We start from the raw sequence: 112,970 nt of genomic DNA, 5'->3' as shown, positions 1-112,970 counted from the left end.
TTGACGAAGCTGTCACCCTTTCCGAGCGTGTCGCAAAACGTCAGGAAGCCGCTCGACTTCAAGCCTCCATCCGAGAGATCGGTGCTGAAATAGTAGAGCGTCCGTTTGGCGCCGATGCTGGCATCGCCGAAGGTGATCTTGACGCCGCGGCCCGTAGGTTTCGCAATCTTCTCATCAACGGAATGCAACGTCCCATCGCTCGCCAAATCAAACAGCTCGGCGTCGTAAATCGTTTTGCCGGAGCGGGCGAGGAACGTCATCAGCACGGGCGTCGTGCCGTTGAGCTTGGCGCTGCCAAAGTCGATCCGCATGGAGCGCGTGCGGAAGAAGCTGTAGCTCAGCAATGAAGAAAGCGACGCACGAAGCTCACGAAGCGCGCCAGCCATCTCGCCGCGCGAATATTTCCGCAGGTCCGGAATTTGTCCTGGCGGCTCCAACCCTGCCATCACGTAAGTCTTGGCCGATGGAAAGAAAGCATCTGCGTAGAGATAGTCGGCGCCGCTGAAGAAATAGAACAGCGTCGGCTGCGGATTTGTGAAATCGCGCGACACGAGCATCCGAATTTTGCTCAGTTGACGCTTTTCCAGACCGTCCCAAGCTTGGTTGAAGCCCGCCGCGTACTGCTTCCAAAAGCCATCGTTCGTGTAGGCCTTGAGCGGCGAACCGTCGGACGGCTGCATGCCCGCAATGAATTTGGCGGTGTCGTCCAGGCTTGCGCGAGGTTCGGCACGTGCGGGAATCGACAAAATCGAAACCGCGAGCGCCGCGAAGGCGGTCGCTGCGGTCACGCGCATTCTAGCCATGTTGGGTCCTATCGAGATCCTGACCGAGCATCGGGCGCCGCTGCGCATAAGCATACACGGCTAAACCCGTCATCATAATGACGAGACCAGCCAGAGACTGCAGAGGACGCTCTACGATGAGGTGATACATCATGAAGGCAGTTACGCCGAGGAAGATAAACGGCGTGAGAGGGTAACCCCACGTCTTATACGGCCGCGGTAGATTGGGTTCTTTCCAGCGCAGGATGATGACGCCAATCACGGCGAGGAATGAGCAGAGCGTCAGGCTGAACTGAATCGTATCAAGCACAGCCTCGAAACTCTGCGTCATCAAAAGGACGCTGACGATCGCGAGCTGTAGCAGGATTGCATACGTCGGAACGCCGTTCTTGCTGGTGAGAGCCAAGGCGCGGAATAGCGCATGATCCTTGCCCATCGCCATCGTGACGCGTGGCCCGATCCAGACCATGGCGCTGATCGAGGAGATGAGCCCAATGCAAATGAGCGCGCCGACGATCATTCCGCCGAGCTGACCGAAGATGTGCTTGCCCGCGATCATCGCAACGTCGATCTGGCCCGCCATTGCTGAGATCGGCGTCGTGTACAGAAAGACGGCATTGAGCGCGACGTAGCAGCTGATGACGATGACGGTCGCGGCAATGATCGAGCGTGGCAGGCTGACGGCAGGCTCTCGAATTTCGCCTGCGATATAGGTCGCGGCATTCCAGCCCGAGTAGGCGTACATCACGAATACAAGGCTGACGGCGAATGGCGCGCTGGCGATGTAATTGAAGTCCACCGCCGAGGGCGCAAACGAGATCGGCTGCGGCACGCCATAGGCAAGTCCCGCGACGATCAACGCAATGATCAACGCGCCTTTGATGATCGTCGAGATGTTTTGGAATTTGCTCGAATGCTTGATGCCGCTCAAATGGATGAGCGTCACGGCCCAAACGACAGCGAGGCCCAGGAGGAGTGGGGAAGCATCGGGAACGAGGCCCTTGAAATACACGCCGAAAGCCATCGCCGCGAGCGCGATAGGCGCCGAAAAACCGAGCGTCGCCGAAATCCAGCCCGCCAGAAACCCGACGGCGGGATGATAAATGCGCGACAGGAAATTGTATTCCCCACCCGATCGCGGAAATGCGGCCGCCAATTCGGCATAAGCCAGCGCACCGCAGAGCGCCGCAATTCCGCCGACGACCCAGAGCATCAGCACCGAGAAGGCCGACGGAATGGTCGCGACCTGAAATCCGAGACTGGTAAAGACACCGATGCCGATCATATCAGCAACGGCGAGCGCGGTGGCGGTGACCGTCGAAACCGTACGGACATCAAGTCCGGATGTTACGGAAGACGGTGCGCTGATGGATGCGGCAGTTGTCATGATTGGGGCTTAACCAAGGCCAGCTTGCGGACAGTATTGACTCGGTAACGTTCCAACAACTGCCGCAAAAACATGTTAAATCCGAGTTGCCAAAATACATCTAAGAGGCGCGTGCGGAACGTTTTTCGAGCACGATTATGGCAATTGCCAAATTATGGTTGCCGCATTGGTCGACATTTGCCTCACGAATTGAACAATTTTGGACTTTAGAGCGACACATTCGTTTTTGCGGCGCGCTCCGCCCACTATTCTGTCAGAGGGTAAATGCGATTCGAATGATGGCCGTATCGAATGCGGGGGCGCTATGGCATCGCGCCGGCGGCAATGAATAACGGACGCAGGCAATTCCTCGCACGCACGCTTAGTGCAGGCGCCGCCTGGACGCTTGGCCTCGCCTCGGCCGACGCCAGCCAAGGAAAGCCGCGCCCCATCGTTCCATCGAAGACGCTGGTGCAGTCGCGCAGCCGGCCAACGAAAATCGACAAGACCGCTCTCGTACATTTCGATACTGCACCGTTCCCCTATCACGGCATGCTGCCGGGCACGAACGTGCCGTTTCTCAACGTCAACGAGAACGGCCGTTTGGGCCATCGCACCAATTCAGGGCGCCTGTACTGGGAAGATCAAACGTATGACGACAATCGGGTGCTGCTGCACATTCCGAAAGGATTCGATATCCGCCGCCCGGCGCTGATGCTGGTTTTCTTTCACGGCCACGGCGCGACGCTGCAGCGCGACGTCCTCGCGCGCCAGAAGGTCCCGGCGCAGATTACAGCATCGAACGCCAACGTCGTTCTGGTCGCGCCGCAGCTTGCCGTCGATGCGCGCGATTCAAGCGCGGGGAAATTCTGGCAACCCGGCGCTTTCGGCCGCTTTATCGGCGAAGCGGGTCAACATCTGGCGCGCATGTTCGGCGACCGCAGATCGCTGCGCACATTCGCCAGCATGCCGATCATCGTCGTCGCCTACAGCGGCGGCTACGTCGCGGCGGCGTCGGCCATCGAGAAGGGCGGTTTGAAAAAACGCGTGCGCGGCGTGGTGCTGCTCGACTCCCTTTATGGCGATCTCGACAAGTTCGCACATTGGATCGAAGCCGACCCGTCGGCGTTTTTCGTGAGCGTTTATCTCAGCTCGACGCGCAATCAGAATGCCCAGCTCGAAGACATCCTGGCTGCGCACGACGTTGATGTCAGCGGTCAGATCAACACGCGGTTGGCGTCCGGCGGCGTTGCAGTGGTTCCCGGCGGCGGGGGCCGTCACCGCGATCTCGTGACCCACGCCTGGGTCGACTACCCCATCATCGACCTGCTGCAGCGCCTGCCCGAGTATCGACGTTAAAGCATGCCGCCTTACCGCAGGAGAGTCGCAAAACAATGAGCGGCCGACCGACGCGGCGGGGGAGGACACCGCATCCGTCCTTGACGTGCGGATGCGTTCCGGGTACCCAACCGGCAGACCGGGACGGTCTTCCCATGCAATTTTGAGTTGCGGCGGCCGTCAAGATTTTCCAAATCGGAGCGTAGCGCAGCCTGGTTAGCGCACCAGTCTGGGGGACTGGGGGTCGGAGGTTCAAATCCTCTCGCTCCGACCATTTCTTTCAAAACATCGCGTCAGTACAACATCTGCGCCAAGGCAGGCGTGATGCGTTCCGTTAGGGCACGGCCGTCGAAGGACACGAACCGGGCCGCGAACCCATTTGCCGCTGCGAATGCTGGCCCTTCCTCAGGTCCCAGCACAGTAAGCGCCGTTGCCAGCACGTCCGCCGTCATGCAGTCGTCCGAGACGACGGTGACCGAGATCAGGTCGTGGGCGGTCGGGAATCCGGTCCGCGGATCGACCGTGTGGGCATAGCGGCGGCCGCCGTGCTCGAAATATCGTTGCTCGTCGCCGCTGGTCGCAACGGAAAGCCCTGCGAGCGCAAGCACGGTCTCGGGGCAGGTCCTATCAGCCGCCTGTGTGTGGCGCGGCCGTTCGAATTCCACCCACCAGGGCGACCCGTCCGGTTTTAGTCCTTCGCCTCTGAGTTCTCCTCCGATCTCAACGAGGAGATTGCTGACGCCCGCGACGCGCAGCACCGAGACGACCTCATCAACGGCGTAGCCCTTGGCGATGGCGCAGAGATCGAGCCGCAAGCCGCCGGGCTGAAACACGCGCCGGTTTTCCTTATCGAGTGTCACGCTACGCCAACCGGACGCTATACGCGCTGCATCGAGCGCCGCCCCATCTGGCAAACCGGGCGCAACGTGAAACGGACCGAAGCCCCACAGATCGACAATCGCTCCGACAGTCGGATCATATGCGCCGCCCGTTCGCTCCGCCCAGGAGAGCGCGCTGGAAAGCACCTTGAAGAACCCGTCAGCCAAAGGATGCCACGTTCCGGCGGGCGCAGCATTGAAACGCGAGAGGTCCGACGCCCGCTCCCACGGGCTCATCTCGGCGATCACCTGCGCCAGCACGCGTTCGATTCCGCATCGAAGGGCATCGACGTTGGCGTTGCGCGGGAGCGCCATCTTGGCGCTCCACGTCGTTCCCATCGTCTCGCCGCCGATCTGACACACCGAAAGTGTGCGCAGCGCTGCGAGCGTCGCGGGTATCGGCGTTCGGCGCGGGATCAAGACCCGCCGCGCCGAGGCCGTCATTCCGGAAGAACCTCAAGCGTTGCCGCATACGTCGAACGGCGCTTGCTCGCTTCCTTGACGCTGGGCTTGTCGTCGGTGACGCTCGCCTCCATCCAGTATAGGCCGGCTTCCGGCCACTTGACCTTGAACACACCGTCCTTGTCGGTCGTCACCGAGAAATCGCCCGGCTGATTGCGATAGCGCACGCCGCCAGGCACGATCTCGATCTTCATATCTGCTGCAGGCTTGCCGTCGAGTAGAAGCTTGAAGCTCGCTTCGTCGTTGGCCACGAGATCATTCGGGTGTGTGATTGGCTGCATTTCGAGGCCCTTGCCCGCGGGCTTCAGAGCGGTTTCGTCCGTCTTGCCCGCCGTCACGAACGTTTCCATGCGGCGCTGCGATTGGATCACGACAACGTCGCTCGCCGAGGCCGGGATTTCCTTCAGGTTTTCGACCTTGCCGCGCCAGCGCTTCTTCTCGCCATTTTCGGTATACTGCGCCATCAGGCGGTCGTCGACGAGCGCGATGCGATAGGTGCCGGGCGATTTCAGTGGAATGTCGAAGGTGCTGCGAAGCTTGCCGGAGTTCGCGTTTTCAGGCGCGATTGTCGATCCATCCGGCGCCGTGATCTCCAGGCCGTCGAGGGGAAGAGGACGGAATTCAAAATAAAACAGATCGTTCGAGACCGCTGCGTCCACGGTGACGAACTTGTCTTTGGCAGACAAAACGGTTGCTGACGGCCGCAACCATGCTCGATGGGCGTCGGCCGCTGCCGGAATAAGAAATGCGAACGCCGCTGCGGCGCATACGAGACGTTTCATGGTTCGCGGTATCCCAGATTGCATCATGGTTTCGTGCTGATAGTGACGGTTCCGAGTTCGTGCTCGCCTTTGCCGCTGATCGTCGCCCCTTTTTGCAGCGGCCATTGCACCGGGATCTTCACGACCTCACGCCCGCCGACTTCGCGCGCTGCTTCGACGACAAGCTGGTATTGGCCCGGAGCAAGCCCGCTCAAGATTTTGTTCTTGTCGTCGTCGATGCTGATTGAGTGCGTGCCCGGCGCGCGCGTTGCGCTGGTCAGTCCATCGGCCGGGAGCTTCAACTCGCGGCCGGCGCGACGCCACCATTGGCGGAGATCTTTAAGCCACTTTTCGCCTTCGTTGCGCTTGTTGGCGATGTCGTACCAGACGGCGAGGTTGGCAGCGACGTGCCGGTCCGGACCTTCAAGCCACACCGCCACGTACGGCTTGTGGTACTCGGCAACATCGAGGCGAGGGACCTCGACCGAAATTTCGAGATCTGCGGCGAGCGCCGGCGTTGCGGCAAGGCCGGTAAGCCCAACGGTCAAAAAGAGAGTTCGCATTCGTTTTGTTGCCTCGTGTGTCAGTGGATGAGCAAAATCGCAATCAGGATCGGGATGACCACGCCCAACCCGACGACCGGCCATGTGCTCGGTCGTCCGCGTGCGTACATTTGCAGGAGCAGGAGACCCGTCACGCAGAATGCGACGCAGCACAGCGCAAACACGTCGATGAAGATGCCCCATGCGGCGCCGACGTTGCGCCCTTTGTGCAGGTCGTTGAGATAGGCGATCCAGCCGCGATCGGTCTTCTCGTAAGTGAGTTCGCCGGTTTCGCGGTCGATCGAGATCCACGCATCGCCACCCGGACGGGGCAGCGTCACATAGGCCTCGTCGTCCGACCATTCGACATCGCGGCCGTCGACATCCACGCCGGTTGCGGCTGCGATCCCCGCCGCGGTTGCAGCAGGAAATGGCGACCGTCCCTTTGTCGGAGCGCTTTCCAGCGGCTTCAGGCTCGATTGATCAAGCGTTGCCTTCGCCGTCGTGACCGACGGCTTGGCTTCGATGCTCGCCGCATGATTGAGCGTAATGCCCGTCACCGCGAAAAGCAGCATCGTGACGAGGCTCACCGCACCGCTGATCCAGTGCCATTGCCGGAGCTGGCGCATCCATTCCGCACGTCGGTTGGAGCGTTCCGCGCGCCGCATCTGAGCATCTGGCACGTTGATATTCACGCTCGCGGCTCCCGCACCGTTGGGGGCGTATCGAGAGCAATCCGGCGGATCTTCTCAATTGGGTGGTTGCGCAGCATGGCGAGAGCATCGCGGCGGTATTTATCAGGCGCCTGCGCCAATGACGCGCGAAACGATTTTTCGGCTTCGTCGATGCGCCCGAATGCGACGAGATATCGTGCATGATGGAACTGGCCGCGGAAACATCCGCGCTGGGCGGCACGCGCAAACCATCGCGCTGCCGCTTGCGGCTTCGGCGCGCCGATCACGCCGTCTTCGCGAAATCGGCCCAGCATGTTCATAGCCTTGGGAACGCCGCGCCGCGCTGCGCTGACGAGCAACGATAGGGCGACGCGCGGGTCGCGATTGCCGCCGTGACCACGCGCCAGGAGCTTGCCGAGATTGTACTGCGCCCAGGCGTGTCCTTTATCGGCCGCGAGACGAAACCAGCGAATGGCTTCGTCCGGATCGGCAGCAACAGCCCAGCCGCACTCATAGCAGCGGCCGACCATGTTGAGTGCATCGGCATCGCCGCTGTGGGCTGCAATCCTGAACCAGCGTAGCGCCGCATCGGGGTCGCGTTCGACGCCATGCCCGTCGAGCAGCATATAACCCCACGCGACCTGCGCCTTCACTGACCCGTTCACGGCTTCGGAGCGCACATGTCGAGCCGCCGTCTCCGGATCGCGCGTGAGGCGAAGCGCGAAGCCCTCTTCCGTTTCGCGGATGTAGAGCGGCTGATACCGAGCGCCTGGCTCGGGGATCGACAGCTCGAAATCCTCATCTATTAAATCGTGTTGCATCACAGTTCAGCCCAGTGCCGCAACAGATTGTGGTAGTGGCTGGTCAGCCCCAATACGCCCGGCTGATCATCGGAAAGGACGGAGCGAACGTCTCGGATCGCTGCGTCGAGATCGAACAGCAATGCGCGCCGCCCGTCGTCCTTGATCATCGATTGGGTCCAGAAGAACGATGCCCAGCGGCTGCCGCGCGTGATCTCGGTCACGCTGTGCAGGCTCGTCGACGGATAGACGATGGCATGTCCGGCCGGAAGCTTCACGGTGTGCGAGCCATACGTGTCGACGATGACCAGTTCGCCGCCGTCGTAGTCTTCAGGTGGGCTCAGGAACAGCGTCGTCGAGACGTCGGCGCGCATGCGCATTCCGGCGCCTGGAATGGCTCGGATCGCACCGTCGACGTGCGCGTGGAATTTCATGCCCGCGTCATAGCGGTTGAACAGCGGCGGCAGCACGCGCAATGGCAGCGCTGCGGAATTGAACGTCGGATTGCGACCGAGTGCACGCAGGATGATATCGCCTGCCTCCATGGCAGCTTTAGAGCCTTCGCGGATTTGCCGATTATGCTTGGCACTGGCGGCCTGCTCGCCTGCCGTCTCTTTGCCGTCCACCCAGGCCGACTGTTCGAGAATGTTGCGGACGGCCGCGACCTCTTCCGGCTTAAGTACGTCAGGAATTTGAACAAGCATCGGTAACTCATAAAATGGTGTGCAGGAGGGCGTTGGGCGCCCTCCTGCTGGTTACGTTCGCTGAGATCGCCGTGGACCTCAGAACTTCTTGCCGATCGTGAACACGGCGCTCGTGCCGGCCGATGGCGTGGCGCGGCTGCCGAACGATTGGTCGTAGTTCACGCGGTCCGTCAGGTTGTAGCCGTTGACGGCGAACCGCCACACGTCGAGCTCATACGACAGCATCGCATCGAGACTGAACGTGTACGGGACGACGTACGCGTTGGTGTTGGAACCCGAGATGCTGAACATCTGGCTCTGGTAGATGAAGCCACTTCCGATGGTCCACTTTCCCGGACCTTGGATAAGCTCTTCCGACAGATTGTAGGTTGACCAGAGACTGACCGAGCTTGCGGGAACGCCGCCGATTTTGTTGCCGATGTTTGCAGGTGTCGTTGAGCCCGTCACCTCGCTGTCGAGGTACGTGTAGCCGACGTTTGCCGTCCATGCTTTCGTCAACTGGCCTGCGAGGCCGACTTCGAAGCCGCGAACGCGCTGGGACTCGCCCGTCTGGATCAGGTCACCCGTATCCGGATCGGGAGTGACGACGCCGTTCTTCTCGACTTGGAAGAGCGCTGCCGTTAGGCCAAGGCGATTATTGAGAAGGCTCCATTTCGCGCCGACTTCATAGGTTTCGTTTTCTTCTACCGCGTTCTGAGGGACGGTGAGCGTGATCGGGTTCGTCGCGTTAGTGACGAACTGCCCGACCGGTGATGCTGATTTAGACCACGAGAAATAGTACGTCTGAGACTTCGTCGGCTCCCAGATGACACTCGCTTTCGGGCTCCAGTAGTTGCCGGTCGAGGACGCATCGAGCGGCGGCGCAGCGTTGGGCTGCTGGAAGTTATAATCGAAAGTCGTCCAGCGGGCACCGCCGAGAATAGAAAGTTGGTTCGTCAGCCAGACGCGATCGCTGGCAAACAAGCCGAGTTCCGTGCCGTCGCTCGACCGATCATTCACCGGATTACGTTTGACCGGATAATACTGATAGAAGAACGAGCCCGGATCGCGGATCGGCGCACCCGCACTCGCGCCGGCAGTTCCCGACGGTCTCCCGAACTGCGAATATCCGGGGCGATCGTCCTCTTGATAGAATACGTCTATACCCGCGACGCTTTCGTGCTTCAGGCCGAAGGCTCTGAATTTCGCCACGCCGCTCGCGACGTTCTGGATGCCCCACGAATTCTGAATGATCGTCGGGTTGCCGCCACCGTTGGAGACGTTCGGATCAAGACCGGCGAAGAACTGTGACGCACACGTCGTCGTGCCGACAGGACCCGAAGAGCAGCCCGGAACGGTCGTCGCAAAATCTCGGTCGTAGAACGCCAATCGCGTGTCGTTATAGAACGTGATAGCGCTCGAAACGTCCTTGCGGAAATGCGACGTGACCATATCGACTTTCGTGTTGTCGTGGTCCGAAGCAATGCCGTAGAAATTCGAGCGATCGACCCCAAGCTCAGTTACGGGAAGGCCGCCCGTGGTCGCTCCCGGCCGTAAGACCATCGGCACGCCGAAGTCCGGTGTGCGATCACCTTCCTGATGCAGGTAGTTGAGCGTCCACGTCGTATCGGTGTTGAGACCGAAGGCGAGCGACCCCAGGAAGCCCCAGCGTTCGCTTTCGATGTGGTCGCGATCCGCAAAATCCTGGCTGTGGTACATGCCGACGGCGCGTGCCGCCGTCGTGTTGTTGATCTGTTTATTGACGTCGAGGACGCCACGATAAAAGTTATCGGTGCCGATGCTGAATTCGATGCTTGTGGCATCGCCGAGGTGAGCCGTCTTCTGACGAAGGTTGACGACACCGCCCGTTGTTCCCGCACCGAACGTTTCCGAAGACGAACCCTTGATGACGTCGATTTCTTCGGTTGCGAAGCTATCGCGCACATAGACGCCGAAGTCGCGCAATCCGTCGACATAGAGATCGCCTTTGGCCTCGAAGCCGCGGATGCGGAACTGGTCGCCGTTCATGCCGCCGCCACCTTCGCCGATGGCAACGGTGATGCCGGGAACGGCCCGCAACGCTTGCTCGACAGTAGTCGGATTCTGCTCGCGCAATTGCTTCTCTGGAATGACGTTCACGACCTGCGGCGTGTCCTGAACGCTGCCGGGGAGGCGGCCGATGCCTGTGCCTGCCTGTAGCGTATTGCCGGTGCTCGGGGTGAGTGCGTCAGTGGCCTGCTGAACCTGCTGCGCTTCTGTCGGCTGCGGAGCGACGGGCGCTGCCGCGACAGGCGCGGTTTTTTTTTGAACGGTCTTTTTCTTTGCTACCGCTTTCTTCTTCGCCGTAACTTCAAGCGGCGGCAGGACCGCCTGTTCCTCCGCCGGAGCTTGTTGCGCTGCCGCCCCGCCGCTCGCGAGAACCATCGTTGCGAAGCCGAGCGTTAGTGCTCCCAATTTGGTGGCGTCGCCTGAACCATATGACAGTTCGTCCTCGGGCGATCTTGCCTCCCAAAAAACTTCCATTGCATTCCCCCATTCCCAAACGCAAAAAACTGGAAGTCAGAAGAGTTTCCCCGGTCCCCCATCTGGTTCCTTACGAATTTGTAAACAAGGGTACTTTACTCCTTCGGTCAAGAATTAAAATACGCACGATTGACGAAGGTCTTAGATCGTTCCGATAACGCCACATTTTGTATGCGGTTCAGAATGCGGAACGGTGCAATTCAGCGGCCGGAAGACCTGTAACGCCGATCAGCGGACGTTGAATTTTATGGGAAGCGCGATCGTGGGAGCGGTATTCCCCGATGGCTGCGAAGCTTCTGCCATTTTTGGGGGCGCCGGCAACGGCGCGGCAGCCCGAAGCATGCTGACTGCTGCGTCATCGAGGATCGACGAGCCCGAACCTTTATAAATGCGCACGTTTGAAACGTTGCCACCGCCATCGATCGAGAAAATGACGGTCGCGACGCCTTCGACACGTTGGCTGCGGGCCTGATCGGGATAGCGCTTGAATTTGCTGATGTGCATGTAGAGCGCCTTCTGCCACGTCAACTCCGCGGCGTTCGGCTTGCGCGACATCCCTTGATTGGGTGCGGTTGCCTTCGGGCCAATTTCCTTGACGTCGATCGGTGGCGGCGCGGCAGCGAGCGAAGCAAGCATCTCCGGCTGCGCTTCCTGCACCGGTTTGTCCTGGGGCTTCTCTTTGACTTCCTCCGGCTTGACCTTCTCCAGCACGACTTCAGGATTTTCGACGAGCGGCGCTTCTTCCAGTTGCGGCAGATCTTCCTTGGGCTGCTCCTCCTTGACTTCCTCGGTAGCGGGCGTCGCGACGGAATCTTCCGAGGGTGCACCGATCGCCAGATTTTCTGATCGCTCGGGCAACGCAACCGCCACAGCCGCGAGTTCCATCATCATCGCGCCCTCGGGGTCGGCATCGTCTTCGACCGGCGGCGAATGCAACATGGCAAGCGTTCCGCCGACATGCAGCGCCACGACGACGATCGCAGCGATCGTCCACCGGAACCGGCCGTGCCACGCTGGTTCAAGGATGTCGAGCGTCGTCAGCATGTCATTGTTGGTTGGTCGAAACGGAGTTACCCGATGCAGAAGGGGACGCCGCGCCGCCCGACATATCTTCCAGCCCAACCATCGCGATCTTGACGTAACCGGCGGTGCGCAGCTGGTTCATGACTTTCATCATCTCACCGTAGGGCACCGTTTTGTCGGCGCGCAGAAAGACTCGCTGCTGACGGTCGGAGCCGGTCGCCGCATCGAGCGATGGCCCGATATCGCGGCGGCTGATCGGGCCGTTGCCGAGCGCCAGCGAGAGGTCGGCCTTGATCGTGAGGAAGATGGGCTTCTTCTGGCGCGGCTGCGGCTTGGCCTTCGCGACCGGCAGATCGACCGGAACGTCAACTGTCGACAGCGGCGCCGCTACCATGAAGATAATGAGCAGCACGAGCATCACGTCGATGAACGGCGTCACGTTGATCTCGTGGTTCTCGACGAGATCGTCGCCGCCGTCGTCCAGTCTTCCAGCCATAGCTGCCGCCTTGATTATTCCGCCGCCTGCTGCGCGAGTATGGGCTTCATGCCGCGATCGAGATCACGCGAGACAAGCCGCATCACTTCAGCTGAGGCTTCGCCGATCAACGCTTTGTACCGCGAGATCTGACGCGAGAAATGATTGTAGGTGATCACCGCCGGGATGGCCGCGATCAGGCCTGTCGCCGTTGCGAGCAGCGCTTCGGCAATACCCGGAGCGACGATCGCGAGGTTCGTCGTCTGTGTCTCCGAGATGCCGATGAAGCTGTTCATGATCCCCCAGACGGTGCCAAAAAGACCGATGAACGGCGCTGTCGATCCAATGGTCGCGAGCACGCCCGTGCCGCGGTTGATGTGCCGCCCTGCTGCCGCCGACAATCCGTCGAGCCGCGACTGCACCCGTTCCTTGATGCCGTTCTTGTCCGCGATATCGGCCGAAAGACGCAGCTCTGTGATCGCAAGATTGATGAACGACGACACGATGCAGCGTTTGGGGCGCGAACGTTTGCTGTCGCCGAGGCGTTGCGCGGCTTCGGCCAAGCTCGCCGTTGCGTTGATGCGTGAAAACGCCGAGACCAGTCGCCGCTTCGCAGCCGCAAGCTCGAGGGATTTCGCCAGCCAGACGGTCCACGTCGTGACGGACGCGAGGATCAGAAAGATCATGACGCCCTTTACGACGCTGTCGGCGGCAAGGAACATTTTCCACGGTGACAGGTCGTGCGGAAGGTCCGCTTTTTTCGGCGACGCGTCTTCCGCATTCGGTTCCGTCTCCGATAGCGCAGACGGAGCGCTGGTCGCCTCGGTCGATGGCGAAGCCGGTGACGATGCAGCGTTATCAGCCGCAGCAGGCGTGCTTTCGGTGACCGCAGTCGCGGGAGCGGGCGTTTCGGCTGGGGCGGGCGCCGTCATGACCGGGGCGGGAAGAGCGGGCGCTGTAGCCCCGCCATCTTGTGCGGCTGGCGCCCCGACGTCCTGCGCCGTCGCGGGCATGACGCTGAACGACACCGTGCCGGAGATGCAAAGAACGACCGCAACCAATCGCCAAATGCGGTGTGTTCCGAAAATACTGCGTAACGTCATTTTGTCAGGATGACCTTCTCTGGTCCCTCACTCTGCCGCGAGTGCGAAAAAGCATAAACAAAACTATACTGCTGTCGTCAAGTTTCCCGCGGGGCGCACGAGGCGAGGCCACACGCGACAAGGCGTCCCCCACAGGCGAAGGCGCCGGGCAGAGAGGCGTGGGCGATCCGCAGCACGCGAATCCGTGTCCGTCGCCGTTACACGTGCAAGCGAAAATACGGTCCGACGCAAAAAAAACGCCGCGGTTGACGCCCTGAGGCCGCGGTCCAGCCGCCCTTCGTGGCAGGAAGCAGGCAGATGCAGAAATTTTTAGGTTTGCGGGTGGAAAAAGCGTGGACAACCTGAGTCAAGGAGTTATCCGCGGCGCGCGGTTCCTGCATCATCGCGTCTGTGGTTCTGTGGCGACGCTGTAACCAAAATGTCTTGTTGTCTTAAAATCGATTAGTGGCCCCTGACAAGGAACGCGGCTAGGAGATACGGATATACTTTATATTTTTTTTGATATTAGACGCATTGAAAGGCATCCTGCATGAGCCGACTGCCAATTTCATGCTTCATTATTTCTAAGGACGAGTCTGATCGCATTGTTCGCACAATTCGTTCCGTCAAATCTTGGGTCGACGAAGTCGTCGTCGTAGATAGCGAAAGCCGCGACAATACGACGGCCCTGGCTTTAGCTGAAGGATGCCGCGTCATTACGCAACCGTGGCTCGGGTTCGGGCCGCAAAAGCGCTTCGCCGAAGATCAATGCAGAAATGATTGGGTTCTGAACCTCGACGCTGACGAGGTGGTGACGCCCGAGCTTCGCGACGAGATCATCGGCATGTTCTCGGCAGGGCATCCGGCACAAATTGCATACGCCATGGCTCTAGACCTCGTTTATCCCGGCGATCAGCGGCCGAGGCGTTGGGCGCGCGACCATTGGTACGTCCGGCTATACGATCGCCAAGTCGTCCGCTTTCGCAACTCGCATGTCCATGACACTGTCGTGATGGGCGGCCATGCCGTCGGCAGCCTTCGACATTCGGTCTATCATTATTCCTTTCGGAGCTATGATGACCTGAAGCAGAAGCTGGGGGAGCGTATGCTGCTCTCGGCAAAGCACGCACAGAATTCCTCTCAGGTGATGTTGCTTACGCGGCTTCTGCTGGAAATGCCCATCAATTTTTTCAAGTATTACATCGTCCGCCGACATTTTACCGGCGGCTTCAAGGGTCTGAGATACGCTTGGATCCAAGGCACATACCGACAAGTCAAGATTGTCCATATGTGGCGCGCACGATACGAAAAGAGCGCCTCGGCAGCGACCGTGCCGTGCAATGGGAACACCGGCCTCGAAGCACGCGCGGATGTTCAGGGGGCAATGGCATCTCCTCGGACGGATTTTGGATTGTACCCAAAAACACCGCCTGCGGGCGAAATATATGCTGAACGGGCCTAGTCCCGTCTGCCAAAGCGCACAGCAGCGGTCAGCGTCCCGTTCCCGCGAGCATCTGTAGCCAGTTCAGGACGTCGGCAGGCCCCTGAAACGAGGCTTCGTCCTTCGAGAAATTCTCGCCCGCGACTTTCAGACCGAAGCCGCTCAAATCCTCCGCCGCCTGGAACGCATCGACATCTGAAATATCGTCGCCTAGCATCACCGGCGTCTTGTTCGCAAACTGCGGGAGAGACGCAATTCGGCGCAGCGCCCGTCCCTTCGAGAAGCCGACCGGCAGGATTTCAACGACCTTCCGCCCACCGCAGATCTTGAATTGGTTGGGATAGAGCGGAAGCAGCGCTTCGAGAAGATCGGTCAACGGCTGTTGCATGTCGGGAACCAGCCGGTAGTGCAGGGCGATGCCGCTGCCTTTGTCTTCGAAGACGACGCCAGGCAATTCATGCACGATCTTCTTGATCGCAGCCTGCAGTCCGGGATCGAAGCTCGGCGTCAACGTTTCGATCTCGCCGTCAGCCGCAAGTCGCATCTGTCCACCGTGAACGCCCGCACCAATGAACTTCGAGGGACTGAGCAGGCGATCGGCTTCCATCAGCGGCCGTCCTGTGATGATCGCAACGGCGCCTGCAAGGCGCTGGGACAGTGAGCTGATGAGATCCGGCAAAATGGGCGGGACATGCACTGTTGATGGCGTCAGGGCGACATCGAGCAGTGTGCCGTCGATATCGAGAAAGATCGCAACCGGTTCCTCGGACGAAACAAGCTTCTCGACGTTCGCACGCAGTGCCGCAGCGCGCTCGCGCGGCGAAATACCCGTATCGGTTTGCTCGACCCTCAAATGCTGCATTCCGAATGTCCTTCCTAGATCGGGAAACTGAGAAGCGCAGCTTCGCTTTCGTGCGCCAGTTCTCGCTCTAACACCGGCCGGGATAAAAGCCCCGTCTGTGTATCAATATGCTGCACGACGCTCGCGGCATTGATCGAAGCTGCGCTGAGCGCCCGTACGGCATCGTTCGTGTCTGCTAGATAACATGCGAACGTGGCCGAGAACGCGTCGCCGGCCCCTGTTGTTGCCGCTGCGACGACATGCTGCGCCGCGCGGTAATGAAGATCTTGCCCTCTGGCGATGAACGCACCGTTCGCACCGTCCGTCAGCACGACGGCGCCGACGCCGAGTTCGATCAGCGCGCTCAGAAACTTGGCAAGCGTCATCTCGTATCCGCCGTTACGCAGGCCACGCTTGGCCAGCGGCGGCAGCGGATCGTCTTTGCCGACGATCAGCGGAGCTCCGCCGTCTCCGAACGATTGCAGCAGTCGTGGCATCAGCGTCTGCGCTTCCGCGCGGTTCACGCACAGAATGTCGATATGTTTGAGGCTTTGCCAGAAATCGTCGAAGCGCGCCGTAAGCTGACGGATGCCGGGATTGACCGCAAGCCGCGCCCCGGCGCTTTTCGCGCGTTCCACGACCAGCGGATAGCAATCTGCCGACTCATTGCTGAGATTGGCCACGTACACGAGCTGACGTCCGGCGAACGCTTCGGCAGGAAAATCCTCCGGTCGCAAACGCGTGTTGGCGCCGCGGTAGGTAAAGACGGCAGCGTTGCGATCATGCGATGAGATGATGACGGATGCGCCCGTTGGCTCACTCTCGTCGGCGGCTAGCCACGTGATGTCCACGCCTTCTGCGCGCAGCAGGCTGCGCACGATATCGGCTTTGTCGTCATGGCCGACTTTTGCGATGATGGATGTGTTATGGCCGAGCCGCGCCGCGGCCACCGCAGAGTTCAGCGCGCCGCCGCCGCCGCTCGACGCGATCTCCTCGACTTCGGTTTTCTGGCCCTCTTCGAGCAACAAAAACGAACTCTCAGCGTTGCGCATCTTGATCTGTTCGATCTTGTCACTTGCGATCGTGACGATCGTATCAACCATTGCGCCGCCAATGGTGAGGACGTTCATCGCTGTTCCGAAGCGGCTCCCATCAGATCGCTTGTCTTTCGGAACCATTGATCCATCTCCGGACGCCACAACCGCGCGCCGCCCGAAATGCCGGTGGAAGGCGGCACCACGCTAGCCCAGGGCGGAAGATCGAACGTCAGGCGCCGCGAGTTTCCGCCGCCGATGTAAAGCCGGTCAACGTTCGTCAGGCCCTGCACGGAACTCAAGACATACTTGGCACGCTCATTCCAAGCGTCGAGGCCGAGTTCAAGATAGGCCGTGTGTCCGATGTAGCGATCGTAGTTGATATCGTCGCGCGCGTGATGCTGTCCAAGCTCCAGCCCGAAGAAGGCCGAGCCGTTGACGAACAGCGCACATCCCATGCCTGTGCCGAACGTCAGGACGCATTCGCGGCCTGGCCCCTTGGCGACGCCAAGGCCGTAGACGATGGCATCGTTGAGCACGCGCACCGGTGCATTGAGCCTCTGAGTGAGCGTCAGTTCGAGATCGAACTCGCACCAATGCGGCGTTCCGAGATTAGGCGCGGTCTTGACGTGATGTCGCCCGACGACACCGGGAAACCCCACGGAAACACGCCCAAAAGCCGGAAGCGATTTTACGACGTCGACGATGAGATCGACGATCGTTTCCGGTGTCGACGGCTTTGGCGTCTGTGTCGTGATGAAGTCCGAGATCAACGTGCCGTTCTCGTTGACGGTCGCGGCCTTGATCAGCGTGCCGCCGATATCGACGCACAGGATATTTGGGCTTTTGATGATCTCATCCGACTTCGCAATGCTGATTTTATCTACCGTAACATTCATCATGTCCCCACATTTGCCGAGAGCCGGCTGTCAGTGGTGTTTTTTTTAGTTGCGCGTTGCAAGCGCTCGAGCGCCTTTCCCATTTCGGGTGGCGATTTCGGCGACCGTGCGATACGACGCTGACCCGCTTTAAGCAGCGCCGAGAAATAGCTGCTGCCCCACGCGTCCGCATCGCTCTTGCAGACCGTTTTCATCAGCTTCTGGTAACGCTGCCGCCGTTCGGCGGGAGACATCTCCAGTGCAGTCTTGATGCCCTGAGAGATATCGTTCAGGTCATAGGGATTAACGAGCACAGCGTCCGAGAGTTGCTCAGCGGCGCCCGCAAACTTAGACAGGATAAGCACGCCCGGATCGACGGGGTTCTGCGACGCGATATATTCCTTCGCGACGAGGTTCATGCCATCCATTAGCGGCGTAACGAGGCCGATGCGCGACGTTCGGTAGATATCGCGCAATTCGCTGCGCGGGATCGTGCGGTGAATGTAATTGATCGGCACCCAATCGAGTTCGCCGTAGCGCCCGTTGATAGAACCGGCGAGCGATTCAAGCTCGGCCTTGATGTCTGCATACGCTTCGACACTCTCGCGTGTCGGCGGCGCAAACTGCGAAAGCACGACGCTCCGGCGATACTCGGGAAAGTCTTCGAGAAATTTTCCGTAGGCTTTGAATTTTTGTGGCAGTCCCTTCGTGTAGTCGAGCCGGTCGATGCCGATGATGCGATGGATATCGCCAGCCTCGTTCGCCGCCAAGGCTTCCTCTTCGCCCGGCCCGAATGCAAAATCTTTCGGGTCGATACCGACAGGAAAACAGCCGATGTCGAGTTCGGTGTCATCGACGCGGATACGCCCGGAAGGCAACAGCCTGCCATAGACGCTCCGCTGCAAGAAATCGATCAGGTTGCGGACATCTGACTGCGTCTGCAACCCAATAAGATCATAGGCGCCGAGCGCCCGCGCAATCTCTTTGTTCTCCGGGATCGCAAGTAGCGACTGCGCCGGACCGATCGGGATATGCAGAAAGAAACCGATTGGATTTTCGACGCCGAGCTTGCGCAGCTCTCGCGCCATCGGCACCAAGTGATAGTCGTGTATCCAGATAACGTCGTCGGGCTTAAGCAGGGGCGCCAGATGGCGCGCAAACCGCGCATTCACTTCGACATAGCGCGCGTAATATCCGGCTTCGAATTGCGCGAGGTCGAGGCGGTTATGAAAGACCGGCCAAAGAACCGAATTTGAATAACCGAGATAGTAGTCGTTGTAATCGGCTGCCGTGAGCGGCTCTGTCACCGTGGTATGTCCACCGACAGTAATAGACTTGGGCCCGGGTTGATCGGTCTCTTCGATTTGACCGTCCCATCCAAACCAAAAGCCGCTTTGGCGTTCGAGGGTATTGTAGATCGCGACACCGACACCGCCTGCCTGTTGGGCAGCGTTGAAGTCGATGACGCGGTTAGAGACCATGACGAGTCTGGCCAAGAGACCTCCTTCCACGCGCGCGAGAAACTGATCTGATACCGGCCCCTCGCGCAGCACCACGAAGTATAAACCCGCGAAATTGCGACAGGTTCCCGGATTTGTTTATCGCCCGTTTATTTGTTCTTGATACGTTCTTTTGGCGCTGCAAAATGCCCACAGCGAGCCTGTGCTGCGACGTCCGTGTCGGTCTCGGCAACGTCCCGAACTCTCGCGTTCATCGGCAATTCATGCTACCGAAAAGCCTGTGTAATCTTTGGGGGGCTGGGGCGCCTTTGCTGCGTCACTGGCGTGGAATGCAAAATGGAGGCGCGGGCCGTTCGTGCAACGAATGGTTCAACTCGTCGACAACCTGATCGAGCGAGTTTTTCCGCGGCTACGACGTAAGCCGCAGTATGCATATCCGTTGGGGTTGGCAATTTTTGCTGTCGCGGCGCTAGCGCGACTGGCGCTGTCCCAATGGCTGCAGGACAATACGCCGTTTCTCACGTTCTTCATCGCGGTTCTGCTGGCGTCACTCATCGCCGGAACGGGACCCGGGTTGCTGGTGGTTGTCGCGTCCTTCTTCGCAGGATGGTATTTCTATCTGCCCGGTCCAGGCTGGCTACCGATAACCAATGCGACCGTCGTCGCGCTTGTAAGCTTTTCGATCCTTTCGGTTTTGATCGTCGCCGTGGTTCACATCTTGAACCGCAAGGTCGAAGGTCTGCTGAACGAGCGCTCGCGCAATGAAGCACTGCTGCAGGACAGTGCTCTGGGTGAAATGCAACTTGAACAACTCAATGTCGAACTACGCCACCGCCTGAAAAATACATTCGCCGTCATCGCTGGACTTGTGAGCCAATCAGCCCGCTACACGCGCGATATCGATCAGTTTGCCGCCGCGCTTGGAGGTCGACTTTCGGCGATGGGTAACGCCATGGATCTCGTCGCGACGCGCAACTTCATCGGCGCGCCATTGAGCGAGCTGATCTCCGAAACCATGAAACCTCTGGTGCCGCCGGGCTCAGCGCGTTTCGTCATGCGCGGGCCGGAAACGATCGTGCCGAGTGACGTCGCCAGCGCGCTTGCTTTGACGCTGCACGAATTGGGCACCAACGCCATCAAATACGGGGCCTGGTCGAACGATCGCGGCCGGGTCACCGTGACCTGGACGCTCACCCGCCTCGACAATGACGACAGCCAGTTCGAACTTTTCTGGAGTGAGCGCGGCGGCCCCCCCGTCAGCGCTCCCGAACGGCGAGGGCTCGGAACGACGTTGATCGACAGCGGCTTTCCGACCGCACAAGTCGAAAGACAGTTCAACGAAGATGGCGTCCAGTGCCGGCTCGTCGCCGTTTTGAAACAGGCCACGACGCGGCGCACGCGCGGCCGTGCTTCATCTCTGCATTGAAGCGTCTGCGGAACGTCTTATCCGTTGACGTCGAACGCTCCGCCGCCGTTGCTGCGTGTAACGGCGGAAACGATATCTCGCTCGCTTCGGCTCTGTTTGTTGCTGCTTTCGGCGTCATCGTGATGCGCCGCCGCTGATCCGGTCCATGCGTCTTCCCACTTCCGGGAGAGCGTCATGCCGGAATTGATCAGCCCGGCCATAGAATACGTCTGCGGAAGATTGCCCCAAAGCTCCCCCGTCGAGGGATGTAGATCTTCGCTGAGCATTCCGAAAGAATTCCGGTGACTTAGAATTTCACCGAACAGCTCACGCGCTTCATCGGCGCGGCCGATCGAGGCGAGCGCATCGATGTACCAGAACTGACAGGCGAGAAACGCCGATTCCGGTAATCCGAAATCGTCTTCGGCCGCATAGCGTAGCATCAGCCCGTTGCGCATCAGCTCGCGGCCGATGGTGTTGCACGTCTTGACGAAGCGCGGATCGTCGGGCGGCAGAAAGCCCAGATCGGGCAGCAGCAGAACGCTCGCGTCAAGCTCCTGATGATCGAACGCTCCCGTGAACGATTGGCGCTTGTCGCTCCAGGCACGCGCGAGAATTTCCGCGCGGATTTTCTCGGCGGCTTCCGCCCAGTACGCCATCCGGTCGCCGAGGCCGAGGATCTTTGCAATGCGCGCCAGCCGATCGCATGCGACCCAGCACATGGTGGCGGAATGCGTATGGATGCGTTGGCGCCCGCGATATTCCCAGATGCCGGCATCCGGTTCGAGATAGAGCAAGCGCGCCTGTTCGCCGAGCGCCTCAAGCTCGCGAAACATGCTGGCGTCGCCCATCCGGGGCAATCGCTGATCTATGAACATTTGCGTAGCGCCTAAGATCACACTGCCATAGGCGTCATGCTGCAGCTGGTCCGACGCGAGGTTGCCGAGCCGAACAGGCCCCATGCCTTGATAACCATTGAGATCCGGTGCGATCCGTTCGGCGGCAATATCGTTGTGTACGATGCCGTAGAGGGGTTTCAGCGGGCCTTTGCCGTCCGCGACAATGGTCGTGATGTAGTCGAGGTAATTCTCCATTGATTGCGTCGCGCCGAGGCGGTTCAGCGCACGAATGACGAAATAGGCGTCGCGAAGCCAGCAGAACCGGTAGTCCCAGGTGCGCGGCGTGTTAGGGGCCTCTGGAATGGATGTCGTAAGCGCAGCGGTTATCGCGCCGGTCTCTTCGAACGTGCAGAGTTTGAGCAGGATCGCGGCGCGAATGATTTCCGGCTGCCATTCGTAGCTGACGGCGAGGCCGCGCACCCACGCCACCCAGAAGTCGCGCGTGCGCTCCAGGAATTCGCGAGACAAAGCATCCATCGAGCTGTCGATCGGCTCATCGGAACCGATAACGAGCGTCATCGGATGCGTCAGGGCGAACGGCGTCTCATGCACGACATAGGAAATGGGAATGTCCGTCGTGACTCTAATGGCATTCGATCCGCACGTATATCGGACGTGGTTCGAGCCGTGCGAAGCGCTGGCTGCGACCTGCCCATAGCTGTGCGTCGGCCGAACGCGAACGGAAATGCGTGGCAAGCCGCGCAGCGGTTCGATGCGGCGCATGAGCTGCGTCGGATGAAACGAGCGGTCGAACCGCCAGAAACGCGGCGCGAAGTCCGTCACTTTGACAGCTGCGCCGCTGTCCGAAATGAGTATTGTTTCAAGGATGCAGGTATTGCGAATGTAGCTCGACGTTGCCGACACCTGGCCTTCGAGCACGACGTCGCAAAAACCTTTCTCCTCGTCGCCCGCAAGCAGACGGCAGAAAATCGGATCGCCGTCGAGCCGCGGAAAACACCACCAGACGATGCGCGCGCCTTTGTCGATCAGCGCCGCGACACGGCCGTTGCCGATAGCCGCGACATCGAGTGAAGAACGATAGGAACTGGCAGTCATCGAATTCCCCGCGAGACAGGCTTTGAAAACGAAAACAACGTCTGGAAACTAGCGCGGGTTTCCCGCACCGCACAATGTCGCATGGCCGCAGGTCGCGTGAATGCGCGTGAACGCCCATCGTATCGGCTGAAATTATCCTTCACGCGACCTGATTGGAGGTGCTGGCGGCGTGTTGCTCATCGGCGCGAAAGGCGAGCATCTTGATGAGATCCGTTACGTCGCCCGGATTGTACGGCTTCTTCAGATGTGGATATTCCCGCAAGCGCGGCGGCAGGAACACGAGGTCGTTGTAGCCGGTCGTAAAGGCGAACGGGATCATCCGCCGATCGAGAATCTCGGCAATCGGCGCGCTGTTATCGGCGCCGAGGTTGATGTCGAGCAGCGCAATATCGAAATTGGTTTCCGTCGCTGCACGCAAGCCTTCCGAAAGCTGCGCATATGGCCCGACGACCGTATGCCCTTCCGTTTCGAGATCAAGCTTCAATTGCATGGCAATCAAGGCTTCGTCCTCGACCAGAAGAATGCGGCAGCTCCGCGCGGCCGGGATGTTTGCAGCGGGAAGAGGCGTGCGCGCCTTTGGCACGATCGCGATATGGCGCGTGCCGACGAGTTGTGTGCGTGACGAAAGCTCGCCTTGGAAATCGAATTGGAATCCTTCGGGCGAGAAAGTCATCTCAGCCGTGCCGCCGCATTCCGATGCAGCGCTGCGGATCACCGCAAGGCCGAAACCATTGCGCGCCGGCTTGCTGCAATGAGGTCCTCCGCGCTCCTGCCACGAGAACGCGATCTTATCGCCTTCCGGCGTCGTGATGCGCGACCATCCAACGTTGACCTTGCCACCTGCTGTCGAGAGCGCGCCATGCTTGACGGCGTTGGTGACGAGTTCGTGCAGGACGAGAGCCATCGACTGCCCGAACTTGGACGTCAGGCGAATGCGGTCGCCGTCGACGATGATGTCGTTCGTGCTGCGAGAACGGAACGGAGCGAGTGCGCCCTGCACGAGTTCGTGTAGGTCGACGCCCGTCCAGCTGCTCTGGCGCAACAAATCGTGCGCCGACGACATCGCATGAATGCGCCCGTCGAGCGCGGACGCAAACGACGCAACCGAAACCGCATTGGCGCTTGAAAGCCGGGCAATTGCCGCAACATTCGCGAGGATGTTTTTAACGCGATGGTCAAGCTCGGCCATCAGAAGCTGCTGATGGCTCTCGGCCGATTTGCGTTCTGTAATGTCGAGTACCGTTCCGAGCACGCGCTGTGTTTCGCCGATGTTGATTGCGCGTCCGCGTGCGAGAATCCACGAAATGCCGCGTGCGCTCGTCACGCGATATTCGAGTTCCGCAATGCTGTCGGCATAGTTGGCCGTGCGGACATAGTTTCTGACCATCTCGCGGTCGTCATCGTGCACGACCGACATGAAGTCTTCAAAGCTTTGCTGTTCGGGAACATCGCGATGTAGCACGTCTGAAGTGTTCGCCGACCAGCGCAGCATCTGCGTTGTCGCATCGTATTCGAACGTGGCGAGTTTGGCGGCCTCGCTCGCGAGACGCAGCCGCTCGGAGCTTTCTTGCAGCGCCGCGTGTGACGCCTCAAGCTGTTCGGCGCGTTGCTTGACGCGTTCTTCGAGTTCGGCATTAAGGGCGTCAAGCTGCCGTGTCTTGCGATAAAGCTCGACGAAAATCTGTACCTTTGCCTTCAGGATTTCCGGCACGACCGGCACGGACACGTAATCGACGGCACCGGTTCGATAGCCTTTCAGAAGATCGTCCGTCTCAAGCCGCACTGCCGAGATAAAGATCACCGCCGTCTTTTCGTGGCGTGGATGGTCGCGGATCATCGCGGCAAGCTCGAAGCCATCGAGATCGGGCATGCACACGTCCATCAGGATGACGGCGATGTCCGTCTTGAGGAGCGCCGTCAGTGCTTCCTCGGCAGTCGTTGCTTTAATGAGCGTCGCGTCGAGCCCGTCGAGAATGGCTTCATACGTCAAAAGCTTTCCCGGCTGATCGTCGACCAGCAGGATGTTGACGGGTTCGATAGGTGCGTTTTCCGCAGGCATTAGTGTCCTCGTCAACGATGTAGCCACATTCTCAACGCCGACAAAAGTTGCTCAGTATCCACGGGCTTTGCAAGGTAATCCGAAGCACCCGCCTCAAGGCACTTCTCGCGGTCGCCCTTCATCGCCTTGGCCGTCAGCGCAATGATGGGCAGACGCTGGTTTTTCTCGCTGCTGCGGATCTTCTGCATAGTCTGATATCCGTCCATTTCGGGCATCATGATGTCCATCAGAACGATTGAAACATCCGTCGTGCTGAGCGTCTCGATGGCTTCGAGGCCGGTCGTCGCCGTCAGCACTTCCATGCCGCGCCGTTCGAGCAGGCTGCTCAGAGCGAAGATGTTACGCGCATCGTCATCGACGAGCAGCACTTTGCGCCCGACCAGATAGTCGTCGGTGTCGTGCAGGCGCGACAGCAATTCTCGCTTCTCCGCCGGCAACTCCGTGACGACGCGATGCAGGAAGAGCGCCGTCTCGTCCAGCAGACGCTCAGGCGACTCGACGCCCTTCACCACGACGGTGCGCGCATATTGCCGGATCTGCAGGTTTTCGTCGCTCGACAATTCGCGCCCTGTAAACACGATGACCGGAATATCGCGCATCGTTTCTTGCCGGCTCATGTGCTCCAGGATCTCGAAGCCCGACATGTCGGGCAATTTGAGATCCAAGACCACGCAGTCGACATTCTCCAGCCGGAGCGTGTCGATCGCCGATTTGCCGTCTTCCGCCGTCAAAATCTCGACGTCGCTTTCTTTGAGAAGCGTCGAAATGCTGAGACGTTCCGCCGGATCGTCCTCGACGATCAGCAATCTCTTGGTGGCGGTCGCAGAAAACGCCCCGATCTTGCGCAGCGCCGATTTCAATTGGTCCGCCTGCAAAGGTTTCGTCAGGAACGAATACGCGCCGCGCGCCAGGCCATGATGGCGATCATCGTCGAGTGTCAGAACTTGCACCGGAATATGCCGGGTGAGCGGATTGTGCTTCAACTGGCTGAGCACCGACCAACCCAAAATATCCGGCAGGTGAATATCGAGAGAAATCGCAGTCGGATTGTAATCCGTTGCCAGCGTCATAGCGTCGACGCCGCGTTGGCAGACAATGCCTTTGAAACCGGTGTCGTGCGCCGAGTCGAGAAGTATGCGAGCGAAATTCGGATCATCCTCGACGATCAACAGAACCTGATCGCCGGCAACGATACTGTCGCGGTCATCCTCGATCGTGGATGGCAACAACCCCGGATGCGGCAGCGCGACGGGCGATGTCATATTCGCTTCAGACTTCGTCCGGACATCACTCGCAAGCGAGGCGTAGCGCAGCGGCACGTAGAGCGTGAAGATGCTCCCGACACCGGGTTCGCTCGACAATTGAATTTCACCGCCGAGAAGGTGAGCCAGCTCGCGGCTAATCGCGAGGCCGAGACCCGTACCGCCGTACTTGCGGCTGGTGCTCGCGTCGGCCTGCTGGAAGGCCTCGAAAATAAGCTTCTGTTTGTCGGATGGAATGCCGATACCAGAGTCCTGAACCTCGAATGCAACGATGGTCGGAGCCGTCGATAGAATGGGATGCTCGGAATTCCACTTGTTGCCGTTGGCTGGTTTGACGGCCAGCCGCACGAACCCGTCACGCGTGAACTTGAAGGCATTCGAAAGCAGGTTCTTCAGAACCTGCTGCAGACGCTTGGAGTCCGTGAAAATCGTCTTACCGAGATCAGCATCAAACGTAACTTGGAAATCGAGACCGCGCCGCTCGGCTTCGTGGCGGAAAGGCCGCGCCACGGCTTCGATAAGACCGCCGAACGCGACCTCTTCCGCATCGACCGAAACGGTGCCGGATTCGATCTTCGACAAATCGAGAATATCGCTGATGAGGTTCAGCAGGTCGGTCCCTGCGCCGTGAATCGTGCGCGCGAACTCGACCTGCTTCTCCGTCAGGTTCTTGTCCGGGTTATCGCTGAGCTGCTGCCCGAGGATGAGGATGCTGTTGAGGGGCGTTCTAAGCTCATGAGACATGTTGGCGAGGAATTCGGACTTGTAACGCGACGTCAGTGCAAGCTCGGCTGCCTTTTCTTCCACCGCACGCCGCGCCTGATCGATTTCCTCGTTCTTGCGTTCGACTTCGACGTTGCGCTCGGCGAGCTGTTGCGCCTTCTGCGCCAACTCTTCGTTAGTCTTCTGCATCGCGCGCTGCTGATCCTGCAACTCGCCAGCGAGCTGTTGCGACTGCATCAGCAGGCTTTCCGTCTGCATCGTCGCTTCGATACTGTTCAAGACGACGCCGATCGACACCGAAAGCTGTTCAAGGAATGTCAGCTGCGCAGGCTCAAAGTTCTGCAGCGAGCTGAGCGATATGACGGCCTTCAGGCGGTCCTCGAACGTGATCGGATGCACGATGACGCTGCGCGGCGGCGCTTTGAACACGACGGAATCGATATTCGTCGTCGGTTGCGGAATGTCGGTCAGCACGCGGCGCTGCTTTTCGACGGCACATTGCCCGACGAGGCTTGAGCCAAGACCGAGCCGTTCGGGGTAGGGCGCTTGCGTATCATCGGCGTAGCTCGCAAGCAGCTTCAACTCGCTGTTGGTCGCATCGTACTGATAGATAACACCCTGATGCGCGTTGATCAGAGGCACGAGTTCCGACAGCAGTTTCTGCGACACTGTCATCACATCGCGCTGCCCCTGAAGCATGCTGGTGAAGCGCGCGAGGTTCGTCTTGAGCCAGTCCTGTTCGGTGTTGAGCTGCGTCGTGAGACGCAGGTTGCCGATCATCGTGTTGATGTAGTCTTTCAGTTCCGCGACTTCGCCGCGCGCTTCGACCTGAATCGTGCGCGAAAGGTCGCCGCGTGCGACGGCCGTCGTCACTTCGGCAATGGCGCGCACCTGTGTCGTGAGGTTGGCGGCCAGCAGGTTGACGTTGCCGGTCAAATCTTTCCACGTGCCTGCGGTGCCCGGCACGTTGGCCTGACCGCCAAGACGCCCTTCGACGCCGACTTCGCGCGCCACCGTCGTCACCTGATCGGCGAACAACGCCAGCGTTTCGGTCATGTCGTTGATCGTTTCGGCGAGTGCTGCCACTTCGCCTTTCGACTTCACCGTGAGTTTCGGTTTCAGGTCGCCGTTCGCAACCGCGGTCACGACCTTCACGATGCCGCGCACCTGTTCGGTAAGGTTCGCAGCCATGACGTTCACGGTGTCGGTCAAGTCCTTCCACGTACCGGCGACGCCCGGCACGGTCGCCTGACCGCCGAGCCGGCCTTCAGTGCCGACTTCGCGAGCGACGCGCGTCACTTCGGAAGCGAAGGCATTGAGCTGGTCGACCATCGTGTTGATCGTCGTCTTGAGATCGAGAATTTCGCCTTTGACGTCGACCGTAATTTTTCGCGAAAGGTCGCCGCGCGCCACAGCGGTCGTCACTTCGGCGATGTTTCGAACCTGCGTCGTGAGGTTGGCGGCGAGCAGGTTGACGTTATCGGTCAAGTCTTTCCATGTGCCGCCGACGCCCGGCACAACGGCCTGACCGCCGAGGCGGCCCTCGGTACCGACCTCGCGGGCCACGCGCGTCACTTCGGCAGCGAACGACCGTAGCTGCTCGACCATCGTGTTGAGCGTTTCTTTCAGCAGCAGAATTTCGCCGCGCACGTCGACGGTGATCTTCTTAGACAGGTCACCGCTCGCGATGGCGGTCGCAACTTCGGCGATGTTACGAACCTGGGCCGTCAAGTTGCCGGCCATGAAGTTCACGTTGTCGGTGAGGTCCTTCCAAGTACCGGCGACGCCCGACACCTGCGCCTGACCGCCAAGCTTGCCTTCGGTGCCGACTTCGCGGGCGACGCGCGTCACTTCGGAGGCGAAAGCATTGAGCTGGTCCACCATCGTGTTGATGGTGTTTTTCAACTCCAGAATTTCGCCTTTGACGTCGACCGTAATCTTGCGCGAAAGGTCGCCGCGCGCCACGGCCGTCGTCACTTCGGCGATGTTGCGCACCTGACCGGTCAGGTTGCCCGCCATCGAGTTGACGTTGTCGGTGAGGTCCTTCCACGTACCGGCGACGCCCGGCACCGCGGCCTGACCGCCGAGCTTGCCTTCGGTGCCGACTTCGCGGGCGACACGCGTCACTTCGGAAGCGAAAGCGTTGAGCTGATCGACCATCGTGTTGATCGTCGTCTTGAGATCGAGAATTTCGCCTTTGACGTCGACGTCGATTTTCTTCGACAAGTCACCACGCGCGATGGCGCCCGAAACCTCGGCGATGTTACGCACCTGTGTCGTGAGGTTCGACGCCATCGAGTTGACGCTGTCGGTCAAGTCTTTCCACGTACCCGCAACACCCGACACCTGCGCCTGGCCGCCAAGCTTGCCTTCGGTGCCGACCTCGCGCGCCACGCGCGTCACCTCGCCGGCGAAGCCGTTGAGCTGATCGACCATCGTGTTGATGGTCTCTTTCAACTGCAGAATTTCGCCCGAGACGTTGACCGTCACTTTCTTCGAAAGGTCGCCGCGCGCAATGGCGGTGGCGACTTCGGCGATATTACGCACCTGGCCGGTGAGGTTGCCTGCCATCGAGTTGACGTTGTCGGTGAGGTCTTTCCATGTACCAGCGACGCCCGGCACCGCAGCTTGGCCGCCGAGGCGACCCTCGGTCCCGACTTCGCGGGCGACGCGCGTCACTTCGGAGGCAAAAGCATTGAGCTGATCCACCATCGTGTTGATGGTGTTTTTCAATTCCAGAATTTCGCCTTTGACGTCGACGGTGATCTTTCGCGAAAGGTCACCGCGCGCCACGGCCGTCGTCACTTCGGCGATGTTTCGAACCTGCGTCGTGAGGTTGGCGGCCAACAGGTTGACGTTATCGGTCAAGTCCTTCCAGGTTCCGCCGACGCCCGGCACAACGGCCTGACCGCCGAGGCGACCCTCGGTTCCGACCTCGCGCGCGACGCGCGTCACTTCGGCAGCGAACGATCGCAGCTGTTCCACCATCGTATTGATGGCTTCCTTGAGCTGCAGGATCTCGCCGCGCACGTCGACGGTGATCTTCTTCGACAGGTCGCCGTTGGCGACGGCAATCGTCACTTCAGCGATGTTGCGAACCTGAGCCGTCAGGTTCGAGGCCATCAAGTTGACGCTCTCGGTCAGGTCCTTCCAGACGCCGGTCACTTCGCCGATCTGGGCTTGGCCGCCGAGCTTGCCCTCGATGCCGACCTCCCGGGCGACGCGCGTCACTTCCGAGGTGAAAATCGACAACTGCTTGATCATCGTATTGACGATCGTCGCCGACCGCAGAAACTCGCCCTTGAGCGGACGACCATCGACGTCTAGCCGCATCGGTTGCAACAGATTGCCCTGCGCGACGGCTTCGATCGTGCGCGTCACCTCGGTCGTCGGCTGCAACAGATCGTCGACGAGGCCGTTGATGGACTGTTCCATCTCCCCCCAGGCGCCGAGCGCCAGGCCGAGCCGCACGCGCTGGTTGGTCAAACCTTCGCGGCCGACCGCATGGCCCAAATGCTGAAGCTGATTGGCCATGCGCTGGTTTGTAATAATAATGTCGTTGACGGTGTCGGCGATCTTGCCGGCCAGGCCGTCCCAGTCGCCGCGCATGCGGACACTGAAATCGCCCTCCTTAACCGCCTGAAGTGTTTGGAGCATTTCGACGAGCACACCGCCCGAACCCGAAGGGTAGCGCTCGGATTCAACGGCGCTGATCTGCTCCGACATTCAAAACTCCCCTCGCGTCGCGTTTTAACCCCGAAGAACGCTTGAACCCGGCAGTTTGTTCCATTGCCCTGCAGGCGCTCTCGGCGTTCCCGCCGTTTATGATGACCGGTTCGGTAATAAGCATGATCGGCTGAGACGCGGTCATCGAACCGCCGGTCTGCCGAGACCGTGAAGAAACTGCCGCAGCAAGCAGAACGAACAAGGTGGCCAAAGATTGGCTGACGCAAACGCGCTATCGGCCTGACGAGCTTTTGACGGCGTCTTCATCGTCCGGCACAGCTTCGCCTGGGAGCTGACCGGTCATTTCCTCAAGAAGCCGATTGCGGGCGCGGTTGACGCGGCTTTTCATCGTCCCGACCGCGCAGCCGCATACGCGGGCCGCATCCTCGTACGAGAAGCCTTCCGCGGTAATGAGCAGCAGAGCCTCGCGATGGTCGGGCGAGAGCCGCATCAGCGCTTTCTGCATGTCGTCGAATTCAAGATGGGTAAGCTGCGGTGGTGGCACGCTGGCATTCATCGCCGCATGATCCTCATCGAGCTCTTCACGCTGGGATTTCCGATAGTACGTGAAATAGGTGTTGCGGAGGATAGTGAACAGCCACGCCTTGAGGTTCGAATCCGGCACGAAGGAGTCTTTGTGCGTCCAGGCTTTAAGCAAGGTTTCCTGGACAAGATCGTTCGACAGCTGCGCGTCGCCGCTCAGCGAATGTGCAAAGGCCCTAAGATTTGGGGTCGCCTCGATCAGCGCGTCCCCGAAACTCTTAGTTTCCGTCACTTCTGCTGCTCCTTGGCCTCGAGCTTGCGGACAAGTTCGAGGAGGTCGTCGGGGACGGGCTCCTGGGCGATGGTGTCATACATCGCCCGCATGCGTTGACCGATGAGCTGCGCGGCAAATCCGGGAAGCTGCGGAAGAGGGCCTTTTGCGGCCTCGGGTTCTGGCTGACCTTCCGGTTCCGGAAAGTCGCCGTCCGTTCTCTTGCAATCCTCGGGTGCGTCGAGGCGATGCTGCATGACGTGATCTTGAGCCCTGTTGAAGATTGCGACCGGCCCCGATTGAGACAAACTCCTGTAACATTGTCAGCAGGGGGGCTCGTCTGCCGAACGTGGCACAAGAGATTTTGTTCCGGGTGGGAACCATCTCTTTCACAGGTTCGTTGTTGTTCCGGTACAGATTGGCCATCGCGGAGGTTGCGCGGGCGGCATTGCCGCTCGCCAAGGATGAGTTTACTCATCCGCTTGGCTTGGGAGGTCCAAAGCTATGTCGATTGCGCAGACAATACGCGTGCACTTGCCTTATTTACGGCGGTTCGCACGGACCTTGACCGGCGCGCAGCAGACGGGCGACGCCTACGTTGCGACGCTTCTCGAAAGTCTGGTTTCAACGCCGTCGGACTTCCCGACGAACATGCCGCCGCGCATGGCGCTCTATCACCTGTTCCTGAAGGTCTGGAATTCGGTCCGGCTCGATTCGAGCGGCGGCGACGAAGTGACCAGCGCGCTTGTCGCGGCCCAGCGGAAAATAAACTCGATCAGCTCGCTGCCCCGGCAAGCGTTCCTGCTGGTTGCGGTTGAAGGCTTCACCTCGGCCGAGACGGCCGCCATTCTCGAAGTCACGGAACCCGACGTCGAGAAGCTTCTTGAAGTTGCCGGCCAGGAAATTGCTCATCAGGTCGCGACCAACGTTCTCATCATCGAGGACGAACTGCTGATCGCGATGGACCTTGAAACCATCGTCACCAGCCTCGGCCATTCCGTGCAGGAAGTGGCAACCACGAAAAACGAAGCGCTCGCGGCTGTGAAACGCAACAAGCCGGGGCTCATCCTTGCCGATGTTAAGCTTGCCGATGGCAGCAGCGGTCTTGAAGCGGCGAAGGAGATCGTTGCCGAAGACGAGGTTCCGATCATCTTCATCACGGCCTATCCCGAAAAGGTCCTGACCGGCGAACGCCCCGAGCCGACCTTCCTCATTTCAAAGCCGTTTCAGCGCGACACCGTCATGGCGATCATCAGCCAGGCGCTGTTTTTCGACACCAAGGCCCATCCTCGGACTGCCGCCGCCTGATATCTAAAGCCGGCGCTCCGAGTCTGGATATACAATCCAGGCAGCCCGAGCCCTTCCGGCCAGACTTTTTCCCATAGTAATAAAGTAACGCGCTTGTGAAGCCGGGTGTCCCGGCTTTTTCGTATGAGCGTTGGGACTGACAAAAAAACTTGGGAGTGAAGCGCAATGAAATTGGCACAGGGTCCTGTCTTCGCCGGACTGATTGCCGGACTGCTCGTGGGAACGCTTGGCGCCGTCACCGCCGCCAACGCGGCCAGCATTGCCGTCGGCAAAAAGCTGGAGCTCAAGGTCGACCCGGCAAAGATGAAAGAAGAGCGCGATCGTCTCTGGGCCAAGTACGGAGGATGGTGCGCGATCCAGGATTGGCATCCGGCTATCGCGAAATGCGAGGAGACCACCGAGGGCGACGCCAAGGTCCGCATCCTGACGCTAAAGGGCGGCGGCACGATCAAGGAAAAGCTGCTCGACGTGAAGCCGAACTTCTACCGCTATGAAATTCTCGAAAGCCCGCTGCCGGTCAAAAATTATCAGGCGCAGTTTGCTCTGACGCCGGATGACGACGACGAGGATGAAATCAATTTCGCTTGGTCCGCCGTATTCGATCCCGCGGACGGTAAGACCGACAAGGAATCCCGCGACGTGATCGATGGCATCTTCAAGGCCGGTCTCGACAACATCAAGAAAACGGCGGGCACCAAGCCTGACGATGACGACGACAAGAAATAAGCGTCACGCGAAACGGTTAAAAAGGCGCCGCGCAATCGGCGCCTTTTTTCTTTTCCTCGCTCGTCGGGCGATCATGCCTTCAGCGTTTCGATCGCGAGACGGATGAGGTCTGCGGTCCGGTCGACGCCGAGCTTCACCTTCATCTGCGTGCAGATGTTGGCGACGGTCTTGTAAGCGATCCCGAGACTTTCGGAGATCGCCGTCATGCTCTTGCCCTGTCCGAGCATCCGAAGAATCTCGACCTCGCGGATCGACAGCGACTGCAGCGGATCGTCCGACGAAATCTGGCTGACCGCAATGCGCGACGCGAGATCTCTGTCGATGTACTGCTCGCCGGCGCGCACCTTGCGGATCGCCGCGATCAGTTCTTCGACCGGCGCGCTTTTGCTGACGTAACCCCGCGCTCCGCCGCGCAGTGCGCGAACGGCATAGATCGGCTCGTGGTGCATACTGAAGACGACGACCCGCGCGTTGCCGTCAGCGGCGAGAATTTGCCTGAGAACTTCAAGGCCGCCGGCGCCTTCGAGATTGAGATCGAGCACCACGACGTCCGGCCGCTCTTGCCGGTAGACGGTGAGGGCCTCATCAATGCCGGACGTTTCCAAAACGTCCGCTTCGAAATGTGCCACGAACAGCTTTCTCAGCCCTTCGCGCACCACACCATGGTCATCGACAATAAGAATTTTCATGCTGCACTCGTGGTCATGTTTTGCTGGCCATCATTCTTATTTCGCGCCAGCGGCAGTGGAATCTCGACAATCAACAACACGCCTTTCCCCCCTTCGCGATCGGCAATGCGGAGACGGCCGTCAAGCGACGCCACGCGCTCTCGCATTCCTGCAAGACCAAATCCTCTCGTTCCATTCACCGTAATTCCCGAGCCGTCGTCCGATACGACGATCCGCAATGCGCCATCGACGCGCCGCGCCGTAAGTCCGATGGCGGAAGGCTGCCCATGCCGCACGGCATTGCTCGTGCCCTCCTGCAAAATCCGAAAAGCGACCTCCTCGATGCCGATTGGAAAACGCGCGTCCTCAATGTCCATCGTGAAGTTGATGTTGGGTCGTCGCGCCTTCCAGAACGCGACCAGCTGCTCGACCGCGATCACCAGCCCCTGATCGATCAGCAGCGCCGGCCTGAGGCGGCTCAGAATAGCGCGCAAATGCACCTGCATGTGCTGGACCGACTGGCGAATGGCCTTGCTTCGTTCGACGATCTCATCGGACGCATTGCGCGAGGCGAGGAGAGGGATTGCCTGCGCATCGACGTCGGCGGCGAAAAGAAACGGGCCAATCTCGTCATGGAGATCGCGGGCGATCTCGGAACGCTCTTCTTCCTGTACGGTCGAAAGCTGCTCGTTGAGGCGGTGGTTATCATGCTCGGACGCTTGCAACTGGTCGGCCATGCGGTTGAAAGCCTGATAGATCAGTTTCAGGTCTTCGGGACCGGCTTCGGCGACGTGGGCCGTGTAGTCGCCTTTTCCGACGCGGTCGAGCGCAGATGAAAGCTGTTCCAACGGTCGGAGCGCCCGCCCGAGCGTGGCGTAGATCAGCGTCAGCACGACGGCGCAGAAGCTCGCGATGATCAGGAATTTGAGCTTCAGATCTTCCCAGACCTCGCTGACTTCATTGTGCGGATCAGCCTGTATTCGAATCGTACCGAGATCTTGGACCCCTTTGGGAAGATCGAACGTCCGCGCTCGCTGCTCGCCGGCAAGAAGCCCGAACAGCCAACTTGGGGGAGGATCAAACGGCTTTTCGAGACGTGACACGCTCGCAATCTTGCCGGTCGGATTGACGAGGCGAGCAACGATGTGCCGATCGCCGTCGAACGAGGAGATGATCCTGCGAACCTGCGTGTTCGCGTCGGGTCCTGGCACGACGGACGTCAGCGCATCGCCGACGGCGCTGCCCGCGACTTCCATGGCCGACGACATTTCAAGATCGATCTTGCGCAGCCCATATAGGTACGTCAGCACGCCGCCACCGATAAGGCAAAGCGCGAGGACGAGCGCGACGAGCGCGAGAAGTCGGCGTCTCAAGGGCATTCGTAAAGCAATGCAAACAATTGTAACATTGTAACTTCTTGGCCCACGCCGATGTGTGCGTCAAGCAAAGTTGCCAAAGCTTCGGTCGGTGAATGGCAAAGAACCTGCATTTCATCGATTGTAAACGAATTCGAATGCCGGAGCGTACCATTCCATGACGCCGTATTTTCGTTCCTACGCCGCCAACTTCAATCGCATACGCCTATTGGAGATGATCGACCATCGCGAACCGCAAACGAGCCGTCGCGAAATGCAACATTTACAGACGATATGCGCGCAGGAACGGGAAATCCGCGCTTTTTCGGATATGCAATTCGCTGCTCACAAGAAGCGCAATGGCGTCTTGCCGGGAATTATTCCCTAATTTGCGGGAAAAATTTCCAGTCGCAAGCCGCGCGTCTTTACCCGGTTTTGCTATCGCGACGCTTCGATGATGCGCCCTGTGAATTTGGCGGGCGCGCGCAATTGTCTCCAATCTTTTCATTTCCATTAAGCACTTGCTAACTTCGCCAGACGCTTACTCGGGGCATTGCCGAAACCCCGGACTGAGCCCTGAAAGTAATGCCGTCGCGTGTGTCTGCGTTGCCTGAACCCCGTCAAGCGCCGACAATAACGGAAGCGCTGAAGCAGAAGGCTATGCTGCTCCTCCTGTTGAGCGTATTTGTCAGTGCAGTGACATATGCGGTGCTCTCGCTGATCGCGCCGCAGTATGAAAGCGAAACCGTAATCGCCATCGAGCCGGAAGGCGCCACGTCATCGACTGCGATGGATCAGGCAGCGATCAGCACCTACATCGGCGCTCTGGAATCGTCTTTCTTATTGCGCCCCATCGCTGATGAGCTCGCGCTCGCCAAGCAGCCCGAGTTCAACGGCGCGCTGGGGCCGGTCGATCTGCTTCATGCCGCGCGGCGCGCGGTCGGATTGGACAACGACGGCGGCGGTGCCAACGAATTGACGCGGGTCGTCACGGCTCTGCGCGACAGCCTCGACATCCACGGCACGAATGATCGTCACGCCATCGTCATTCGCGCGACGTCGCTTGATCCTGTGCGCGCTGCCAAAATCGCGAATGCCATCGCCGACAAATATGCAGCGATGCTCGCGCAAGAGGCCAAAAGCGTGCAGATGGGTTTCTATCGCGCACCGGATGCGCCCAAGAGCAAAGCGGCGGCACCGCCGGTCGCGCATATCCTATCGAAGGCCGTGCCGAACGCCGTGCCCGCCTACCCGAAGAAGATCGAGCTTTCGGTCGTGGCAGGCGCGGCCTTTGCGTTGTTTGCCGTCGCGTGGATCGTCGTGACGACCGCGCTGCGTGGACTGCCGAAGCGGCAACCTGAAAAACCATCAGCCTCGCACGCGGATGCGCCCGCGCCGAAGCCAGAACCGCTTCTGGAGACCAAGCCCGAGATCGCGGACGAGCCCATACTGGCTGAGAATATATCAGAGCCGGTTGAACTGCCCGCCGAGCCGGATGACATCGCCTCTGTGCCATCCGCCATGACGCACGATCAATCCACCGCCTTTACTGAAATCGAAAAGCTCGCCCTCCGCCTCAAGGCGCAGCGGCCGTCGGGAGGCGGACACCGCACACTCATCACGTCGGAGAGCGAGGACGTCATTCCCTACGAGCAAGCGCTGGAGTTGGCGAAAGTTCTCGCTGGCTGCGGTGCGCAAACAATCCTGATCGATTGGAGCCCGAGCGGAAAGGGATTTGCAAAGGCAGCCGGGGTCGAGGCTAGCGTAGGCTGGAACGATCTGTTGCAGGGCCGCGCAACCTTCGACGACATCATCCATCGGCTGCCCGGCAGTCGCGCTCAAGTGATTGCGAGTGGCGTTGCGCTTCCGTACGGCGGCCGCAAGCTGGATGCCGACCTGCTGAACTTGGCGCTCGATGCCTTGGACGAGGTTTATGACCATATCGTCGTGACAGGACGTCACAACGAAGCGCGTGCATTGTTCGAATGTATCGAAGGCCGTTTCGATGCCGGGATTACGGTCGAGCCGAATGGCGACGACACGTCATCGCCGAGCGACGCAACGACCTTCCTGAGTTTTGACGTCACCGATATCGATATCTTGCATTATCGGCGTCCCGAGCCGCCCGTTTCGGCCATGGCGCAGCGCATTGCCCGTGCGACGCGCGCGCGTGAGTTAGCCGTTCAGCACGCCTAGCCGCGTTCTCTGTTTCAGCGGTCGGGACGTTGCATCCAACTGATGAGCCACGCGGCCGGGAGCGTCCACAGCAGTCCGGCAACGGCGTAATAGGCAAGCTCCGCAAATTTACTGACGTTGCGAACCTGCAGGACAACCGCGACTGCGACCGCCAGGACTGCATAGATGCCCACGAGCAAAAGTAGAGCTACCGTGCCGAGAAGCTTTCTTTTGCGCTGCGTCATAGCCCGACAATCGCCCGCGTTGAAGCCCGCGCCGCATGGGCGCATTGCTCCGCCTCAATGAAAGAGTATCACACCCCGATTAAACGGCTTGAGGATATGCCCCGCCGATGAGCACGATGCAACTTTCCGATAATCGCGGCACGACAGCCCAAAACGGTAAAGACGCCGGCCGGCGCTCCGTTTCGCTCTGGCTTTGGTTCGTGGCCGCGCTGGTGCTGGCGATGGTCGTCGTCGGGGGGGCCACGCGACTGACGGAAAGCGGGCTTTCGATCACCGAATGGCAACCGATCCTCGGCGCGATCCCGCCGCTCAACGAAGCCGACTGGATGGCGGCGTTCGACAAGTACAAACAGATCCCACAGTACACGGCCATTCATGATGGCATGTCCCTCGATCAGTTCAAATTCATTTACTATTGGGAATGGAGCCACCGGCTGCTCGGCCGTGCCATCGGCTTCGTGTTCGCCATTCCGTTTCTGTACTTCTGGTGGACCGGCAAACTGAAGCGCGGCACGGGAAAGAAGTTTCTCGGCATCCTCGCTCTGGGCGGACTTCAGGGCTTCATTGGTTGGTACATGGTCAGCTCCGGTTTGAGCGAGCGCATCGAAGTAAGCCAGTACCGGCTCGCGCTGCATCTGGTGACGGCGTTTATGATCCTCGGTCTGCTCGTTTGGGCGGCGCTCGAAGAATGGCCGCGAGAGGAGCGCATCACGGGCGAGGTGGCGACGCCGTTGATCAAACGTATGGCCGCCATTATCGTTGCCACGGTTCTTATTCAGGTCATGCTCGGCGCCTTCGTGGCGGGGCTCAGGGCCGGATACATCTACAACACGTGGCCGTCGATGGATGGTCAGTTCATTCCAACCGACTATTGGATCAAGCCTGCGTATCTGACCTTCTTCGAAGGCCATGCCGCCTCGCAGTTCAATCACCGCATGGTGGCCTATCTCGTCGCCGCCTTGGCTTTTTTCCAGATTTGGCTGACGACGCGCACGCCGGTCGATGATCGCATCCGCCTGACGTCGCAATGGCTCGGCGCCGCGGTCGTCTTCCAGATTGCGCTCGGCATTACGACGCTGCTGCTGCACATGCGTCTCGACCTAGCCCTGTCGCATCAGGCAGGCGGCGCGATCGTTTTCATTCTGGCTATCGTGCATTTGCACGCAACGCGCCGCGCTGGGATCGTTCCGCGCGATTACTTCGCCGCTCGCGGTCGCGCATCGGCCTGACGTTCGCTCGCTCAAGCTTTCTCCCCTTGACGGGGAGGGGTGAGGAGCTGTCCGAACGAAAATGCGAATGCCGCTTACAGGCCGAGCATCAGTTTGATGTTCTGGACGGCCGCGCCGGCCGCGCCCTTGCCGAGATTATCGAGCCGCGCGACGAGCACCGCCTGATTCAGCGCAGCCTTTCCGAACACGAACAGCTCAAGCTTGTCCGTTCCGTTTAGAGCTTCGGCCTCCAGGCGGTTCATCTTCGCCGATGGCTCGGCGATAACGTTCACGTGCGCGCTGCCGCGATAGTGCTCTTCCAGCACAAGCTCGATATCGCGCAGGCACGGCTTGCCCGGCAGTGTATCGAGATGCAACGGCACGGAGACGAGCATCCCTTGCCGGAAGTTGCCGACGCTCGGCACGAAGATCGGCCGCCGCGACAGTCCCGAATACCTCTGTAGCTCGGGCACATGCTTGTGCTCCAGGCCGAGCCCGTAAAGCTCGAACGACGGCGCCGTACCAGCCTCATAGGCTTCAATCATCGTCCGTCCGCCGCCCGAATACCCCGACACGGCATTGACCGTGATCGGATAGTCCGGCTCGATGATGCCCGCGTCGACCAGCGGCCGCAGCAGCGCGATCCCGCCCGTCGGATAGCAGCCGGGATTGGCGACGCGCGTCGCCCTCCGGATGACGTCGGCGTGGCCGGGCGTCAGTTCGGCGAAACCGTAAGCCCAGCCTTCCGCGACGCGATGCGCCGTCGAAGCATCGACGATTTTTGGAGCCTGCGCGCCAAGCTCATCGGCCAGCGCCACGGTCTCTCGCGCAGCATCGTCCGGCAGGCACAGCACGACGAGATCGACGTCGCGCAGCATGTCCGCCCGCGCGGCACGATCCTTCCGCTTGGCTGGATCGATGCTTTTAACGTCGATACCGGCGACGCCAGCCAGCCGCTCGCGGATTTCGAGGCCGGTCGTTCCGGCCTCGCCATCAATGAAAACCCGCGCGAGCTTCGTTTGTGTTGCGGTCGTCATCCTAACCACATCCCGATGCGATGCTTGATGCCTTCCCAGATCGTTTCCGAGCAGCCGATGCCATAGTTGGCACAGGCGATCCGGTGGCTGTCGCGATAGATCATATCGAGTGCAACATACAGGATGATGGCAAGGCCGACCCAGGCGATCCAGGGATAGCGCGCGAGCAGCTTGGCGATGTATGTCGAGGCCACTGCCATTAGAATGATGGCGATCGCCAAACCGATGATGAGGACGAGCGTCGATTCACCTGCCGCGCCTGCAACCGCCAGCACGTTGTCGAGCGACATTGAAAGGTCGGCGAGGATGATCGTCCAAAGAGCGCCCCAGAACGACACAGGGTTCGGATGCGGCGCACCCGAAGCGAGGTTCTTTTCGACCTCGTGAATGGAATGCGTATCGGCTTCGACGATCTGCCTGTACATTTTCCAGCAGACGAACAGCAGCAGAAGGCCGCCCGCGAGCGTCAGGCCTATGACTTGCAGCATCTGCTGAGCGATGCCCGAGAAAATGATCCTCAGGATCACGGCGCCGAGAATGCCCCAGAAGATGACTTTCGTGCGCATCGACTTCTCGACGCGGGACGCCGCCATGCCCACCACGATGGCGTTGTCGCCGGCAAGCGTCAGGTCGATCATCAGGATGTTGAACAGCGGCACGGCATGGGTCCGCCACCAGTGCGGGGAGAGCAGCAAGCCGATGTCCGTTACAAAAACCGTCCATAGGTCATGAATGCCGTTTAATACTGCGTCCATTCTCTCTCCGAACCCCCCGGTCCTTAAGCGTGTGCCACAACGGCCGAAAGCCAGTGGCTATGTGGCATCACGGCGCCTCTGCGACAACCCTCCCGAGCCAGAAAAGCAAACAGCCCGCCAAGGTGGCGGGCTGTGCTTTCGTCCCAGGCGATCGCTGTTTGATTAGCGCTTCGAGAACTGGAACGACTTACGAGCTTTCACCTTGCCGTACTTCTTGCGTTCGACAACGCGGCTGTCGCGCGTCAGGAAGCCCTGCTTCTTCAGCACACCGCGCAACTCCGGCTCATAATAGGTGAGAGCCTTGGAGATGCCGTGACGCACGGCACCGGCCTGACCCGAGAGACCGCCGCCAGCGACGGAAATACGGATGTCATACTGCGTGGCGCGGTTCGCGAGATCGAGCGGCTGCTGCAGAAGCATCTGCAGAACCGGACGTGCGAAGTAGGCCTTATAGTCTTTCTCGTTGACCGTGATCGTGCCCTTGCCCGGCTTCAGCCAGACGCGAGCGACGGCATTCTTGCGCTTACCCGTTGCGTAAGCGCGGCCGAGCTTGTCGAGCTTCTGCGTGCGCACCGGCGCCGCTTCGGGCTCCGAGCCCTTGACGGCCGCGAGATCGGCGAGGGTCTTTGTTTCGGTAACCATGGATATTAGACCCTCACGTTCTTGCGGTTGAGCTTCGCGATATCGAGCTTTTCCGGGTTCTGCGCTTCATGCGGATGCGCGTTGCCCTTGTAGACGCGAAGGTTGCGCATGATCTGGCGATGAAGAGGCCCGCGGGCGAGCATGCGCTCAACGGCCTTCTCGATGATCCGTTCCGGATGCTTGCTGTCGAGAATCTGCTTCGGCGTCCGTTCCTTGATGCCGCCCGGATAGCCGGTGTGCTTGTAGTAGACTTTGTCTTCGCGCTTGGCGCCGGTGAAGACGACCTTCTCGGCGTTGATGACGACGATGTTGTCACCGCAATCGACGTGCGGCGTGTAGATCGGTTTGTGCTTGCCCTTGAGGCGCGTCGCGATGAGAGCGGCGAGGCGGCCGACAACGAGCCCTTCGGCGTCGATGAGGACCCACTTCTTCTCCACCGTGGCCGGCTTGGCGACATAGGTAGACATTATATTGAAGCTCCTTGGCGGATGGCTCCGCGCCCAGACGGCTGGTCGCGTGGCGTTCCGAGAAGCGGCGTGAATACGCAGAAATACCGATCCTTGGCAAGAACAATTTCTAGTTTCGAATATTATATAGCAAAATCAACCAGATAATAAATACGGTAAAATAACACCACATTACGGTATTAAAATACCACCTCACTCCAGCCCCATCCATGCCGCCGTGCAAGCCTTGTTCATGGGCGGTGCAGGGAGCATGGATTAAATCCCACACTGATCTTCGCGCGCCACACCGGGACCGAAATCTGAAAGCGGAACGGCGGAAGCTTTCTCGTTATCGTCCGAGTGGGCGTAAGAGGTCGCGGGGCAACAGGTCCGCGTGATGCGGAAAGTGTACTGGAGGAACACGATGTCGGTCTTTCTGGCCAAGGCGGCGCTGCGCACGATCATCGGAGGGCTCGCTCTCGCTGCCAGCGTGACACTGGCGGACGCCGAAGATGTCGCCGCACCGACCAATCCTCCGGCCGCGCAGGGCAATGCCAGCGGCTCGGACGCGCCTGCTCCCGACGATGTGAAGCAGATCAAGCTGACCGACGATCAAGTGACGCGCTTCATCGCCGCGCAGGCCGACCTCGCGGCGATCGCCAGCAAAATCCAGGCGGCGGGTGACAAGCCCGATCCAGCACTCCAGTCAGAACTCGAAGGCATCGCCAAGAAGCACGGCTTCAAAACCTTCGCCGAACTGGATGACGTGGCCGCGAACATCTCGATCGTCATGGCCGGACTGGACACCGGCACCGGCAACTTCGTCGATCCGGTTGATGCGCTGAAGAAAGAGCGCGAGGAAGTCGAGAAGGACACGACGATCCCAGACGCCGACAAGAAGCAGCTTCTTGACGAGTTGAATGAAGCGATCGGCACGACGCCGCGCCTCCAGTACAAGGAGAACGTCGAGATCGTGAAAGCGCATCGCGCCGAGATCGAGAAGGCGTTACAGTAGCGAAACGCTCGTTGACGGGCGTCACGCACGGAGTGCCCGAATGCAGGATCTTTCGCCCGTAGCTGCCCCGCTGGTCCTCGCCGAGACCGTTGAGCCCGGCATTGTACGGCTGACGCTCAACCGGCCTGCGGCGCGTAACGCGCTTTCCCGCGCTGTCATTCGCGAACTGCACGATACCGTCGAGCGTTTGGGCGCCGATCTGAGCGTCGCCGTCATTATTCTTGCAGCAAGTGGTAAGGTCTATTCATCCGGCCACGATCTGAAAGAAATGACCGCGCACCGCGTCGATTCCGATGGCGGCGAGGCGTTTTTCCGCGAAACGATGACGGCCTGCTCTGCAATGATGCGCGCCATCGTCGCCTGTCCGAAACCGGTTATCGCCGCGGTCGAGGGGCGCGCCACCGCCGCCGGCTGCCAGCTCGTCGCAACCTGCGATCTCGCCGTCGCTGCCGAGACGGCCGACTTCGCCACGCCCGGCGTGAATATCGGCCTTTTCTGCTCGACGCCAATGGTCGCGCTCTCCCGCAACATCTCGCGCAAGCGTGCGATGGAAATGCTGCTGCTAGGCGAAGCGTTGTCTGCGGCGGATGCGCTGAGCTTTGGCCTCGTCAATCGCGTCGTGGCGCCGGACAAAGTCATGGACGAAGCGCTGAGCATGGCGCGCATCATCGCAGCCAAATCGAAGGCGACCGTCGCCATCGGCAAAGCGGCGTTCTATCGCCAAGCGGAGATGCCGCTCGACGACGCCTATGCCTATGCCAGCGAGGTGATGGTCAACAATATGCTGACGGCCGACGCCGGTGAGGGGATCTGCGCCTTCATCGAAAAGCGCCACCCCGAATGGAAGGACAAGTGATCTTGTCCATTGACAGTTTGGACGACGCCGAAATCCGCGCCATCCTTGCGCGCGTCGAAACATTTGCAGTAGTCGGAGCATCTCAGAAACCCGAGCGGCCGAGCTACGACGTGATGCGGTTTTTGATCGCCAAAGGCTACACAGTGAAACCCGTCAATCCCGGCATCGCCGGTAAGACCATTCACGACCAATTGGTCCATGCGACGCTGGCCGACGTTCCTCCGCCCGCCGACGTCGTCGATATTTTCCGCAACTCCGACGCCGTTCCCGCGATCGTCCGTGAGGTGATCGCCGAGAAGGACCGTCTGGGCGTGAGCGTGATTTGGATGCAACTCGGCGTCATTAATGAAGATGCCGCAGCCGAAGCCCGCGCCGCCGGTCTGACCGTCGTCATGGACCGCTGTCCGAAAATCGAATTCAGCCGCCTGATGCGCCGATAATTCGACATTCTTTGGTTGGGTGATGGGCTATGCCCTGGATATAAAGCTTATTCCAATTCGGTCCGAAGCCCTCACCGCGTCATCCTGACGTCCTAAATCTTCCGCAAGGCTATGCCCATTTAATCGCGTTAGCGGATTTCGTGCCTACCTCGCTGTTCCCTGCGGAACATTCAAAAGGCCGCCGAGGTAGGAGACTTTGCGTTCGCCTCGCAAATGGGGCATATGCCTTCTGAGATCCCGGAGCGATATAAAGATGAAGTCGGGTGCCTTGACGTCCGTGAAACTGCCAGCCGATTGGTCGGTCGAGACCATTCTTCCCATCGACTTTCAGGGCAAGGAGTTGATGCTCGAAGCGCACGCCTATCAGGGCGATAGCGAAGAAGAGCAGGTCCTGGCCCTTATCCATCGCGACCCGACGGCCGTTAATGGCTCAGCGCCCGTTCCCGTGGTCCGCGTCCACTCCGGCTGCGTTACGGGCGACATATTCCATTCGCTCCGCTGCGACTGCTATCAGCAACTCCAGGCCGCGCTGAAGATCGTCAGTGAGGTGCCCTACGGCGCCATCATCTATGTGCCCTATCACGAGGGCCGGGGGATTGGCCTATTCAAGAAGATCCAGGCTTACGCGCTGCAAGACCAGGGCTTCGACACCGTTGAGGCCAACATCGAAGTCGGTGCTCCGATCGATAGCCGCGATTATGGTTTGACGGCGCGTGTCCTGCGCGACCTCGGCATGCCGGAGATCAAGCTGCTGTCGAACAACCCGGCCAAGGAGCAGGCTCTCAAGCAGCACGGCATCCGCATCGCCGAGCGTCTGCCGCTCGTCGCCGCGCCGAACAAGTTCAATCAGCGCTACCTCGACACCAAGCGCGCCCGTATGGCCCACAAGCTCTGACGCTTTTTCCTCTCCCGTGGGACAGGGCCATGCTTCCGCACCGGACCATCACGCCACTGGTTCTCGCGGCTTTTCCGTCGTCTTCGGCACCGTGAAGCCGCCCTCGGCCACGAGCCGGGAGAAGAGCCCACCCCGCTCCGCGAGTTCGGTGAACTGGCCATGCTCAACAACTTTGCCCTGATCCAGGACGAAGATCTGATCCGCATCCGCAACGGTCGACAATCGATGCGCTATGACGAACGTCGTCCGGCCTGTGCGCAGCGTGTCGAGCGCGCGCTTGATCTTCGCCTCGGTCTCAGAATCGAGCGCGCTCGTTGCTTCGTCGAGAATGAGGATCGGCGCGTCCTTCAGGATGGCACGGGCGATGGCGATGCGTTGGCGTTCGCCGCCCGACAAAGCCAGTCCGCGCTCGCCGATGACAAAATCGTATCCGTCCGGCTTGCGCATGATGAAGTCGTGCGCTTCGGCCAGACGGCTCGCGTGCTCGACCTCGGCATCCGTCGCGCCCGGTTTGCCGATGCGGATGTTCTCGCCGATCGAACGATTGAAAAGTCCCGCATCCTGAAACACGACGGCGATATTGCAGCGCAGCGATGCGAGCGTCACACCAGCGATGTCCTGCCCATCAATCAATACCCGCCCCGAGCTGGGTTTCAGGAATCGTTGGAGCAAGCCAATCGTCGTCGACTTGCCCGATCCTGTCGGTCCGACAAACGCAACCGTTTCGCCGGCCTTCGCCGCGAACGACAAGTCAGTGATGCCCTGCGGGCTGCCGTCGTAGCGGAAGTTGACATGGTCGAACGCGACGGCGCCTTCAACGGCCGCAAGCGGCTTTGCGCCGGGCGCGTCGCCAACCGCGCCGACTTCATCCATCAAATCGAACAGAGCCGTGATCGTCGGCGCTTGCTGATCTATGCGCACGGCAAAACCCGAAAGCTGATCGAGCTTCGAGATCAGCAGCGTCGCAAAAGCCACGAAGCTGACGATCTGCCCGACCGTCAGCTCGCCGCGTCCGACGAGAATGGCGCCCGCCGTAAAGATGACAACCATCGTCAGCGTTGCCGCCGAACGCTGCATCACGGTCAACACGCCCCACCACGTCAGCACCGGGTACTGAGCCGACAAAAGATCGTTCGCGAGTCCGCGCAGCGCATCGGCTTCGGCTTTCAGCCGTCCGTAGCTCTGCACCACAGTGACGTTGCCGACGACATCGACCACGCGGCTCGACAGCGCCGTCTCATGATCTTCGACCGCGGCCTGCCCGACTGCGGTCCGCTTGACGACGAAGACGTGCATCAACGTGTAGGCGCCGGCGAGCGCCACCAGGATCGTCGCCATCCGGACGTCCATGGCGAACGCTGTCGGCACCAGAAGGATAATGCCGAACACGGTCGCCAATTGCTCGCGCATGACGCCGAGCCACAACCAGAACAACGCGCTCATTCCCGACAAAATTGTTCGGATCGTTGCGCCCGAGCCGCGGGCCGCGTGGGCGCTTTGCGGCAACGAGATTGTCTTTTCGAAAACGCTCGCCAGATGCGCGAGCTTCTGCCGGTGCGCCAGCCGGTCGGCATTGATACCGACGATGACGCCGGCGATAATGCCGAACAGTCCCAGCAGCGCCCAAAGTCCGATATAGACGAAGGCGCTTTCACCTTTGCTCAGGGCATCGACGACGCGCCCGAACAGAATGGGCTCGGCAAGTTGCGTGACGGCGATGACGACGCCGGCGGCCGCAAGACCCATCGCCAGATATTTCTCGGATGCGAGCAGGGCGAGCGAGCGCGTGTAGATTGCGATCAGGCCGAGCGGTTTCGTCGTCATGTCGGGATGCTATGAGAGGATAATGGAGAGGGCATGGAGAACGCCGGTAACACAGGTGAATTGCGCTGCATGCAAATCAACCGTGGACGGCTCAATTGGCGGTTGGCTCTTCGGCTCCAATGCTCCTTGCGCTCGGTTTTGCACCTTATAGCACGCTAAGACTCTATGACATCCGCTAAAAACCATGAGACAGGGATGTTCGACGCCATTTTGAGCGCATCGCCTGAACGTCCGTTCATCGTCGCCCAGCTCGGACAATCCCTCGACGGGCGCATTGCGACGACGCATGGCGAGTCACGCTGGATCAACGGCCCGGCGGCCCTCGATCACCTGCATCGCCTTCGCGCCCACGTCGATGCCGTCGTCGTCGGCGTAGGAACGGTGATCGCCGACGATCCGCAACTCACCGTCCGCCGCGTCGAGGGTCAGCAACCCGTCCGCGTCATCATTGATCCGCGCGGACGCCTCCCGGCATCGGCCCGCTGTCTTTCCGTCAGCAACAGGCCATGCCTCGTTATCGGAGATCATGAACGCGTCGTTCCGGAAGGTGCCGAACTGCTGGTCGTCGCCTCAACGGAAGGGCGCCTGGCGCCGTACGCCATCGTCTCGGCGCTTTTCGCGCGCGGCTTCAGGAAAATTTTGGTGGAAGGCGGCGCCGCGACGGTTTCGAATTTCATCGATGCAAATATGGTTGATCGTCTTCATATCCTTGTCGCGCCAATGATATTGGGTTCAGGTATTCAAGGACTTTCGCTGTTGCCCGTCGACCGGCTCGGCGATGCGTTGCGGCCAGAAACGACGGTGCATGTTCTTGACGGCGGCGACGTGCTGTTTGATTGTGATTTGAGGCATCAACGGAGAGGATAGCGGCATGGCCCAAGATCCGAAATATGCTCTCCCGACCTACACGCCGACGGCGCGCGCCTTTCATTGGCTGATCGCGCTATTGATTTTCATTCAATTCCCCCTCGGCTTCTACATGTCGTACCGCGGCAATGAGATGCCGTCGGTCAACGAAAAGGGCGAACCGGTCAAAGGCGTGTGGGATGCGCTGACCGGCTATCTTTATAGCTCACATAAGTTGCTCGGATTGATTGTGCTGACGCTCGTCGTGCTGCGGCTGCTCTACCGGCTGACACAGGGCGCACCGCGCTCCGACCCGACCGTGCCACCCGCATTGACCGGCATCAGCCATCTCGTGCACTGGGCGCTGTACGCGCTGCTGATCGCGGTTCCCGTTCTCGGCTATCTGGCGATCTCATACGGCGACTTTCTCGATATCTTCAATTTTCGACTGCCGATGCTGACAGTGAAGAATGATGACCTCTCGAAGGAAATCTTCGAGTGGCACGAACTGGGCGCATTCCTGATCATCGGCTTCGTCACGCTGCACATCATCGCCGCCGTCTATCACTATTTCGTCCGCAGGGATCGGGTGGTCGAGCGGATGATCCCCAAGCGGGTCGCCTGATAAAGGAAGCGCTTACTGAGGCGCCGCGAAGACGTCGGTATGCCCCACGAACGCTGCGCTGCGCGGCACGTTCACCCACGTCACGATGGTTTTCTCATCGACGCCGCCGTCTTCCGTCACGGCGACCGCGTGGCCGCGCACCAGTTCTTCGATCAGCATGCGATCGGCGCGATCGAGCCGCCATGGGCTCTCACCGGACAGCGCCAGATAGCCGTTGATGCGAAATTGATCGACGAGATGCGAACCAGCGAGAGGACCGGCTGCAGAGCCGAAGCCTTTGTCGCCCATCTGGTGACGCTGAAACGCTGCCGTCATTTGATTGTCGGCCGGCCGATGCGGTGTCCACTTCTGCAAGCCGTTATAGACGAGCGTCGCGTAGAACGCCGCTTTAGCGCTGACGACGGCTTTCGCAAGTTCGCGGATATAGCTCTCGGACGTCAGGTCGAAAAACGCCGACGCCGTGACGAGCTGAACACCCTCCGCGATCAACGCTTGCGTATCGTGTGCCAGATCCGCCGATTTGAAAATGACGCGAATTTTGCGTCCGCTTTTCTCTAGCTCCAGCGCGTCGCCGTCGGTCGTGTGCGTGTCGGCCCAACGCGTGAGTTTCGTGCGCGCAGCATCGAGCAATGCCGCGTCGCGATCGACAAGCGTCCACGTTTGCCGCGATGGCAAAAGGTGCGCCGTCGCGCGAAGATTGGCGCCTGTGCCGGAACCAAGGTCGAGGACGTTCAGTTCGTCGCGCAACGCAAAGCGAGCGGACACGGCGTTTGCGACTTGCGGATTACGTGCGCGCCTATCGGCCGCTTCGCGCAGGTCGAGCCATTCGGCGGAAAAGTCACTCACGGTCGAAGTCCCAGAATAACGGCAGCGATCCGGCGAGCCGTTTCGTGCCAGGTCGGAAGCGTCCGGCCCGCTTCCCAGGCAGCATCAGCGAGCCGGTCGCGGAGTTTTTTGTCCGTCAACGCACGTTGCAGCGCTGCTGTCAGTTCCGGCACGTTGCCAGCTTCGACATGCAGTGCGGCGGCTTCGCCCGCTGTGTCGGCCGCAGCACCGCCTGCTGCGAGCACGATGGGCAGTCCACGCGCCATGGCTTCCGCCAGCACCATGCCATATCCTTCGAAAAGAGACGCCGAGACGAACAGATCTGCGCTCTCGTAAAAGCGGTCGAGCGTGGCCGGCACGACCTTGCCCGCAAGCGTAACGCGATCTTCGAGCCCGTGCTTGCGAATGGCCTCTTGCACCGATTCGACAGCTTGCGGATGACGGTCGAGCGCGCCCGCAATTGTCAGCCGCCAATCGATGTCGGCCAGCGGCGCCAACGCTTCGACGAGAAGATCATAGCCTTTGCGCGGCATCACAGCGCCGACCGCGAGGATCTGCAGCGGCGCGCCGGTTCCGGTTGCCCGCTGCGCCGGATCGGTTCCGGGCTGCGCGACGGTGATTTTCTCCGACGAGATACCCATGTGCTCGGTTACGATCCGCTTCGTCGCGCGGCTCGTCACGATGATGTGGCTGGCGCGCCTTAGCGCTTGTTCTTCGCTGTCTTTCAATTCGACTTTGCGCGCATGCGGCAGGCCCGTTTCAAGAAACAGCGGATGATGCACGAGGCCGACGACGCGGCCCTTGATGGCATCGAGCACGTCGTTGGTGAAGGCGCCGAACGCCAAGCCATCGACGACGAGCACGGAATTTGCGGGCAATCCTGCAAGCGCCTGCCGCGCGTCCTCCAGATCGCTTTCGGTAGGATTGGGAAACGACGCGGGCAGCGCCAAGACCGAAACCGGAACGCCGAACGCCGGAAGCAATTCCATCACACGGCGATCGTAGGCGTAGCCTCCCGTCGCCGTTTTCAAGTCTCCTGGAATGGCGAATACCGCTTCAGCCACCGATCGGTCCCTCGTAGCTCGCGCGCGCCAGATCCGTTTCAGACAGCGTGACACGGACCCGCGCAAGCGTCTTTCCGTCGTCACCAAGCGCGCCGGACAGCGCCGCCGCCGCCATCTGGTCGAAGATATATTTGCAAAGGAATTCGGTCGTCGTCAGCACACCTTTGAACTGCGGCAGGGTGTCGAGGTTCTGGTAGGCGAGGGGCTTCAACGTTTGCCCCAGGACGTCAAGCGCCGCGCCGATATCGACGACGACATTCTGCGCCGTCAGCGCTTCGCGGAAGAACGCGACATCGACCACGAAGGTTGCGCCATGCATGTTCTGCGCGGGTCCGAAAAACGGATCCGGCAGCGAGTGGGCGATCATAATACGGTTGCGGACTTCGACGGAGAACATCTGAGCTTCTTCACCTGATGAGATTAATAGCGAATGACCGGCGGCAAGTCGGATGACGACCAGATCCGCGGCAACACCGATGGCAAATCGTCGAAATGCACCTCTTCCGAAACGAGCGCATCGAGACGGGCGTCATCCAATAGGGCAATGGCGCGCGCAAGGCGATCGGCGTGCTTCAGTGTTCCGCGGTGGCTCGGTGCGACGTGCCCGACCTGAGACGATACGATTTTCAAGCGCCGGCTGTGAAACGCGCCGCCAAGCCTCACCGTCACGGGTTCCGATCCATACCAGCTCATCTCAACGACCACACCTTCGAATGCGCAGGCGTTCAGCGCCGCCTCTAGTCCGGCGCTGGTCGCACTCGCATGAAAGACGATGCGATTATCCGTTGGCGCGTCCGATGGTGAAACGAACCGGATGCCGAGCGCTTCGGCAAGTCGTGCGCGCGCCGGATTGACGTCTAGGATCGCGACCTCCGTGCCCGCAATCCGCCGGGCGAGATAGGCCGTCAGCAGACCGACGATGCCTGCCCCGACGACGAGCACGCGGTCGCCAAGCGTCGTGCCCGCGTCCCAGTGGGCGTTGAGTGCCGTTTCTATATTGGCGGCAAGCACGCCCCGGCGCGACGGCACGACCTCGGGAAGCAGCGCCAGCATCGTCTCCGGTGCTTGAAAATAATCTTGATGCGGATGCAACACGAAGGCGCGACGGCCGATGAGCGTATCGGCGCCCGCTGTAACGACGCCCGTCGCCGAATAGCCGTATTTGACCGGAAATGAGAATGCTCCAGCCTGCAACGGCGCGCGCATGCGAGACCATTCGCTTTCCGGCACTTGACCGAGAGCGACGAGGCGTTCGGTGCCGCGACTGATCGCGGAATACTCGGCGGCAATCCGCACATGGCCAGGAGGCGGCGGAGCTAGGCGTTCGGTCCGGATTTCGGCCACGCCCGGCTTGACGTACCAGAGAGCGCGCGCAACCACGATCTGGCCTTGGCTGCGGCGGGTCGGCCGGGCGTTGGGTTCGAAGGTGCTCTGCGGGTCATTCATTGCGAAGGATTGGGTCCGTAATGACGATCGGTGCCGAGCGCGACGGGATGTCGAAGGCTGATGCTGTGGCAATAGTCGAGTGCGAGAGCCTTACGACCCCGGCGGGTCTCGATGCAAGAGCGACGCTGGCCCGGCGGCGTTGCACCGCTTTCATATTGAACACTGCAACCTGGCTCCTCATCGTGCTCGTCGCGGCACACGCTCTTGCCCACGGAGGCTGGACGCTGACGTCGGCGATCATGGTCATATGCGTGGCACTCGGTGTTCCATGGCCGATTCTCGGCTTCTGGAACGCTGTCATCGGCCTGTGGCAGCTTCATGGGAGCAGAGCGCAAAAGCGGACGAAATCTAACGGTGAAGCGGCATTTTGGACATCCATCAGCGAACCGCCGCCGATCACGGTTAACACCGCCGTTTTGATGACGGTCCGCAACGAGGACCCGGCTCGGGCGCTTCTCCGACTGAAGATCGTCAAGGCCAGCCTCGATCGCACATCCGATGCCGCGCGCTTTTCGTATTTCATTCTGAGCGACACCAACCGCGCCGACATCGCGGCTGAAGAGGAACGTCTGATCGCCGAATGGCGCGCGGCCGACGCGGATCGCGACAGGATCGTTTACCGCCGCCGCACCGAAAACACAGGCTTCAAAGCCGGGAACGTCCGCGACTTCGCCGCGCGCTGGGGCTCCGACTATGAGCTGATGCTGGCGCTCGACGCCGACAGCCTGATGACCGGCGAAACCATCGTCGATCTCGTCCGTATCATGCAAGCGCATCCCCGTCTGGGCATCCTGCAAAGCCTCGTCGTCGGCACGCCGTCATCATCGGCGTTTGCGCGCATCTTCCAGTTCGGCATGCGGCTCGGCATGCGCACCTACACGATGGGGCAAGCCTGGTGGGTCGGCGACTGCGGACCGTTCTGGGGACACAATGCGCTCGTGCGCATCAAGCCTTATGTCGAGCACTGCGCACTGGACGGTCTGCTCGGCGGCAAACAGATCCTCTCGCACGATCAGGTCGAAGCTGTTCTGATGCGTCGCGCGGGCTACGAAGTGCGTGTGCTGCCGGTCGAAGCCGGCTCCTATGAAGATAATCCGCCCGATCTCATCGAGTTCATGCAGCGCGATAACCGCTGGTGCCAGGGCAATCTGCAGTATGTTCGGCTGATCGGCCTGTCCGGACTGAAGCCGGTGAGCCGTTTCCAGCTTCTCTGGGCAATCCTGATGTTTCTCGGCGTTCCGGCCTGGACACTGTTCGCCGCCCTTTTGCCCCTTATGGTCTTAAACGCACAAAATGTCGCCGACTTCCCGTGGCATGTCGTCGAAATGCTTTATGTCATGCTGATTGTCATGCACCTCGCGCCGAAACTTGCAGGAATTGCCGATGCGATCATGACGCCGGGAGAGGTTCGCCGCTTCGGCGGGAGCGCCCGTTTTTCGCTGAGCGCGGTCGGCGAAATTTTGTTTTCGCTCATTCTCGGTTCCGTCACGACAATTCGCACCTCAATGTTTATGATCGCGCTCGTGTTGGGGAAATCGATCGCTTGGAATGGACAACAGCGCGACGGCACGGGGCTTTCGTGGCGCACAGCCATAGAGGCGCTATGGCCGCAGCTCGTGTTCGGCATTTCGCTCTATCTGGCACTGGCCGTTATTTCTCCGCGACTGCTGCTCTGGAGCCTGCCACTGACGGCAGGATATCTGCTCGCCATTCCGTTTGCGTTTTTCACGGCGAGCCCGGCGGTCGGCCGCTTTTTCCGCCGCCACGGTATCGCAGGCATTCCCGAAGATTTCGCGCCGCCCGCCGAGATACGCGCCCTTGAGGCTGGACGGTAGCGGAATGGTCTCGCAAGCGTTGCAGGGCGTCATGCGATCGCTGCGGGTCTATCTCGGTCCCGATGCGCCGCGCGAGGCCATGGACGATCTCTATCGCCGCTTCATCGAGCCGGGCGCACTCGTATTCGATATCGGCGCCCACGTCGGTGATCGGGTCTCGTCGTTTCGACGTCTCGGTGCTCGCGTCATTGCGGTCGAACCGCAGCCGCTGCTGTATTCTGCGCTCAATCATCTGCATGGCCGAGATCCGCTCGTCGAGATCGTTGATCGCGCCGTCGGAGCCGATGCCGGCATGCACGAGCTGTTCGTCAACACCGCGAACCCGACCGTTTCGACCTTGTCGGAAGACTTCGTGCATCAGGCCGAAGGCGCGCGCGGCTGGGAAGGCCAAGTCTGGGACGCGCATCTGCTGATCGAAATGGTGACGCTTGATGGGCTCATCGCGCGTTACGGCCTTCCTGCGTTTATCAAGATTGATGTTGAAGGCTTCGAAGATGCAGCATTGCGCGGACTTTCGCAGCCGGTGAAGGCGCTGTCGTTCGAATTCACAACGATTGCCCGCAGTGTCGCGATGGCATGCTTCGATCGCCTTTCGGGACTTGGCGACTATCGCTACAACTGGTCACTCGGCGAAACTCAGAATCTCACGTTCGATCGATGGCTCACGGACGCCGAAATTGCCGAATACCTGAGCAATCTGCCGCACGATGCGAATTCGGGCGACGTTTATGCGATGCTCGCGCCATAATGAACGCGTGACCTGAAATCGGAGAATTGAATGCCATCGTACGTCCGCTTGCTTGGCCTGATGTTGATCTCGCTCGTTGTTCCTTTCTTATCGGTGCAAGCAGCGTCACTCGATGGCTTGGCCGTCGATGTCGAGAACCAAAGCGAGCCTGTGCTTTGCGCTGAGAAGGACAACGTTGCGGTCGCATTCTCCAATCCCGACGTTCGTTCGTTCCGTATCGAGGCCGCGCACCCGGTCTATCTCTCGTCATCCATGCGCAGCAACATCGAGCCCGACTGGACGGCTTGCGATATGTCTAGCGATCCCATCTACAAGTCTGCGGAAAAGCCAAAAAAAATCACCCTCGTCGGCGAACCGAACTTGTGGCTGGTAGGCTATACCTATCCCTCGTTCTGGCGCCCATCGACCGCGACCGTGCGGGTCGGCAAGAAGGTCTATAAGAATATCCATCTGCTGCAGGTGTGGGTCATCAAGAAGGGGCGTGCCGATGAGGTCCTCGTGCTCTATCCGCAGGATGGCTACTGGCGTCCGCGTCCGATGACGCCGCGTAACATGAGCATCACCGCCTATGGCTCGTCGTTTCTCGTTGGTCCGATCGAAAAAGACGGGCGGCCGCTCGTGAAAATCAAGGAAGCTGTCTTTGAGCCGCAAAAGCGCCAGTTCGACTTGTCATTCGAAAAAGGGGGCAGCGCCACGGTTCGCATCGCGAGCGTCGACAGCAACCGCTTAGCGCTCGACGTCGCATTCGATCATGGTGTCAGCGGCGGGCCGTTCGCGATGCTGCGCTCGATGTACGTCACGGAATTCAACAACGACACCGCGCGCATCGCAGTGCGCGAGCAAGGTGCCAAAGGCTGGCGCGAAGACAACATCATGAAGTTCGATCACGCCCGCGCAACCGACATCTGGATCGGGCGCCTGACACCGTCGCAGCACAACACGACGTCGCCTGACGTGGTCTTCAACAGCTTCTCGGATGGCCCGTCGCCGAAACGGCCAAAGTCCGAGGTGCCGACCGAAGTCTCGACCAAGCCGATCAAGTAACGCCGGCCGCTCTTACAAGGTGAGTTCGAGCATTGCGCCAATGGCGGGCGGCGCGTCGTCCGTGAACAGATCGGCAAGCTTCGTCGCCGACAGGTCGATGCCGTCGACCGTCTCGTGGCGGTGAATGCCCGACGCGATGAAAAGGGCGTCGCAGCCATAGTTCTGCGCGCCTTTGATATCGGTGCGGATGGCGTCGCCGATGACGAGGATCTTGTTTTTCTCGACGTTTTTGTCGCGAAGCCCCTCGGCCTTGCGATGCGCCGTCTCGTACGCGCTGAGATAAGGCTTGCCCGCCCAATAAACGACGCCGCCCATCTTCTCGTAGAGGTCGGCGATGGCGCCCGCGCAATAGAGCAGGGTGCCACCGACATCGACGATCAAGTCCGGATTGGCGCATACGAACGGTAAGTCTTTTGCAAGCGCACGTTCGAGGGTGCCCTGGTAATCTTCCGGCGTCTCTCGCCGGTCGTCGTTGAGTCCCGTGCAAATGATCGCTTCGGCATCCTCCAGCTCGACCGAGCGGGCTAGAAGCGCGGAGAAAAGCGCCTGATCGCGATCCTGCGGGCCGATGCAGAAAAGCTGCTGGAACTTCTTCTCCTCCAGGTGATGAAGCGCAATATCGCCCGACGACACGATGTCGTCCCAGGCGCTTCTGGGCACATGCCGGGAATCGAGCATGTCCGCCACACGCTTCTTCGGAACCGGCGCATTCGACACCAGAATGACGGTGCCGCCGCCGGCGCGAAATTTCTCAAGCGCGCGGCACGCACCCTCGAACGCCGTGACGCCATTGTGAACCACGCCCCAGACATCGCAAAAGATGACGTCGTAACGGCTCAATAGCGGACCGGCGTGCGCCAAGACGGGAGGGACCTTGGACGTGTCGCGAAGCGATGATGTCGGCAAATCAGATCTCAATGAATGATACGGCGCCTGTGTCCGCGTGTTGCTCGGCTCTCTGATAGCCAAGGTTGAGCGTCAGTTAAAAGCGGCACATTGGGCAGGCAAGTTCATTCCCGCCGTCTCCGTAGAGTGCGCCGCATCTGATCTTTACGGAAAGATCCGCCCAAATGCTGTTTCCCTCTGTCGTCACTCGCCGAGAGTCGCGTTAGGGTGGCGCCGCCTGCGGGAAATCCGCACGGAAGACGGGCCGAAGGAGAGGAAGCACCATGCTGGTCGTGACGACGAACGAGATTCAAGGCTACCGCATTGTCCGTCACCTCGGGCTGGTTCGTGGCTTGACGGTGCGCTCGCGCAGCGTCGTCGGCAATCTGGGCGCGGCGATTCAGATCTTTTTTGGCGGCAACATCTCGGTTTACACCAAGCTCGCCGAGCATGCGCGCCAAGAAGCCTTCGACCTTCTCGTCGAGCACGCCCAGAGCATGGGCGCCAACGCTGTCGTCGCGATGCGCTACGACGCCAACGAAATTGCCGCCGCAGTGACTGAGGTCCTGGCCTACGGATCGGCCGTCGTCATCGAGCCGGTGGATGGGCAGGGGAAGGGAACAACCCAAATCGGCGGCCCCTGGAGCGGCCCCGACGGTAGCCGATAGAAAAAAGGCGCGAGCGGGGCTGACAAGCCCTCAAACTTCGGTTAAGGGTGCACGCCCCGAAAGAGGCTGCTCGACGGCTGGCTCTTGCCTGCGTCAGTACTAGGGGTGTAGCTCAATTGGTAGAGCGTCGGTCTCCAAAACCGAAGGTCGGGGGTTCGAGACCCTCCGCCCCTGCCAGCCTCGTGGAGTTTGATCTGCCGACCGGCCCCGGAAAACACCGAGGTCGGGTGCGGCATGTTGTCGCTTATGCGCGCAGAAAGCAGTTTTGATGGCGAAGTTCAATCCCATAACCTTTATGCAAGAGGTTCGGCAGGAAGTCGCGAAGGTAACTTGGCCGACATGGAAAGAGGTGTGGATCACGACTTTGATGGTGCTCATCATGGTCGCGCTCGCCTCTGTTTTCTTTTTGCTTGTTGATCAGGCGCTGAGCCACATCGTGCGTTTGGTCTTAGGGGTGGGCACCTGATTTCGGCTCGCATGATTGGTTTAAGTGACGCGCCAGAGGGCCTTTGAGAATGGTTGTCGCGCAAGAACGCGAAGAAAAAGCAACGGTTGCCGGTACGCGCTGGTACATCGTGCACGCATACACGAATTTCGAACGCAAGGTGGCGGACGCGATCCGCGAGCGCGCGAAAGCGGGCGGCCTTGAAGGTCTCTTCGAAGAGATCGTCGTTCCGACGGAAGAAGTCGTCGAGATCAAGCGCGGCCGCAAGATCCCGACCGAGCGGAAGTTTTTGCCGGGCTACGTGCTCGTCAAAATGAAGATGACCGACGCGGCGTTCGTGATGATCAAGAACACGCCGAAGGTCACGGGCTTCCTCGGTGCGGACAACAAGCCGATGCCGATCCCGGAAGCTGAGGCAATGCGCATCCTGAACCAGGTGAAGGAAGGCGTTGAGCGGCCGAAGCCGACGATCACATTCGAGGTCGGAGAGAACGTCAAGGTCGCAGACGGCCCGTTCGCTTCGTTCACCGGCATCGTCGAAGAAGTCGACGAGGAGCGCTCACGTGTGAAGGTCGCCGTGTCGATCTTCGGGCGGCCGACGCCGGTCGAACTCGAATTTACACAGGTCGAAAAGATCGCAGCCTGACGGTGCTCAGCAGCGCCTAGGGCAAGACGAGAATTCCGGCGGTTCGCCGCCGGAGCCCGCATCGGGATTTTGGTTCGGATGCGGTCGATGTGCGGGAGGGCAGGCTTTCCACTTTGGGAGGCTCGCCCGTTGAACCGCTAACCCTGAGCATCGTGCCGTTTGGGTGCGGGCTCTAACAGTGAAGGGGAACTATGGCGAAGAAAATTGACGGCTTTATCAACTTGCAGGTACCGGCTGGGGCGGCCAATCCGTCGCCGCCGATCGGTCCCGCGCTTGGTCAGCGCGGCGTGAATATCATGGAATTCTGCAAGTCCTTCAATGCAAAAACGAAGGACCTGGAACAGGGTACACCGATTCCCGTGAAGATCACGGTCTACTCCGACCGTTCGTTCACGTTCGAGATGCGTCAGCCGCCGGCGACGTACCTCATCAAGAAGGCCGCTGGCCTGCGTCCGACGGGCAAGGGCGGTCAGGGTTCGAAAGAGCCGGGTCGCATTGTTGCCGGTCAGGTCACGATTGCGCAGCTGAAAGAGATTGCTAAGGGCAAGCTCAAGGACATGAACACCGACGATATCGACGCCGCCGCTCGCACGCTTGCGGGCAGCGCACGTTCGATGGGCCTCAAGGTGGTGGAGTAGTCCGATGGCAAAAGCTCAAATCAGCGCTGAAAAGATCAAAGAAACGCGCGACGCCGGTGGCAAGCGCATGCTTGTCGTCAAGCAGGGCCTCCCCGCGGGTAAAGCCTATGGCGTCGACGAAGCCGTGAAGATCATCAAAGAACGCGCCAAGGCGAAGTTCGATGAGACGATCGAAGTTGCCGTCAACCTCGGCGTCGATCCCAAGCACGCCGACCAGATGGTCCGTGGCGTGTGCAACCTGCCGAACGGCTCGGGCCGCACGGCGCGCGTTGCCGTGTTCGCTCGTGGCGCCAAGGCCGATGAAGCGAAGGCTGCCGGAGCGGACGTCGTCGGTGCGGAAGACCTCGTCGAAATCGTCTCGAAGGGCACGATCAACTTCGATCGCTGCATCGCGACGCCGGACATGATGGGTCTCGTCGGACGTCTCGGTAAGGTCTTGGGTCCGCGCGGCCTGATGCCGAACCCGCGTGTCGGCACCGTGACCATGGACGTCACCAGCGCCGTGAAAGGCGCCAAGGGCGGCTCGGTTGAGTTCCGCGTCGAGAAGGCGGGCATCGTGCACGCTGGCGTCGGCAAGGCGAGCTTCACCGAGGAGGCCTTGGTCCAGAACATCAAGGCGTTCGTCGACGCGGTCGTGAAGGCGAAGCCGACGGGTTCCAAGGGCACGTACCTCAAGAAGGTATCGCTGTCCTCGACGATGGGTCCGGGTTTGAAGCTCGACACAGCTTCGGTCGCGCCGGGACCGGCCGCCTAAGTTTGAAGAATTCCGGGGCAACCCGGAAAACCCTGGACCGGGGCGGTTTCGCTTCGGTCCGGAGCTGTCCGAGATTGTGGGTGCCGATCCGGCTTGCCGGTGACGCCTAAGTCTCTCCTCCGCGGGAGAGCCTGCATGAGACAGAAGTGGATCGGATTTGAGGCGATAAGCCAAAAAGTCCGGTTTGAACCTTCTGGGTCAGCACCGTGCCGCTACTCGCGGTCCACGGGAACGAGGACAGACTAACGTCGCCTGATCCCTCACCGGAGACGGCGGCAAAGGTGCAACCCGCGAGGCTTCGCAAATGAGGCTTCGCAGCAAGGAGACGAGACGTGGATAGAGCCGCGAAACGTGAGCTCATCGACAGCCTTCACACCACGCTGAAAAGCACGGGTGTGGTGGTCGTCGCCCACAACACCGGCATGGTGGCCGCTCAATCCGCAGAGTTCCGCAGGCGCGTTAAAGAAGCCGGCGGCTCTGTGAAGGTGGCCAAGAACAAGCTGGCGCAGCTCGCACTCAAGGATACCGACGCCGAGAAGCTTTCGGAGATTTTGACGGGGCCGACCATTCTGGCCTTCTCGCAAGATCCGATCGCAGCGGCGAAGGCGACCGTCACGTACGCCAAGGGCAACGACAAGCTCGTGATCCTGGGCGGCGCGATGGGCAAGACCATCCTTGACGCGAAAGGCGTGCAGGCCCTTGCCGAACTGCCGTCGCTTGATGAACTCCGCGCCAAGCTCATTGGCCTCCTCAACGCTCCGGCGACCAAGATCGCCCGGACCGTCAAGGAGCCCGGTGCCAAGCTTGCCCGCGTCATTCAGGCCAAGGCATCGAAGGAAGAGGCAGCAGCCTAACCCTCGGAAGTTGTGGGGCTTTGAGCCCTCGAAAAGCTACGCAGCACGGCCCAAAGGGGGTGCTGCAATTCAACCACTAGGTTCAAACCGGAAGGACACTATATATGTCTAAGATCGAGAAAATCGTTGAAGACCTGTCGGCACTCACCGTGCTCGAGGCCGCTGAGCTCGCCAAGATGCTGGAAGAGAAGTGGGGCGTTTCGGCTGCTGCTGCCGTCGCCGTTGCTGCTCCTGCTGCTGGCGGCGCTGCCGCTGCTCCGGCCGAAGAGCAGACGGAGTTCACCGTTATCCTGAAGTCGGGTGGCGACAAGAAGATCAACGTCATCAAGGAAGTTCGCGCCATCACGGGTCTCGGCCTGAAGGAAGCCAAGGACCTCGTCGAGGCTGGCGGCAAGACCGTGAAGGAAGGCGTTTCGAAGGACGAAGCCCAGAAGCTCAAGAAGCAGCTTGAGGATCAGGGCGCTGTCGTCGAAGTGAAGTAATTGACGATCAGCACCGGTCGGGTCGCTCCCGGCCGGTGCTGAGCCATGCATACCGCTCGTGGCGGCCGGCTCGCGGAATGCGAGTCGCCATGAGCAAACAAAACGGTTTTCCGGAGGGTCCTGGGGTTTTCGAGCCTCGAAAAAGGACCCTCCGGTGAACCGTTTCAAGAGGTCCCAGTTCTCCAGGGACCCTGAGCGCGTCGCATTTGGATCGCGGGACTACCCGCATACGAGAGCACGAAGGGACCGATATGGCTCAAACCCTCACCAGCCGCAAACGCCTCCGGAAGCAGTTTGGTTCTATCGGAGAAGTCGCGGAGATGCCGAACCTCATCGAGGTTCAGAAAGCGTCTTACGATGACTTCTTGATGGTCAAAGAGCCCCCGGGCGGCAGGCCGGATGATTTCGGCTTGCAGTCGGTGTTCAAGGGCGTTTTCCCGATCTCCGATTTCGCCGGCAAGTCGACGCTGGAATTCGTCAGCTACGAATTCGAGCCGCCGAAGTTCGACGTCGACGAGTGTATGCAGCGCGACATGACATTCGCAGCGCCGCTCAAGGTCAAGCTGCGCCTGATCGTGTTCGATGTGAACGAAGAGACGGGCTCCAAGTCGATCAAGGACGTCAAGGAGCAGGACGTCTACATGGGCGACATGCCGCTCATGACGTCGAACGGCACCTTCATCATCAACGGCACCGAGCGTGTGATCGTCTCGCAGATGCACCGCTCGCCGGGCGTCTTCTTCGACCACGATCGCGGTAAGACGCACTCGTCGGGCAAGCTGTTGTTCGCAGCTCGCATCATTCCGTATCGCGGTTCCTGGCTCGACTTCGAGTTCGACGCGAAAGACATCGTCTATGTCCGTATCGATCGTCGCCGCAAGCTGCCGGTGACGACGATGCTCTATGCCTTGGGCCTCGACGACGAAGAGATCCTCGCGCACTTCTACAAGCACATCTCGATCAAGGAATCGAAGCGCGGCTGGAAGATGCCGTTCCTGCCCGAGAAGTTCCGCGGCGTTACTCCGCAGTCCGACATCGCCGACGCTAAGACCGGCGAAGTGATTGCGCGCGCTGGCGAGAAGATCACCGCACGCCGTTCGCGCGAGATTGCCGAAAGCGGCGTCAAGGAAATCCTCATCTCCGCTGAGGACCTCGCAGGCCGCTTCATCGCCGAAGACATCGTCGATATGGAGACGGGCAAGATCTTCGCCGAAGCCGGTGACGAGCTTGATGAGAATCTGTTGGCCGAGCTCAAGGAGCAGAAGGTCAAGGAATTCCACATCCTCGACATCGACTACGTCAACACCGGCGCGTTCATCCGCAACACGCTCAACATCGACAAGAACGCCAATCAGCAGGAAGCGCTGATGGACATCTACCGGGTCATGCGCCCGGGCGAGCCGCCGACCATCGAAGCGGCGACCGCGCTGTTCCATGGCCTGTTCTTCGATCCCGAGCGTTTCGATCTCTCGGCCGTCGGCCGCGTGAAGATGAACATGCGCCTCGAACTCGATGCGCCCGATACGATGCGCGTGCTGCGCCGTGAGGACATCCTCGCGGTCGTGAAGACGCTTGTCGATCTGCGCGATGGCAAGGGCGAGATCGACGACATCGACCACTTGGGCAACCGTCGCGTTCGCTCCGTCGGCGAGCTGATGGAAAACCAGTATCGCGTCGGCCTGCTCCGCATGGAGCGCGCCATCAAGGAGCGCATGTCGTCGGTCGATATCGACACGGTGATGCCGCAGGACCTGATCAACGCCAAGCCGGCAGCGGCCGCGGTGCGCGAGTTCTTCGGCTCGTCCCAGCTCTCGCAGTTCATGGACCAGACGAACCCGCTGTCGGAAATCACCCATAAGCGCCGTCTCTCGGCTCTTGGACCGGGCGGTCTGACGCGTGAACGCGCGGGCTTCGAAGTCCGCGACGTCCATCCGACGCACTATGGCCGTATCTGCCCGATTGAGACGCCGGAAGGCCCGAACATCGGTCTGATCAACTCGCTCGCGACGTTCGCGCGCGTGAACAAATACGGCTTCATCGAAAGCCCGTACCGCAAGGTCATCAACGGCCGCGTCACCGACGAGGTTGCGTACCTCTCCGCCATGGAAGAGATGCGCCATCACGTTGCGCAGGCGAACGCTGCCATCGATGCCAAGGGCAAGATGACGGAAGACCTCGTCACCGTTCGCTACCAGGGCGACGTGATGCTCGTTCCGACCGACAAGGTCGATTACATCGATGTGTCGCCGAAGCAGCTCGTGTCGGTCGCGGCCGCGCTCATCCCGTTCCTTGAGAACGACGACGCCAACCGCGCGCTCATGGGCTCGAACATGCAGCGTCAGGCCGTGCCGCTGATCAAGGCGGAAGCGCCGCTGGTCGGCACCGGCATGGAAGAGCGCGTGGCGCAGGACTCGGGCGCTGCCATCGCGGCACGCCGTACGGGCATCGTCGACCAGGTCGATGCAACCCGTATCGTTATCCGCGCAACGGAAGAGCAGGATCCTTCGAAGCCGGGCGTCGACATCTATCGTTTGCGCAAGTTCCAGCGTTCGAACCAGAACACCTGTATCAACCAGCGGCCGCTGATCAACGTCGGCGATCACGTCAAGGCAGGCGACATCATCGCTGACGGTCCCTCGACCGAACTCGGCGAGTTGGCGCTCGGCAAGAACGTGCTCGTCGCGTTCATGCCGTGGATGGGCTACAACTTCGAAGACTCGATCCTGATGAACGAGCGCGTCGTCTCCGAAGACGTGTTCACCTCGATCCACATCGAGGAATTCGAGGTCATGGCTCGCGATACGAAGCTCGGACCTGAGGAAATCACGCGCGATATTCCGAACGTCTCGGAAGAAGCGCTGAAGAACCTCGACGAAGCCGGCATCGTCTACATCGGCGCCGAAGTCCATCCGGGTGACATTCTGGTCGGCAAGATCACGCCGAAGGGCGAAAGCCCGATGACGCCGGAAGAAAAGCTTCTGCGCGCCATCTTCGGTGAAAAGGCGTCCGACGTTCGCGATACGTCGCTGCGTCTGCCGCCGGGCGTCGCCGGCACGATCGTCGAAGTCCGCGTCTTCAATCGCCACGGCGTCGAGAAAGACGAGCGTGCGATGGCGATCGAGCGCGAAGAGATCGAGCGTCTCGCAAAAGACCGCGACGACGAGCTTCAGATCCTCGACCGCAACGTCTACGCCCGTCTGAAAGACGCGCTGATGGGCAAGGAAGTCGCGAAGGGTCCGAAGAACGCCCGCAAGGGTACGATCATCGACACCGTGATCCTCGACGACATTCCGCGCAGCCAGTGGTGGGAAATCGGTCTTGCCAATGAGAAGGCGCAGGCCGAAGTCGAAGCCATCCAGAAGCAGTACGAAGACGCCAAGAAGGGCCTCGGTCTGCGTTTTGCCGACAAGGTCGACAAGCTGCAGCGCGGTGACGAGCTGCCGCCGGGCGTGATGAAGATGGTCAAGGTCTTCGTCGCGGTGAAGCGCAAGATCCAGCCGGGCGACAAGATGGCCGGCCGTCACGGCAACAAGGGTGTCGTGTCGATGATCGTCCCGTCGGAAGACATGCCGTTCCTCGAAGACGGCACGCCGGTCGACGTCGTTCTGAACCCGCTCGGCGTGCCGAGCCGCATGAACGTCGGACAGATCCTCGAAACGCATCTTGGCTGGGCGTGCCGCGGCCTTGGCCGCATGATCGACGATGCATTGCATCAGTTCCACGAGAGCGGCCAGGCGCAGGCTCTCCGCGAACAGATGGAGCGCGTTTACGGTCAGGACGTCATCAAGTCGTCGTTGAAAGACGATGAGCTTGTGGGCGTCGCTCAGAACCTGCGGACGGGCGTTCCGATCGCGACGCCGGTGTTCGACGGCGCGCGTGAGAAAGACATCGTCGAAATGCTGCAGCTCGCAGGTTTCGATACGTCAGGTCAGGTGACGCTGTTCGACGGCCGCACGGGCGAGCCGTTCGATCGCAAGGTCACCGTCGGCTACAAGTACGTTCTGAAGCTGCACCACCTTGTCGACGACAAGATCCACGCTCGCTCGATCGGTCCGTACTCGCTCGTCACCCAGCAGCCGCTGGGCGGTAAGGCGCAGTTCGGCGGCCAGCGCTTCGGCGAAATGGAGGTCTGGGCTCTGGAAGCTTACGGCGCCGCCTACACGCTGCAGGAAATGCTGACCGTGAAGTCGGACGACGTCGCCGGCCGCACCAAGGTCTACGAGGCGATCGTCCGTGGCGACGATGCGTTCGAAGCCGGCGTGCCGGAAAGCTTCAACGTGCTCGTCAAGGAAATGCGCGCGCTGGGTCTCAACGTCGAGCTCGTCAACAGCGAGCTGCCGCAGATCGAAGCAGAAAACGATCAGCCGGAGACGCCCGAGGAACCCCAGGCGCAGCTTCCGCCAGCGGCTGAATAACGAACATCGAAGACGATCTCCGCCCCCCGGGAAGGGCGGAGATCGGCAAAACACGACCACTAAATTCCACGGGCACGGTCACCCCAGCCGCGCCCATGAGGAGACAGCCGATGAACGAAATTACCAACATCTTTAAATCGCAGGCTCCCGCTCCGGTCTTCGATCAGATCCGGATCTCGATCGCCTCGCCCGAGGACATCCTGTCCTGGTCCTATGGCGAGATCAAAAAGCCCGAGACGATCAACTATCGTACCTTCAAGCCCGAGCGCGACGGCCTGTTCTGTGCGCGCATCTTCGGACCGATCAAGGACTACGAATGCTTGTGCGGCAAGTACAAGCGAATGAAGTACAAGGGCTTGATCTGCGAAAAGTGCGGCGTGGAAGTGACGCTTGCAAAGGTTCGCCGCGAGCGCATGGGCCACATCGAACTTGCGGCTCCCGTTGCGCACATCTGGTTCCTGAAGTCGCTGCCCTCGCGCATCGGCTTGCTGATGGACATGGCGCTGAAGGATCTCGAGCGCGTTCTTTATTTCGAGAACTACATCGTCATCGAGCCGGGCACGACGCCGTTCGCTGAGCGCCAGCTGCTGACGGAAGAACAGTACAACCAGGCGATCGACGAGTACGGCGCAGACACCTTCACCGCCGGCATTGGCGCCGAGGCGATCCGCGAGCTTCTGTCCGCCATGGACCTGCCGAAGATCGCGCAGGATCTCCGTCAGGAGATCGCCGAGGCGACGACGGAGCTGAAGCCGAAGAAGCTCGGCAAGCGCCTGAAGGTCATCGAAGCCTTCATGGAATCGGGCAACCGTCCGGAGTGGATGATCCTGACGCAAGTTCCGGTCATCCCGCCGGAACTGCGTCCGCTTGTTCCGCTCGATGGCGGCCGCTTTGCGACGTCGGACCTGAACGATCTCTATCGCCGCGTCATCAACCGTAACAACCGCCTGAAGCGGCTGATGGAGCTGCGCGCGCCGGATATCATCATTCGCAACGAAAAGCGCATGCTGCAGGAGGCCGTCGACGCTCTGTTCGACAACGGCCGTCGCGGCCGCGTCATCACCGGCGCCAACAAGCGTCCGCTGAAGTCGCTCGCCGACATGCTGAAGGGCAAGCAGGGCCGCTTCCGTCAGAACCTGCTCGGCAAGCGCGTCGACTACTCCGGCCGTTCGGTCATCGTTGTCGGTCCGGAACTCAAGCTGCACCAGTGCGGCCTGCCGAAGAAGATGGCGCTTGAGCTGTTCAAGCCCTTCATCTACGCGCGCCTCCAGACGCTCGGCCAAGCCGCGACCGTAAAGCAGGCGAAGAAGCTCGTCGAAAAGGAAAAGCCCGAGGTTTGGGACGTCCTCGACGAAGTCATTCGCGAGCATCCGGTGATGCTGAACCGCGCCCCGACGCTTCACCGTCTCGGCATTCAGGCGTTCGAGCCACAACTCATCGAGGGTAAGGCGATCCAGCTTCACCCGCTGGTTTGCGCTGCCTTCAACGCAGACTTCGACGGCGACCAGATGGCCGTGCACGTTCCGCTGTCGCTCGAAGCGCAGCTCGAAGCGCGCGTCCTGATGATGTCGACGAACAACATCCTGCATCCCGCGAGCGGCCAGCCGATCATCGTGCCGTCGCAGGACATCGTGTTGGGTCTGTACTATCTGTCGATGATGCGCGACGGCGAACCCGGCGAAGGCATGATGTTGGGCTCGATCAACGAGGTGCTTCACGCCCTTGAATCGAAGTCCGTCACGCTGCACGCCAAGATCAAAGGCCGCTATCACGCGATCAATGATGAGGGCGAGGAAGTCTCGGAGATCCACGAGACGACCCCGGGCCGTCTGCTTCTCGCACAGCATCTGCCGAAGATGCCGGGCATGAAGTTCTCGATGGCGAACCAGCTTCTGACGAAGAAGAACATCTCCGGTCTGATCGATTTGGTCTACCGTAACTGCGGTCAGAAAGAGACGGTCATCTTCTGCGACCGGATCATGGCGCTCGGCTTCCACCACGCCTTCAAGGCTGGCATCTCGTTCGGTAAGGACGACATGCTCATCCCGGAGACGAAGGAGAAGATCGTCGAGAAGACCAACGTCGAGGTCCGCGACTTCGAACAGCAGTATCAGGACGGCCTGATCACGCAGCTCGAGAAGTACAATAAGGTCGTCGACGCTTGGTCGCGCTGCACCGATCAGATCGCCAAGGAAATGATGGACCGCATTTCGGCGGTTCAGAAGGACGCTACGACCGGACGCGAACGTCCGATCAACTCGGTCTACATGATGAGCCACTCGGGCGCGCGCGGTTCGCCGGCGCAGATGAAGCAGCTCGCCGGTATGCGCGGCCTCATGACGAAGCCTTCGGGCGAAATCATTGAGACGCCGATCATCTCGAACTTCAAGGAAGGCCTGTCGGTTCTCGAGTACTTCAACTCAACCCACGGTGCCCGTAAGGGTCTTGCAGACACCGCCTTGAAGACGGCGAACTCGGGCTACCTCACGCGTCGTCTCGTCGACGTCGCGCAGGACGCCATCATCTCCGAGGTCGATTGCGGAACCGATGCCGGCATTAACGTGCAGGCAGTCGTCGATGCCGGTCAGGTGATCGTGTCGCTCGCGGCGCGTTCGCTGGGCCGCACGGCAGCCGAAGACATCAAGCACCCGACGACGGGCGAGATCATCGTCGCCAACGGCGAACTGATCGAAGAAAAGCACGCCGATCTCATCGGCAAGGCCGAGCTTCAGGAAGTTCGTATCCGTTCGGTGCTGACCTGCGAGACGGTCAACGGCGTGTGCGCCAAGTGCTACGGCCGCGACCTTGCTCGCGGTACGCCGGTCAACATTGGTGAAGCTGTCGGCGTCATCGCCGCACAGTCGATCGGTGAGCCGGGCACGCAGCTGACGATGCGTACGTTCCACATCGGCGGCACGGCCAACTTGGTCGACTCGTCCTTCATCGAGTCGAACTTCAACGGCACCGTGAAGCTGAAGAACCGTGCGATCGCCAAGGACTCGAAGGGCCAGAACGTCGCGACAAGCCGCATCATGTCGGTCATCATCGTCGACCAGACGGGCAAGGAACTCGCGACCCACAAGATCAGCTACGGCTCGCGCATCTTTGTCGATGAAGGCGATACCGTGAAGCGCGGCACCAAGATCGCGCAGTGGGATCCCTACACCCGTCCGATCCTGTCGGAAGCCGACGGCTTCGTCGACTTCGAAGACTTGATCGAAGGCTCGTCGGTCCGCGAACAAACCGACGAAATGAAGGGTACGTCGAACCGGGTCATCATCGACTGGCGCACGTCTCCGAAGGGCTCCGAGCTGAAGCCTGCCATCGTGATCAAGGACTCGAAGGGCAAGCCGATCAAGGTCGCGCGCGGCGGTGACGCTCGCTACCTGTTGTCGGTTGAAGCCGTTCTGTCGGTCGATCGCGGCACGGAAGTGAAGGCGGGCGACGTTCTTGCTCGTATTCCGACGGCGTCGGCGAAGTCCGGTGACATCACCGGCGGTCTACCGCGCGTCGCGGAACTCTTCGAAGCCCGCCGTCCGAAGGATCACGCGATCCTCGCGGACATCTCGGGTACAGTTGAGTTCGGCAAGGACTACAAGAACAAGCAGCGCATCACGATCAAGCCGGACGATGAGTCGGCCGAGCCGGTCGAATACCTGATCCCGCGTGGCAAGAGCCTTGCTGTTCAGCCTGGCGATCGCGTTGAACGTGGCGATTTCGTGTACGACGGCAACCCGGCGCCGCACGACATCCTGGCGATCAAGGGCGTCGAGGAACTCGCGAACTACCTGATCAACGAGATCCAGGACGTCTATCGACTGCAGGGCGTGACGATCAACGACAAGCACATCGAAGTCATCGTTCGTCAGATGCTGCAGAAGGTTGAAGTCACCGACGCCGGCGAGACCGAACTCATCAAGGGTGAGCAACTCGATCGGATCGAGTTCGAGGAAATCAACGCAGCCGCTCAGAAGGCCGGCAAGCGTGCGGCGTCCGCGAACCCGGTTCTGCTCGGTATCACCAAGGCTTCGCTGCAGACGCGCTCCTTCATCTCGGCGGCGTCCTTCCAGGAGACAACGCGCGTGCTCACGGATGCTGCCGTCAACGGCAAGTCCGACACGCTCGAAGGTCTCAAGGAGAACGTCATCGTCGGCCGTCTCATTCCGGCCGGTACGGGCGGCATGCTGCGTCAGCTCCGCAAGGTCGCGATGCAGCGTGACGATCTCATCGCCAAGGAAAAGGCGAAGACTTCGAACCTGCCGTCGCCTGATGGCGCCTCAGGCCCGGCTGGACGCCGTCGCCGTCGCCCGGCAGAGGAAGCAGCGGAGTAATCTCCGCTCGCTTCTTAAGAGCATTCTAATGCCAACGGCCGCCTCTCGGGGCGGCCGTTTTCATTTGTTGAGAACCGTTTCCTCGCCCTTGTCTCGACGGGCCATTTCTTATCTGTAGGGGCGGCGCAATGGGTCCTCGGCTGAAGCCGCGGATGACACCTCGAAATTTCCTCGGGAGAGGGCTGCCGACCGGCGCAAAGCAGCCTGGACGATGCGAGTCCTCTTTAAAAATTTTCAGCGATTCCCATTTAAGTGCGGTGCCCACCCAAAAATTTGGTTTTCCGTCGGTTTTAAAGCGTTCTGCGCGCCCGAGCCGACAACAGGTCGCAGGTTCGGTTTGCCTTATGACGGCGAATTCGGCGAAAATAATTTCGCAACCCTGCGGCGCGCCTGTTGACCAATATGGCGGGTGTGTATATAGCTCCGCCCACTCTCACGGGTTGGTGGTAGGTCGCTCGGCGCTTCAAGCGCCTATTTTGCTCCTAAACGCTCCCGTTCATAAAGCAGAGCATATCGACGGGCCATGATCTGTCACCCCAAAGGGCGGCACGATCCTCTGGTTTTTTCTTGCTAGGGGCGAACTTCGCGCACCTGGCAGGTTTGCTTGGCGCATTTCCGCTGTCGGGAATGTGTCCCGAAGTCAGGATTGGGCGAATGCCGACGATACAGCAGTTGATCCGGAAGCCCCGGGTAAAGCCAGTCTACCGCGAGAAGTCGCGCCACATGGAAGCGTGCCCGCAGAAGCGTGGTGTCTGCACGCGCGTCTACACGACGACCCCGAAGAAGCCGAACTCCGCTCTGCGTAAGGTCGCCAAGATCCGGCTGACCAACGGCTACGAGGTGATCGGCTACATCCCGGGCGAAGGTCATAACCTTCAGGAGCACTCCGTGGTGCTGATCCGCGGCGGCCGCGTGAAGGACCTTCCCGGCGTCCGCTATCACATCATCCGTGGTGTGCTTGATACGCAGGGCGTCTCGGCGCGTCGTCAGCGGCGTTCGAAGTACGGTGCGAAACGGCCGAAGTAATCGGTCTCGTCCGGGCCGGCGGTGTCGGCCTGTAAGATTTAAAGAGAATTCGAAGCGAAGGGCCTGTCAGGATGTCTCGTCGTCACGCGGCGCAAAAGCGGGAAGTGATCCCGGATCCGAAGTTCAACGACGTCGTCGTCACCAAGTTCATGAACGCGGTGATGGAGCACGGCAAGAAGTCGGTTGCAGAACGCATGGTCTATGGCGCGTTCGAAAAGATGGAACAGCGGGGTAAAGCGAACCCGATCGATCTTTTCCGTCAGGCGCTCGACAACGTCATGCCGTCGGTTGAGGTTCGTTCGCGTCGCGTCGGCGGTGCCACGTATCAGGTTCCGGTCGAAGTTCGTAACGAGCGCCGTCAGGCTCTGGCGATCCGCTGGTTGATCTCCGCTGCTCGCGCTCGCAATGAGTCGACGCTGATTGACAAGCTCTCGGGCGAATTGCTCGACGCCGCGAACAATCGTGGCACTGCAGTTAAAAAGCGCGAAGACACGCACAAGATGGCTGAAGCCAACCGCGCCTTCTCGCACTACCGCTGGTAGGACAAGTTACAAGGATTTCGAGGCAGACATGGCCCGGCAATACCCGATCGAGGATTATCGCAACTTCGGCATCATGGCTCACATTGATGCTGGCAAGACGACCACGACCGAGCGAATCCTCTACTACACCGGCAGGTCCTATAAGATCGGCGAAGTCCATGACGGCGCCGCGACGATGGACTTTATGGATCAGGAAGCTGAGCGCGGCATCACGATCACGTCGGCCGCGACGACCTGTTTCTGGACCGGCCGTGACGGCAAGAAGCGCCGCCTGAATATCATCGACACCCCAGGCCACGTCGACTTCACGATCGAAGTCGAGCGTTCGCTGCGCGTGCTCGACGGCGCTGTTTGCGTTCTTGACTCGAACCAGGGCGTCGAGCCGCAGACGGAAACCGTCTGGCGTCAAGGCGACAAGTACAACGTTCCGCGCATCATCTTCGCCAACAAGATGGATAAGATCGGCGCCGACTTCTACATGTGCGTCGACGACATCAAGGCGAAGCTTGGTGCACGTCCGGTTCCGATGCAGATTCCGATCGGTGCTGAGTCGAATTTCCAGGGTGTCATCGATCTCGTTAAGATGAAGGCCATCACTTGGGACGGTGACGGCAAGGACGCGAAGATGGTCGAGGGCGAAATCCCGGCCGACCTCGTCGACAAGGCGAACGAATATCGCGCCGCCATGATCGAAGCTGCCGTCGAAATGGACGACGCGGCACTCGAGGCATTCCTCGAAGGCAAAGAGCCGGACGAGGACACGCTGCGCAAGCTCATTCGCAAGGCGACCGTCAAGGGCGCCTTCTACCCGATGTTCTGTGGCTCGGCCTTCAAGAACAAAGGCGTTCAGCCGCTGCTCGACGCGGTCGTCGACTATCTGCCGTCGCCGCTCGATCGCGAAGCCTACAAAGGCATTGATCCCAAGACCGGTGACGAGCTGCTCCGCAAGCCGTCGGACACCGAACCACTGGCCATGATCGCCTTCAAGATCATGAGCTTCGAGCATGTCGGCTCGATCACGTTCTGTCGCATCTACTCGGGCAAGCTCGAGCAGGGCATGGCGCTTGCGAACACGACGCGCGATAAGAAAGAGCGCGCCGGCCGCATGTACCTGATGCACGCCGCGGATCGTGAAGAAATCAAAGAAGCCTATGCTGGCGACATCGTCGCTCTGCAGGGTCTGAAAGACACGCGCACGGGCGAAACGCTTTGCGATCCGCAGAAGCCGGTCATTCTCGAAAAGATGGACTTCCCGGAGCCCGTCATCGAGATGAAGGTCGAGCCGAAGACGAAGGCCGACCAGGAAAAGATGGCGATCGCGCTCAACACGCTGTCGCTGGAAGATCCCTCGTTCCGGGTCTCGGTTCACCCAGAGTCGGGCGAGACGATCCTCAAGGGCATGGGCGAGCTTCATCTCGACATTAAAGTCGACATCCTGAAGCGGACCTACGGCGTCGAAGCCACGACGGGCGCTCCGCAGGTCGCCTATCGCGAAACGCTCGCGCGCCCGGCAGACATCGACTACACGCACAAGAAGCAGACCGGCGGTACGGGTCAGTTTGCTCGCGTCAAGCTCAAGCTCGAGCCGAACGAAGTCGGCAAGGGCAACGAGTTCACGACCTCGATCGTCGGCGGTACGGTTCCGAAGGAATACATCCCCGGCGTCGAAAAGGGCGTGAAGTCGGTCTGGGACAACGGCATGCTCATCGGCTTCCCGATGGTCGACATGAAGGTCAACCTTTATGACGGCGCCTTCCACGAAGTGGACTCGTCCGCGATCGCCTTCGAAATCGCGACGCGTGCGGCCATGAAGGAAGGCTGCGAGAAGGCTGGCGTTAAGATCCTCGAGCCGGTCATGGACGTCGAGGTTGTGTCGCCGGGCGAATTCGTCGGCGGCATCATCGGCGACATCAACTCGCGGCGCGGGCAGATCCGTACTCAGGAGATGCGCGGCAACGCGACGGTCATCCGTGCGTTTGTCCCGCTCGCGAACATGTTCGGTTACATCAATACGCTGCGTTCGATGTCGACGGGTCGTGCGCAGTACTCGATGCAGTTCGCACACTATGCGGACGTGCCGCGCAACGTGGCGGATGAGGTCAAGGCCAAGTACGCCTAAGAAGTTGAACCTGGCCGGCGAGAGTATCCGTCCGCTGGGTTCTAAAAAATGAAGCCTGAAATTCCCGGATCGAAAGAGTCGGGACCTGATAGTAGGACTAAGGAGAGCCAACGATGGCGAAGGCAAAATTCGAGCGGAACAAGCCGCATTGCAACGTCGGTACGATCGGACACGTCGACCACGGCAAGACAACGCTGACCGCAGCCTTGACGAAAGTTTCGGCCGACCGCGGCTGGACGGCGACTTCGATCGCCTATGACGAAGTTGCCAAGGCTTCTGAAAGCCAGGGCCGTCGCGACCCGACGAAGATTCTGACGATCGCCACGTCGCACGTTGAATACGCGACCCCGAACCGTCACTATGCGCACGTCGACTGCCCCGGCCACGCCGACTACGTCAAGAACATGATCACCGGTGCAGCCCAGATGGACGGCGCGATCCTCGTTGTGTCGGCCGTTGACGGCCCGATGCCGCAGACGCGTGAGCACATCCTTCTCGCTCGCCAGGTCGGCGTGCCGAAGATCGTTGTCTTCTTGAACAAGTGCGACATCGTCGAAGACGAAGAGCTCCTCGACCTCGTCGAAATGGAAGTTCGTGAACTTCTCTCGAAGTACAACTTCCCGGGCGACGACACGCCGGTCATCCGCGGTGCAGCCGTCAAGGCCCTCAACGGTGAGAAGGGCCCGCTCGCTGACGAAGCGATCATCAAGCTGTACGAAGCCATGGACGAGTACATCCCGATCCCGGAGCGCCCGAAGGATCAGCCGTTCCTGATGCCGATCGAAGACGTGTTCTCGATCTCGGGTCGCGGCACCGTCGTCACGGGCCGTATCGAGCGTGGCACCATTAAGGTTGGCGAAGAAGTCGAAATCGTCGGTCTTCGCGACACGCAGAAGTCGGTTGTCACCGGCGTCGAAATGTTCCGCAAGCTGCTCGACTCGGGTGAAGCTGGCGACAACGTCGGCTGCCTCCTGCGCGGTATCGACAAGGAAGCTGTCGAGCGCGGCCAGGTTCTCTGCAAGCCGGGCTCTGTGAAGCCGCACAAGAAGTTCGCTGCTGAGGCCTACATCCTCAACAAGGAAGAGGGTGGCCGTCACACGCCGTTCTTCACGAACTATCGTCCGCAGTTCTACTTCCGCACGACCGACGTGACGGGCACTGTTAAGCTCGCCGAAGGTACGGAAATGGTTATGCCGGGCGACAACGTCTCGGTCGAAGTCGAGCTCGTTCAGCCGATCGCCATGGAAGAGAAAGTTCGTTTCGCTATCCGCGAAGGCGGCCGTACGGTCGGCGCGGGCGTTGTTACGAAAATTATCGAGTAGAAGGCATTTCCGGGGAAGCGTTCTGAATAGCGCGCTTCCCCAAATCTTTTTGCGAGAAGTGAAAGCACAAAGCCATGCACGGCCAAAACATCCGCATCCGGCTCAAGGCGTTCGATCATCGTATTCTCGATGCATCGACCCGCGAGATCGTGAACACGGCGAAGCGTACCGGTGCTGAAGTTCGCGGTCCCATCCCGCTGCCGACGCGCATCGAACGCTTTACGGTCAACCGTTCGCCACACATCGACAAGAAGAGCCGCGAGCAATTCGAGATGCGGACCCACAAGCGTTTGCTCGACATCGTCGATCCGACGCCGCAGACGGTCGACGCATTGATGAAACTCGACCTCGCCGCAGGCGTCGACGTCGAGATCAAGCTCTAAACAAGAACTTCCGGGCCCTCTGGCGGTAACGCGAATGGCCCTAACGATAGGAAGGAATGCAAATGCGTTCCGGAGTGATAGCACAGAAGATCGGTATGACCCGGATCTTCACCGACGCGGGCGAACACATCCCCGTCACGGTGCTGCGTCTTGAGAACCTCCAGGTTCTCTCGCACCGCACCGAGGAGAAGAACGGCTATACCGCCATCCAGGTCGGCGGCGGCACGAGGAAGCCCTCGCGTCTGACGAAGTCCGAGCGCGGCACCTTTGCGAAGGCCGAAGTCGAACCGAAGCGGAAGATCGCAGAGTTTCGTGTCAGTCCTGAGAACCTCATCGATGTTGGCGCGGAAATCACCGCAGACCACTTCGTTCCGGGCCAGTTCGTCGACGTGACGGGCACCACCCAGGGTAAAGGTTTCCAGGGCGCCATGAAGCGCTGGAACTTCGGCGGTCTGCGCGCCACCCACGGCGTCTCGGTCACGCACCGTGCTCACGGTTCGACCGGTCAGCGCCAGGATCCTGGTAAGGTCTTCAAAGGTAAGAAGATGGCCGGCCACTTGGGCGACGAGCGCGTCACGACGCAGAACCTCGTTGTTGCCAAGATCGACAAGGAGCGCGGCCTCGTGATGGTTCGCGGTGCTGTCCCCGGTTCCAAGGGTGGCTGGGTTGTCGTTCGCGACGCCGTGAAGAAAGCTGCGCACGCTGATGTTCCGAAGCCTGGAGCATTCAAGGCGCGTGGCGAAGCGAAGAAGGAAGGCGCGTGATGAAAGCCGAAGTTACCAGCCTCGATGCCGGTAAGTCCGGCGACATCGAGCTTGCCGACGACATTTTCGGTCTTGAGGTCCGCAACGACCTCATCCACCGCATGGTGCGCTACCAGACGCTGAAGCGCATGGCCGGTACGCATCATGCTCAGGACCGCTCGGAAGTCGCGGTCACGGGCAAGAAGATGTACAAGCAGAAGGGCACCGGCGGTGCTCGTCACGGCGACAAGTCGGCTCCGCAGTTCCGCGGTGGCGGCAAGGCGTTCGGACCGAAGCCCCGCTCGCATGCCATTGAGCTGCCGAAGAAGGTGCGCGCTCTGGCGCTCCGTCACGCGCTCTCCTCGAAGGCGAAAGCCGGCGAGATCGTCGTGATCGACAAGGCGACCTCTGCCGAGGGCAAGACGACCGCGCTGAAGGCGCAGTTCGCCAAGCTGTCGCTTGAGAATGCGCTGATCATTGATGGTGCCGAGCTCGAAGTGAATTTCACGCGCGCTGCTCGCAACATCCCGAACATCGACGTGCTCCCGATTCAGGGCATCAACGTCTACGACATTCTCCGTCGTAAGAAGCTGGTGCTGACCCGGGCCGCCGTCGCCGCGCTGGAGGAGCGCTTCAAATGACGATCAAACGCTCCGCATACGACGTCATCGTTGCGCCGGTCATCACGGAAAAGGCGACGCTCGCCTCCGAGGCCAACCAGGTGATCTTCAAGGTCAAGCCTGACGCGACGAAGACCGAGATCAAGTCGGCGGTCGAAGGCCTGTTCAAGGTCAAGGTGAAGGCCGTCAACACGATCGTCCGCAAGGGCAAGCAAAGAACGTTCAAGGGCATCAAGGCCGTCTTGAGCGATACGAAAAGGGCGGTCGTGACGCTCGAAGATGGTCATTCCATCGACGTGACGACGGGGCTCTGAGGATAAGTCATGGCGCTTAGAACATACAACCCAACGTCGCCTGGTCGCCGTCACCTTATTCAGGTCGACCGCTCGACGCTCTGGAAGGGCAAGCCGCTCAAGACGCTCGTCGAGGGCAAGACGAAGACCGGTGGTCGCAACAGCGACGGCCGTATCACGTCGCGCCACATCGGCGGCGGCGCGAAGCAGGCCTACCGCAAGATCGACTTCCGTCGCCGGAAGTTCGACGCGCCGGCCAGTGTCGAGCGCCTTGAATACGATCCGAACCGCACCGCGTTCATCGCCCTCATCAAGTACGAGGACGGCACGCAGGCTTACATCCTGGCGCCGCAGCGTCTGGGCGTCGGCGACACGGTCGTCTCGGGTCCGAAGGTTGACGTGAAGCCCGGCAACGCCATGCCGCTGTCGGCCATGCCGATCGGCACGATCGTTCACAACGTCGAGATGAAGCCTGGCAAGGGCGGTCAGGTCGCACGTTCGGCAGGCTCATTCGTTCAGCTCGTCGGCCGCGACTCGGGCTACGCCGTTCTGAAGCTCAACTCGGGTGAAACCCGCAAGGTCAGCGCCGAATGCATGGCGACTGTCGGTGCGGTTTCGAACCCCGATCACATGAACACAGTCGTTGGCAAGGCGGGTCGCACTCGTCTGCTCGGCCGTCGTCCGACCGTTCGCTCGATTGCTATGAACCCGGTCGATCACCCCAACGGTGGTCGTACGAAGGGCGGTAAGCACTGGGCAACGCCGTGGGGCAAGCCGACCAAGGGCTTCAAGACACGCAAGAACAAGACGACCACGAAATATATCGTCCGCTCGCGCCAGAAGGCGAAGAAGAAGTAGTAGCGGCGCTCTGAAGGAGATTCGACTTTGACACGTTCAGTATGGAAAGGTCCGTTCGTCGACGGCTACCTCCTCAAGAAGGCGGAGAAGTCGCGTTCGTCCGGCCGCAATGAGGTGATCAAGATCTGGAGCCGTCGCTCCACGATCCTTCCCCAGTTCGTCGGCCTGACCTTCGGCGTGCACAACGGCCAGAAGCACATCCCCGTCGCTGTGACGGAAGACATGATCGGCCACAAGTTCGGTGAATTCGCTCCGACCCGTATTTTCCACGGCCACGGCGGCGACAAGAAAGCGGTGAAGAAATAATGGGCAAGCCAAGTCATCAGCGCCGCCTCGCTGACACCGAGGCTCAAGCGGTTGTCAAATCGCTGCGCATTTCTCCGCAGAAGCTGAACCTCGTCGCGGGCCTGATCCGTGGCAAGAAGGTCGATCAGGCGCTCGCTGAGCTTGAATTCAGCGAGAAGCGCATCGCGGGCGACGTCCGCAAGTGCGTGATGAGCGCCGTTGCGAACGCTGAGAACAACCACGCACTTGACGTCAACGATCTGATCGTTGCTGAAGCCTACGTCGGCAAGAACCTGGTCATGAAGCGTTTCCACGCTCGTGGCCGTGGCCGCGGCGCCGCGATCCTGAAGCCGTTCTCGCAGCTCACCGTCGTCGTCCGTCAGGTCGAAGAGGAAAAGGCCGAGAAGAAGAAAGCTGCAAAGAAGTCCGCGCCGAAGGCTGCGGCCAAGGAGGCCAAGTAATATGGGTCAGAAAGTCAATCCCGTCGGCCTTCGCGTTGGCATCAACCGGACCTGGGACAGCCGCTGGTTCGCCGCTCGCGGTGAATACGGCAGGCTGCTTCATGAAGACCGCGCCATCCGCGCCCACATCATGAAAGAGCAGCGCGAAGCCGGCATCTCGAAGGTCGTCATCGAGCGTCCGCACAAGAAGTGCCGCGTCACCGTCATGACGGCGCGTCCCGGCATCCTGATTGGCAAGAAGGGCGAGAAGATCGAGCGTCTGCGCGCCGATCTTGCGAAGCTGACGAGCTCGGAAGTTCACCTGAACATCCTCGAGATCCGCAAGCCAGAAATCGACGCCACGCTGATCGCCGAAGGCATCGCTCAGCAGCTTGAGCGCCGCGTTGCGTTCCGCCGCGCGATGAAGCGCGCTGTTCAGTCGGCTCTCCGTCTCGGCGCCGTCGGCATCCGTATCAACGTCGCCGGCCGCTTAGGTGGCGCTGAAATCGCCCGCACCGAATGGTATCGCGAAGGCCGCGTGCCGCTGCACACGCTTCGCGCCGACATCGATTTCGGCTACGGCGTTGCACGCACCGCTTACGGCATCATCGGCATCAAGGTGTGGGTCTTCAAGGGCGAGATCATCGAGCACGATCCGATGGCCTCCGACAAGAAGCTCACGGAAATGCAAGAGAGCGGCGCTCCGCGTCCGCGTCGTGACGATGGCGACCGTCAGGATCGTCGTGATCGTCGTCCGGGCCGCGGTGGACGCGGTGGCCGTGGTGGCGCGGGTGGCGGCAACGCACCGGCCGCTTCCGACGCTACTCCGTCGGCGCCCGAAGCGTAAGGAATTCAGAGGCACACAATGCTGCAACCGAAACGGACCAAGTTCCGCAAGCAATTCAAGGGCCGCATCCACGGCGTCGCTAAGTCGGGCACCACGCTCGCTTACGGCGAAGTGGGCCTCAAGGCCATGGAGCCCGAGCGTCTCACCGCTCGGCAGATCGAAGCTGCGCGCCGCGCTATTGCTCGTCACACGAAGCGTGCCGGCCGCATGTGGCTGCGCATCTTCCCGGACGTGCCGGTGTCGAAGAAGCCTGCCGAAGTCCGCATGGGCTCCGGTAAGGGTTCGCCCGAGCTTTGGGTGGCGCGCGTGAAGCCGGGCCGCATCATTTTCGAGCTTGGCGGTTTGAATCCCCAGGTCGCTAAAGAAGCGCTGGCGCTCGGTGCTGCGAAGCTGCCGATCAAATGCCGCGTCATTACGCGAATTGAATAGGAGTTGAGGAACAGTCATGGCCGACGAATTTAAGGGCATGTCGATCGATCAGCTCGACGACCAGCTGGCGAAGCTGAAGAAGGAGCAGTTCAACCTGCGCTTTCAGAAGGCCTCGGGCCAGCTCGAGAACACCGCGCGCATCCGGACGGTCCGCCGTGACATCGCGCGCGTCAAGACCGCAGCCGTTGCCCGGCGCGGTGGCAGCGTCAAAAAAGGCGCGTAAGGGAGAACGAGATTATGCCGAAGCGCGTGCTGCAGGGTGTCGTGGTATCTGACAAGAACGACAAGACCATCGTCGTTCAGGTCGAGCGTCGCTACACCCATCCGCTGCTGAAGAAGACCGTGCGTCGTACGAAGAAGTACCACGCTCACGATGAATCGAATTCGTTCAAGGTAGGCGACCAGGTCGAAATTCAAGAGACCCGGCCGATCTCCAAGAACAAACGTTGGATTGCCGTCGCGAATTGAGGCATAAGCCTCGCTTCGCTAAGCGATCGAACGCTTACGTAGAGCGCCTTTCAGGCCGTCGGAGAGTTGGGAATTGCCCCAAGACCCCGCGAGCCAGTTGGGAAAATGATGAGATGGGCTTTGAGAGTATGCCTCTCGGAGCCATGAGAGAAGGAATGACGCGATGATCCAGATGGAGAGCAATCTCGACGTCGCCGACAATTCTGGCGCGCGCCGCGTCCAGTGCATCAAGGTGCTGGGCGGCTCGAAGCGCAAGTACGCGACGGTGGGTGATACCATCGTCGTCTCCGTCAAGGAGGCGATCCCGAAGGGACGCGTCAAGAAGGGCCAGGTGATGAAGGCCGTCATCGTCCGCGTCGCGAAGGGCATCCGCCGCGCCGACGGTTCGCTGATCCGCTTCGATCGCAACGCCGCTGTGCTGGTCAATGCCAACGGCGAACCCGTCGGCACCCGCATCTTCGGACCCGTGACGCGTGAGCTTCGCGCCAAGAACCACATGAAGATCGTATCGCTTGCGCCGGAGGTCCTCTGATGTCGGCTTTTAAAATCAAGAAGGGCGACAACGTCGTCGTCCTCGCCGGCCGCGACAAAGGCAAGCGCGGTGAGGTGATCGAGGTTCGCCCGAAAGAACACCGCGCCCTCGTGCGTGGCGTCAACATGGTGCGCCGTCATCAGCGCCAGTCGGCGACCCAAGAAGGCGGCATCATTTCCAAGGAAGGTCCGATCGACCTCTCGAACATCGCGCTCGAGGATCCCAAGGACGGCAAGCCGACCCGCGTCGGCTTCAAGGTCCTCGCCGATGGCAAGAAGGTCCGCGTCGCGAAGCGCTCGGGCGAGCAGATCCCGGAGAAGAACTAAGCCATGGCTAAGGAAGAAAAAAAATCCGCAAAGCCGCAGGGCGGCGCTGCCCAGGGCGGTGACAAGAAGGCGAAGGCCGACAAGAAGGCCGCTTCGTCCGAACCGCGTGCGCCTGCTGCGCCGCGTCCGGCCGATTATAAGCCGCGCATGAAATCGCATTACGAGAAGGTCGTCCGCAACGCTCTCAAAGAGAAGTTCGGCTACGCCAACGTGATGCAGATTCCGAAGATCGAAAAAGTCGTCATCAACATGGGCGTTGGCGAAGCCGTCAACGATCGCAAGAAAGTTGACGTCGCAGCTTCCGATCTCGCGCTCATCGCCGGTCAGAAACCGGTCGTTACCCGCGCCCGCAAGGCCATCGCAACGTACAAACTGCGCGAAGGCATGGCGATCGGCGCCAAGGTAACGCTCCGCGGCGACCGCATGTACGAATTCCTCGACCGGTTCGTCACCATCGCGCTGCCGCGCGTGAAGGACTTCCGTGGTCTGAACCCGAAGAGCTTCGATGGCCGTGGCAACTACGCGACCGGCCTGAAGGAGCACCTCGTGTTCCCCGAAATCGACTACGACAAAGTCGACAACGTTTTGGGCCTCGACGTGATCGTTTGCACGTCGGCCAAGACCGATGACGAAGCCCGTGAATTGCTCAAGGGCTTCAACTTCCCGTTCCGTAGCTAGAGGACCTCGGCACTCAAAGCCGAAAGGCCTTTGGAGGAGAAGAAATGGCAAAAGTCAGTTCGATCGAAAAGAACAACCGCCGCCGCAAGATGGTGGCGGAGCAAGCCCCGAAGCGTAAGCGCCTGAAGCTGCTCGCTAAGGACAAGACCAAGACGCCGGAAGAGCGTTTCGCTGCCCGCTTGAAGCTGGCCGAGATGCCCCGTAACGGCTCGAAGGTGCGCATCCGCAATCGCTGCGAGATCACCGGCCGCCCGCGCGGCAACTACCGCAAGCTCAAGATGTGCCGCAACCAGCTCCGCGAGCTGGCGAGCCAGGGCCGCATCCCGGGCATGGTCAAGTCGAGCTGGTAAGAGGAAGCATCAATGTCCGTGAATGATCCCATCGGCGATATGCTCACTCGCATCCGGAACGCCCAGATGCGTCGCCGTCCGAAGGTTGCGACCCCGGCCTCGAACCTCCGCGCGCGCGTCCTCGACGTTCTCGCTGAGGAAGGCTACATCCGTGGCTATAGCCGCGTCGAAATGAAGGGCGAACTCCCTCAGTTCGAGATCGAGCTCAAGTATTACAATGGCCAGCCGGCCATCCGTGAGATCGAGCGTATCTCGAAGCCGGGCCGCCGCGTTTATTCGCCCGTGAAGGGCATCCCGACGGTCGCCAACGGCCTCGGCGTCGCCATTCTGTCCACGCCGAAGGGCGTCATGTCGGACACGAAGGCGCGCGAAGCCAATGTCGGCGGCGAAGTCATCTGCAGTATTTTCTAAGGCTGGGGCTTTGGCCTCGGCGAAACAAGGTTTGAAGAAGCCATGTCGCGCATCGGTAAGAAACCCGTTCCGGTCCCGTCGAACGTAACGGCGACGATCACCGGTCAGACCGTCAAGATGAAGGGACCCAAGGGCGAACTCGCCTTTGTTGTTCCCGACGCTTTGAAGGTTCAGAGAACGGACGAAGGCATCGACGTCAGCCTTCTCGAAGACACCAAACTTGCACGCTCGAAGTGGGGCATGTCGCGCACTCAGATCGCGAACCTCATCAAGGGCGTGACGGACGGCTACAGCCAGGATCTCGAAATCCATGGCGTGGGCTTCAAGGCGTCCATGAAGGGCAAGGATACGCTGACCCTTTCGGTCGGCTACAGCCACGACGTCGTGCTGAAGATTCCGGCCGGTGTCGAGGTCAAGGTTGGCGGCGCCAAGCAGGAACTGGTCAACGTTTCCGGCATCGACAAGCAGGCGGTCGGCCAGGTGGCATCCGTCATCCGCGCCTCCCGCAAACCTGAGCCTTACCAGGGCAAGGGTGTGCGTTATAAGGGCGAATACATCCTCCGCAAGGAAGGTAAGAAGAAGTAGGATCGGCACCGATGGCCAATATGAACCAAAAACTTGCGAACCGCCGTGCGCGCGTTCGCCGTGCCGTCAAGGCAGCCTCCAACGGCCGCCCCCGGCTTTCTGTTCACCGCTCGTCGGAGAACATCTACGCTCAGGTGATCGACGACGTGAAGGGCGTAACGCTCGCCGCTGCCTCGACGCTCGAGAAGGACGTCAAGGGTACGCTGAAGACCGGCGCCGACAAGGCGGCCGCTGCAGCCATCGGCAAGCTCGTTGCAGAACGCGCTGTCAAGGCCGGCGTCACCGAGGTCGTTTTCGATCGCGGCAGCTTCCTGTTTCATGGGCGCGTCAAGGCGCTCGCCGATGCCGCCCGTGAAGGCGGTCTGAAGTTTTAAGATATACTCGAGAGGAACTAGATCGTGGCACGTGGACCCCAGAGAGAGCGTGGCAGAGACCGCGAGGAACGCGATAGCGAGTTTTCCGATAAGCTCGTGCACATCAATCGCGTTGCGAAGGTCGTCAAGGGCGGTAAGCGCTTCGGCTTCGCTGCGCTGGTCGTCGTCGGCGACCTGAAGGGCCGCGTCGGTTTCGGCCACGGCAAGGCGCGTGAAGTGCCCGAAGCGATCCGCAAGGCAACGGAAGGCGCCAAGCGCAACCTTCTCCGCGTGCCGCTGCGCGACGCTCGCACGCTTCATCACGACAGCGTCGGCCGTCACGGCTCGGGTAAAGTGATCCTGCGCTCGGCTCCGGCCGGTACGGGTATCATCGCCGGTGGTGCAATGCGCGCCGTCTTCGAGATGGTCGGCGTTCACGACATCGTCGCGAAGTCGATGGGCTCGACGAACCCTTACAACGTCGTTCGCGCCACGTTCGACGCGCTGAAGGCCCAGGAAAACCCGCGCGGCGTCGCAGCACGTCGCAACAAAAAGGTTTCCGATATCGTATCGCGCCGTCGCGACGGCTCGTCGATTGCCGAAGCCGGCGCCGACGTCTGATAGAGAACAACGAAAGCGGCCGGTTGTGCCGTGCCGCTTTGCTATGGGATTTTGAGGTTACGACATGTCGAAGAAAACGATCACGCTGAAGCAGGTGCGCAGCCCCAATCGGCGCCCCGAGCGGCAGGCTGAGACGCTGATCGGCCTCGGGCTGAACAAGCTCGGTCGCACCTCGACGCTCGAAGATACCCCGGCCGTCCGCGGCATGCTGAAGAAAGTTCAGCATCTCGTCCAGGTCGAAGAAGGGAAATAACCTCGCTCGGCGGCCGGCTCCCGGAACGGGAGTCGCCGAGCGCAAGCAAAGAAGGATCTGGGTCCCATGCGGCTCAATGGCATTAAAGACAACCCCGGCGCCAAGAAAACGCGCGTCCGCATCGGCCGTGGTATTGGTTCGGGCCTCGGCAAGATGGGTGGCCGCGGCGGCAAGGGCCAGACGGCCCGTACCGGCGTCGCGATCGGCGGCTTCGAAGGCGGCCAGATGCCGTTGCATCGTCGTCTGCCGAAGCGTGGCTTCAACAAGTGGCGTCCGCAGGATTTCAACGAGATCAACGTCGGCTCGCTGCAGCAGGCCATCGAAGACAAGCGTCTCGACGGCTCGAAGCCGGTTGACCTTGCGACGCTGATCGAGGCCGGCATCGTTCGCCGCCCGAAGCACGGCCTGCGCCTTCTGGGCGACGGCGAGATCAAGGCCAAGATCTCGATCACGGTCAACCATGCTTCCGCCAAGGCGAAGGAAGCGATCGAGAAGGCCGGTGGCACGATCACGCTGATCGAGCCGAAGGTCATCGCCGCCGACGAAGAAAAGCGGAAGAAGTCAGAGGCCAAGAAGGCTGCTCAGGGCAAGAAGCCCGGCGCCGCGAAATCGGAAGATTAATCGCGCGCCCGGCCGGAGCGGGGGACTGGTCCCGGCCGAGCGTTCGAGGCTGGAAGGCACTGGAAACGGCGCGTTCCGGACCCAAGTTGTGGTTGGGCCTGTCGGCCATCGCCACAACGGTTAGGAGAAGAGACCAATGGTTTCCGCTGCCGAGCAGCTTGCTTCGAACCTGAATTTCAGCGCCTTCGCAAAGGCGGAGGATTTGAAGCGGCGCCTGTGGTTCACGCTTGGTGCGCTGATTGTCTTCCGCCTGGGCACGTTCATTCCGCTGCCGGGCATCAATCCGGCCGCATTCGCCGAGACCTTCAAGTCTCAGGCGGGCGGCATTCTTGGCATGTTCAACATGTTCTCGGGCGGTGCGCTTCAGCGTCTCGCCATTTTCTCGTTGAACATCATGCCGTACATCTCGGCGTCGATCATCATGCAGTTGATGAGCTCGATTTCGCCGAAGCTCGAAGCCCTCAAGAAAGAGGGTGAGGCGGGCCGCAAGCAGATCAACCAATATACGCGCTACCTGACGGTCGTGCTCGCAGCGCTCCAGGCTTACGGCATCGCTGTCGGCCTTGAAGGCTCGCGCAACGCCGCCGGCGCCGTCGTCATGGATCCCGGCCTGTTTTTCCGCGCCACGACCGTTATTACGCTGGTTGGCGGCACCGTGTTCCTGATGTGGCTCGGTGAGCAGATCACGCAGCGTGGCGTTGGTAACGGCACGTCGCTGATCATCTTCGCCGGTATCGTCGCGGGCCTTCCCGGCGCGCTGGTACAACTTTTCGAGCTGTCGCGTACCGGCTCGATCTCGCCCGGCATTCTCGTGTTCTTCCTGGCGCTCGCTCTGGCGGTCGTCGCGGCCATCGTCTTCTTCGAGCGCGCCCAGCGGCGTCTGCTCGTCCAGTATCCGAAGCGACAGGTCGGCAATAAGATGTTCCAGGGCGAGGCTTCGCACTTGCCGCTGAAGCTCAACTCGTCGGGCGTCATTCCGCCGATCTTCGCCTCGTCACTGCTGTTGCTGCCGATCACGGTTGCCCAGTTTACGGCAGGGCAGGGGCCGGAATGGCTCAACGAGGCGGTCGCCGCGCTCGGTTCAGGCCAGCCGCTCCACATGCTTGTGTACGCGCTGCTGATCCTGTTCTTCGCGTTCTTCTACACCGCGGTTGTGATCAACCCGAAGGAAACGGCCGACAACCTGCGCAAGTACGGCGGCTTCCTGCCCGGTATCCGCCCTGGCGATAAGACCGCCGAGTATATCGACTACGTTCTGACCCGCATCACCGTCGTCGGCGCACTCTATCTTGCAGCAGTCTGCGTTCTCCCTGAGATCCTGACGTCCTACGCCGGCATCCCGCTCTACTTCGGTGGCACCTCGCTGCTGATCGCCGTCAGCGTCACGATGGATACCGTCGCTCAGGTCCAAAGCCACCTGATCGCCCAGCAATACGAAGGCCTCATCAAGAAGGCCAAGCTTCGCGGGGCGCGCCGATGATCCTGATGCTGTTGGGTCCGCCAGGAGCGGGCAAAGGGACGCAGTCGCAGATCATTTCCGAGAAGCTCGGACTGCCTCAGCTTTCCACCGGCGACATGCTCCGCGCGGCCGTGAAAGCCGGAACGCCGGTCGGCCTCAAGGCCAAGAAGATCATGGCGGAAGGCGGCCTCGTCAGCGACGAGATCGTGATCGGCATCATCGCCGACCGCATTTCCGAGCCGGACTGCGCCAAGGGCTTCATTCTGGATGGTTTTCCGCGCACACTGCCCCAGGCCGACGCGCTGGACGATCTGCTAAAGTCGAAAAACCGCCATATCGATTGCGTGATCGAGCTGAAGGTCGACGACACCAAGCTCGTCGAGCGGATCGAGACCCGCGCTCGCGAAACGCTCGCGGCAGGTGGCACAGTCCGCGCCGACGACAATGCGGAAGCCCTGAAAACGCGCCTGATCGCCTATTACCGCGAGACGGCGCCGCTCATTGGTTACTATTATGCTCACAAGCTGCTGAAGTCGATCGACGGCATGGCGCCGATCGCCGACGTAAGCCGCCAGATTGGTGCATTGTTGAATCAATTCCAGGATGCTTGACAAAGAAAAAAGCACGCATTGACGGAAGGGAAGACCCGAGGTAGAACACGCAACTTTCTTCTAGGGCTCAACTTGATCCGACCAGGGCTTGAACCCCCGGTTCTGCGGTCGTTGCGCCTTTTGGCACTTGAGAAATATCGAAGACGGCATCGTTAATTCGACACGAGATTTATAGGCAGGAGACTAGAAGTGGCCCGCATCGCAGGCGTCAACATTCCGACAGGCAAGCGCGTTGAAATCGCGCTGCGTTATATTCATGGCATTGGCCCCAAATTCTCGAAAGAGATTTGCGAGAAGTGCAGCATCCCGCCGGAGCGCCGCGTCAATCAGCTGACCGACGCTGAGGTCCTGCAGATCCGTGAAACCATCGACCGCGATTACACGGTCGAAGGCGATCTTCGCCGCGAAGTTCAGACCAACATCAAGCGCCTGATGGACCTCGGTTGCTACCGCGGTCTTCGTCACCGCAAGGGCCTCCCCGTTCGCGGTCAGCGCACGCACACGAACGCCCGCACCCGCAAGGGCAAGGCTGTTCCGATCGCCGGTAAGAAGAAGGCGACGAGGTAGTTCGTCACCGCAAATTTCTGCGCGCCGGTCTGGTTTTTAAAATCTCCGGCGCGCGCAACGTTTTTAGCCTCATCGGTTGAGGCATGGAGCAACGACGGTAATGGCCAAGGAAGCAGCAGCGCGCGGCAAAGTCAAAAAGCGCGAGAAGAAGAACATCACGTCGGGCGTCGCGCACGTCAACGCGTCGTTCAACAACACCATGATCACGATCACCGACGCGCAGGGCAACACGATCGCCTGGTCGTCTTCGGGCACGAAGGGCTTCAAGGGCTCGCGCAAGTCGACGCCCTACGCTGCTCAGATCGCTGCCGAAGATGCCGGCAAGAAGGCCCAGGAGCACGGCATGAAGGTGCTCGAAGTCGAAGTCTGCGGTCCGGGCTCGGGTCGTGAATCGGCACTCCGCGCGCTTCAGGCTGTTGGCTTCCAGATCACCTCGATCCGCGACGTGACGCCGATCCCGCACAACGGCTGCCGTCCGCGCAAGCGCCGTCGCGTCTAATACGAAATTCTGCCAGCGCGCCGCTCGTCCGGCGCGCGGCGATGCATGCACTGCTCAAGAGATTCCGCGGCCCGCTCCCCCGTCCGCGCCAAACTAAACGAGGTATCTCGTGAACGTTCTCCAGAAGAACTGGCAAGACCTGATCAAGCCGTCGAAGCTTGAAATTCAGACCGGCCGCGATCGTTCGCGCATCGCGACGGTCGTCGCTGAGCCGCTTGAGCGCGGCTTCGGCATGACGCTCGGCAACGCGCTCCGCCGTGTGCTGCTTTCGTCGCTCCAGGGCGCCGCCATCAAGACCGTGCAGATCGACGGCGTGCTGCATGAGTTCTCGTCGGTCCCCGGCGTCCGCGAAGACGTGACGAACATCATCTTGAACATCAAGGAAATTGCGCTCCGCATCCACTCGGAAGGCGTGAAGCGCATGGTGCTCAAGAAGGAAGGCGCAGGCCCTGTCACCGCCGGCGACATCGAGATGTCGTCCGAAGTCGAAGTTCTGAACCCTGACCACGTGATCTGCCACCTCGACCAGGGCGCCGCGATCCGCATGGAGTTCACCGCCGACATCGGCAAGGGCTACGTCGCGTCCGACCGCAACCGTCCGGAAGATGCGCCGATCGGCCTGATCCCGGTCGACAGCCTTTATTCGCCGGTCAAGAAGGTCTCCTACAAGGTTGAGAACACCCGCGAAGGCCAGATCCTCGACTACGATAAGCTCACGATGGTCGTCGAAACCGACGGCTCGGTCCGCCCGGAAGATGCCGTCGCGCTTGCCGCACGCATCCTGCAGGACCAGCTCGCGGTCTTCATCAACTTCGAAGAGCCGAAGAAGGCCCAGGAAGAGCAGCGCCATCCGGAGCTCGCCTTCAACGCCGCGCTTCTCAAGAAGGTCGACGAGCTCGAGCTTTCGGTCCGCTCTGCGAACTGCCTGAAGAACGACAACATCGTCTACATCGGCGACCTGATCCAGAAGACGGAAGCCGAGATGCTGCGCACGCCGAACTTCGGCCGCAAGTCGCTCAACGAAATCAAGGAAGTCCTCGCCACGATGGGTCTCCATCTCGGCATGGAAGTTCCGAACTGGCCGCCGGACAACATCGACGAGCTGGCGAAGCGTTTCGAAGACCAGTACTAAGAATTCCGGCTGGCCCGCGGTTCGTGGGCCGGCCGAATACCCGGATAGCTCAGAGAGCACCGGGTCCGATGAGCGAAGGTGAGGCCACAGAAACTCCCGCGCTCAGACCGGACAGCAATCCGCTGACGGTTGCTTTCACAATGTAAGGATGAAGACACGATGCGACACAAAAAGCTCGGCCGCCGCTTTGGCCGCCACGTTGGTCACCGCCAGGCGATGTTCTCGAACATGGCGGCTGCCCTCATCAAACACGAACAAATCGTCACCACGCTGCCGAAGGCAAAAGACCTGAAGCGCGTCGTCGATAAGTACATCACGCTCGCAAAGCGCGGCGACTTGAACTCGCGCCGTCTGGCTATCGCGCGCCTGCGTGACGAAGACATGGTCAAGAAGCTCTTCGACGTGCTCGCTGCACGCTACAAGGACCGCAACGGCGGCTACACGCGCGTGCTGAAAGCCGGTTTCCGCTACGGCGATAACTCGCCGCGCGCCGTCATCGAACTCGTCGATCGCGACGAGAGCGTGAAGGGCGCCGAGGACAAGGCCCGCCACGAAGCCATGCTCGCCGAGCAGGCCCAGAGCTAACTCGCGCTCGAAGCGACCAGCACGAATTTGCTATGGCCGGGCTTGCTCCGGCCATTTGCGTTTGTAGCTCGCAAGTTATGGCGTTGATGGGCTCGTTAGACTGGCAGCCAAAATCAAAAACCCCGGCGCTGAGAGCTGCGCCGGGGTTTTGCTTTGGGGGCGATATGATGTGTAAGCGTGCGTAGGAGCGGGATTAAATCCTGCAGGCTCAGCACATCGAGAAATTGCGATGCCCCCTCCAGCTCTTTCGCCGAGGTTGTCGCTCATCTGCATTACACGTGTGTGACGCGAGCCCCGCAGACTGCATTTTATCGTCGATCTGACGTTGCCATCTGGACGCTTTCTGCCCGACTATCGTCTCTATTCGGTGCGCGAGGCGCGTGCCGCCTTTGAAACGGTTGGTGCGTCACATGCCTTCGGATTCTCAGGTCGTCGTCACCGGCGCAACCGGTCTTGTCGCCAAGTATACGATTGCCGAGTTTCTGCGTCGTGGACACAATGTTCGCGGCACGCTGAGAAACATGGGTAAGGCGGACGGCGTTCGCGCGGCGGTGACGCGCCTCGGTGCTGATGCTTCGAAGCTGTCGTTTGCGGTCGCCGATCTGACTAGCGATGCCGGCTGGGACGACGCCATCGCGGGCGCCAATGCCGTCGTTCACACCGCTTCGCCGTTTCCGATTTCGCAGCCGGACGATCCCGATGACGTGATCTTGCCGGCGCTCGATGGCACGCTGCGCGTTCTCCGCTCCGCCACGAAGGCTGCCGTCACGCGCGTGGTGCTGACGTCATCCACCGTCGCGATCTTCTACCCCAGTGGCGTGTCGGCGGGGCACATCTATTCCGAGCAGGATTACAGCGACGAAACACGCCCCGATCTGACGCCCTACGTCAAATCGAAAACCATCGCCGAAAAGGCCGCGTGGGACTTCGTCGAGTCGACACCCGGTGCCCCCGAGCTGGTCGCCATCAATCCGAGTTTCGTGCAAGGCCCGGCCGTCGATGCCGATCTTTCGACCTCGCACGAGCTTTATCGTATCATGGCGAAAGGGACCTATCCGGCAGCTCCGAGCATAAGCTTTCCCGTGACGGATGTGCGCGACGTCGCCGCAGCGCACGCGGAAGCGGCAGTACGCCCCGGCGTCGGCGGCAGCCGCTATCTGGTCGGCGAGGGGCGCTTGAGCCTTTATGAACTGGGCCGCATCATGGCGCGCGAACTGCCGGATCTCGCGTCCAAGGTGCCGAAATTCGAGCTTCCCGACTTTGCCGTGCGAATAGCTGCCATATTCGACAGGAAGTTGCGGACCGTTCTGCCTGAGCTCGGCGAAAAGAAAGACTACACCAACGCCAAAGTGAAGGCAGAACTGGGCCTTACGCTCCGTAACGCCGACGACGCCGTCGTCGCCGCGGTTCGATCATTACGAGACCTTAGGTTGATCTGACCGTACCCCAGACCTTATCTCTGCGATCGGATTCGTCTCGCCGGAGACGGTCGAGCATCAACTATGGGGCGGTCTTGCAAGACCCATCGCGAAGAGCTGATCGATGACAATGAAGAAATGGATCCTCGTCTGTGCTGCCATCGTCGCTGGTGCGGCCGTCACACCGAAGATCTTCAGTCCGGCGGAAACGGCGTCCGCCCAAGAGAAGATGCCGCCGCCCTCGCGCGAGGCTATCCAGTATTCCTACGCGCCGATCGTGAAGAAGGCCGCGCCTGCCGTCGTCAACGTCTATGTCCGCAGCCGCGTTCGCACGTTCGACTCGCCCTTCGCCAACGATCCCTTCTTCCGTCATTTCTTCGGCGACGCTTTCGGCCGTCCGTCAGAGCGTGTGTTGAGTTCGCTGGGCTCCGGCGTCATCGTCAATCGCGAGGGCCTCGTCGTCACGAACACGCACGTCATCAAGGGCGGCAGCGACGCCGCCATCCGCGTGGCGCTTGCCGATAAGCGCGAGTTCGACGCCAAGGTCATCGCGCAGGACGACAAGGCCGACATCGCCGTGCTGAAGATCGAAGGCGGCGACGGTAATTTCCCCTATCTGCAGTTCGATGATTCAGATTCGCTCGAAGTCGGCGATCTCGTGCTCGCCATCGGCAACCCCTTCGGCGTCGGCCAGACCGTAACGAGCGGCATCGTCTCGGCCTTGTCGCGTTCGGAGATCGGTCAATCGGACAGCCAAGTCTTCATCCAGACCGACGCGGCCATCAATCCCGGGAACTCCGGCGGCGCGCTGGTCGATATGTCCGGCCGCCTCGTCGGCATCAACACGATGATCTATTCGCAGTCCGGCGGTTCTGTAGGTATCGGCTTTGCCATTCCGTCGAACCTGGTTCGCGTCTATGCCGAAAGTGCGGAGAAGGGCCGGAAGGTCGAAAAGCCGTGGCTCGGCGCTAAGATCGAAGCCATGACGCGGGACTTCGCCGAAGGCCTCGGCCTCGATCGCGTTTCGGGTGCCGTCGTCACCCGACTTTACGATAAAGGGCCGGGCGCAGACGCCGGCCTTCAGGCCGGAGACGTAATTACGCATGTCGATGGCGTTGAGGTCGTCGATGCGCGTGCCGTCTATTATCGTTTGATGACGAAAGGCATCGGCCGCACGGCGAAGCTGACCGTCATTCGCAACAAAAAGCCGGTCGATATAGAGATGCCGCTCGTCGCTGCGCCGAAGCCTGGCAAGGGCGACGCCAAGAATCTCTCGGGCAATCACCCGCTCGATGGTGCGCGCATTTCCAACATCCTGCCGTCCGTCGCCGACGAGTATAATCTCGATCAAACTGACGGCGTCGTCGTGACGTCAGTGCGCGACGGTTCGCTGGCTCAGCAGTTCGGCTTCCAGCCGGGTGATGTCATCGTCGCCATCGGGAAGAAGAAGATCGCCAACGTAGACGAGGCTGACCAAGCACTCGAAACGCGCCAGCAGCTCTGGCAGATCTCCGTCAAGCGCGGCAACCGCGTCCTCCAGCTTCAGGTGCCGGGTTAGGGATCGCAGCCCTGGATGTTAACCTCGATTGCCGCGCAACTGTCGAGAAGCTGACAAAATCATGGCCGAGGTTACGCCTCGCGGCCTCCACGGTCGCGCCCTGTAGGCGTAACGGAGTGAGCCGATGTCCGAGAACCGTGGCGTGCTGATCATCGGCGAGGACGCCGTCCTGAAGGGCGAGGTCACTAGCGGCCAGCGCGTCGAAATCTGGGGCTACGTCGAAGGCGGCGTCACGGCTTCCGACGTCATCGTGCAGGAAGGCGGCAGGCTCTTCGGCGCCATCAATTCCGATACCGCAGAAATCCGCGGCACCATCCAGGGCGACGTCCGCGTCCAGCAGCTCATTCAGATCAAGAGCACCGGCCACGCCGCAGGTAAGATCAAATACGGCCGCTTGTCGATGGAAGAGGGCGGCGAACTCACGGCCCACGTCCGTAACATCCCGCCCACCCTTGGCGGCGATCTCGACCTGACCGTCACGAAAGGCCGTTCGGTGCGCATCACCACGGCCGACCTCAACGCCCTTGATCCCGACGACCGCCCCGAAAATCTGACGTTCCATATCTCGAACGCGTCGGGCGGTTCCGTCGTCCTGTCCAACGATCCTGCGCAGGCCGTGGCGACGTTCTCGCAGGCTGACCTCGAACGCGGCATGGTCTATTTCACGCACGATGGCTCGGACGCGGCACAGGCCCGCTTCGACGTCGAAGTCAGCGACGTCTCCGGCGCCACCTCCGGCACGCCACAAACGGTCAACGTCGCTGTACGGAACGATTAGCTAAAATCGGACACCCATCTCCAACTGCCATCATCCCGGCGCAGGCCGGGATCCAGACAAGTCGCGACAGCCGTTGGGTGCCGACCTTCGTCGGCATGACAAAGGGTGAAGCGAATGTCCGCGCCCAGCGGCCGGCTCCGCGGAGCGGAGTTGCTCGGCGCAAATAAAGCACTCGGCCGGCGCGCGGGACGCGTGTCGCCAAGCGCCACCAAAAGAGCCTTTGGACGCCAGCCGCGCGGCCTTATATAAGGCGCGTATGACCAATCTCTTCGAAGCCGCCGGACTGGAAAAGAGCGCACCCCGGCCGCTCGCCGATAGGCTGCGCCCCAAGACGCTGTCGGAAGTCGTCGGCCAGGAAGATATCGTCGGACCCGAAGGCACGCTGACGCGGATGCTGAAGAGTGGCCGCGTGCCGAGCCTTATTTTCTGGGGGCCGCCCGGCTCCGGCAAAACAACGATCGCGCGCTTGCTCGCAGGCGAAACGAACCTTGTGTTCGAGCAACTCTCGGCCATCTTCTCCGGCGTCGCCGAGTTGCGCAAAGCCTTCGACCGTGCCAAGATCATGCGCGAGCAGGGCAAGGGCACGCTGCTCTTCATCGATGAGATACATCGCTTCAACCGTTCGCAGCAGGACAGTTTCCTGCCCTACATGGAAGACGGCACGATCACGCTCGTCGGCGCCACGACCGAGAACCCGTCGTTCGAACTCAACGCCGCTGTCCTTTCGCGCGCGAGCGTGCTCGTTCTCAATCGCCTCACGGACGAAAATCTCGAAACGATACTGGAGCGCGCCGAAAAAGAAGTCGGCCGGACGCTCCCGCTTGACGACGACGCACGCGACGCGCTGAAGGGCATGGCTGACGGCGACGGCCGATCGATCCTCAACCTCGTCGAAGACGTTTTCGCCGCCGTTCCTGCGAAAGGCAAACCGCTCAATCGCGAGGCCCTCGTCAAACTCGTGCAGCGCCGCGCGCCGCTTTACGACAAGTCGCGCGAAGGGCATTACAACCTGATCTCCGCGCTGCATAAGGCCGTGCGCGGTTCCGATCCCGACGCCGCGCTCTATTATTTCTGCCGCATGCTGGATGGGGGCGAGGATCGCTTGTTCCTGGCGCGCCGCATCGTACGGATGGCCGTGGAAGACATCGGCCTCGCCGATCCGCAGGCGCTTGTGGTCGCGAATGCTGCCAAGGACGCCTATGATTTCTTGGGCTCTCCTGAAGGCGAACTTGCGTTGGCCGAAGCCGTTATCTACGTCGCGACGGCGCCGAAGTCGAACGCCAACTACGTCGCCTACAAGGCCGCGATGCGCGCTGCGAAAGAGCACGGCTCGTTGTCGCCACCGAAGACGATCCTGAACGCGCCCACCAAACTGATGGAGGAAGAGGGCTACGGCTCCGACTACCTCTACGATCACGATCAGCCGGACGCGTTCTCGGGGCAGAACTATTTTCCAGATGCGTTCAAAAAGCGCCCGCAATACTACGACCCGCCCGAGCGCGGCTTCGAACGCGAAATCAAGAAACGCCTCGATTATTGGGCCAAACTCCGCGCCGAACGGAGTAGCAGATAGGCCTCCCCGCCGAGAGGCCTTCCCGCGATTTACAGTTTGGTAAGTCCGCGAACGGTTCGAAATCCGCTACGACTGTTGCGACGTTAGAATGCCGACCTCCGAGGATCGTCAGATGGCCGAACAATCGATAGAACCAAACCCGCGATCGCCGCAGCCGCTGCTGCATTCGATCGCCATTGCCGATCTGCGACCGACGCAGATGACGGTCGGCATGCGCGAGGTCGAGCGCAAACGCGCCGAATGGAAGAAACTCGCGCCGACAAAGACGGGCACATTCCTCGGCCGCCACATGATCCCCGTCGTCCGCGGCCCGAAGAACCGCTACTACGTCATAGATCATCATCATCTAGGCCGTGCACTGCATGACGAAGGCGTGGAGCAGGTTTTGATTTCGCCGGTCGCCGACCTTCGTGCGCTCGACAAAGAAGAGTTCTGGCGCTTCATGGACAATCGCGGCTGGATGCATCCGTTCGACACCGACGGCGAGCGCCAGACGCGCACGGAACTTCCTAAGTCAATAGCCGAACTGGCGGACGATCCCTATCGCAGCCTCGCGGGAGAACTTCGCTTTGCGGGTGGCTACGCGAAGGATGCAACGCCATTCAGCGAATTTCTTTGGGCCGATGCACGCCGCCGCCGTGTCGATGCCAAGATCGCCAAAGGCGATCCCGAATCTGCGCTGACGCAGGCACTTCAGTTCGCCAAAAGCCCCGAAGCATCGTATCTTCCCGGTTGGTGCGGGCCTCATGCACGCTCATAACGATAGCAGGTAAGAGAGAAACATGGCGACGACCGAGCAGCACGTTGTAGAACGCGTTGGCTGGCTTCGGGCCGCCGTCCTGGGCGCCAACGACGGCATTGTCTCGACGGCAAGCTTGATCGCTGGTGTCGCTTCGGCCGATTCCTCGCAGCAATCTATTCTCATTGCGGGCGTCGCCGGCCTCGTCGCCGGTGCGCTTTCAATGGCTGCCGGTGAATACGTGTCAGTCAGCTCCCAACGGGACGCAGAAAATGCCGACCTTGCCCGAGAGCGCAAAGAACTCGTCGAGCAACCGGATTTCGAGCTTCAGGAACTCACAGACATCTATGTTGCCCGCGGCGTTGAGCCATCGCTCGCGCGTCAAGTTGCGCAGCAACTGATGGCGCGTGATGCGCTTGGGGTCCATGCCCGAGAGGAACTTGGCATTTCCGAGTTGACGACGGCACGCCCCATCACGGCTGCGCTGGCATCGGCTGCGTCTTTCGCCGTCGGGGCGGCAGTTCCTGTCCTGGTGGCGCTTTTCTCGCCGGAAGGCCGCGTGACCTGGCTCGTCACCGCCGCCTCTCTTGTCTGCCTCGCGGTTCTCGGCGCCATCGGAGCCCAGGCCGGCGGAGCGAATATTGGGCGTGCCGTCGTGCGGGTAACCTTCTGGGGCGCGCTGGCGATGGCGATAACCGCGGCCATCGGCCATCTTTCTGGGGCCGCCGTTTAGCGGCCGTTTATCTTACCGCCCTTCCTAGCCGCCCGGATCGGCGCTATACGGAATTCCGCTAAGGATTCCTCTTATGATCTTCGCACTTCGCTTGCCACCGGAATTTTCTGGGGCCGCACGACGTTGGACACTCCGATGACCGACACGCCTTCAAAAGTCGAAACGCTGCGCGTCGCGCACGGCGAGGCCGATATGCGCCTCGACCGCTGGTTTCGCGTGCATTTCCCGGAGGTCGGCTACACCTATCTCCAGAAGCTTCTGCGTTCGGGTCAGGTCCGCGTCGATTCCAAGCGCGCGCAGGCGAACGACCGTCTCAATGTCGGCGCAGAAATCCGCGTTCCTGCGATCGTTCGTCAGCCCAAAAAGTCGGGGCCGGGACTGCAGGCCCCTCCCGGCGTCTCAAAGGGCGACCGCGATACCATCGAAAAGATGATCCTGTTCGAGGACGACTACGTTCTCGTTCTAAATAAGCCGTTCGGCCTCGCGGTCCAGGGCGGCACCGGTACGAAGAAACACATCGACGGCATGCTCGAAGGCATGGCTGATCGCTTTGGCGGCGAGCGTCCGCGCCTCGTCCATCGCCTCGACCGCGACACGACCGGCGTGCTGCTCGTTGCGAAAACGCGCGAGGCGGCAGCGAAGCTCGGCCGAACGTTCCAGACGCGCTCCGCTGCGAAAACCTATTGGGCGCTCGTCAAGGGCGTTCCGAAGCCGCCGCAGGGCAAGGTCGAAGCCGCCCTCGTCAAAGCGTCAGGCCCTGATGGGGATCGCGTGCGCAAGGCGAAGCCCGGCGAGCAGGAAGTCGCGATGCACGCGACGACCCATTATTCGGTTGTAGACCGCGCCGCGCATAAGACGGCATGGGTTTCGCTGAAGCCGGTGACCGGCCGCCAGCATCAATTGCGCGCGCACATGCATCTCATCGGCCATCCGATCGTCGGCGACAACAAGTACGAGGGCGACGTTCACATGCCCGCCGAGAACATCGATAAGAAGCTGCACTTGCACGCACGCCGTCTCGTCATTCCGCATCCGAAAGGCGGAAAAACCATCGACGTTACCGCGCCGTTGCCCGATCACATGCGGCGCACGTGGGAACTTCTGGGTTTCGACGAAGAAAAGTTCGAGTAGAAAGCGGCGCGCCAGCCGACCGTTTTGGGGCTGCAGCATAGGCTCAATCAATTCGTGTCTGGGCGGAACGCGGTTGATACGTTCGCAACGGCTACGTCAGTATAGTTGACAAGGAAACTTTATCCATAATATGGTTTCCTTGTAAATCATATTGGGCAACGATGTCTCGAAAGATTCCCGTATCCGACCTAACCGATCACCTTGGCTATTGGCTGAGGTTGGTCTCCAATAACGTCTCGACCACCTTTGCGCGCAGGCTGGTTGCAGAAGACGTAACCGTTGCGGAATGGGTCGTCCTGCGGGTGCTTTTCGACGTCGACGAGCTTGTTCCCAGCAAGCTCGCGACGAGAATGAGTATGACGCGGGGAGCGATCAGCAAGCTCTCCGACAGATTGCTGGCCAAACAGCTGATCGAGAGGAAGGAAAATCTCGATGACGGGCGGGCACATACGCTCAAGCTTTCCGGAAAGGGTAGGAGCCTTGTTCCTCGGCTGGCCAAGCTCGCGGACGTCAACGATCATCAGTTTTTCGGCGTGCTGAACTCAGAAGAACAGTCAGCGCTGAGGCGAACCTTAGAGAAAATCGTTAAGCGCCACAGACTGAATGATATCCCAGTCAATTAATCGGAATGACACCGACAACCCGGGAGCAAGGATGAAGGAGAAACAGACAGCCACTGCCATAGCATCCCTTGCGGCGGCGTATGATGCGAGCATGGACTTTCCGACGATTGTCGGAACGCTGATCGCAGCGGGCTTTGAGGGATATAGCGTCGATTATAGGCGCAAGGTATGCGCTTATTATCTTCCCGACGGAGATAGCATCGAACTCTCATTGCTCCCCGACGAAGAGACGGTAGCACCGGAGTTTCTCGGCGAGACGGTGAAGGCGGCGATCCACGAAGCGCAGAGCGGGGCTCCCGGATACACTTACAAAGGATTTTGCCGAAAGGTGAAAGCCGCTGGTTGCGCCGGCTACATCGTTTCGTTTTTGGGTCGCCGAGTAGTATACTTCGGACGTACCGCCGAGACGCATGTTGAGCACTTCCCCAATTTCTAACGCTTGCCGATGCCTGCGGCCGGAAGGAACGCACCTCTCTCGTCGGGCTTTTTGCTTCAAGTTCCTCTATTTCAATCATTAGAAAATTCGAGCTTTTCCCATAGGGCGCCGTCATGATCGCGGAAATCATCAGGTTCGTTCTTTCGAATTTCACGCTCACGTTTCTCGTTATTGGACTTCTGTTTTCGCTCGCGGCGATCATGCGTGCTCCCAAACCCGTGACAGCGGCCGTGGTCGTCGAGAAGTTGATTTCGTGGCACGTGTTCTGGGCCATCGGCGTCTGCTTCTTCTACAACTTCGTGATGCATTCCTTCTTCGGACAAATGGCGGCTCAGTTCATCGGCTGGGCCGATAGTCCGTTTCAGTTCGAAGTGGGCACGGCGAGCCTCGGCTTTTCAGTCGTCGGGTTTCTGGCGGCGTTCCGAAGCTTCGACCTTCGTCTCGCGGCCATCGTCGGACCGGCATTATTCGCGCTCGGCGCGGGCTTCGGCCACATTTACCAGATCGTGACGCAGCACAATTTTGCGCCCGGCAACGCCGGCGTGATTTTCTATCTGGACTTCCTCATCCCGCTTTTCGGCTTCCTGTTGCTCTGGCTCCAGCATCGCCTCGGCCGGCCGGCCGCCTAATCCGCGCTCGGCGACACGCGTTCCGCGCGCCGGCCGCCATGCGCCACCTAACGGGCGAAGAAAGTTACAAAAATCATCCGGCGGCCGGCTCCCCGTAAGGGGGGGGCGCCGGGTGCAAACTAAAAATCCCCATGCTAAAACGCCCCCATGAAACTCGTTGTTTTTGATTGCGACGGCACGATCGTCGACAGCCAGGCGGGCATCGTGCTGTCGATGGTGCATGCCTTCACCACGCTCGAGATGACCCCGCCGACGCGGGAGGCAACGCTCTCGGTCGTCGGGCTTTCGCTCCCTGAGGCGTTTGCAGTGCTGGCCCCCGATGTTGACAAGGCGACGCGCGCTGCGCTCGCCGAACGCTACAAGATGGCGTTCCGGGAGCTGAAGCACGATCCGGCCGAAACCGAGATCCTGTTTCCGCAAGCCAAGGAAACGATCGCCAATCTTGCCGCGCGTGACGACCACCTTCTCGGCATCGCGACGGGCAAGTCCCGTCGCGGCATCGACCGCCTGTTCGATCGCGAAGGCTGGCACGGAAGTTTCGCAACCATCCAGACTGCCGACGATCATCCGTCCAAGCCGCATCCCTCGATGCTTCAGCGTGCCATTCTGGAAACCGACGCAACGCCCGAAATTACGGTCATGATCGGCGACACGACGTATGATATGGCGATGGCACGGACGGCTGGCGTGGCGGCAATTGGCGTCGCTTGGGGCTATCACACGGTGGCGGAACTAAACAACGCCGGCGCTCATATTATCGTCGAACGTTTCGAAGATCTGCCCAAAGCCATCGACGATGTCCTCGCACTTGAAAGCAGCGCCGCATGAACGACGAGAACGGAAAAGGCAAATCCGGCGCTGGGCCTGCGGCGCCGCGGCCATCCGGGGGGCCGGGCAAAGTCCTGAGCGATAGCCTCGCCAAACCACTGCCGCGCCGCTTCTACAAGGAGGTGAGTGTCAGCGACACGGCACCTTTTAGCGTCCTGCTCGATGGTCGCCCGATCAAAACGCCGAAGAAGCGTGCGCTCGCCTTGCCGACGCACGAACTCGCGGAAGCCATCGCCGAGGAATGGCGCGCCCAGGCCGAGCATATCAACCCTGCGCATATGCCGTTGACGCGTTTCGCCAACACGGCCATCGATGCCGTCGCCGATACGCTTGATGCCGTTGCCGATGATATCGCCGCTTATGCCGGAACCGATCTCATCTGCTATCGCGCAGCGACACCAGAAAAACTCGTCGAATTGCAGGCCGAGCATTGGGATCCGATCGTCGCGTGGGCGAACGAGACGCTCAACGCCGAATTTCGCGTCGTATTCGGAATTGTGCACGTCGCCCAGCCAACCGCTGCGATCGTCGCTTATGAGCAAGCATTGGAGCCGCACAACGCTATGCGGCTATCGGGCCTGCACGTCATTACGACGCTGACCGGCTCTGCGCTGATTGCGCTCGCCATCGACCGCGAGTGGCTGAGCCCCGACGCCGCCTGGAAAGCCGCGCACGTTGATGAAGATTATCAGATCTCGCTTTGGGGTGAGGATTCCGAAGCCCTCGCACGCCGCCGTGGCCGCCGGGCCGAGTTCGACGCTGCCGTGCGGTTTCTGACTTTGTGCAGAAAAGCTACGTAGGAAGTCTGCGCCGCAACGGCACCAGACGGCTTGCGAGCACCTTGTCGATACGGCGCGCATCGAGATCGACGACCTCGAACCGCCAGCCGCTGATATCGACGTGCTCGCCCGTCTTCGGCAAATGCTGCAATCCGGCAAGCACGAATCCGGCGACCGTTTCATAGGAGCGGTTCTCCGGCAGCACGATGCCGATCTTGTCGGCCATTTCGTCGACCGGCATGCCGCCGGAAAACAGCCACGACCCGTCGTCGCGCTCGACCGCATAGGGCTCAAGGCCCTCGGCATCGGATTTGAAAACGCCCGCAATCGCTTCGAGAATATCGGCGGGCGTGACGAGGCCTTCGAAGTCGCCGTATTCGTCGTGGATGAGCGCCATCGGCACTTCCGCGTCTCGCAGCACCGACAGCACGTCGAGTGCCGCCGCTGTCTCGGGGATCATCGGCGCCTTGCGAACGAAGGACTTCAGATCGAAGTTGTTGCCCGAGAGGAGGTTCGACAGCAGCTCGCGCGTTTGCACCACGCCGATCAGCTTGTCGGTCGAGCCTTCACCGACAGGCAGACGCGAATGCGGCGTAGAGATCAGCCGTTCCTTGATCGCTTCGTCCGACGCAGTGATGTCGATCCAGACGACGTCGGTGCGCGGCGTCATGATGCCGACGACGGCGCGATCTGCCAGACGCATCACGCCCGAAATCAATTCGCCTTCGCCCGTCTCCAGTACGCCCGCCGTCTCGGCTTCCGCGATAAGCGTCTTGATCTCTTCATCTGTGACCTTGCTCTCGCTTTCCTGCGACAGTCCGAGAAGACGGAACACGAGGTTCGTCGAGGTATCGAGAAGCCAGACGATGGGCGCCGCGATCTTCGCAAAACCCGTCATGATCGGTGCAACGAAACAGGCGATCGCCTCGGCGTTGCGCAGCGCCAGCGTCTTCGGCACCAATTCGCCGATAATGACCGAAAGATACGTGATGACCGCGACGACGATACCGAAGCCGGCCGGGTCGGCAATCTGTCGGCTGAAGCCGAGGCTTTGCAGATAGAGGGAAGCGTCCTCGCCGAACGTCTCGCCCGAATAGGCGCCGTTGATCGTGCCGATCAGTGTGATGCCGATCTGGACGGCCGACAGGAAGCGGCCGGGCTGCGCCGAGAGTGCCAGCGCGCTGTTCGCGCCGGAACGGCCCGATGCCGCCATGGCTTTCAATCGCGGCCGGCGTGCCGAAACAATCGCAAGTTCGGAAAGCGCAAAAAGGCCGTTGAGAAGAACAAGGGCCAGAACGATGAGGGCTTCGGTCACGATGTTCGCGGCCGACGGATGTGCGTCCAAGCCACTCCAAGTTGTTGGGAAGCGTTATGCTATGGGCACGGACGGGGCAAATCAAGGTCGCCTTTTAGGTGCCCGCCCCCAGATTTCTGCATCGTCCCGGCCAATGTACTGGACCTAATGCGCTGGGATACGTGCCTCAATGCGTTCCTTAAAATGCGCCAGGACATCAGAAATGCCGGTCGACGAAAAAACACCGTTCAAGCCGGTTGATGCTTCTTCCGCGGCCGGCGTCGCCCGCGCGACCATCTCCGCTTCATAACGCGCAACGGCCGACCAGCCGTTTTCCGCTGTCAGCGCATCCGCAAGATCGACGGCATCGGCGAGCGCGAGATTCACGCCTTCGCCCGCGAACGGAGACATCAAGTGCGCGGCATCGCCCAGCATTGTGAGCCCAAGTCTGCTTGCCCAATGGTGGCCAACCGGCAGCGCATACAACTGGCGGACGCCGATGATCTGTCCGTCTTCGATCAACCGGGTCAACATCGGAGCCCAACCGTCGAACGTCTCCCGGACGATTGCGCGCATCTCGGCGGTCGATCTTTTTGCCAAGTTCTGAGCCTCAGCTTCCGTGATGCGAATACCGGCGTAGCCGCGGATATGCCCGTGACCGTTGCGCTGGGCGATCAGCGCGCGGTTGTTGCCGACCGCAAACATTTTGCCCCTCCCAACAAGGGTATCGACGGACGGGTGGCGGCTCGCATCGAAGCCGAGTTCGATAAAGGTGACGCCCTCGTAATCGGGCGTGGCGTCGGAGAGCAGGGGACGGACGCGAGACCAAGCGCCATCGGCGCCGACGACGATGTCGAAGTGTTCGCTGATTCCGTCGCTTATCACATCGTAACCGCCATTCTCTGTGGGGCGGACACCCGTGATCCTGCAGCCCCAACGCATCTCCGTTGTGGAAAGGGAGCCGAGCAGGATGCGGCGAAGTTCTGTGCGGTCGATTTCGGGCCGGTCGTCGCCAACACCGTCGTAGTCGAACAGGAGCGTTCCGTGTTCGTCGTACAAACGATCGCCCTGGTCTTCCGGTCGGGCTGCAGCACGAAATTCCGCCTCTAACCCGGCGCAACGCATGGCGCGCTGGCCGGACTCGGCATGAAGGTCGAGAGAGCCGCCTTGCGGACGCTCGCCGGCGTGAGCGTCGCGTTCAAACACTGTCGCAATCACCCCGCGGAGTTCCAGTAGACGGGCGAGCATCAATCCGCCGGGGCCGCCGCCAATAATTGCGATCCGTGAACCGATTGCCATTTCCGCCGCCTCCGATTACATAGGGTCCTATGTTATAAACATAGGACCCTATGTAATGGCAAGCGGTAAGTGGAAGCCGATGGAGACGCCCGGTCATTATTTCAGTCGAATTGCGCGCGGCTTGGCGCGGGTCGGCGACACGCGTCTCCGCGCGCTGGGCTTTGCCTCCGCGCATCTGCCCGTGCTTAGCGCTCTCAAAGACGGCAATCGAATGTCGCAAATCGAACTGGCGCGTTTGGTAAAAGTTGAGCAGCCGAGCATGGCGCAGCTTATCAATCGCATGGAACGCGATGGCCTTGTGCACCGGGAACCGGATCTGACCGATCGCCGCAGCAGCATGATTTCGCTTACCGAAAAAGCTTTGGCGAAGCTGCCTCAGGGGCGCGAGATTCTCCTTCAAGGCAACAAGGAAGCGATGGAGGGGCTAACCGCGCAAGAGGTCGAGACGCTGATGGGCCTGTTGCGTCGAGTGCTGGCAAATGTCGAAGCCATGGACAATTGAGGCGCAGACGTCGCATCGAAAACACAGAAGAAAGAACCGAATTTAACACGAAGGATTATCTTTACCCGAGACCTCCTTGTCCTCGCGTCGCGTTTCAAGAACACTTGCAGGAATGATTCGGGGTCGGTGACCAATGCTCAACGCGCCGCGCATTCCAGAGCTAGCGCAACGCGACCGCTTCGTGCGCCGGGCGGTGGCCGAAGGGCGTGTGCTCACGCTTGCCGATGAGGAAAACGCTTCCGTGCCCTCGCAGAAGGTCGCAGGGCGAACGGTTCAGCTTTTCTGGTCGAGCCCGATCGAGGCAGGGCGCTGGGCCGAGGCACTGGCGGGAAACCGCGAGTTGCAGGATATCTCTCTGGAAGTATTTGCAACTGATATTCTGCCTGGCATCGCGACCGCCAAGGGTTTCGTCGGCACCGACTGGGTTTCCGATCCGATCGAAGCCGAGATCGACCCGCGCGATCTTCTGATCCGCCTCAAGACCGAGGCGATCCCGCTTTATGCCGCCGCCGCCCGTGAGAAGCGCGAAATTTACCTTGTCGGCAATGCCGAGGGCCCGATGCTGACGCCCGGCACGCAGAAGCCGCGCTCGGCCGACAAGCTGCACGTTTTTTCGCACCGGCCTGACGCCGAAGCCCACATGAAAAAGATCGCCGGCAAGCGCGTCATCGTTGAGCCGATCGCGAATTTCATCGCAACGACGCTGCCCTGGGCCGCAGCCCAAAATCATCCCGTTCTGATTGAGCCAGTTCGCGGCGCCGGCTTTGTCGAGGTCAAGGCGGCTGATTTGTCCGCCCGGCTGGCCGCGCCGGCAGCCGAGCCCGCCGCAAAAAGCGCCTGAGTTTCCGGGCCTTTGCCTAGGTACGGGGCTTGGCTCTGGCATCGCGACAACTCATCGTTTGCGCTGCATCGGAGCCATGCTAGAGAGCCCTTTCGGCACATTCGGCCCGAGCCAGGCAAGGGGTTCCATGAAAGACATTATCGATGAGCTTGAGAAGCGCCGCGACAATGCCCGTCTCGGCGGCGGCCGCGCCCGGATTGACGCGCAGCATGCCAAGGGCAAACTGACCGCCCGCGAGCGCATCGAACTTCTGATGGACGATGGCTCGTTTGAAGAATTCGACATGTACGTCGAGCACCGCTGCACCGACTTCGGCATGGAAAAGACGAAGGTGCCGGGCGACGGCGTCGTCACTGGCTGGGGCACGATCAACGGCCGCGTCGTCTACGTCTTCGCGAAAGACTTCACGGTGATGGGCGGTTCGCTGTCCGAGACACACGCCAAGAAGATCACCAAGATCCAGGATATGGCGCTGAAAAACCGCGCCCCGATCATCGGCGTTTTCGATGCCGGCGGCGCACGCATCCAGGAAGGCGTCGACGCGCTGGGCGGCTACGGCGAAGTGTTTCAGCGCAACGTCTTGGCCTCGGGTGTCATCCCGCAGATTTCCGTGATCATGGGGCCGTGCGCGGGTGGCGACGTTTATTCGCCCGCTATGACCGACTTCATCTTCATGGTGAAGGACACGAGCTACATGTTCGTGACCGGCCCCGACGTCGTGAAGACCGTGACGAACGAAACCGTGACCGCAGAAGAGTTGGGCGGCGCCAAGGTCCACACCACGAAGTCCTCTATCGCCGACAAGGCCTACGAGAACGATCTCGAGGCGCTGCTGCAGATGCGTCGCCTGATGGACTTCCTGCCGTCGAGCAACCAGGCGGGCGTGCCGCTCATCCCGACGCACGACAGCCCCGATCGCATCGACCATTCGCTCGACACGCTAATCCCCGACAATCCGAACAAGCCCTACGACATCAAGGAGCTGATCCTAAAGGTCGTGGACGAGGCTGACTTCTTCGAAATCCAGGAAGCGTTTGCGAAGAACATCGTGACCGGCTTCGCGCGCATGGAAGGCTCGACCGTCGGCATCATTGCCAACCAGCCGATGGTACTGGCGGGCGTGCTCGATAGCGATGCGTCGCGCAAAGCCGCGCGCTTCGTTCGCTTCTGCGATTGTTTCGATATTCCGCTGGTGACGTTCGTTGATGTTCCGGGCTTCCTGCCGGGCACCGCGCAGGAATACGGCGGGCTCATCAAGCACGGCGCGAAACTGCTGTTTGCCTATGCGGAAGCCACGGTGCCGAAAGTCACGGTCATCACGCGCAAGGCCTACGGCGGCGCTTACGACGTCATGAGTTCGAAGCACATCCGCGGTGACGTCAACTATGCGTGGCCGACCGCCGAAATCGCCGTCATGGGCGCGAAGGGTGCTGCCGAAATTCTTTACCGCTCCGAATTGTCGGACCCGGCGAAGATTCAGGCCCGCATCGACGAATACAAGAAACGCTTCGCCAATCCGTTTGTCGCCGCCGAGCGTGGCTACATCGACGAGGTCATCACGCCCTCAGCGACGCGCAAGCGCCTTTGCCGCGCGCTCAACATGCTGCGCAACAAGACGCTCGAAAATCCCTGGAAGAAGCACGACAACATTCCGTTGTGATGGTTCCGCCGCTTCCGGTTGTCTGTGCGCAACATAGTCGGAAGCGGCGAAACAAAAATGCCCGGCGCGCGCAACGCGTGTCGTCTGGCGTTTCAAAAATTCTGCAAAGAACGAAGCATCAAGCAATGTGCCCGGCGGCCGGCGCGCGGAACGCGTGTCGCCGGGCACAAAACTAATTAGAGATTAATCCACACGCCGCCGCGCCAGTAGCCGCGGCCTTCATGCTCGCGCCAACGATAGTGATCGTGGTCGCCCCACTTCCATGAATCGGGGAACACGCGCAAATGCAGGCCCGGTTCGTACTTGTAGTGCCCGCGCACGTGCCAGCAATCGCCCTCCCTGTTGCAGACAATTGCCGCCGAAGCCGTGGTCGCGGTTAGAGCAAGCATGCCGGCGCCAAGCAGTGCAGAGGTTGTGACGAATTTCATGAGACTTACCTCTCGTTTGTCGATAGGACGGTCTTCAAACGGGATCGAGAGGTAATGGTTTCCCGCGCGGACGCAGCTTGTAGATTTGTAAAGAACATGAACCGCAGCTGGAGGGCGGCGTCGCCTTATGCTCGCGCCGTTTTGAATGATATTATCAATGCGCCGAATAAACGCCGTTGGCGGAACGAACGTGCTGAAGAATTTTCCTCAGCACACTGGCCATCAATTCATTGGCGCGTTCATTGAGCGAGGCTTCCGAGGTTTCAGTGATCGCCCGGCCGCGATTGTGCGCACGCCGATAACCGAGGCGCTCTGGTAGCGAGCCAATGAGCGGCTTATAGCCGGTCGTTTCAAGGTAATGCCGCGCCCAGCGTTCTTCTTTTGCGTCCAGGATCCGGCAAAGGGCAACACACAGCCGATCTTTCGATAGCCCCCTCTGCTCCAGTTCATAGAGCAGCAGCGTTGTTGGATGGAGATCGTCCGAACTCGTGCCTGTCGGCAGGACGATAAGATCCGACGCGCGCGCAATTTCGAATGTCTCGGGTGAGAGATGGCCGGGTGTATCGATGACGACAAGATCGGCGTCCGACGTATCCTTCAGCGCATCGGCGACCGACGAAAAAGCCTGCGCGTCGATGGTCCGAAGCGTACGGCTCGTTGCGCGCGTCGTCGACCAGCGCACGGATGTCTGTTGCCCGATATCGAGATCGAGCAGCTTGACCCGTAGATTGCCTTGCGTCGCGACGACCGCAATCGCTCGCGCCAGCGTGCTTTTTCCCACGCCGCCTTTTTGGCCGATGATGGATAGAACGACAGGCATGGCAATCGACGGGCCAATTAAGACGTTCACGATAACTCTTAGGCTAGCTCCGAGTGTTAGGCTGGCCAAGCCATCTTTGCCGCCCGGCCGCGTCCCCGGCGTTAATCTTTAACGAACGGGGCAAAAATGTCGAACGACATCGCTGAGGGCGAGCCGTGAACGGCTCTGTTATTCCGGCCCCGCATTGGCGGCGAAACTGGGAGCATGGCCGCGCTGGGGCCGTGCTCTCCGCTTTGCGTTTGCTGGGATGACAGGCGAGGGCGGCCGGCTCGCGGAACCCGTGTCGCCGGGCGCAATCAAAAGCCGGGCCTAAGCAAAAAGGAACTTAAAAACGCCGGCGTGCGTTCGCTTTGCAGACATTTGAGCATGGAGGACCACAATGGGTGGCAGCCTGATTTATTACGCGATCGTCTTCTTGGTCGTCGCGCTTATTGCGGCGTTTCTCGGCTTCGGCGGCGTAGCCGGAACGGCGATGTCTGGCGCGCATCTCTTGCTGATGGTGGCCGTCGTGTTCGTGATCATCGGCCTTGTGGCCGGTGTGTTGCGACGCGGTGTATAGTTTTCTGTCACCGTTGGCAGCCCCCGGCGCTCGGAAGCGTTGGGGGCTGGTTCCAATTCACTTCGGCACCATCAGAGCGTAGCCAGCCGCGTTCTTGAAGTTCTGTCGTTCCGCGGATGAAAACAGCGCACGCGCGACGGTGGCGACAATTGCAAGGAAGGGCATCCGGATTTTGCGACCCAGCCGATCGCCTTCCTCGCCGAAATAACGAATTTCCTTACGGTGCCAACCATGTTGGTCGAAGAAACCAAACCAGTCGGTGGGGCGGAATAAAAACGGCGCGTTCTGCATTTTGCCCGACATCATGCCCTCGCGGAACTTGAGAAGCTGAGGCGAAAGATAATCGACGATCCAGTAGGCCGCATGATCGAGCGCATGGAGATCATCGGCCAGAGCTCCGGCAGCATCCATTGTCAGATATGGAACGACGCCCTCGGTCAGGACCAAGAGTTTCCGAGATTTCGCATTGACCTCTGAGAGCACGGACTTGCGTTCCGCATCGTTCGCGAGATCGCATGTCACGCGTGACAGACCGAAGCGCGGCTTTTCTTGCGCGAGCAAGCTTTTCTTGTAGTCGATCATCGCCGGATAATCGGCTTCGATCCAATTCAGCGTCGGCGGCAGATCCATCCGATAAGGGCGCGTATCTAGGCCCGCCCCGAGGTTCAAAACCGTATCGACGCCGTTGTCGACCGCACCATGAATGAACTCGTCGATGATGCGAGTGCGTACAGCAATGACCCATTCCGTCAGGAAAGGGCGCGGCATGGCTTCAGCGATGGTCCGCCCGCGATCTCCTGCCAGCACTGCCGCGAGGGGATCATGAAAGAGAGCATCCGCGCGCTTGCTTTCTATGCCGCGATAGTGAGCGACCCAGAATGCCGTATCCGAGACGTTCTCGATGATTGCGCTTGTCACGGGGATATATCCTTGAGCCAATTGAGCGCCGAGCGGCATAAGCCGCGATTGCGTCAGCGCGACGACCGCAAGCTAGACATAAATCATCTTCACGCTCATGCCGCCGTCGATGATGATGTTTTGCCCGGTCATGAAGCCCGCATCGTTTGCGAGAAACAGACATGCCTTGGCAATGTCATCCGGTACGCCGACGCGGCCGACAGGATGCTGCGCTTTGTCGGTATCCGAATGATGCGGGATTTTTGCGCGTCCTGAATATTGCCAGTCGCCGGTTTCGATCCAGCCGGGGCTGATCGCGTTGACGCGAATGCCATAGCCGCCGAGGCTGATCGCCATGCCGTGCGTCAATGCGATGATCGCGCCTTTTGATGCCGTGTAGGCTTCGGTGTTAGCCTCCGACATGAAGGCGCGCGTCGAGGCGATATTGATGATTGCACCGCCCCGCTTTGCCTTGACGAGTTCACGCGCGACGGCTTGCGTGCAGAGCACCGCACCACGGACGTTGACCGCCTGCACATGATCGAAATCCTCGATCCGCAATTCGAGGAATGGCTGATTGGCATTGATCCCGGCGTTGTTAACGAGCACCTCCGGACAGCCGAACGTTTTGATGGTCCGTGCGATCCAGCGGTTCACGTCTTCCTCGCGCGACGTGTCTGCGCGCTCGTATAGCGCGCGCCCGCCGAGCTTGCTGATGTATTCGACGGCCTCTTCGCCTGCGTCCGCGGCCGGATCGGCGATGGAAACAGCATAGCCCGCCGCCGCGAAAGCATACGCGATGCCACGTCCGATGCCTTGTCCGCCTCCCGTAATCGCGGCGATTTTTGCATCCATGTCATGCGGTCCTGATGTGGCTTCGGATTAAAACGTCATAGAACGGCCAACGTGCGAAACGGCGCAGCGTTGCACGCACGCCATGCAAACGCCGCAAGCCCGAACGATAGCAGTTGGAACGAAGTCTATTTATACATTGAAGAATGCGGGGGAGGAGCATGGCGCAGCCAGTCGCGATCGTGTTCGTGCACGGTATTCATACGTTTGCGCCGGGTTATCACGCAGGCATGCAGTCCGCAATCGAGGCCTGCCTGCCCAAGCGCGTCCGCGACGTCGCGACGTTTCGGTCGGTCTTCTGGGCGGAGCGCGTGCGCCAACGCCAGAAAGAATATCTCGATGAGGTGGCAAAGAGCCGCCTTTTCCCCGTAACGCCGTATCGCAGTTTGGTCGTCCAGGGTCTCGGTGACGCAGCCGCCTATCAGAAAACGAAGAGCTTCCGCAATTCCTGCTACTACGAAATTCAGTCCGACATTCGCGCCGTTCTCGAAACGCTCGACGGCGACGGCCAGCCGAACCGGCCGCTGATTTTCATCGGCCATTCGCTCGGCTGCCATATCGTCTCTTCGTTCATCTGGGACGTAAATACGATCAAGAACTGGGACGATGCGCGCCTCGCACAAGAGGGCGACGATATCCGAGAATTCGCCGATTACTTGAAGAACGGCTCGTCCTTTCGCCGCCTCGACACGCTGGCAGGCTTGGTGATGATGGGTTCGAACATGCCGCTCTTCACGTTCACGTTTGGACCGAGCCGCATTCTGCCGATCACGACGTCCCGCGATCCGAACACACCGCCAGCTTTTCCCGGTAGGGATCTCGACGCCGATATGCGAGCGCGCACGCGATGGCTCAACTTCTATAGTCGCAACGATCTGCTCGGCTATCCGCTGAAGCCGCTCAACGAAGCTTATGCCAACGAGCCGCTGCTTGACGATATTGAGGTTGCATCGGAAGGCATGCTTCTTCGCGCGCTCGGTTATCTGTCGCAACCGATGGTCGCTTATCATGCTCACACCGGATACTGGAACAACCGCCGTGTGGTTCGCGGCGCCGCCGATTTAATTAGCTCGCTTGCAACCGCTGGCGAGCCCGTACGCAAGCGCAGATTTGCATTCTGGCGACGACCGGACGAGGACCTCGTGACGGCCTCGTAGGAACGCCAAAAATCAACGACGCGTTAGCGTGGCGGGCATGCCGTATTTCGGTGGCATCGTGATTTGAGGCATGATGTCGATCACCGCGTCGGGGGCGAGCGTGAACTTGAATTGTTGCCCCACGGTCGCGAGCACGATGGCCGCTTCCATCAATGCGAAGTGCACGCCAATGCAAAGCCGCTGGCCGCCGCCGAACGGATAGTAGGCGAACTTCGGCAGACGCGATGCGAGGCCATCGAGCCATCGCTCGGGAAGAAAGCGCTCGGGCTCTGGAAAATACTTCGGGTCGCGATGGTTGACCCACTGGCTCATCAAAATCGTGTAGCCTTTCTTGACGCGATAACCGCCAAGTTCGAGGTCTGTCGTCGCCTCGCGCCCGATGACATAGACGGGGGGATAAAGCCGCATCGCCTCGTTGATGACAGCTGCCGTATACGTCAGCGCCGATAGATCGCTCGCACGCGCCGCGCGTCCGCCGAGAACACGCTGCCATTCGGCGACGAGCTTCTGTTCGACGTCGGGATGTTGCGACAGCAGATACCAGCTCCACGTCAAGGTGAGTGCCGTCGTTTCATGGCCCGCGAGATAGAGCGTCATCGCTTCGTCGCGCAGCTGTTGCGCCGTCATTTGCGTGCCGTCTTCGCGCTGTGCTGCAATCATCGTGGACAGCAGATCGTTGCCGGGAGGCGCCGCCTGCTTCTGTGCAATGAAACCGTCAATCACTGCGTTGACGTCTGCGATCGCCCGCTTGAGGCGCAAATTGGCCGGCGTCGGAAAAACGAGCGGCACTTGAAACAACGAGTCGAGACGATGCGTCAGAAGCTCGAACGTCAGCCGCAGGCTTTCATCAACGCGCACGCGATCGCCGTGATCGTCGAGGCCGAATAGCGTCTTCAGTGCGATGGCGCTCGTCAGTGCGCTGAACTCGAATGCGATGTCAACAGATGTTCCTGGCACCCACTTCGCGAGCATCGCTTCTGTCAATTCCGCCATGACCGGAGCATAGGACAGCACCTGTGTTTTGAGGAAAGCGGGTTGCAACAGGCGGCGTTGCGTCAGCCAGAAATCGCCCTCGCTTGTAACGAGGCCGTTGCCGAGGACTGGCTTGAACGTCCGCGCGCCGAAATGCTTGATGTAGGAACGTGCGTCCGTCACCAGCACCTGCTGGATGAGTTCGGGATCGCTAACGAGAAAAAGCCGCCATCGTCCGGCGCGGAAGCTGGCAATCGGACCATACGTCTGCGCCAGCATTAGAAAGAAGTCGACGCGTCGCGGCCCGATCTGCGAGAGGTTGCCGCCGATCCAGGTACCTTTCGGACCAGGCGGTAGACCCTTGTGTGGCGTCGCCGTGTGCGACGTTGCGATCGACGTGCTCATGTCCGGCTCCGAAATTCGACAACGCATTCGAAATTTCGAAATAGGCACGGATACCGTTCGGTTCCAGCCTATGCTGACGATGCTATCGTTTTGCGACCTTCAGTGTAAGCTCGAAACGGCGCGGGAGACATGCGCAAAGGTGAGGGAACTCAGGCGATGCCTGCATCTTTCGCCGCGAGGCGGCCGACGGCCGACCAGTCGAGATCATCGCCGCCATTTGCAAGAAGCGTTAGAAAGCGGTCGCGCAGGAGACTGGCGATGGGCAACGGTACTCGCAGTTCCTCGCCGGCGGCCAGCGCCAGCCGAACATCTTTCAGTCCGAGGGGCGCTGCAAACCCAGCAGGCTTGAATTTTTCGTCCGCAATTAGATTGCCGTAAGTCTTGTAGATCGGCGCGCCGAACAGCGTCGAGGTGAGGATGTCGAGAAAGTTGTGTTTGTCGATGCCGGCCTTGCTTGTGAGCGCCAACGTCTCGCCGAGCGATTCAATCACGGTCGCGATAAGAAAATTACAGCTGAGCTTGACGACGTTGGCGGCGTCGGCCTGCTCCGAGACGACGAATGTTCGTTGTCCGATAACATCAAACAAAGGCGTTACGGCTTTCACAGCGTCAGCCGCGCCCGCCGCAACGATAAAGATCTTCGCCGCCGCTGCCGCATCAGGACGGCCGAGCACGGGCGCTGCGACGTAGCGCTGCCCGGCCTTCGCATGCGCCTCCGCCAGCCCCTTCGAAAGGGCCGTACTGATGGTGCTGAGCGAGATATGAACGGCCTTGCGGTTCATGCTCGCGAGAATGCCGCCGTCGTCGAAAACAACGCTCGCAACGGCGGTGTCGTCCGCCAGCATCGTGAAGACGGCATCACCCGTCGCTGCTTCGCCCGGCGTGCTTGCGACCTTGGCGCCCTGCGACGCAAGCGCTTCGGCTTTCGCCCGCGTGCGATTGTAGACGGTGACGTCGTATCCCGCCTTGAGCAGGTTCGCGGCGATGGCCGAGCCCATATGACCGAGCCCGATGAATCCGACTTTCAT

At 60.5% G+C, this 112,970-nt stretch carries 115 protein-coding genes and 2 tRNA genes (1 of these 117 running past the window's edge); 75 read left to right on the top strand and 42 right to left on the bottom strand.

Annotated elements, in window-relative coordinates; all coding sequences use genetic code 11:
- Both RLW41_RS00585 and RLW41_RS00580 read right to left on the bottom strand, forming a co-directional pair.
- Nucleotides 1-803, bottom strand: partial view of a hypothetical protein gene (locus tag RLW41_RS00585; protein WP_414463082.1) — the 5' portion only. 466 nt of this gene lie to the left of the window's left edge; 803 of the gene's 1,269 nt are visible here — the first part of the coding sequence; the start codon lies at nt 801-803; its stop codon lies beyond the left edge, outside the window.
- Nucleotides 796-2,169, bottom strand: a complete 1,374-nt coding sequence (locus RLW41_RS00580) for an APC family permease (protein ID WP_414463081.1) — start codon at nt 2,167-2,169, stop codon at nt 796-798. Before RLW41_RS00580 ends, RLW41_RS00585 begins: the two co-directional genes overlap by 8 nt.
- 324 nt (nt 2,170-2,493) lie before the next feature.
- Between RLW41_RS00580 and RLW41_RS00575 the strand changes: the two genes are divergently transcribed.
- Nucleotides 2,494-3,507 (top strand): alpha/beta hydrolase, encoded by a 1,014-nt coding sequence (locus RLW41_RS00575; protein WP_414463080.1) that lies wholly within the window; start codon nt 2,494-2,496, stop codon nt 3,505-3,507.
- Nucleotides 3,508-3,682: 175 nt separating this feature from the next.
- Nucleotides 3,683-3,760: transfer RNA gene (locus RLW41_RS00570), tRNA-Pro, on the top strand.
- Between the two features lie 19 nt (nt 3,761-3,779).
- Here RLW41_RS00570 and RLW41_RS00565 read toward each other — a convergent pair.
- The 10 genes from RLW41_RS00565 to exbB form a co-directional block, all read right to left on the bottom strand.
- Entirely contained in the window at nt 3,780-4,808 is a 1,029-nt protein-coding gene (locus RLW41_RS00565; RefSeq protein ID WP_414463079.1) for an FAD:protein FMN transferase, read from the bottom strand.
- Entirely contained in the window at nt 4,805-5,608 is an 804-nt protein-coding gene (locus tag RLW41_RS00560; RefSeq protein WP_414463078.1) for a DUF4198 domain-containing protein, read from the bottom strand. Before RLW41_RS00560 ends, RLW41_RS00565 begins: the two co-directional genes overlap by 4 nt.
- Nucleotides 5,609-5,631: 23 nt before the next feature.
- Nucleotides 5,632-6,150: a DUF2271 domain-containing protein gene (locus RLW41_RS00555; protein ID WP_409560412.1), complete on the bottom strand. Its 519-nt coding sequence runs from the start codon at nt 6,148-6,150 to the stop codon at nt 5,632-5,634.
- Between the two features lie 20 nt (nt 6,151-6,170).
- Nucleotides 6,171-6,824 (bottom strand): PepSY-associated TM helix domain-containing protein, encoded by a 654-nt coding sequence (locus RLW41_RS00550; protein WP_414463077.1) that lies wholly within the window; start codon nt 6,822-6,824, stop codon nt 6,171-6,173.
- Entirely contained in the window at nt 6,821-7,624 is an 804-nt protein-coding gene (locus tag RLW41_RS00545) for a tetratricopeptide repeat protein (RefSeq protein ID WP_414463076.1), read from the bottom strand. Before RLW41_RS00545 ends, RLW41_RS00550 begins: the two co-directional genes overlap by 4 nt.
- Entirely contained in the window at nt 7,624-8,307 is a 684-nt protein-coding gene (locus RLW41_RS00540) for a Fe2+-dependent dioxygenase (protein WP_414463075.1), read from the bottom strand. Before RLW41_RS00540 ends, RLW41_RS00545 begins: the two co-directional genes overlap by 1 nt.
- A gap of 78 nt (nt 8,308-8,385) precedes the next feature.
- Nucleotides 8,386-10,809, bottom strand: a complete 2,424-nt coding sequence (locus tag RLW41_RS00535) for a TonB-dependent receptor (protein ID WP_414463074.1) — start codon at nt 10,807-10,809, stop codon at nt 8,386-8,388.
- A 228-nt stretch (nt 10,810-11,037) separates the two neighbouring features.
- Nucleotides 11,038-11,853, bottom strand: a complete 816-nt coding sequence (locus RLW41_RS00530; protein WP_414463073.1) for a TonB family protein — start codon at nt 11,851-11,853, stop codon at nt 11,038-11,040.
- A gap of 1 nt (nt 11,854) precedes the next feature.
- A complete protein-coding gene (gene exbD, locus RLW41_RS00525; RefSeq protein ID WP_409560406.1) occupies nt 11,855-12,328 on the bottom strand; it encodes a TonB system transport protein ExbD in 474 nt (157 codons plus the stop codon).
- Between the two features lie 14 nt (nt 12,329-12,342).
- Entirely contained in the window at nt 12,343-13,410 is a 1,068-nt protein-coding gene (gene exbB / locus RLW41_RS00520) for a tonB-system energizer ExbB (RefSeq protein ID WP_414463072.1), read from the bottom strand.
- Between the two features lie 529 nt (nt 13,411-13,939).
- Here exbB and RLW41_RS00515 point away from each other — a divergent pair.
- Nucleotides 13,940-14,851 carry a glycosyltransferase family 2 protein gene (locus RLW41_RS00515; RefSeq protein ID WP_414463071.1) on the top strand — a complete coding sequence of 304 codons (912 nt, stop codon included), beginning with the start codon at nt 13,940-13,942 and terminating at the stop codon, nt 14,849-14,851.
- A 28-nt stretch (nt 14,852-14,879) separates the two neighbouring features.
- On the opposite strand, the gene otsB is transcribed toward RLW41_RS00515, so the two are convergent.
- From otsB to RLW41_RS00495, 4 genes are read right to left on the bottom strand one after another with little or no spacing between them, the layout of a single operon-like run.
- A complete protein-coding gene (otsB, locus tag RLW41_RS00510; protein WP_414463070.1) occupies nt 14,880-15,692 on the bottom strand; it encodes a trehalose-phosphatase in 813 nt (270 codons plus the stop codon).
- Nucleotides 15,693-15,706: 14 nt separating this feature from the next.
- Nucleotides 15,707-16,849, bottom strand: a complete 1,143-nt coding sequence (locus RLW41_RS00505; RefSeq protein WP_414463069.1) for a carbohydrate kinase family protein — start codon at nt 16,847-16,849, stop codon at nt 15,707-15,709.
- Nucleotides 16,798-17,607 (bottom strand): ROK family protein, encoded by an 810-nt coding sequence (locus RLW41_RS00500; RefSeq protein ID WP_414463068.1) that lies wholly within the window; start codon nt 17,605-17,607, stop codon nt 16,798-16,800. The genes RLW41_RS00505 and RLW41_RS00500 overlap by 52 nt, the downstream gene beginning before the upstream one ends.
- Nucleotides 17,604-19,079 (bottom strand): alpha,alpha-trehalose-phosphate synthase (UDP-forming), encoded by a 1,476-nt coding sequence (locus tag RLW41_RS00495; RefSeq protein WP_414463067.1) that lies wholly within the window; start codon nt 19,077-19,079, stop codon nt 17,604-17,606. The genes RLW41_RS00500 and RLW41_RS00495 overlap by 4 nt, the downstream gene beginning before the upstream one ends.
- Nucleotides 19,080-19,407: 328 nt before the next feature.
- On the opposite strand from RLW41_RS00495, the gene RLW41_RS00490 reads away from it, so the two are divergent.
- Nucleotides 19,408-20,469, top strand: a complete 1,062-nt coding sequence (locus tag RLW41_RS00490) for an HWE histidine kinase domain-containing protein (RefSeq protein ID WP_414464633.1) — start codon at nt 19,408-19,410, stop codon at nt 20,467-20,469.
- 17 nt (nt 20,470-20,486) lie between these two features.
- On the opposite strand, the gene RLW41_RS00485 is transcribed toward RLW41_RS00490, so the two are convergent.
- The 5 genes from RLW41_RS00485 to RLW41_RS00465 form a co-directional block, all read right to left on the bottom strand.
- The gene (locus RLW41_RS00485) at nt 20,487-22,403 is read right to left on the bottom strand and encodes a glycoside hydrolase family 15 protein (RefSeq protein ID WP_409560399.1); all 1,917 of its coding nucleotides are present in this window, start codon (nt 22,401-22,403) and stop codon (nt 20,487-20,489) included.
- Between the two features lie 139 nt (nt 22,404-22,542).
- Nucleotides 22,543-24,462 (bottom strand): response regulator, encoded by a 1,920-nt coding sequence (locus tag RLW41_RS00480; RefSeq protein WP_414463066.1) that lies wholly within the window; start codon nt 24,460-24,462, stop codon nt 22,543-22,545.
- Nucleotides 24,463-24,473: 11 nt separating this feature from the next.
- Nucleotides 24,474-30,173: a HAMP domain-containing protein gene (locus RLW41_RS00475; protein WP_409560397.1), complete on the bottom strand. Its 5,700-nt coding sequence runs from the start codon at nt 30,171-30,173 to the stop codon at nt 24,474-24,476.
- A 232-nt stretch (nt 30,174-30,405) separates the two neighbouring features.
- Nucleotides 30,406-30,948 (bottom strand): sigma-70 family RNA polymerase sigma factor, encoded by a 543-nt coding sequence (locus RLW41_RS00470; protein ID WP_414463065.1) that lies wholly within the window; start codon nt 30,946-30,948, stop codon nt 30,406-30,408.
- Nucleotides 30,945-31,184, bottom strand: a complete 240-nt coding sequence (locus tag RLW41_RS00465) for a NepR family anti-sigma factor (RefSeq protein ID WP_013948237.1) — start codon at nt 31,182-31,184, stop codon at nt 30,945-30,947. Before RLW41_RS00465 ends, RLW41_RS00470 begins: the two co-directional genes overlap by 4 nt.
- Before the next feature lie 247 nt (nt 31,185-31,431).
- Between RLW41_RS00465 and RLW41_RS00460 the strand changes: the two genes are divergently transcribed.
- Complete coding sequence (locus tag RLW41_RS00460) at nt 31,432-32,235, top strand: response regulator (RefSeq protein WP_414463064.1); 804 nt, start codon at nt 31,432-31,434, stop codon at nt 32,233-32,235.
- Nucleotides 32,236-32,400: 165 nt separating this feature from the next.
- Nucleotides 32,401-32,961 (top strand): SRPBCC family protein, encoded by a 561-nt coding sequence (locus tag RLW41_RS00455; RefSeq protein ID WP_409560395.1) that lies wholly within the window; start codon nt 32,401-32,403, stop codon nt 32,959-32,961.
- A 71-nt stretch (nt 32,962-33,032) separates the two neighbouring features.
- Here RLW41_RS00455 and RLW41_RS00450 read toward each other — a convergent pair whose 3' ends face one another.
- Together RLW41_RS00450 and RLW41_RS00445 are read right to left on the bottom strand one after the other, a co-directional pair.
- The gene (locus RLW41_RS00450) at nt 33,033-33,650 is read right to left on the bottom strand and encodes a response regulator (RefSeq protein ID WP_414463063.1); all 618 of its coding nucleotides are present in this window, start codon (nt 33,648-33,650) and stop codon (nt 33,033-33,035) included.
- On the bottom strand, nt 33,647-35,008 hold the full coding sequence (locus tag RLW41_RS00445) for a histidine kinase (protein WP_409560393.1): 1,362 nt from the start codon (nt 35,006-35,008) through the stop codon (nt 33,647-33,649). The genes RLW41_RS00450 and RLW41_RS00445 overlap by 4 nt, the downstream gene beginning before the upstream one ends.
- A gap of 636 nt (nt 35,009-35,644) precedes the next feature.
- Here RLW41_RS00445 and RLW41_RS00440 point away from each other — a divergent pair.
- Nucleotides 35,645-37,180 (top strand): hypothetical protein, encoded by a 1,536-nt coding sequence (locus RLW41_RS00440; RefSeq protein WP_414463062.1) that lies wholly within the window; start codon nt 35,645-35,647, stop codon nt 37,178-37,180.
- Between the two features lie 14 nt (nt 37,181-37,194).
- Here RLW41_RS00440 and RLW41_RS00435 read toward each other — a convergent pair whose 3' ends face one another.
- Nucleotides 37,195-37,404 carry a DUF2842 domain-containing protein gene (locus RLW41_RS00435; protein ID WP_409560391.1) on the bottom strand — a complete coding sequence of 70 codons (210 nt, stop codon included), beginning with the start codon at nt 37,402-37,404 and terminating at the stop codon, nt 37,195-37,197.
- A 107-nt stretch (nt 37,405-37,511) separates the two neighbouring features.
- On the opposite strand from RLW41_RS00435, the gene RLW41_RS00430 reads away from it, so the two are divergent.
- Entirely contained in the window at nt 37,512-38,633 is a 1,122-nt protein-coding gene (locus RLW41_RS00430) for a COX15/CtaA family protein (RefSeq protein WP_414463061.1), read from the top strand.
- A gap of 74 nt (nt 38,634-38,707) precedes the next feature.
- Here the strand turns inward: RLW41_RS00430 and argC are convergent, their stop codons facing one another.
- From argC to rplM, 4 genes are all read right to left on the bottom strand, one after another.
- Nucleotides 38,708-39,649, bottom strand: coding sequence for an N-acetyl-gamma-glutamyl-phosphate reductase (argC, locus tag RLW41_RS00425; RefSeq protein ID WP_414463060.1), 942 nt, complete (start codon nt 39,647-39,649; stop codon nt 38,708-38,710).
- Complete coding sequence (locus RLW41_RS00420; protein ID WP_414463059.1) at nt 39,646-40,404, bottom strand: YjbE family putative metal transport protein; 759 nt, start codon at nt 40,402-40,404, stop codon at nt 39,646-39,648. Before RLW41_RS00420 ends, argC begins: the two co-directional genes overlap by 4 nt.
- Nucleotides 40,405-40,566: 162 nt before the next feature.
- Nucleotides 40,567-41,046: a 30S ribosomal protein S9 gene (gene rpsI / locus RLW41_RS00415; RefSeq protein ID WP_013948225.1), complete on the bottom strand. Its 480-nt coding sequence runs from the start codon at nt 41,044-41,046 to the stop codon at nt 40,567-40,569.
- Nucleotides 41,047-41,051: 5 nt separating this feature from the next.
- Entirely contained in the window at nt 41,052-41,513 is a 462-nt protein-coding gene (gene rplM, locus RLW41_RS00410; protein ID WP_414463058.1) for a 50S ribosomal protein L13, read from the bottom strand.
- A 403-nt stretch (nt 41,514-41,916) separates the two neighbouring features.
- On the opposite strand from rplM, the gene RLW41_RS00405 reads away from it, so the two are divergent.
- The 4 genes from RLW41_RS00405 to RLW41_RS00390 all read left to right on the top strand — a co-directional run bounded on the left by RLW41_RS00405 (nt 41,917) and on the right by RLW41_RS00390 (nt 44,698).
- The gene (locus tag RLW41_RS00405) at nt 41,917-42,507 is read left to right on the top strand and encodes a hypothetical protein (RefSeq protein ID WP_414463057.1); all 591 of its coding nucleotides are present in this window, start codon (nt 41,917-41,919) and stop codon (nt 42,505-42,507) included.
- 40 nt (nt 42,508-42,547) lie between these two features.
- Nucleotides 42,548-43,363, top strand: a complete 816-nt coding sequence (locus RLW41_RS00400) for an enoyl-CoA hydratase (protein WP_414463056.1) — start codon at nt 42,548-42,550, stop codon at nt 43,361-43,363.
- A gap of 2 nt (nt 43,364-43,365) precedes the next feature.
- Nucleotides 43,366-43,803 carry a CoA-binding protein gene (locus tag RLW41_RS00395; protein ID WP_414463055.1) on the top strand — a complete coding sequence of 146 codons (438 nt, stop codon included), beginning with the start codon at nt 43,366-43,368 and terminating at the stop codon, nt 43,801-43,803.
- Nucleotides 43,804-44,056: 253 nt separating this feature from the next.
- The gene (locus tag RLW41_RS00390) at nt 44,057-44,698 is read left to right on the top strand and encodes a GTP cyclohydrolase II (RefSeq protein ID WP_409560385.1); all 642 of its coding nucleotides are present in this window, start codon (nt 44,057-44,059) and stop codon (nt 44,696-44,698) included.
- A gap of 48 nt (nt 44,699-44,746) precedes the next feature.
- Here RLW41_RS00390 and RLW41_RS00385 read toward each other — a convergent pair whose 3' ends face one another.
- The gene (locus tag RLW41_RS00385) at nt 44,747-46,522 is read right to left on the bottom strand and encodes a glucan ABC transporter ATP-binding protein/ permease (protein ID WP_414463054.1); all 1,776 of its coding nucleotides are present in this window, start codon (nt 46,520-46,522) and stop codon (nt 44,747-44,749) included.
- 195 nt (nt 46,523-46,717) lie between these two features.
- On the opposite strand from RLW41_RS00385, the gene RLW41_RS00380 reads away from it, so the two are divergent.
- Together RLW41_RS00380 and RLW41_RS00375 are read left to right on the top strand one after the other, a co-directional pair.
- Nucleotides 46,718-47,389, top strand: coding sequence for a RibD family protein (locus RLW41_RS00380; protein WP_414463053.1), 672 nt, complete (start codon nt 46,718-46,720; stop codon nt 47,387-47,389).
- Between the two features lie 4 nt (nt 47,390-47,393).
- A complete protein-coding gene (locus RLW41_RS00375) occupies nt 47,394-47,993 on the top strand; it encodes a cytochrome b (RefSeq protein WP_414463052.1) in 600 nt (199 codons plus the stop codon).
- 12 nt (nt 47,994-48,005) lie between these two features.
- Here RLW41_RS00375 and RLW41_RS00370 read toward each other — a convergent pair whose 3' ends face one another.
- The 4 genes from RLW41_RS00370 to RLW41_RS00355 are packed head-to-tail and all read right to left on the bottom strand — an operon-like array spanning nt 48,006 to nt 51,328.
- On the bottom strand, nt 48,006-48,839 hold the full coding sequence (locus tag RLW41_RS00370) for a methyltransferase domain-containing protein (RefSeq protein ID WP_414463051.1): 834 nt from the start codon (nt 48,837-48,839) through the stop codon (nt 48,006-48,008).
- The gene (locus RLW41_RS00365; protein ID WP_409560382.1) at nt 48,836-49,882 is read right to left on the bottom strand and encodes a glycosyltransferase family 4 protein; all 1,047 of its coding nucleotides are present in this window, start codon (nt 49,880-49,882) and stop codon (nt 48,836-48,838) included. Before RLW41_RS00365 ends, RLW41_RS00370 begins: the two co-directional genes overlap by 4 nt.
- Nucleotides 49,875-50,279, bottom strand: a complete 405-nt coding sequence (locus tag RLW41_RS00360) for a 6-pyruvoyl trahydropterin synthase family protein (RefSeq protein WP_409560381.1) — start codon at nt 50,277-50,279, stop codon at nt 49,875-49,877. Before RLW41_RS00360 ends, RLW41_RS00365 begins: the two co-directional genes overlap by 8 nt.
- 23 nt (nt 50,280-50,302) lie before the next feature.
- The gene (locus RLW41_RS00355) at nt 50,303-51,328 is read right to left on the bottom strand and encodes a zinc-dependent alcohol dehydrogenase (RefSeq protein WP_414463050.1); all 1,026 of its coding nucleotides are present in this window, start codon (nt 51,326-51,328) and stop codon (nt 50,303-50,305) included.
- Between the two features lie 20 nt (nt 51,329-51,348).
- On the opposite strand from RLW41_RS00355, the gene mdoH reads away from it, so the two are divergent.
- From mdoH to RLW41_RS00340, 3 genes are read left to right on the top strand one after another with little or no spacing between them, the layout of a single operon-like run.
- On the top strand, nt 51,349-53,163 hold the full coding sequence (gene mdoH, locus RLW41_RS00350; RefSeq protein ID WP_414463049.1) for a glucans biosynthesis glucosyltransferase MdoH: 1,815 nt from the start codon (nt 51,349-51,351) through the stop codon (nt 53,161-53,163).
- Nucleotides 53,164-53,167: 4 nt separating this feature from the next.
- On the top strand, nt 53,168-53,911 hold the full coding sequence (locus RLW41_RS00345; protein WP_414463048.1) for an FkbM family methyltransferase: 744 nt from the start codon (nt 53,168-53,170) through the stop codon (nt 53,909-53,911).
- 30 nt (nt 53,912-53,941) lie between these two features.
- Nucleotides 53,942-54,955: a hypothetical protein gene (locus RLW41_RS00340; protein ID WP_409560377.1), complete on the top strand. Its 1,014-nt coding sequence runs from the start codon at nt 53,942-53,944 to the stop codon at nt 54,953-54,955.
- A gap of 12 nt (nt 54,956-54,967) precedes the next feature.
- Here the strand turns inward: RLW41_RS00340 and RLW41_RS00335 are convergent, their stop codons facing one another.
- The gene (locus RLW41_RS00335) at nt 54,968-55,861 is read right to left on the bottom strand and encodes a TIGR01459 family HAD-type hydrolase (protein ID WP_414463047.1); all 894 of its coding nucleotides are present in this window, start codon (nt 55,859-55,861) and stop codon (nt 54,968-54,970) included.
- Nucleotides 55,862-56,124: 263 nt separating this feature from the next.
- Between RLW41_RS00335 and RLW41_RS00330 the strand changes: the two genes are divergently transcribed.
- The 53 genes from RLW41_RS00330 (at nt 56,125) to RLW41_RS00070 (ending at nt 100,277) form a co-directional block, all read left to right on the top strand.
- Entirely contained in the window at nt 56,125-56,508 is a 384-nt protein-coding gene (locus RLW41_RS00330; protein ID WP_409560375.1) for a YbjQ family protein, read from the top strand.
- A 101-nt stretch (nt 56,509-56,609) separates the two neighbouring features.
- Nucleotides 56,610-56,685: transfer RNA gene (locus RLW41_RS00325), tRNA-Trp, on the top strand.
- Nucleotides 56,686-56,776: 91 nt separating this feature from the next.
- Nucleotides 56,777-56,974 carry a preprotein translocase subunit SecE gene (gene secE / locus RLW41_RS00320; protein WP_013948205.1) on the top strand — a complete coding sequence of 66 codons (198 nt, stop codon included), beginning with the start codon at nt 56,777-56,779 and terminating at the stop codon, nt 56,972-56,974.
- Nucleotides 56,975-57,023: 49 nt separating this feature from the next.
- Nucleotides 57,024-57,599 (top strand): transcription termination/antitermination protein NusG, encoded by a 576-nt coding sequence (gene nusG, locus RLW41_RS00315; protein ID WP_409560374.1) that lies wholly within the window; start codon nt 57,024-57,026, stop codon nt 57,597-57,599.
- 191 nt (nt 57,600-57,790) lie between these two features.
- Nucleotides 57,791-58,237 carry a 50S ribosomal protein L11 gene (rplK, locus tag RLW41_RS00310; protein ID WP_013948203.1) on the top strand — a complete coding sequence of 149 codons (447 nt, stop codon included), beginning with the start codon at nt 57,791-57,793 and terminating at the stop codon, nt 58,235-58,237.
- Nucleotides 58,238-58,304: 67 nt separating this feature from the next.
- On the top strand, nt 58,305-58,991 hold the full coding sequence (rplA, locus tag RLW41_RS00305; protein WP_409563275.1) for a 50S ribosomal protein L1: 687 nt from the start codon (nt 58,305-58,307) through the stop codon (nt 58,989-58,991).
- Between the two features lie 332 nt (nt 58,992-59,323).
- The gene (gene rplJ / locus RLW41_RS00300; protein ID WP_013948201.1) at nt 59,324-59,845 is read left to right on the top strand and encodes a 50S ribosomal protein L10; all 522 of its coding nucleotides are present in this window, start codon (nt 59,324-59,326) and stop codon (nt 59,843-59,845) included.
- A 104-nt stretch (nt 59,846-59,949) separates the two neighbouring features.
- A complete protein-coding gene (rplL, locus tag RLW41_RS00295) occupies nt 59,950-60,327 on the top strand; it encodes a 50S ribosomal protein L7/L12 (protein WP_013948200.1) in 378 nt (125 codons plus the stop codon).
- Between the two features lie 251 nt (nt 60,328-60,578).
- On the top strand, nt 60,579-64,742 hold the full coding sequence (rpoB, locus tag RLW41_RS00290) for a DNA-directed RNA polymerase subunit beta (protein ID WP_414463046.1): 4,164 nt from the start codon (nt 60,579-60,581) through the stop codon (nt 64,740-64,742).
- 110 nt (nt 64,743-64,852) lie between these two features.
- Nucleotides 64,853-69,073, top strand: a complete 4,221-nt coding sequence (gene rpoC / locus RLW41_RS00285) for a DNA-directed RNA polymerase subunit beta' (RefSeq protein ID WP_414463045.1) — start codon at nt 64,853-64,855, stop codon at nt 69,071-69,073.
- 654 nt (nt 69,074-69,727) lie between these two features.
- The gene (gene rpsL, locus RLW41_RS00280) at nt 69,728-70,099 is read left to right on the top strand and encodes a 30S ribosomal protein S12 (RefSeq protein WP_013948196.1); all 372 of its coding nucleotides are present in this window, start codon (nt 69,728-69,730) and stop codon (nt 70,097-70,099) included.
- Nucleotides 70,100-70,170: 71 nt separating this feature from the next.
- The gene (rpsG, locus tag RLW41_RS00275) at nt 70,171-70,641 is read left to right on the top strand and encodes a 30S ribosomal protein S7 (protein WP_013948195.1); all 471 of its coding nucleotides are present in this window, start codon (nt 70,171-70,173) and stop codon (nt 70,639-70,641) included.
- Between the two features lie 28 nt (nt 70,642-70,669).
- Nucleotides 70,670-72,760: an elongation factor G gene (gene fusA, locus RLW41_RS00270; RefSeq protein ID WP_409560371.1), complete on the top strand. Its 2,091-nt coding sequence runs from the start codon at nt 70,670-70,672 to the stop codon at nt 72,758-72,760.
- 113 nt (nt 72,761-72,873) lie between these two features.
- The gene (tuf, locus tag RLW41_RS00265; protein WP_013948193.1) at nt 72,874-74,082 is read left to right on the top strand and encodes an elongation factor Tu; all 1,209 of its coding nucleotides are present in this window, start codon (nt 72,874-72,876) and stop codon (nt 74,080-74,082) included.
- A 74-nt stretch (nt 74,083-74,156) separates the two neighbouring features.
- Nucleotides 74,157-74,465 carry a 30S ribosomal protein S10 gene (gene rpsJ, locus RLW41_RS00260; RefSeq protein ID WP_013215045.1) on the top strand — a complete coding sequence of 103 codons (309 nt, stop codon included), beginning with the start codon at nt 74,157-74,159 and terminating at the stop codon, nt 74,463-74,465.
- Between the two features lie 62 nt (nt 74,466-74,527).
- Nucleotides 74,528-75,229: a 50S ribosomal protein L3 gene (rplC, locus tag RLW41_RS00255; RefSeq protein WP_013948192.1), complete on the top strand. Its 702-nt coding sequence runs from the start codon at nt 74,528-74,530 to the stop codon at nt 75,227-75,229.
- The gene (rplD, locus tag RLW41_RS00250) at nt 75,229-75,849 is read left to right on the top strand and encodes a 50S ribosomal protein L4 (protein ID WP_013948191.1); all 621 of its coding nucleotides are present in this window, start codon (nt 75,229-75,231) and stop codon (nt 75,847-75,849) included. The genes rplC and rplD overlap by 1 nt, the downstream gene beginning before the upstream one ends.
- A complete protein-coding gene (locus RLW41_RS00245; protein WP_409560370.1) occupies nt 75,846-76,142 on the top strand; it encodes a 50S ribosomal protein L23 in 297 nt (98 codons plus the stop codon). Before rplD ends, RLW41_RS00245 begins: the two co-directional genes overlap by 4 nt.
- A gap of 9 nt (nt 76,143-76,151) precedes the next feature.
- Nucleotides 76,152-76,979, top strand: coding sequence for a 50S ribosomal protein L2 (gene rplB, locus RLW41_RS00240; RefSeq protein ID WP_409560369.1), 828 nt, complete (start codon nt 76,152-76,154; stop codon nt 76,977-76,979).
- 27 nt (nt 76,980-77,006) lie between these two features.
- On the top strand, nt 77,007-77,285 hold the full coding sequence (gene rpsS / locus RLW41_RS00235) for a 30S ribosomal protein S19 (protein WP_013948188.1): 279 nt from the start codon (nt 77,007-77,009) through the stop codon (nt 77,283-77,285).
- Nucleotides 77,285-77,725: a 50S ribosomal protein L22 gene (gene rplV / locus RLW41_RS00230; protein ID WP_409560368.1), complete on the top strand. Its 441-nt coding sequence runs from the start codon at nt 77,285-77,287 to the stop codon at nt 77,723-77,725. The genes rpsS and rplV overlap by 1 nt, the downstream gene beginning before the upstream one ends.
- Nucleotide 77,726: 1 nt before the next feature.
- A complete protein-coding gene (gene rpsC / locus RLW41_RS00225) occupies nt 77,727-78,551 on the top strand; it encodes a 30S ribosomal protein S3 (RefSeq protein WP_414463044.1) in 825 nt (274 codons plus the stop codon).
- A gap of 18 nt (nt 78,552-78,569) precedes the next feature.
- Entirely contained in the window at nt 78,570-78,980 is a 411-nt protein-coding gene (rplP, locus tag RLW41_RS00220) for a 50S ribosomal protein L16 (protein ID WP_013948185.1), read from the top strand.
- A gap of 16 nt (nt 78,981-78,996) precedes the next feature.
- On the top strand, nt 78,997-79,203 hold the full coding sequence (gene rpmC / locus RLW41_RS00215; protein ID WP_409560366.1) for a 50S ribosomal protein L29: 207 nt from the start codon (nt 78,997-78,999) through the stop codon (nt 79,201-79,203).
- A gap of 14 nt (nt 79,204-79,217) precedes the next feature.
- Nucleotides 79,218-79,448, top strand: a complete 231-nt coding sequence (gene rpsQ / locus RLW41_RS00210) for a 30S ribosomal protein S17 (RefSeq protein ID WP_013948183.1) — start codon at nt 79,218-79,220, stop codon at nt 79,446-79,448.
- Nucleotides 79,449-79,611: 163 nt separating this feature from the next.
- On the top strand, nt 79,612-79,980 hold the full coding sequence (gene rplN, locus RLW41_RS00205) for a 50S ribosomal protein L14 (protein ID WP_013948182.1): 369 nt from the start codon (nt 79,612-79,614) through the stop codon (nt 79,978-79,980).
- On the top strand, nt 79,980-80,306 hold the full coding sequence (rplX, locus tag RLW41_RS00200) for a 50S ribosomal protein L24 (protein ID WP_013948181.1): 327 nt from the start codon (nt 79,980-79,982) through the stop codon (nt 80,304-80,306). The genes rplN and rplX overlap by 1 nt, the downstream gene beginning before the upstream one ends.
- A 3-nt stretch (nt 80,307-80,309) precedes the next feature.
- The gene (rplE, locus tag RLW41_RS00195; protein WP_414463043.1) at nt 80,310-80,984 is read left to right on the top strand and encodes a 50S ribosomal protein L5; all 675 of its coding nucleotides are present in this window, start codon (nt 80,310-80,312) and stop codon (nt 80,982-80,984) included.
- 44 nt (nt 80,985-81,028) lie between these two features.
- Nucleotides 81,029-81,334, top strand: coding sequence for a 30S ribosomal protein S14 (gene rpsN, locus RLW41_RS00190; RefSeq protein WP_013948179.1), 306 nt, complete (start codon nt 81,029-81,031; stop codon nt 81,332-81,334).
- A gap of 12 nt (nt 81,335-81,346) precedes the next feature.
- Nucleotides 81,347-81,745: a 30S ribosomal protein S8 gene (gene rpsH, locus RLW41_RS00185; RefSeq protein ID WP_013948178.1), complete on the top strand. Its 399-nt coding sequence runs from the start codon at nt 81,347-81,349 to the stop codon at nt 81,743-81,745.
- 42 nt (nt 81,746-81,787) lie between these two features.
- A complete protein-coding gene (rplF, locus tag RLW41_RS00180; protein WP_013948177.1) occupies nt 81,788-82,330 on the top strand; it encodes a 50S ribosomal protein L6 in 543 nt (180 codons plus the stop codon).
- Between the two features lie 11 nt (nt 82,331-82,341).
- Nucleotides 82,342-82,704 carry a 50S ribosomal protein L18 gene (rplR, locus tag RLW41_RS00175; protein WP_013948176.1) on the top strand — a complete coding sequence of 121 codons (363 nt, stop codon included), beginning with the start codon at nt 82,342-82,344 and terminating at the stop codon, nt 82,702-82,704.
- A gap of 24 nt (nt 82,705-82,728) precedes the next feature.
- Nucleotides 82,729-83,304: a 30S ribosomal protein S5 gene (rpsE, locus tag RLW41_RS00170; protein WP_013948174.1), complete on the top strand. Its 576-nt coding sequence runs from the start codon at nt 82,729-82,731 to the stop codon at nt 83,302-83,304.
- A 64-nt stretch (nt 83,305-83,368) separates the two neighbouring features.
- On the top strand, nt 83,369-83,557 hold the full coding sequence (gene rpmD, locus RLW41_RS00165; RefSeq protein ID WP_013948173.1) for a 50S ribosomal protein L30: 189 nt from the start codon (nt 83,369-83,371) through the stop codon (nt 83,555-83,557).
- A 66-nt stretch (nt 83,558-83,623) separates the two neighbouring features.
- The gene (gene rplO, locus RLW41_RS00160; RefSeq protein WP_414463042.1) at nt 83,624-84,178 is read left to right on the top strand and encodes a 50S ribosomal protein L15; all 555 of its coding nucleotides are present in this window, start codon (nt 83,624-83,626) and stop codon (nt 84,176-84,178) included.
- 136 nt (nt 84,179-84,314) lie between these two features.
- Entirely contained in the window at nt 84,315-85,658 is a 1,344-nt protein-coding gene (gene secY / locus RLW41_RS00155; RefSeq protein WP_013948171.1) for a preprotein translocase subunit SecY, read from the top strand.
- Nucleotides 85,655-86,248 carry an adenylate kinase gene (locus RLW41_RS00150; RefSeq protein ID WP_013948170.1) on the top strand — a complete coding sequence of 198 codons (594 nt, stop codon included), beginning with the start codon at nt 85,655-85,657 and terminating at the stop codon, nt 86,246-86,248. Before secY ends, RLW41_RS00150 begins: the two co-directional genes overlap by 4 nt.
- A gap of 189 nt (nt 86,249-86,437) precedes the next feature.
- Nucleotides 86,438-86,815, top strand: a complete 378-nt coding sequence (gene rpsM, locus RLW41_RS00145; RefSeq protein ID WP_013948169.1) for a 30S ribosomal protein S13 — start codon at nt 86,438-86,440, stop codon at nt 86,813-86,815.
- 100 nt (nt 86,816-86,915) lie between these two features.
- The gene (gene rpsK / locus RLW41_RS00140) at nt 86,916-87,314 is read left to right on the top strand and encodes a 30S ribosomal protein S11 (RefSeq protein ID WP_013948167.1); all 399 of its coding nucleotides are present in this window, start codon (nt 86,916-86,918) and stop codon (nt 87,312-87,314) included.
- Nucleotides 87,315-87,423: 109 nt separating this feature from the next.
- Nucleotides 87,424-88,446, top strand: a complete 1,023-nt coding sequence (locus tag RLW41_RS00135; protein ID WP_013948166.1) for a DNA-directed RNA polymerase subunit alpha — start codon at nt 87,424-87,426, stop codon at nt 88,444-88,446.
- Between the two features lie 159 nt (nt 88,447-88,605).
- Nucleotides 88,606-89,031, top strand: a complete 426-nt coding sequence (rplQ, locus tag RLW41_RS00130) for a 50S ribosomal protein L17 (protein WP_013948165.1) — start codon at nt 88,606-88,608, stop codon at nt 89,029-89,031.
- Between the two features lie 410 nt (nt 89,032-89,441).
- A complete protein-coding gene (locus RLW41_RS00125) occupies nt 89,442-90,470 on the top strand; it encodes an NAD-dependent epimerase/dehydratase family protein (protein WP_414463041.1) in 1,029 nt (342 codons plus the stop codon).
- 103 nt (nt 90,471-90,573) lie between these two features.
- Complete coding sequence (locus RLW41_RS00120; protein ID WP_414463040.1) at nt 90,574-92,007, top strand: Do family serine endopeptidase; 1,434 nt, start codon at nt 90,574-90,576, stop codon at nt 92,005-92,007.
- Nucleotides 92,008-92,131: 124 nt separating this feature from the next.
- Nucleotides 92,132-92,785, top strand: coding sequence for a polymer-forming cytoskeletal protein (locus RLW41_RS00115; protein ID WP_414463039.1), 654 nt, complete (start codon nt 92,132-92,134; stop codon nt 92,783-92,785).
- A 256-nt stretch (nt 92,786-93,041) separates the two neighbouring features.
- Nucleotides 93,042-94,358, top strand: coding sequence for a replication-associated recombination protein A (locus RLW41_RS00110; protein ID WP_414463038.1), 1,317 nt, complete (start codon nt 93,042-93,044; stop codon nt 94,356-94,358).
- 112 nt (nt 94,359-94,470) lie between these two features.
- The gene (locus RLW41_RS00105) at nt 94,471-95,118 is read left to right on the top strand and encodes a ParB-like protein (protein WP_414463037.1); all 648 of its coding nucleotides are present in this window, start codon (nt 94,471-94,473) and stop codon (nt 95,116-95,118) included.
- Between the two features lie 22 nt (nt 95,119-95,140).
- Nucleotides 95,141-95,830 carry a VIT family protein gene (locus RLW41_RS00100; RefSeq protein ID WP_414463036.1) on the top strand — a complete coding sequence of 230 codons (690 nt, stop codon included), beginning with the start codon at nt 95,141-95,143 and terminating at the stop codon, nt 95,828-95,830.
- Between the two features lie 135 nt (nt 95,831-95,965).
- A complete protein-coding gene (locus RLW41_RS00095) occupies nt 95,966-96,961 on the top strand; it encodes an RluA family pseudouridine synthase (protein ID WP_409560355.1) in 996 nt (331 codons plus the stop codon).
- Between the two features lie 161 nt (nt 96,962-97,122).
- Nucleotides 97,123-97,584, top strand: coding sequence for a MarR family winged helix-turn-helix transcriptional regulator (locus RLW41_RS00090; protein WP_414463035.1), 462 nt, complete (start codon nt 97,123-97,125; stop codon nt 97,582-97,584).
- Nucleotides 97,585-97,615: 31 nt separating this feature from the next.
- Nucleotides 97,616-98,020, top strand: a complete 405-nt coding sequence (locus RLW41_RS00085; protein ID WP_414463034.1) for a DUF1398 family protein — start codon at nt 97,616-97,618, stop codon at nt 98,018-98,020.
- A 113-nt stretch (nt 98,021-98,133) separates the two neighbouring features.
- Entirely contained in the window at nt 98,134-98,649 is a 516-nt protein-coding gene (locus tag RLW41_RS00080) for a DUF6790 family protein (RefSeq protein WP_414463033.1), read from the top strand.
- Between the two features lie 147 nt (nt 98,650-98,796).
- Nucleotides 98,797-99,477, top strand: coding sequence for an HAD-IA family hydrolase (locus RLW41_RS00075; RefSeq protein ID WP_409560351.1), 681 nt, complete (start codon nt 98,797-98,799; stop codon nt 99,475-99,477).
- Complete coding sequence (locus RLW41_RS00070; RefSeq protein WP_409560350.1) at nt 99,474-100,277, top strand: ATP12 family chaperone protein; 804 nt, start codon at nt 99,474-99,476, stop codon at nt 100,275-100,277. Before RLW41_RS00075 ends, RLW41_RS00070 begins: the two co-directional genes overlap by 4 nt.
- On the opposite strand, the gene RLW41_RS00065 is transcribed toward RLW41_RS00070, so the two are convergent.
- Nucleotides 100,270-101,571 (bottom strand): hemolysin family protein, encoded by a 1,302-nt coding sequence (locus RLW41_RS00065; RefSeq protein WP_414463032.1) that lies wholly within the window; start codon nt 101,569-101,571, stop codon nt 100,270-100,272. The genes RLW41_RS00070 and RLW41_RS00065 overlap by 8 nt on opposite strands.
- A 144-nt stretch (nt 101,572-101,715) precedes the next feature.
- Nucleotides 101,716-102,849: an FAD-dependent oxidoreductase gene (locus tag RLW41_RS00060; protein ID WP_414463031.1), complete on the bottom strand. Its 1,134-nt coding sequence runs from the start codon at nt 102,847-102,849 to the stop codon at nt 101,716-101,718.
- 55 nt (nt 102,850-102,904) lie between these two features.
- Between RLW41_RS00060 and RLW41_RS00055 the strand changes: the two genes are divergently transcribed.
- From RLW41_RS00055 to RLW41_RS00045, 3 genes are all read left to right on the top strand, one after another.
- Nucleotides 102,905-103,351: a MarR family winged helix-turn-helix transcriptional regulator gene (locus tag RLW41_RS00055; protein WP_409560347.1), complete on the top strand. Its 447-nt coding sequence runs from the start codon at nt 102,905-102,907 to the stop codon at nt 103,349-103,351.
- Between the two features lie 133 nt (nt 103,352-103,484).
- On the top strand, nt 103,485-104,192 hold the full coding sequence (locus RLW41_RS00050; protein ID WP_414463030.1) for a DUF2750 domain-containing protein: 708 nt from the start codon (nt 103,485-103,487) through the stop codon (nt 104,190-104,192).
- Nucleotides 104,193-104,319: 127 nt separating this feature from the next.
- Nucleotides 104,320-105,852 carry an acyl-CoA carboxylase subunit beta gene (locus tag RLW41_RS00045; protein ID WP_013948150.1) on the top strand — a complete coding sequence of 511 codons (1,533 nt, stop codon included), beginning with the start codon at nt 104,320-104,322 and terminating at the stop codon, nt 105,850-105,852.
- 176 nt (nt 105,853-106,028) lie between these two features.
- On the opposite strand, the gene RLW41_RS00040 is transcribed toward RLW41_RS00045, so the two are convergent.
- Nucleotides 106,029-106,280: a hypothetical protein gene (locus tag RLW41_RS00040; protein ID WP_414463029.1), complete on the bottom strand. Its 252-nt coding sequence runs from the start codon at nt 106,278-106,280 to the stop codon at nt 106,029-106,031.
- A gap of 154 nt (nt 106,281-106,434) precedes the next feature.
- Nucleotides 106,435-107,130, bottom strand: a complete 696-nt coding sequence (locus RLW41_RS00035) for a ParA family protein (RefSeq protein ID WP_414463028.1) — start codon at nt 107,128-107,130, stop codon at nt 106,435-106,437.
- 349 nt (nt 107,131-107,479) lie between these two features.
- Between RLW41_RS00035 and RLW41_RS00030 the strand changes: the two genes are divergently transcribed.
- On the top strand, nt 107,480-107,659 hold the full coding sequence (locus RLW41_RS00030) for a DUF1328 domain-containing protein (RefSeq protein WP_013948146.1): 180 nt from the start codon (nt 107,480-107,482) through the stop codon (nt 107,657-107,659).
- Nucleotides 107,660-107,716: 57 nt separating this feature from the next.
- Here RLW41_RS00030 and RLW41_RS00025 read toward each other — a convergent pair whose 3' ends face one another.
- Together RLW41_RS00025 and RLW41_RS00020 are read right to left on the bottom strand one after the other, a co-directional pair.
- Nucleotides 107,717-108,577, bottom strand: a complete 861-nt coding sequence (locus RLW41_RS00025) for a class I SAM-dependent methyltransferase (protein WP_414463027.1) — start codon at nt 108,575-108,577, stop codon at nt 107,717-107,719.
- A 72-nt stretch (nt 108,578-108,649) separates the two neighbouring features.
- Nucleotides 108,650-109,411: a glucose 1-dehydrogenase gene (locus tag RLW41_RS00020; protein WP_409560343.1), complete on the bottom strand. Its 762-nt coding sequence runs from the start codon at nt 109,409-109,411 to the stop codon at nt 108,650-108,652.
- Between the two features lie 158 nt (nt 109,412-109,569).
- Here RLW41_RS00020 and RLW41_RS00015 point away from each other — a divergent pair, with 158 nt between their 5' ends.
- Entirely contained in the window at nt 109,570-110,565 is a 996-nt protein-coding gene (locus RLW41_RS00015) for a hypothetical protein (RefSeq protein ID WP_414463026.1), read from the top strand.
- A gap of 12 nt (nt 110,566-110,577) precedes the next feature.
- Here the strand turns inward: RLW41_RS00015 and RLW41_RS00010 are convergent, their stop codons facing one another.
- Entirely contained in the window at nt 110,578-111,942 is a 1,365-nt protein-coding gene (locus RLW41_RS00010) for a cytochrome P450 (RefSeq protein WP_414463025.1), read from the bottom strand.
- Between the two features lie 149 nt (nt 111,943-112,091).
- On the bottom strand, nt 112,092-112,970 hold the full coding sequence (locus tag RLW41_RS00005; protein WP_414463024.1) for an NAD(P)-dependent oxidoreductase: 879 nt from the start codon (nt 112,968-112,970) through the stop codon (nt 112,092-112,094).

The sequence above is a fragment of the Hyphomicrobium sp. DY-1 genome, from assembly GCF_047497105.1.
GTDB lineage: Bacteria > Pseudomonadota > Alphaproteobacteria > Rhizobiales > Hyphomicrobiaceae > Hyphomicrobium_B.
Note: the sequence above shows the minus strand (reverse complement) of the source record. Positions and strands in the feature narration are given on the sequence as shown.

Bases quoted from the DNA above. Each gene is read 5' to 3' on its own strand.
- RLW41_RS00580 (WP_414463081.1), bottom strand. From the start codon at position 2,169: ATGACAACTGCCGCATCCATCAGCGCACCGTCTTCCGTAACATCCGGA.
- RLW41_RS00575 (WP_414463080.1), top strand. From the start codon at position 2,494: ATGAATAACGGACGCAGGCAATTCCTCGCACGCACGCTTAGTGCAGGC.
- RLW41_RS00565 (WP_414463079.1), bottom strand. From the start codon at position 4,808: ATGACGGCCTCGGCGCGGCGGGTCTTGATCCCGCGCCGAACGCCGATA.
- RLW41_RS00560 (WP_414463078.1), bottom strand. From the start codon at position 5,608: ATGAAACGTCTCGTATGCGCCGCAGCGGCGTTCGCATTTCTTATTCCG.
- RLW41_RS00555 (WP_409560412.1), bottom strand. From the start codon at position 6,150: ATGCGAACTCTCTTTTTGACCGTTGGGCTTACCGGCCTTGCCGCAACG.
- RLW41_RS00545 (WP_414463076.1), bottom strand. From the start codon at position 7,624: ATGCAACACGATTTAATAGATGAGGATTTCGAGCTGTCGATCCCCGAG.
- RLW41_RS00540 (WP_414463075.1), bottom strand. From the start codon at position 8,307: ATGCTTGTTCAAATTCCTGACGTACTTAAGCCGGAAGAGGTCGCGGCC.
- RLW41_RS00535 (WP_414463074.1), bottom strand. From the start codon at position 10,809: ATGGAAGTTTTTTGGGAGGCAAGATCGCCCGAGGACGAACTGTCATAT.
- RLW41_RS00530 (WP_414463073.1), bottom strand. From the start codon at position 11,853: ATGCTGACGACGCTCGACATCCTTGAACCAGCGTGGCACGGCCGGTTC.
- exbD (WP_409560406.1), bottom strand. From the start codon at position 12,328: ATGGCTGGAAGACTGGACGACGGCGGCGACGATCTCGTCGAGAACCAC.
- exbB (WP_414463072.1), bottom strand. From the start codon at position 13,410: ATGACGTTACGCAGTATTTTCGGAACACACCGCATTTGGCGATTGGTT.
- RLW41_RS00515 (WP_414463071.1), top strand. From the start codon at position 13,940: ATGAGCCGACTGCCAATTTCATGCTTCATTATTTCTAAGGACGAGTCT.
- otsB (WP_414463070.1), bottom strand. From the start codon at position 15,692: ATGCAGCATTTGAGGGTCGAGCAAACCGATACGGGTATTTCGCCGCGC.
- RLW41_RS00505 (WP_414463069.1), bottom strand. From the start codon at position 16,849: ATGGTTCCGAAAGACAAGCGATCTGATGGGAGCCGCTTCGGAACAGCG.
- RLW41_RS00500 (WP_414463068.1), bottom strand. From the start codon at position 17,607: ATGATGAATGTTACGGTAGATAAAATCAGCATTGCGAAGTCGGATGAG.
- RLW41_RS00490 (WP_414464633.1), top strand. From the start codon at position 19,408: ATGGTTCAACTCGTCGACAACCTGATCGAGCGAGTTTTTCCGCGGCTA.
- RLW41_RS00485 (WP_409560399.1), bottom strand. From the start codon at position 22,403: ATGACTGCCAGTTCCTATCGTTCTTCACTCGATGTCGCGGCTATCGGC.
- RLW41_RS00480 (WP_414463066.1), bottom strand. From the start codon at position 24,462: ATGCCTGCGGAAAACGCACCTATCGAACCCGTCAACATCCTGCTGGTC.
- RLW41_RS00475 (WP_409560397.1), bottom strand. From the start codon at position 30,173: ATGTCGGAGCAGATCAGCGCCGTTGAATCCGAGCGCTACCCTTCGGGT.
- RLW41_RS00465 (WP_013948237.1), bottom strand. From the start codon at position 31,184: ATGCAGCATCGCCTCGACGCACCCGAGGATTGCAAGAGAACGGACGGC.
- RLW41_RS00460 (WP_414463064.1), top strand. From the start codon at position 31,432: ATGTCGATTGCGCAGACAATACGCGTGCACTTGCCTTATTTACGGCGG.
- RLW41_RS00455 (WP_409560395.1), top strand. From the start codon at position 32,401: ATGAAATTGGCACAGGGTCCTGTCTTCGCCGGACTGATTGCCGGACTG.
- RLW41_RS00450 (WP_414463063.1), bottom strand. From the start codon at position 33,650: ATGAAAATTCTTATTGTCGATGACCATGGTGTGGTGCGCGAAGGGCTG.
- RLW41_RS00445 (WP_409560393.1), bottom strand. From the start codon at position 35,008: ATGCCCTTGAGACGCCGACTTCTCGCGCTCGTCGCGCTCGTCCTCGCG.
- RLW41_RS00440 (WP_414463062.1), top strand. From the start codon at position 35,645: ATGCTGCTCCTCCTGTTGAGCGTATTTGTCAGTGCAGTGACATATGCG.
- RLW41_RS00435 (WP_409560391.1), bottom strand. From the start codon at position 37,404: ATGACGCAGCGCAAAAGAAAGCTTCTCGGCACGGTAGCTCTACTTTTG.
- RLW41_RS00430 (WP_414463061.1), top strand. From the start codon at position 37,512: ATGAGCACGATGCAACTTTCCGATAATCGCGGCACGACAGCCCAAAAC.
- argC (WP_414463060.1), bottom strand. From the start codon at position 39,649: ATGACGACCGCAACACAAACGAAGCTCGCGCGGGTTTTCATTGATGGC.
- RLW41_RS00420 (WP_414463059.1), bottom strand. From the start codon at position 40,404: ATGGACGCAGTATTAAACGGCATTCATGACCTATGGACGGTTTTTGTA.
- rpsI (WP_013948225.1), bottom strand. From the start codon at position 41,046: ATGGTTACCGAAACAAAGACCCTCGCCGATCTCGCGGCCGTCAAGGGC.
- rplM (WP_414463058.1), bottom strand. From the start codon at position 41,513: ATGTCTACCTATGTCGCCAAGCCGGCCACGGTGGAGAAGAAGTGGGTC.
- RLW41_RS00405 (WP_414463057.1), top strand. From the start codon at position 41,917: ATGTCGGTCTTTCTGGCCAAGGCGGCGCTGCGCACGATCATCGGAGGG.
- RLW41_RS00400 (WP_414463056.1), top strand. From the start codon at position 42,548: ATGCAGGATCTTTCGCCCGTAGCTGCCCCGCTGGTCCTCGCCGAGACC.
- RLW41_RS00390 (WP_409560385.1), top strand. From the start codon at position 44,057: ATGAAGTCGGGTGCCTTGACGTCCGTGAAACTGCCAGCCGATTGGTCG.
- RLW41_RS00385 (WP_414463054.1), bottom strand. From the start codon at position 46,522: ATGACGACGAAACCGCTCGGCCTGATCGCAATCTACACGCGCTCGCTC.
- RLW41_RS00380 (WP_414463053.1), top strand. From the start codon at position 46,718: ATGTTCGACGCCATTTTGAGCGCATCGCCTGAACGTCCGTTCATCGTC.
- RLW41_RS00375 (WP_414463052.1), top strand. From the start codon at position 47,394: ATGGCCCAAGATCCGAAATATGCTCTCCCGACCTACACGCCGACGGCG.
- RLW41_RS00360 (WP_409560381.1), bottom strand. From the start codon at position 50,279: ATGTTCTCCGTCGAAGTCCGCAACCGTATTATGATCGCCCACTCGCTG.
- RLW41_RS00355 (WP_414463050.1), bottom strand. From the start codon at position 51,328: ATGAATGACCCGCAGAGCACCTTCGAACCCAACGCCCGGCCGACCCGC.
- mdoH (WP_414463049.1), top strand. From the start codon at position 51,349: ATGACGATCGGTGCCGAGCGCGACGGGATGTCGAAGGCTGATGCTGTG.
- RLW41_RS00345 (WP_414463048.1), top strand. From the start codon at position 53,168: ATGGTCTCGCAAGCGTTGCAGGGCGTCATGCGATCGCTGCGGGTCTAT.
- RLW41_RS00340 (WP_409560377.1), top strand. From the start codon at position 53,942: ATGCCATCGTACGTCCGCTTGCTTGGCCTGATGTTGATCTCGCTCGTT.
- RLW41_RS00330 (WP_409560375.1), top strand. From the start codon at position 56,125: ATGCTGGTCGTGACGACGAACGAGATTCAAGGCTACCGCATTGTCCGT.
- secE (WP_013948205.1), top strand. From the start codon at position 56,777: ATGGCGAAGTTCAATCCCATAACCTTTATGCAAGAGGTTCGGCAGGAA.
- nusG (WP_409560374.1), top strand. From the start codon at position 57,024: ATGGTTGTCGCGCAAGAACGCGAAGAAAAAGCAACGGTTGCCGGTACG.
- rplK (WP_013948203.1), top strand. From the start codon at position 57,791: ATGGCGAAGAAAATTGACGGCTTTATCAACTTGCAGGTACCGGCTGGG.
- rplA (WP_409563275.1), top strand. From the start codon at position 58,305: ATGCTTGTCGTCAAGCAGGGCCTCCCCGCGGGTAAAGCCTATGGCGTC.
- rplL (WP_013948200.1), top strand. From the start codon at position 59,950: ATGTCTAAGATCGAGAAAATCGTTGAAGACCTGTCGGCACTCACCGTG.
- rpoB (WP_414463046.1), top strand. From the start codon at position 60,579: ATGGCTCAAACCCTCACCAGCCGCAAACGCCTCCGGAAGCAGTTTGGT.
- rpoC (WP_414463045.1), top strand. From the start codon at position 64,853: ATGAACGAAATTACCAACATCTTTAAATCGCAGGCTCCCGCTCCGGTC.
- rpsL (WP_013948196.1), top strand. From the start codon at position 69,728: ATGCCGACGATACAGCAGTTGATCCGGAAGCCCCGGGTAAAGCCAGTC.
- rpsG (WP_013948195.1), top strand. From the start codon at position 70,171: ATGTCTCGTCGTCACGCGGCGCAAAAGCGGGAAGTGATCCCGGATCCG.
- fusA (WP_409560371.1), top strand. From the start codon at position 70,670: ATGGCCCGGCAATACCCGATCGAGGATTATCGCAACTTCGGCATCATG.
- tuf (WP_013948193.1), top strand. From the start codon at position 72,874: ATGGCGAAGGCAAAATTCGAGCGGAACAAGCCGCATTGCAACGTCGGT.
- rpsJ (WP_013215045.1), top strand. From the start codon at position 74,157: ATGCACGGCCAAAACATCCGCATCCGGCTCAAGGCGTTCGATCATCGT.
- rplC (WP_013948192.1), top strand. From the start codon at position 74,528: ATGCGTTCCGGAGTGATAGCACAGAAGATCGGTATGACCCGGATCTTC.
- rplD (WP_013948191.1), top strand. From the start codon at position 75,229: ATGAAAGCCGAAGTTACCAGCCTCGATGCCGGTAAGTCCGGCGACATC.
- RLW41_RS00245 (WP_409560370.1), top strand. From the start codon at position 75,846: ATGACGATCAAACGCTCCGCATACGACGTCATCGTTGCGCCGGTCATC.
- rplB (WP_409560369.1), top strand. From the start codon at position 76,152: ATGGCGCTTAGAACATACAACCCAACGTCGCCTGGTCGCCGTCACCTT.
- rplV (WP_409560368.1), top strand. From the start codon at position 77,285: ATGGGCAAGCCAAGTCATCAGCGCCGCCTCGCTGACACCGAGGCTCAA.
- rpsC (WP_414463044.1), top strand. From the start codon at position 77,727: ATGGGTCAGAAAGTCAATCCCGTCGGCCTTCGCGTTGGCATCAACCGG.
- rplP (WP_013948185.1), top strand. From the start codon at position 78,570: ATGCTGCAACCGAAACGGACCAAGTTCCGCAAGCAATTCAAGGGCCGC.
- rpmC (WP_409560366.1), top strand. From the start codon at position 78,997: ATGGCCGACGAATTTAAGGGCATGTCGATCGATCAGCTCGACGACCAG.
- rpsQ (WP_013948183.1), top strand. From the start codon at position 79,218: ATGCCGAAGCGCGTGCTGCAGGGTGTCGTGGTATCTGACAAGAACGAC.
- rplN (WP_013948182.1), top strand. From the start codon at position 79,612: ATGATCCAGATGGAGAGCAATCTCGACGTCGCCGACAATTCTGGCGCG.
- rplX (WP_013948181.1), top strand. From the start codon at position 79,980: ATGTCGGCTTTTAAAATCAAGAAGGGCGACAACGTCGTCGTCCTCGCC.
- rplE (WP_414463043.1), top strand. From the start codon at position 80,310: ATGGCTAAGGAAGAAAAAAAATCCGCAAAGCCGCAGGGCGGCGCTGCC.
- rpsN (WP_013948179.1), top strand. From the start codon at position 81,029: ATGGCAAAAGTCAGTTCGATCGAAAAGAACAACCGCCGCCGCAAGATG.
- rpsH (WP_013948178.1), top strand. From the start codon at position 81,347: ATGTCCGTGAATGATCCCATCGGCGATATGCTCACTCGCATCCGGAAC.
- rplF (WP_013948177.1), top strand. From the start codon at position 81,788: ATGTCGCGCATCGGTAAGAAACCCGTTCCGGTCCCGTCGAACGTAACG.
- rplR (WP_013948176.1), top strand. From the start codon at position 82,342: ATGGCCAATATGAACCAAAAACTTGCGAACCGCCGTGCGCGCGTTCGC.
- rpmD (WP_013948173.1), top strand. From the start codon at position 83,369: ATGTCGAAGAAAACGATCACGCTGAAGCAGGTGCGCAGCCCCAATCGG.
- rplO (WP_414463042.1), top strand. From the start codon at position 83,624: ATGCGGCTCAATGGCATTAAAGACAACCCCGGCGCCAAGAAAACGCGC.
- secY (WP_013948171.1), top strand. From the start codon at position 84,315: ATGGTTTCCGCTGCCGAGCAGCTTGCTTCGAACCTGAATTTCAGCGCC.
- RLW41_RS00150 (WP_013948170.1), top strand. From the start codon at position 85,655: ATGATCCTGATGCTGTTGGGTCCGCCAGGAGCGGGCAAAGGGACGCAG.
- rpsK (WP_013948167.1), top strand. From the start codon at position 86,916: ATGGCCAAGGAAGCAGCAGCGCGCGGCAAAGTCAAAAAGCGCGAGAAG.
- rplQ (WP_013948165.1), top strand. From the start codon at position 88,606: ATGCGACACAAAAAGCTCGGCCGCCGCTTTGGCCGCCACGTTGGTCAC.
- RLW41_RS00125 (WP_414463041.1), top strand. From the start codon at position 89,442: ATGCCTTCGGATTCTCAGGTCGTCGTCACCGGCGCAACCGGTCTTGTC.
- RLW41_RS00120 (WP_414463040.1), top strand. From the start codon at position 90,574: ATGACAATGAAGAAATGGATCCTCGTCTGTGCTGCCATCGTCGCTGGT.
- RLW41_RS00115 (WP_414463039.1), top strand. From the start codon at position 92,132: ATGTCCGAGAACCGTGGCGTGCTGATCATCGGCGAGGACGCCGTCCTG.
- RLW41_RS00110 (WP_414463038.1), top strand. From the start codon at position 93,042: ATGACCAATCTCTTCGAAGCCGCCGGACTGGAAAAGAGCGCACCCCGG.
- RLW41_RS00105 (WP_414463037.1), top strand. From the start codon at position 94,471: ATGGCCGAACAATCGATAGAACCAAACCCGCGATCGCCGCAGCCGCTG.
- RLW41_RS00100 (WP_414463036.1), top strand. From the start codon at position 95,141: ATGGCGACGACCGAGCAGCACGTTGTAGAACGCGTTGGCTGGCTTCGG.
- RLW41_RS00095 (WP_409560355.1), top strand. From the start codon at position 95,966: ATGACCGACACGCCTTCAAAAGTCGAAACGCTGCGCGTCGCGCACGGC.
- RLW41_RS00090 (WP_414463035.1), top strand. From the start codon at position 97,123: ATGTCTCGAAAGATTCCCGTATCCGACCTAACCGATCACCTTGGCTAT.
- RLW41_RS00085 (WP_414463034.1), top strand. From the start codon at position 97,616: ATGAAGGAGAAACAGACAGCCACTGCCATAGCATCCCTTGCGGCGGCG.
- RLW41_RS00080 (WP_414463033.1), top strand. From the start codon at position 98,134: ATGATCGCGGAAATCATCAGGTTCGTTCTTTCGAATTTCACGCTCACG.
- RLW41_RS00075 (WP_409560351.1), top strand. From the start codon at position 98,797: ATGAAACTCGTTGTTTTTGATTGCGACGGCACGATCGTCGACAGCCAG.
- RLW41_RS00070 (WP_409560350.1), top strand. From the start codon at position 99,474: ATGAACGACGAGAACGGAAAAGGCAAATCCGGCGCTGGGCCTGCGGCG.
- RLW41_RS00060 (WP_414463031.1), bottom strand. From the start codon at position 102,849: ATGGCAATCGGTTCACGGATCGCAATTATTGGCGGCGGCCCCGGCGGA.
- RLW41_RS00055 (WP_409560347.1), top strand. From the start codon at position 102,905: ATGGCAAGCGGTAAGTGGAAGCCGATGGAGACGCCCGGTCATTATTTC.
- RLW41_RS00050 (WP_414463030.1), top strand. From the start codon at position 103,485: ATGCTCAACGCGCCGCGCATTCCAGAGCTAGCGCAACGCGACCGCTTC.
- RLW41_RS00045 (WP_013948150.1), top strand. From the start codon at position 104,320: ATGAAAGACATTATCGATGAGCTTGAGAAGCGCCGCGACAATGCCCGT.
- RLW41_RS00040 (WP_414463029.1), bottom strand. From the start codon at position 106,280: ATGAAATTCGTCACAACCTCTGCACTGCTTGGCGCCGGCATGCTTGCT.
- RLW41_RS00030 (WP_013948146.1), top strand. From the start codon at position 107,480: ATGGGTGGCAGCCTGATTTATTACGCGATCGTCTTCTTGGTCGTCGCG.
- RLW41_RS00020 (WP_409560343.1), bottom strand. From the start codon at position 109,411: ATGGATGCAAAAATCGCCGCGATTACGGGAGGCGGACAAGGCATCGGA.
- RLW41_RS00015 (WP_414463026.1), top strand. From the start codon at position 109,570: ATGGCGCAGCCAGTCGCGATCGTGTTCGTGCACGGTATTCATACGTTT.
- RLW41_RS00010 (WP_414463025.1), bottom strand. From the start codon at position 111,942: ATGAGCACGTCGATCGCAACGTCGCACACGGCGACGCCACACAAGGGT.
- RLW41_RS00005 (WP_414463024.1), bottom strand. From the start codon at position 112,970: ATGAAAGTCGGATTCATCGGGCTCGGTCATATGGGCTCGGCCATCGCC.